Origin of the sequence: Selenomonas sp. oral taxon 138 str. F0429 (assembly GCF_000318175.2) — a bacterium.
GTDB classification, from domain to species: Bacteria; Bacillota; Negativicutes; order Selenomonadales; family Selenomonadaceae; genus Centipeda; species Centipeda timonae.
On record NZ_KB290939.1, the window covers coordinates 114005 to 194891 of the forward strand.

The 80887-nt window shown below is 59.2% G+C and carries 64 protein-coding genes, 1 tRNA gene and 2 pseudogenes; 36 read left to right on the plus strand and 31 right to left on the minus strand.

Annotation, left to right across the window (positions count from 1 at the left end; translation table 11 throughout):
• Window positions 1–1034: autotransporter outer membrane beta-barrel domain-containing protein (locus HMPREF9163_RS12445; protein ID WP_232296673.1), on the plus strand; the 1034-nt coding region annotated here is incomplete at its 5' end.
• 77 nt (window positions 1035–1111) lie between these two features.
• Here the strand turns inward: HMPREF9163_RS12445 and HMPREF9163_RS05620 are convergent.
• Window positions 1112–1519 carry a hypothetical protein gene (locus HMPREF9163_RS05620; RefSeq protein WP_009440734.1) on the minus strand — a complete coding sequence of 136 codons (408 nt, stop codon included), beginning with the start codon at window positions 1517–1519 and terminating at the stop codon, window positions 1112–1114.
• A 137-nt stretch (window positions 1520–1656) separates the two neighbouring features.
• Here HMPREF9163_RS05620 and HMPREF9163_RS05625 point away from each other — a divergent pair, with 137 nt between their 5' ends.
• Window positions 1657–2697, plus strand: a complete 1041-nt coding sequence (locus HMPREF9163_RS05625) for a low specificity L-threonine aldolase (protein ID WP_009440735.1) — start codon at window positions 1657–1659, stop codon at window positions 2695–2697.
• A gap of 432 nt (window positions 2698–3129) precedes the next feature.
• Here HMPREF9163_RS05625 and mnmG read toward each other — a convergent pair whose 3' ends face one another.
• The 4 genes from mnmG to HMPREF9163_RS05645 all read right to left on the minus strand — a co-directional run bounded on the left by mnmG (window position 3130) and on the right by HMPREF9163_RS05645 (window position 7727).
• Complete coding sequence (gene mnmG / locus HMPREF9163_RS05630) at window positions 3130–5010, minus strand: tRNA uridine-5-carboxymethylaminomethyl(34) synthesis enzyme MnmG (RefSeq protein ID WP_009440736.1); 1881 nt, start codon at window positions 5008–5010, stop codon at window positions 3130–3132.
• Between the two features lie 267 nt (window positions 5011–5277).
• Window positions 5278–5754, minus strand: coding sequence for a dCMP deaminase family protein (locus HMPREF9163_RS05635; RefSeq protein ID WP_009440737.1), 477 nt, complete (start codon window positions 5752–5754; stop codon window positions 5278–5280).
• Window positions 5755–6223: 469 nt separating this feature from the next.
• On the minus strand, window positions 6224–6901 hold the full coding sequence (locus HMPREF9163_RS05640; RefSeq protein ID WP_009440738.1) for an MgtC/SapB family protein: 678 nt from the start codon (window positions 6899–6901) through the stop codon (window positions 6224–6226).
• Window positions 6902–7247: 346 nt separating this feature from the next.
• Entirely contained in the window at window positions 7248–7727 is a 480-nt protein-coding gene (locus HMPREF9163_RS05645) for a CYTH domain-containing protein (RefSeq protein ID WP_009440739.1), read from the minus strand.
• A 188-nt stretch (window positions 7728–7915) separates the two neighbouring features.
• Here HMPREF9163_RS05645 and HMPREF9163_RS05650 point away from each other — a divergent pair, with 188 nt between their 5' ends.
• The 16 genes and pseudogenes from HMPREF9163_RS05650 to aepY all read left to right on the plus strand — a co-directional run bounded on the left by HMPREF9163_RS05650 (window position 7916) and on the right by aepY (window position 33575).
• Entirely contained in the window at window positions 7916–9238 is a 1323-nt protein-coding gene (locus HMPREF9163_RS05650) for an LCP family protein (RefSeq protein WP_009440740.1), read from the plus strand.
• A 310-nt stretch (window positions 9239–9548) separates the two neighbouring features.
• Complete coding sequence (locus tag HMPREF9163_RS05655) at window positions 9549–10793, plus strand: NADP-dependent malic enzyme (RefSeq protein WP_009440741.1); 1245 nt, start codon at window positions 9549–9551, stop codon at window positions 10791–10793.
• Between the two features lie 237 nt (window positions 10794–11030).
• Window positions 11031–12041, plus strand: a complete 1011-nt coding sequence (gene trpS, locus HMPREF9163_RS05660) for a tryptophan--tRNA ligase (RefSeq protein WP_037346254.1) — start codon at window positions 11031–11033, stop codon at window positions 12039–12041.
• The gene (locus HMPREF9163_RS05665) at window positions 12041–12760 is read left to right on the plus strand and encodes a phosphocholine cytidylyltransferase family protein (protein WP_009440744.1); all 720 of its coding nucleotides are present in this window, start codon (window positions 12041–12043) and stop codon (window positions 12758–12760) included. Before trpS ends, HMPREF9163_RS05665 begins: the two co-directional genes overlap by 1 nt.
• Before the next feature lie 93 nt (window positions 12761–12853).
• Complete coding sequence (gene aepX, locus HMPREF9163_RS05670; protein ID WP_009440745.1) at window positions 12854–14149, plus strand: phosphoenolpyruvate mutase; 1296 nt, start codon at window positions 12854–12856, stop codon at window positions 14147–14149.
• Entirely contained in the window at window positions 14150–14857 is a 708-nt protein-coding gene (locus HMPREF9163_RS05675) for a trans-aconitate 2-methyltransferase (protein WP_009440746.1), read from the plus strand.
• 3 nt (window positions 14858–14860) lie between these two features.
• A complete protein-coding gene (locus tag HMPREF9163_RS05680) occupies window positions 14861–15955 on the plus strand; it encodes a 2-aminoethylphosphonate aminotransferase (RefSeq protein WP_009440747.1) in 1095 nt (364 codons plus the stop codon).
• Between the two features lie 23 nt (window positions 15956–15978).
• On the plus strand, window positions 15979–18147 hold the full coding sequence (locus HMPREF9163_RS05685; RefSeq protein ID WP_009440748.1) for a sulfatase-like hydrolase/transferase: 2169 nt from the start codon (window positions 15979–15981) through the stop codon (window positions 18145–18147).
• A gap of 38 nt (window positions 18148–18185) precedes the next feature.
• Entirely contained in the window at window positions 18186–20324 is a 2139-nt protein-coding gene (locus HMPREF9163_RS05690; RefSeq protein ID WP_037346257.1) for a sulfatase-like hydrolase/transferase, read from the plus strand.
• 23 nt (window positions 20325–20347) lie between these two features.
• Complete coding sequence (locus HMPREF9163_RS05695) at window positions 20348–22498, plus strand: sulfatase-like hydrolase/transferase (RefSeq protein ID WP_009440750.1); 2151 nt, start codon at window positions 20348–20350, stop codon at window positions 22496–22498.
• Window positions 22499–22533: 35 nt separating this feature from the next.
• Window positions 22534–24642, plus strand: coding sequence for a sulfatase-like hydrolase/transferase (locus HMPREF9163_RS05700; RefSeq protein WP_009440751.1), 2109 nt, complete (start codon window positions 22534–22536; stop codon window positions 24640–24642).
• Window positions 24643–25968: pseudogene (locus HMPREF9163_RS12070) on the plus strand (sulfatase-like hydrolase/transferase).
• Between the two features lie 26 nt (window positions 25969–25994).
• A complete protein-coding gene (locus HMPREF9163_RS05710) occupies window positions 25995–28112 on the plus strand; it encodes a sulfatase-like hydrolase/transferase (RefSeq protein WP_037346403.1) in 2118 nt (705 codons plus the stop codon).
• Between the two features lie 26 nt (window positions 28113–28138).
• On the plus strand, window positions 28139–30250 hold the full coding sequence (locus HMPREF9163_RS05715; protein ID WP_037346260.1) for a sulfatase: 2112 nt from the start codon (window positions 28139–28141) through the stop codon (window positions 30248–30250).
• A complete protein-coding gene (locus HMPREF9163_RS05720) occupies window positions 30247–32376 on the plus strand; it encodes a sulfatase-like hydrolase/transferase (protein ID WP_009440756.1) in 2130 nt (709 codons plus the stop codon). Before HMPREF9163_RS05715 ends, HMPREF9163_RS05720 begins: the two co-directional genes overlap by 4 nt.
• A gap of 83 nt (window positions 32377–32459) precedes the next feature.
• The gene (gene aepY / locus HMPREF9163_RS05725; protein ID WP_009440758.1) at window positions 32460–33575 is read left to right on the plus strand and encodes a phosphonopyruvate decarboxylase; all 1116 of its coding nucleotides are present in this window, start codon (window positions 32460–32462) and stop codon (window positions 33573–33575) included.
• Window positions 33576–33676: 101 nt separating this feature from the next.
• Here the strand turns inward: aepY and HMPREF9163_RS05730 are convergent, their stop codons facing one another.
• On the minus strand, window positions 33677–35392 hold the full coding sequence (locus tag HMPREF9163_RS05730) for a tetratricopeptide repeat protein (protein ID WP_009440760.1): 1716 nt from the start codon (window positions 35390–35392) through the stop codon (window positions 33677–33679).
• Window positions 35393–35553: 161 nt separating this feature from the next.
• Between HMPREF9163_RS05730 and gyrA the strand changes: the two genes are divergently transcribed.
• From gyrA to HMPREF9163_RS05745, 3 genes are all read left to right on the plus strand, one after another.
• Window positions 35554–38001 (plus strand): DNA gyrase subunit A, encoded by a 2448-nt coding sequence (gene gyrA, locus HMPREF9163_RS05735; protein WP_009440761.1) that lies wholly within the window; start codon window positions 35554–35556, stop codon window positions 37999–38001.
• Between the two features lie 205 nt (window positions 38002–38206).
• Window positions 38207–38428 carry a type II toxin-antitoxin system RelB family antitoxin gene (gene relB, locus HMPREF9163_RS05740; RefSeq protein ID WP_009440762.1) on the plus strand — a complete coding sequence of 74 codons (222 nt, stop codon included), beginning with the start codon at window positions 38207–38209 and terminating at the stop codon, window positions 38426–38428.
• Window positions 38425–38691, plus strand: coding sequence for a type II toxin-antitoxin system RelE/ParE family toxin (locus HMPREF9163_RS05745; RefSeq protein ID WP_009440763.1), 267 nt, complete (start codon window positions 38425–38427; stop codon window positions 38689–38691). The genes relB and HMPREF9163_RS05745 overlap by 4 nt, the downstream gene beginning before the upstream one ends.
• A 67-nt stretch (window positions 38692–38758) precedes the next feature.
• Here the strand turns inward: HMPREF9163_RS05745 and dsdA are convergent, their stop codons facing one another.
• The 19 genes from dsdA to HMPREF9163_RS11515 form a co-directional block, all read right to left on the minus strand.
• Window positions 38759–40087 (minus strand): D-serine ammonia-lyase, encoded by a 1329-nt coding sequence (dsdA, locus tag HMPREF9163_RS05750; protein WP_009440764.1) that lies wholly within the window; start codon window positions 40085–40087, stop codon window positions 38759–38761.
• 20 nt (window positions 40088–40107) lie between these two features.
• Window positions 40108–40593, minus strand: coding sequence for a hypothetical protein (locus HMPREF9163_RS05755; protein ID WP_037346264.1), 486 nt, complete (start codon window positions 40591–40593; stop codon window positions 40108–40110).
• A gap of 53 nt (window positions 40594–40646) precedes the next feature.
• On the minus strand, window positions 40647–42221 hold the full coding sequence (locus HMPREF9163_RS05760) for an AAA family ATPase (RefSeq protein WP_009440766.1): 1575 nt from the start codon (window positions 42219–42221) through the stop codon (window positions 40647–40649).
• 14 nt (window positions 42222–42235) lie between these two features.
• Window positions 42236–42688 (minus strand): hypothetical protein, encoded by a 453-nt coding sequence (locus HMPREF9163_RS05765; protein WP_009440767.1) that lies wholly within the window; start codon window positions 42686–42688, stop codon window positions 42236–42238.
• Window positions 42685–42915: a hypothetical protein gene (locus HMPREF9163_RS05770; protein WP_009440768.1), complete on the minus strand. Its 231-nt coding sequence runs from the start codon at window positions 42913–42915 to the stop codon at window positions 42685–42687. Before HMPREF9163_RS05770 ends, HMPREF9163_RS05765 begins: the two co-directional genes overlap by 4 nt.
• Window positions 42908–44641 carry a DUF456 domain-containing protein gene (locus HMPREF9163_RS05775; RefSeq protein ID WP_009440769.1) on the minus strand — a complete coding sequence of 578 codons (1734 nt, stop codon included), beginning with the start codon at window positions 44639–44641 and terminating at the stop codon, window positions 42908–42910. Before HMPREF9163_RS05775 ends, HMPREF9163_RS05770 begins: the two co-directional genes overlap by 8 nt.
• Before the next feature lie 111 nt (window positions 44642–44752).
• Entirely contained in the window at window positions 44753–45595 is an 843-nt protein-coding gene (locus tag HMPREF9163_RS05780; protein WP_009440770.1) for a MurR/RpiR family transcriptional regulator, read from the minus strand.
• 4 nt (window positions 45596–45599) lie between these two features.
• Window positions 45600–46517: an ROK family protein gene (locus HMPREF9163_RS05785; protein ID WP_009440771.1), complete on the minus strand. Its 918-nt coding sequence runs from the start codon at window positions 46515–46517 to the stop codon at window positions 45600–45602.
• 25 nt (window positions 46518–46542) lie between these two features.
• Window positions 46543–46995: a YhcH/YjgK/YiaL family protein gene (locus HMPREF9163_RS05790; protein WP_009440772.1), complete on the minus strand. Its 453-nt coding sequence runs from the start codon at window positions 46993–46995 to the stop codon at window positions 46543–46545.
• Between the two features lie 150 nt (window positions 46996–47145).
• Entirely contained in the window at window positions 47146–47817 is a 672-nt protein-coding gene (locus HMPREF9163_RS05795; RefSeq protein ID WP_009440773.1) for an N-acetylmannosamine-6-phosphate 2-epimerase, read from the minus strand.
• A gap of 132 nt (window positions 47818–47949) precedes the next feature.
• On the minus strand, window positions 47950–49527 hold the full coding sequence (locus HMPREF9163_RS05800; RefSeq protein ID WP_009440774.1) for a PTS transporter subunit EIIC: 1578 nt from the start codon (window positions 49525–49527) through the stop codon (window positions 47950–47952).
• 27 nt (window positions 49528–49554) lie between these two features.
• A complete protein-coding gene (nagA, locus tag HMPREF9163_RS05805) occupies window positions 49555–50712 on the minus strand; it encodes an N-acetylglucosamine-6-phosphate deacetylase (protein WP_009440775.1) in 1158 nt (385 codons plus the stop codon).
• Window positions 50709–51458, minus strand: a complete 750-nt coding sequence (gene nagB / locus HMPREF9163_RS05810; RefSeq protein ID WP_009440776.1) for a glucosamine-6-phosphate deaminase — start codon at window positions 51456–51458, stop codon at window positions 50709–50711. The genes nagA and nagB overlap by 4 nt, the downstream gene beginning before the upstream one ends.
• A 295-nt stretch (window positions 51459–51753) precedes the next feature.
• Window positions 51754–51827 (minus strand) — tRNA-Gly (locus HMPREF9163_RS05815).
• 50 nt (window positions 51828–51877) lie between these two features.
• On the minus strand, window positions 51878–52309 hold the full coding sequence (locus tag HMPREF9163_RS05820) for a hypothetical protein (RefSeq protein WP_037346406.1): 432 nt from the start codon (window positions 52307–52309) through the stop codon (window positions 51878–51880).
• Between the two features lie 122 nt (window positions 52310–52431).
• On the minus strand, window positions 52432–54537 hold the full coding sequence (locus tag HMPREF9163_RS05825; protein ID WP_009440778.1) for a TonB-dependent copper receptor: 2106 nt from the start codon (window positions 54535–54537) through the stop codon (window positions 52432–52434).
• Window positions 54538–54739: 202 nt separating this feature from the next.
• The gene (locus tag HMPREF9163_RS05830; protein ID WP_009440779.1) at window positions 54740–55912 is read right to left on the minus strand and encodes a phosphoribosylaminoimidazolecarboxamide formyltransferase; all 1173 of its coding nucleotides are present in this window, start codon (window positions 55910–55912) and stop codon (window positions 54740–54742) included.
• Window positions 55913–56011: 99 nt separating this feature from the next.
• The gene (locus HMPREF9163_RS05835) at window positions 56012–56800 is read right to left on the minus strand and encodes an SDR family oxidoreductase (RefSeq protein ID WP_009440780.1); all 789 of its coding nucleotides are present in this window, start codon (window positions 56798–56800) and stop codon (window positions 56012–56014) included.
• 317 nt (window positions 56801–57117) lie between these two features.
• Complete coding sequence (locus tag HMPREF9163_RS11515) at window positions 57118–58209, minus strand: zeta toxin family protein (RefSeq protein WP_009440781.1); 1092 nt, start codon at window positions 58207–58209, stop codon at window positions 57118–57120.
• 413 nt (window positions 58210–58622) lie between these two features.
• Between HMPREF9163_RS11515 and HMPREF9163_RS05845 the strand changes: the two genes are divergently transcribed.
• The 6 genes from HMPREF9163_RS05845 (at window position 58623) to HMPREF9163_RS05870 (ending at window position 64773) form a co-directional block, all read left to right on the plus strand.
• Window positions 58623–59216: a hypothetical protein gene (locus HMPREF9163_RS05845; RefSeq protein WP_009440783.1), complete on the plus strand. Its 594-nt coding sequence runs from the start codon at window positions 58623–58625 to the stop codon at window positions 59214–59216.
• A gap of 19 nt (window positions 59217–59235) precedes the next feature.
• Window positions 59236–60066 carry a menaquinone biosynthesis protein gene (locus tag HMPREF9163_RS05850; protein WP_009440784.1) on the plus strand — a complete coding sequence of 277 codons (831 nt, stop codon included), beginning with the start codon at window positions 59236–59238 and terminating at the stop codon, window positions 60064–60066.
• Window positions 60067–60177: 111 nt separating this feature from the next.
• Window positions 60178–60879, plus strand: a complete 702-nt coding sequence (locus HMPREF9163_RS05855) for a 3D domain-containing protein (RefSeq protein ID WP_009440785.1) — start codon at window positions 60178–60180, stop codon at window positions 60877–60879.
• Window positions 60880–60890: 11 nt separating this feature from the next.
• Window positions 60891–62774, plus strand: a complete 1884-nt coding sequence (locus tag HMPREF9163_RS05860; RefSeq protein WP_009440786.1) for a phosphoethanolamine transferase — start codon at window positions 60891–60893, stop codon at window positions 62772–62774.
• Between the two features lie 84 nt (window positions 62775–62858).
• The gene (locus tag HMPREF9163_RS05865) at window positions 62859–63860 is read left to right on the plus strand and encodes a pyridoxal-phosphate dependent enzyme (protein ID WP_009440787.1); all 1002 of its coding nucleotides are present in this window, start codon (window positions 62859–62861) and stop codon (window positions 63858–63860) included.
• A 4-nt stretch (window positions 63861–63864) separates the two neighbouring features.
• On the plus strand, window positions 63865–64773 hold the full coding sequence (locus HMPREF9163_RS05870; protein ID WP_009440788.1) for a Ppx/GppA phosphatase: 909 nt from the start codon (window positions 63865–63867) through the stop codon (window positions 64771–64773).
• Between the two features lie 495 nt (window positions 64774–65268).
• On the opposite strand, the gene HMPREF9163_RS05875 is transcribed toward HMPREF9163_RS05870, so the two are convergent.
• The 6 genes from HMPREF9163_RS05875 to HMPREF9163_RS05900 form a co-directional block, all read right to left on the minus strand.
• A complete protein-coding gene (locus tag HMPREF9163_RS05875; protein ID WP_009440790.1) occupies window positions 65269–65874 on the minus strand; it encodes an AAA family ATPase in 606 nt (201 codons plus the stop codon).
• A gap of 82 nt (window positions 65875–65956) precedes the next feature.
• Window positions 65957–67042, minus strand: coding sequence for a 3-phosphoserine/phosphohydroxythreonine transaminase (serC, locus tag HMPREF9163_RS05880; RefSeq protein WP_009440791.1), 1086 nt, complete (start codon window positions 67040–67042; stop codon window positions 65957–65959).
• 200 nt (window positions 67043–67242) lie between these two features.
• On the minus strand, window positions 67243–68571 hold the full coding sequence (locus HMPREF9163_RS05885) for a hemolysin family protein (RefSeq protein ID WP_037346269.1): 1329 nt from the start codon (window positions 68569–68571) through the stop codon (window positions 67243–67245).
• A gap of 303 nt (window positions 68572–68874) precedes the next feature.
• Window positions 68875–70551, minus strand: coding sequence for a DUF6056 family protein (locus HMPREF9163_RS05890; RefSeq protein WP_009440794.1), 1677 nt, complete (start codon window positions 70549–70551; stop codon window positions 68875–68877).
• Window positions 70548–71534, minus strand: a complete 987-nt coding sequence (locus HMPREF9163_RS05895) for a glycosyltransferase family 2 protein (protein WP_009440795.1) — start codon at window positions 71532–71534, stop codon at window positions 70548–70550. Before HMPREF9163_RS05895 ends, HMPREF9163_RS05890 begins: the two co-directional genes overlap by 4 nt.
• 9 nt (window positions 71535–71543) lie before the next feature.
• Complete coding sequence (locus HMPREF9163_RS05900) at window positions 71544–72389, minus strand: ChbG/HpnK family deacetylase (RefSeq protein ID WP_037346271.1); 846 nt, start codon at window positions 72387–72389, stop codon at window positions 71544–71546.
• A gap of 211 nt (window positions 72390–72600) precedes the next feature.
• Here HMPREF9163_RS05900 and HMPREF9163_RS05905 point away from each other — a divergent pair, with 211 nt between their 5' ends.
• The 9 genes and pseudogenes from HMPREF9163_RS05905 to HMPREF9163_RS05945 all read left to right on the plus strand — a co-directional run bounded on the left by HMPREF9163_RS05905 (window position 72601) and on the right by HMPREF9163_RS05945 (window position 80856).
• Complete coding sequence (locus HMPREF9163_RS05905) at window positions 72601–73389, plus strand: molybdopterin-binding protein (RefSeq protein WP_009440799.1); 789 nt, start codon at window positions 72601–72603, stop codon at window positions 73387–73389.
• Window positions 73390–74769: a GDSL-type esterase/lipase family protein gene (locus HMPREF9163_RS05910; RefSeq protein WP_009440800.1), complete on the plus strand. Its 1380-nt coding sequence runs from the start codon at window positions 73390–73392 to the stop codon at window positions 74767–74769. It begins immediately after the preceding gene.
• Window positions 74770–75009: 240 nt separating this feature from the next.
• Window positions 75010–75696: a hypothetical protein gene (locus tag HMPREF9163_RS05915; RefSeq protein ID WP_009440801.1), complete on the plus strand. Its 687-nt coding sequence runs from the start codon at window positions 75010–75012 to the stop codon at window positions 75694–75696.
• Window positions 75697–75720: 24 nt separating this feature from the next.
• Window positions 75721–76134 (plus strand): bacteriohemerythrin, encoded by a 414-nt coding sequence (locus HMPREF9163_RS05920; protein WP_009440802.1) that lies wholly within the window; start codon window positions 75721–75723, stop codon window positions 76132–76134.
• A gap of 55 nt (window positions 76135–76189) precedes the next feature.
• The gene (locus tag HMPREF9163_RS05925; RefSeq protein ID WP_009440803.1) at window positions 76190–76591 is read left to right on the plus strand and encodes a bacteriohemerythrin; all 402 of its coding nucleotides are present in this window, start codon (window positions 76190–76192) and stop codon (window positions 76589–76591) included.
• Window positions 76592–76957: 366 nt separating this feature from the next.
• The gene (locus tag HMPREF9163_RS05930; RefSeq protein WP_009440804.1) at window positions 76958–77293 is read left to right on the plus strand and encodes a hypothetical protein; all 336 of its coding nucleotides are present in this window, start codon (window positions 76958–76960) and stop codon (window positions 77291–77293) included.
• Window positions 77294–77582: 289 nt separating this feature from the next.
• Window positions 77583–77876 (plus strand): hypothetical protein, encoded by a 294-nt coding sequence (locus tag HMPREF9163_RS05935; RefSeq protein WP_009440806.1) that lies wholly within the window; start codon window positions 77583–77585, stop codon window positions 77874–77876.
• A 32-nt stretch (window positions 77877–77908) separates the two neighbouring features.
• Window positions 77909–79319 (plus strand): annotated as a pseudogene (locus tag HMPREF9163_RS05940) (glycoside hydrolase family 1 protein).
• A gap of 157 nt (window positions 79320–79476) precedes the next feature.
• The gene (locus HMPREF9163_RS05945) at window positions 79477–80856 is read left to right on the plus strand and encodes a DUF389 domain-containing protein (RefSeq protein WP_009440812.1); all 1380 of its coding nucleotides are present in this window, start codon (window positions 79477–79479) and stop codon (window positions 80854–80856) included.
• Window positions 80857–80887: the final 31 nt, after the last annotated feature.

Here is an 80887-nt window from a genome sequence, read left to right on the forward strand (position 1 = left end):
ATCCGAATCCTAACCCCAACCCGAACCCGAATCCGAACCCGAATCCCAACCCGAATCCGAACCCGAATCCAAATCCAACCCCCGGCAATAACGGCTTCGTCCTGCATGAGAACACGAAGTCCCTTGCCGAGACCATGACTGGCACAGCGGCATTTCTCGGTGCGAGCGGCGACCTCATCGCGGGCGGCGGCATGGCGAGCGCCTCAGCCGAGGCAGCGGGCGCGGGCGGATTCGCCCCCTTTGCCGCAGTCGGCGGATCGAGCCTGCGCCACGAGACCGGCTCACACGTCAACGTCCGCGGCATGAATCTCGCCGTCGGCTTCTCCCGTGAGGTCATGCGCGGCAATGACCGCATCCTCTTCGGCCCCATCGTCGAGTACGGGCGCGGCAGCTACGACTCCTACCTCGACGACGGTACGCACGGCGAGGGCAATACCCACTACGTCGGCGGCGGCGCCTTCCTGCGCCAGGAGAAGAAGGGCGGCATGTTCTACGAGGGCAGCCTGCGCTTCGGGCGCATGAGCACGGACTATGAGGCAGACCTTCCCGTCGGAGGGATCACGCGCCGCGCATCCTACGATACGGACGCGAACTACATCGGCGCGCATCTCGGCGTCGGCCACACGGCAAAGGCCGCAAACGGCACCGAGCGCGAGCTCTATCTCCGCTATTTCTACACGCGGCAGAACGGATCGAGCGCGACCCTCTCGACGGGCGACAGCTACGACTTCCACGCCGTCGAGAGCCACCGTCTGCGCACGGGCGCGCGCTGGACGATCCCGCAGGGGAACGGTGCGCTCATCCTCGGCACCTCCCTTCAGTACGAGTTCAAGGGCGATGCGGGCGCGACCTACCACACAGGCGGCTTCTCCTACGATACGCCAAGCCCTTCGCTCAAGGGCCTCTCGGGCAGCCTTGAGCTCGGTTACCGCGCGAACCTCAGCAAGCGTGCCACCGCCGACCTCAGCGTCGAGGGCTGGGCAGGCAAACAGCGCGGCGTCACCTTCAAGGCAGGACTGGACTGGAGATTTTGACGTTCCCGCATTGTTACAAACCAAAAGACCTCCCGCACCATCCTCGGTGCGAGAGGTCTTTGTCTTGACCGAATGCCTTACATCATCTGAGAGACAGCTGCCGCCGTCGCGACGGAGCTCTGCGCCGCCTTCGACATGAGCAGCGGATCCGCGGTCTGCTCGAGTGCCTGATGCTTCATCTTTTGGATCGTTTCGGAGACGAGATCCTTGCCCGCCTCGGGATGCGAGCCGCGCGTCACAATCTGGGAGATGAGCTTCGTCCCCTGATAGATCTGCGTGATGACCGAGCCGTCCGCGAGCACGCGCGTGATGACGGTATCGCCGACCTTCTCCGCCCAGTCGCGTGCCTCTGCCGCCTTGGACTCCTTGAGGTTCTGCAGCATCCGCGCAAATGTGTCGGATGTGTCCTCCTTCGCCGCATGGGTGCGCTGCCCAGATGATGCGGGCACTACTCCACGGCTGCCATAGATTTTCTCGAGTTCCATCGGTTTCCCTCCCTTCGTGCTTCCTGCATGATATTGCTGTCCTTACCTTTACTATCGGAAAAATCCTTCCTTAGTTTAGGGATTTTCCTTGAATCCCCATTGATTTTCCGATAATATAGAATCGTACGAAAGAGGAGATGACGAAAATGAGCGAACTGCTGTCCTTTGGCTCGGACTATCTGGAGGGGGCGCACGCGGAGATCCTGCGGCGGCTCATAGAGACGAATCTGGAGCAGACGGCCGGCTACGGGCTGGACACTTATTCCGATGCGGCGCGGGAGAAGATCCGCAAGATGTGCCGCGCACCGCACGCAGAGATTCACTTCCTGTCGGGCGGCACGCAGGTCAACCGCATCGTGATCTCGGCGCTGCTGCGCCCCTATGAGGGCGTCATTGCCGCCGATACGGGGCATATCACCGTGCACGAGGCGGGCGCAATCGAGTGCGGTGGTCACAAGGTGCTCGCCCTCCCACACACGGACGGAAAGCTCACGGCGGGCGCCATCGAGAAAGCCTTGCGTGCATTTCATGAGGACGCAAACCACGATCACATGGTGCGCCCCGGCATGGTCTACCTCTCGCATCCGACCGAGTACGGCACACTCTACACGATGGACGAGCTTGAGGTCATCAGCGCCATCTGCCGCGCGAATCGGATTCCGCTCTTTCTCGACGGCGCGCGGCTTGCATACGCCCTCGGCTGCCCTGCGAATGAGCTGACGCTCCCCGCCATCGCGCGCCTGTGCGATGCGTTCTACATCGGCGGGACGAAATGCGGTGCACTCTTCGGCGAGGCGGTCGTCTTCCCGAAATCTGATACCGTGCCGCACTTCTTCACCATCGTCAAGCAAAGCGGCGCGCTGCTGGCGAAGGGACGCATCCTCGGCATTCAGTTCGACACACTCTTCACGGACGGGCTCTACGAGCGCGGCGGCGCGCACGCGATCGCCATGGCAGACCGCATCCGCACGGTACTCACGGAGAAGGGCTATGCGCTTGCCTCCGATGCGCCGACGAATCAGATCTTCCTCTCCCTCACCCCGGAGCAGCTCGCCCATCTCTCTGCACACGTCGCGATGGACTTCTGGGAGAAACAGGGCGATACGACCGTCATGCGCATCGCCACGAGCTGGGCGACGCGGGAGGAGGATGTGGAGAGGCTGATTGCACTGCTGTAAACCCGTACGAAGCGCCCCATTGAAAAGTGCAGAAATCTATGCTATAATCGTGATCGAAGCGAAAAGTGGAAAATGATCCGTAGGGGCGCGCAAGCCGCATTCCACCGCTACGATTTTCCAAAACGGCGCAGCCCGCGCCGCACAAGGAGTAGAGGTGATCTACCACGCGATTTTCCGTTCGGAGAGCGCGTTTCGGCAGCAAAATCAGCGCGAAAAACGGACGACTTTCCAAAACGGCTTCTCAGCCCAGATGGGACAAGGGCTGGGGACGACAGAGTCTCAACACATAGAATGCTGCGTGCGGCATTGAAACCCCAGCCACTTAAAATGACCGATGTACTGGTTTAGTCTCAACACATAGAATGCTGCGTGCGGCATGGGACACAAAAAAGCACCTGTCCTACAAAGGCAGGTGCTTTTCATATGCTGAAATTATTGTGTCCGCCGCTCCTTCTCCAGATATACGAGCAGGACGGAGATGTCGGCGGGGGAGACGCCGCTGATGCGCGCCGCCTGTCCGATGGAGCGCGGGCGGATGGCAGCGAGTTTCTCCGCCGCCTCGAGGCGCAGGCTCGTGATGGCACTATAGTCGAGTCCGTCGGGGATGCGGCGGCTCTCGAGCCGCTCCATGCGCGCGATCTGCTCCTCCTGTTTGCGGATGTAGCCGTCGTAGCGCGCCATAATCTCGACTTCTTCTCTGACGTCGTCTGCGAGGGCAGGCAGGTCAAAGAGGGCGGCGAGCTGCGCGTAGTCGCCCTCACGTGAGAGGAGGGCAAAGAGGCTCATGGGAACGCGCAGCGGGGCAATGCCCGCCTCCGCCAGACCTGCTTCGGTCTCCGCGCTCGGGCTGAGTTTCGTACAATCGAGGAGGCGCAGGGTCTCCTCGATCGCGTCCCGCTTCGCCGTAAAACGTGCCCACCGCTCATCGCTGACAAGGCCGATGGAGCGTCCCATCGGTGTGAGGCGCAGATCGGCATTGTCCTGCCGCAGGATGAGGCGGTACTCGGCGCGGCTTGTCATCATGCGGTAGGGCTCGTCCGTCCCCTTCGTGACAAGGTCGTCGATGAGAACGCCGATGTAGCCGTCGCTGCGGCGGAGCACCAGCGGTTCTTCGCCCGTGATTTCGCGCGCGGCGTTCACGCCTGCGATCAAGCCCTGCGCCGCCGCCTCCTCGTAGCCGCTCGTGCCGTTCGCCTGTCCTGCGGAGTAGAGCCCCGCGATGTTCTTCACAGCGAGTGTCGCATCGAGCTGAAGGGGATCAAGGCAGTCGTACTCAATGGCATAGCCAGGGCGCATGATGCGCGCGTGCTCGAGTCCCGGAATGGTCGTGAGGAATGCCTCCTGTACATCGGTCGGCAGACTGGTGGACATGCCCTGCACATAGATCTCATTCGTATGCAGTCCCTCAGGCTCGAGAAAGAGCTGATGGCGCTCCTTGTCCGGAAAGCGCGCAATCTTCGTCTCGACGGACGGACAGTAGCGCGGCCCCGTACCCTCGATGACGCCGTTCGCCATCGGTGCGCGGTGGAGATTTGCGCGAATGACCTCATGCGTCGCCTCGTTCGTATAGGTGAGGTAGCAGGGCGTCTGCTCCGCGGGCATCTCCGTGGTCAGAAAGGAGAAGGCGGGCGCGGCAGGATCGCCCTCCTGTACGCTGGTCTTTGTGAGGTCGAGCGTGCGGCGATCAACGCGCGCGGGCGTGCCCGTCTTGAACCGCATGAGGCGAAGTCCGAGTGCGCGCAGCGAATCCGAGAGTGCCATCGCAGGACGCTGACCGTTCGGCCCGCTGTCGTAGATGGTCTCGCCGAGGATGATGCGCCCGCGCAGATATGTGCCCGTTGCAAGGATGACTGCGCGTGCCGTGATGCGCTCCCCCGTCTCGCAGAGGATGCCCGTAACGCTTGTCTGCCCCTCATGCTCCTCGGTGAGGAGCTGCGTGACGAGGAGCTGCCGCACATCGAGGTTCGCCGTATTCTCGACGGTTTCCTTCATGATACGTTGGTAGAGGAATTTGTCCGACTGCATGCGAAGGGAATGGACGGCGGGACCCTTGCCCGTGTTGAGCAGGCGTCTCTGGATGCTCGCCCTGTCCGCCGCAATCCCCATCTCACCGCCGAGCGCGTCGATCTCGCGGACGAGGTGGCTCTTGCCGGGGCCGCCGACAGACGGATTGCACGGCATCATCGCGATATTGTCCAGCGAGAGTGTGACGATGAGGGTACGCCGAGCCATGCGCGCCGCCGCAAGTGCCGCCTCGACACCTGCATGTCCGGCGCCAATCACGATGATATCATAATCTGTAGTGGTATTCACATCAGGATTCCTTTGGATTATATCACATAAAATATGTTATCTTTGTATTATCTCGATGTTTGATACGCTGTAATCATACTGCCATGCAGCACGCCTAAGCAAACCCTAGTGAAGCAAGCGGAGAATAGCGTTCGACTCGACCCCTGCGGATTTCTTTCGTTCAAGCGAAGCGCGTTTAAGAAGTCCGCAGGTATTTAGGCGAACGAGAACGCGACCGCTTGCGTAACGAGGCGTTTGCGTGGAGTGCTGTTTGTGCATTCAGATCGTTTAACTCACAACCTCGAACTTCACCGGCACCTCGCCGAGCTCCGTCTCCATGCGGCGCCAACGAACCCCTGCGGAGTCAAACATGCGCTTGGAGATCTTGGTCGCCTCGGTCGCGGCGTATTTGTCCGAGAGATAGACGACCTCGCGGATGCCGCTCTGGATGATCGCCTTGCAGCATTCGTTGCACGGGAAGAGGGAGACGTAGATACGGCAGCCCTTCAGTGACGTGCTCGCGTTGAGGATCGCATTGAGCTCGGCATGCACGACGTAGGGGTATTTCTGCTCGGCAAATTCGCCCGTCCGCCCCCACGGGTACTCTCTGTCGTCGCAGCCGTTTGGCATGCCGTTGTAGCCGACGCCGACGATGTGCTTGTCCTCGTTGACAATGCACGCGCCGACCTGCGTGTGCGGGTCCTTGCTGCGGTAGGCAGAGAAGATGGCAACGCCCATGAAGTATTCGTCCCAAGAGATAATCATATCGGTTCCTCACTTGCACAACATATGTTCGTCTGCTATAAATAAAAAGGCACTGCTATCAAATACGGTAGGCGGTTAGGCGTCCCTCATGGAATCAGCCACTCATCTTGACTTATCTTTTGTGCCCTCTCGTCGTCGACAAATCCTCCACATAGCCACCGCTATGCGTCTGGTTTGTCTCCTCGATAGGACAAAAAATCTAAGCCAATCTGAAGCGGCTTCACCCCATGAGGGACGCCTTTTCTCGCCCCCGAAAGGGGGAATATATATGGATACCTATGAGTTCCTATCATTCCTCATAGTATATACCATACTGATTCTATCAGTAAAAAGATAAATGAGAAAACCCCGCCTTGCGCTCCAAATCGTAGGCGGGGAATCTCTCTGTCATAGCGTTAGGGGCGGCCGCCCATCAGCAGTGCCCCTTTTCTATGCCTATTTTACTGCAAACTGCAGATTTCGTCAAGCCTCACACGAGATCCACGCGCAGCACGCCGTCGATTTGGCGCAGGGTGTCTACAATAAATGTGGGCTTTAGATGCTCGCTGTTGTACACCTCGAAGTTGAGGTAGACGCGCCGCTCGCCGCCCGTCTCTGCCTCGTCCTCGTCGGTCTTCACCTTGACGCCGCGCGAGCGCAGGTGCAGATCCTCGATGCAGGCGCTGATGCGCATGATCTGCCCCGGCCGATCGACGGTGTGGATGGAGAGCGAGAGCATGTGGTCGTGGTCGACCCACGCATCGAGGCGCGAGAGATTGCCGAGGATCAGGAAGACGATTGCGGTTGTGACGCCCGCGCTGAGGTAGAAGCCCGCACCAACGGCAAGCCCAACACCTGCGACAACCCAGAGCGTTGCGGCAGTCGTGAGCCCCGTGACGGTCAGCCCCTCCTTCATGATTGCGCCCGCACCGAGAAAGCCGATGCCGCTGACGACCTGCGCTGCGAGACGCGCGGGGTCAGCGTTCGTCCGCCCCTCGACGTTATCGTAGAGCGCCTGCGACATGAGCATGATGAGGCAGGAGCCGAGCGCAACGAGCATATTCGTCCGAAGCCCCGCCGACTTGTGCCGCAACTGCCGCTCGTAGCCGATGATGCCGCCCATCGCGCAGGAGAGCACGAGGCGCAGGCAGATTTCCCATTCTTGCATTGGTAAAAATCCCTCTCTCATGTAGTAAATTGCTAAAATCCACAGCTCGAAAAAGTTATCCCCTGCTGTGTAGAACTCTGTGGATAAATTTGTTTAAAAGCCCGAAAACGCCTTTATCAACAGTCTTTTACACAGTGTGCATAATTTTAGCGAACGATTTTTCAATTTCTGTGGATAATGTGGATAAAATAGTGGATAACCCCATATATTGGATGATTTTCTCCCTCAAATTCTATATTTTGTAGCACACCTTAGGGGATTTGTCCACAGCTTTGTGGAAATCTCCCGCAGATTTTTCCCCTGTTATCCCCGTCGTTTTCCACAGTATGCACAGAAAGGCACCGCCTCAATCTCCGCGCTCCTCCGCACTCCATATATTGTAGGGATGTGCGATCAGTGCGGAATTATAGTAGCGCTTTTCGCCCGTGACCTCCGCGCCCGCCCATGCAGGCAGGACGAAGGTCTCCACCTCAGAGGAGAGCTCGATCTCGGCGATGACAAGTCCCGCGTTCGCGCCGTGGAAGACGTCGACCTCCCAGACATGCCCCGCGACGGTCTCGCGGTAGCGCGTCTTCTCCACGAGCGGCTGCTCGCAGAGCGCAAGCAGCTCCCGCGCCTCCTCTGTGGGGATCTCATACTCGTATTCGAGCCGCGCCGCACCGTGCGTTTCGCTCTTGATCGTGAGGTATCCCCGCATACCTGCGATTCGGATTCGTACGGTTCGCTTCGGATCGCGCGAGAGATAACCCTGAGCCATTGAGATTCCGACGCCCGTCGGTCGGAAATCTTCCTTTACCTTGAATTTTCGTTCGATTTCAACGCCCATGAAGCCGCGTCCTTCCTAGATTCTTATTGAAGTATACCTTGCATATTCCGCGCGTTTGCTATATATTATGTGATACTGAACGGATGAGATTATTTTAGCAGTGCGTGCACAGGAACGCAACCGCACCGCGCTGAATACACATCCGTAGGTAGGGAATCCATCTAAGGGAGGAAAGGATCGATCCCGTTTTGACAACATTACCACCGAAAAGACAATCAACGAAGAAACGCGTCTGGCCGTACGTCCTGCTCGGAACCATCCTCGTCTTTGTCCTCGCTGCCGTCGCGGGCGCGTTTTTCGCGCAGAGCAGCCTGCTCGACCGCGTGCAGAAGGAGCACAAGGAGGAGCTGCTCACGGCAAAGGACAAGGCAACGATCATGATTATGGGGGTCGACGAGCGCGAGGGCGACGTGGGGCGCAGCGATACACTCATGGTCGCGACCATCGACCCTGTAAAGAATGAGGCCTCGCTCCTCTCCATCCCGCGCGACACACGCGTCGCCATCCCGCGCAACGGCTACGACAAGATCAACGCCGCGTACGCCTATGGGGGCGAAAAGCTCACACAGCGTACAGTGGAGGACTTCCTCGGCATACAGATCGACCACTACGTCATCATCAACGTCCACGCCTTTCAGAAGATCGTCGATGCCATCGGCGGCATCGACATCGACGTCGAGAAGCGCATGTACTACGAGGATCCGTGGGATGACGACGGCGGGCTCATCATCGACCTGCGCCCAGGGATGCAGCACATGGACGGCAAGACCGCCGTCACCTACGTGCGCTACCGCGACGAGGAGGGCGACATCGGCCGCGTCAAGCGCCAGCAGAAATTCATGCGCGCCTGCGTCGACGCCGTCACCACACCCGCCATCCTGCCGCGCCTGCCCGCGATCATCTCCAGTGTCATCGACAGCGTAAAAACCGACCTCAGCGTCCGCCAGATGCTCGAGTTCATCGGCACGCTCAAGGAGTCGCAGGCAAAGGGGCTCCGCACCGAGATGGTGCCCGGCCGCCCACTCTACATCGACGAGGTGAGCTACTGGATCCCCGACATGGCTCAGCTGCGGCGCGGCATGGCGAACGCCCTCGGCGTCACCCTCACGAGTACCGAGCGCAGCCGCATGGAGCGCGCCGTGCGTGAGTACGAGGAGTCCATCCCCGCAGACGCCACCGAGCTGCCCGCAGGAGATACCTCCGTCGGACGCGCCGTCAGTGCGGACGAGGCGCTCGATGCGCGGAGCCGCAAAAAGTCCTCCGACAAGGACGATACCGACGCGAAGGACACGCGCAGCAGTACCGACCGCACCCGCACAAACGGGCGCGACACATCGGACGAACGCACCACGCGTCCCGGCCGTGCGAGCGAGACGACAAGCTCCTCCGACACGCGCCACGCAAGCTCGCGTCAGAGCACATCCGACTCCGCCGAACAGCCATCGCAGCGCTCCTCGCGCACAGACAGTGATGCGCCGGCACGCAGCGGCAGCCCCGGCAAAGGGGAGTAGGGCGATAAAAGCCTCCCCCGTCGCCACGGGGGAGGGGGACCATGCGAAGCATGGTGGAAGGGGCGCTTTGGGCGACGTATATTTCTCTATCGTAAGAAAGTCGCGATCGTCACTGGCGCCCCTATCGGCGCACGATGTGCGCCACTTCCCCCGCTCTGGCGGGCGAAGCTCATATACCGTAGGCCAAAGCTGCCCTATCACTATCAGCGTTTTTTAAACAAATCATATATCATCAACATAACAGGGCACTGTACTGTGCATTGCCCAAGGAGAGCAAACGGGAGATTTCCCACAGAAAGGAAGATTCATCATGGCAAGTAAATTTGATGCAGAGGCACTTGAGCTCCACGAGCGCCATCACGGCAAACTCGCGATCACCCCGACCGTCCCCATCGCCACGCGCGACGACCTCAGCCGCGCCTACACGCCGGGCGTCGCGGCACCGTGCCTCGCGATCAAGGATAACCCGGACAAGATCTACGACTACACGACCAAGGGCAACATGGTCGCCGTCGTCACGAACGGCACCGCCGTCCTCGGCCTCGGCAACATCGGCGCGGGCGCAGGTCTCCCCGTCATGGAGGGCAAGTCCATTCTCTTCAAGGGCTTTGCGGGCGTCGACTCCGTCCCCGTCTGCGTGAACAGCCAGAAGGTCGAGGACGTCGTCAAGGTCTGCCAGCTCATCGCCCCCACCTACGGCGGCATCAACCTCGAGGACATCAAGGCGCCCCAGTGCTTTGACATCGAGAACGAGCTCAAGAAGACCCTCGACATCCCCGTCTTCCACGACGACCAGCACGGCACCGCCATCGTCGTCGTCTCCGCGCTTCTCAACGCGTACAAGTACCTCGAAAAGGATCTGCGCACGGCGAAGATCGTCATCAACGGTGCGGGCGCGGCGGGACAGGCAATTGCGCGCCTCCTCTTCTCCTACGGCATCCAGACCGTCGTCCTCTGCGACACCACAGGTGCGGTCTACGAGGGGCGCACGGAGAACATGAACCCGTACAAGGACAGCCTCGCAAAGGTCTCCAACCGTCAGAAGGAAAAGGGCACCCTCGCACAGATTATCAAGGGCAAGGACATCTTCATCGGCGTCTCCGCGCCGGGCAGCCTCACCCCCGAGATGATCAAGAGCATGAATCCGGATCCCGTCATCATGGCGATGGCGAACCCCGTCCCCGAAATCCTGCCCGACGAGGCAAAGGCGGCGGGCGCGCGCATCGTCTGCACGGGTCGCTCCGACTTCCCGAACCAGGTCAACAACCTCCTCGCATTCCCAGGCATCTTCCGCGGTGCGCTCGACGTGCGTGCCAAGGAGATCAACGATAAGATGAAGATCGCCGCCGCAGATGCGATCGCCTCCCTCATCTCCGAGAGCGAGCTCAACGAGACCAACATCATCGCGAGCCCGCTCGACCCGCGCGTTGCGCCCACCGTCGCCGCCGCCGTTGCAAAGGCAGCGCTCGACACCGGCGTCGCACGCCGCACCGACATCACCCCCGAGGACGTCGCCAACCATACGCGCGAGCTTCTGGGGCACGCGGTTGGCTAAATAAATAAAAAGCAGGGACTGCTGTACGAAACATTTGTGCAGCAGTCTTTTTTGTTGGAAAATAGATCAGGAGGGATTTGTATGAAATTCAGCGAGGCTTTGTTGATCCTTGGTAGGAAAATTTCACATTTTGCTGCTGCGGATACCTGCGCACAGGCACAGGCGATTCTTCCTTTGCTTATACCGCTTTAATGGTATATAATGGAGAAACATTCTACAGATAAAGGAAGGTACGTCATGAACGACACGAACGCAGTCACCCCCCGCCGCAAGATTATTCTGAGCGGCATCCAGCCCACCGGCACATTCACCCTCGGCAACTATCTCGGCGCGGTGAAGAACTGGCGGCGGTTGCAGGAAGAGTATGACTGCTATTATTTTGTCGCCGATCTGCACGCGCTGACGGTGTACCACGAGCCTGCTGCACGGCGCAAGGCAAGCCGTGAGGCGTTCGCGCTGCTCCTCGCGTGCGGGCTCGATCCCGACGAGAGCCTCGTCTTCATCCAGAGCCACGTGCCCGCGCACGCGCAGATGGGCTGGATGCTCTCGTGCCTCAGTCCGTTCGGCGATCTCTCGCGCATGACGCAGTTCAAGGACAAGTCGGCGAAGCACCCCGAGGACATCAACGCGGGTCTGTTCACGTACCCCACGCTGATGGCGGGCGACATCCTGCTCTATCAGGCGGACTACGTGCCCGTCGGCGCAGATCAGACGCAGCACCTCGAGTTCACACGAAACATTGCCGCGCGGTTCAACCATGTGTACGGCGAGACGTTCCGCCTGCCCGAGGGCTATTTCCCAAAGGCGGGCGCACGCGTCATGAGCCTGCAGGAGCCGACGGCGAAGATGAGCAAGTCGGACGAGAACGCAAAGGCGACGATTTACATTCTCGACGATGAGAAGACAATCCTCAAGAAATTCAAGTCCGCCGTGACGGACAGCGAGGCGGAGGTCGCGTTCCGTGAGGGCAAGGATGGCATCAACAATCTAATGACGATTTACGCGGCGATCACGGGCAAGTCGATGGAGGAGATCACGGCGGAGTTCGCAGGAAAGGGCTACGGCGACTTCAAGACCACTGTCGGCACGGTGGTCGCCGAGGAGCTGCGCCCGATCCGAGAGAACTACGCGCGGCTGATGGAGGACAAGGCGTATCTCGACGCGGAGATTGCAAAGGGCGCGGAGCGTGCCACGCACATCGCGGAGAAGACGCTGCGCAAGACGATGCGGCGCATGGGGCTCGCCTGATGGGTGCGCATCGTGTGACGCGCGCCGTCATTCTCGCGGCGGGACGCGGGACGCGTCTCGCGCCGCTGACGGATCGCGTGCCGAAGCCGCTCGTGCCCGTGAACGGCACGCCAATTATCACAACCATTCTCGATGCACTTAACGCGGCGGGGATTTCGTCGATTACTATTGTGCGGGGCTACTGCGGGGCGGCGTTTGACGCGCTGCACGCGGCGTATCCGCACCTCGCCTACATCGACAATCTCGACTGGGAGACGGCGAACAATATCTCCTCGATTGCGCTCGCGGGGCGTGAGGGGCTGCTCGAGGACAGCTACGTCATCGAGGGCGATCTCTACCTCGCAAATCCCGCAGTCATCACCCCCACGCAGGAGCACACGAACTACATTGCCTTCCCCGTGGAGGCGACGGACGACTGGTGCTTCGATACGGACGCGGCGGGGAAGATCACACACATCGACACGGCGAGCGACCATCCCTGCCACCAGATGCTCGGTCTCTCCTACTGGACGGCGGAGGACGGACGGCGCCTTGCAGCGTGTGCAAACGAGCTTTACCGCGAGGAACGCTATCGTCAGCTCTACTGGGACGAGATTGCACTGAAATACTATCTGCCCGACTTCTCCGTGCACATCAGGGAGTGCACGCGTGAGGACGTGTGGGAGATCGATACGGTGGAGGAGCTGCGAGCACTCGAGGAGCGGATAAAGAGCGTTTAGTATCGTGGTCGGATGGAATCTCAAATCAGCTTCCCCCGCATCGGCGGGGGAGGCTCAGAAATACGATATCATGGGAATAGAGGGAAACAAAGAATGAAGAAAGTATATACCTGCTTCTGCACCGACATCATCCACGAGGGGCATCGGAACCTCCTGCGTGCGGCGGCGGAGCTCGGCGAGGTCACGGTCGGCGTACTCTCCGATCCGGAGATGGTGCGCTACAACCGCTTTCCGACGAAGACGCTCGAAGAGCGCATGGAGATGATCCGCGTGCTCCCCGAGGTCGCAGAGGTCGTCGTGCAGGAACACATCATGTACGACGAGATCATTGATCGCCTGCGCCCCGACTACGTTGTCCACGGGAGCAACTGGGCGCAGGGACCCGAGTCCTCCATCCGCAAGAACGTATGTGTATGTCTTGCCCGCTATGGCGGCCAGCTCATCGAGCCGCCTTACACGGAGAACGCCGAGGTGCGCAACATCGACTGGCGCATGCGCGAGCAACTCGCAATGCCCGAGGCGAGGCGCGGGAGACTCCGCCGCCTCCTTGCGATCGTGCCGATCGTCAAGACGATCGAGGTGCACAACGGGCTAACGGGGCTGATCGCCGAGAAAACCGTTGTGGAGAACGACGGCGGTCTCGACCAGTTCGACGCCATGTGGGTCTCAAGCCTCTGTGACTCGACCGCGCGCGGCAAGCCCGACATTGAGCTGGTCGACCTCTCCGACCGCATCCAGACCATCAATGAGGTCATGGATGTCACGACGAAGCCCATCATCCTCGACATGGACACGGGCGGCACAGCGGAGCATTTTGCCTACAACGTCCGCACCCTCGAGCGCCTCGGGGTCTCTGCCGTCATCATCGAGGACAAGACGGGCGCGAAGCGCAACTCCCTCTTCGGCACGGAGGTCGCACAGACACAGGACACGATCGAAAACTTCTCCGAGAAGATCGCGGCGGGCAAAGCAGCCCAGCGTACTGAGGAGTTCATGATCATCGCGCGCATCGAGAGCCTGATCCTCGAAAAGGGGCTCGACGATGCCCTCGCACGCGCGGAGGGCTACGTTGCAGCGGGCGCAGACGGCATCATGATCCACTCGCGCGCAAAGAGCCCCGACGAGGTCATCGCATTCTGCGACAGCTTCCGTGCGAAGCATCCGAACATCCCCATTGTCGCCGTACCCTCCTCCTACAACACGATCACAGAGGCAGAGCTCGCGGCGCACGGCGTGCGCATCGTCATCTACGCGAACCAGCTCACGCGCAGTGCCTTCCCCGCGATGGAGAACGCGGCGCGCTCCATCCTCACGCACCACCGCGCACACGAGATCGACAGCACGCTGCTGCCGATCAAGGACATCATTCGACTGATTGAGGTAATGTAATTGGGAAACAAATGGAAAGAGATCTGGAATCGCAGGAGGCCCCTCACAGGCGAACTCGACGGCGACTGGGAGCACGTTTATCTCGAGCTGAAACGGCTCAACGGCTACGATGTGATGGGGGAGGGTGTTCCCTTGGATGCCTTTCTCAACTTCAACGCGGGGCTGATGGAACTCCTCGACCTCACACCGGGCAAGAGCGTCTATGAGGTCGGCTGCGGTGCGGGCGCGAATATGTACCTCATGCAGCGCGAGGGGATGATTGTCGGCGGCTCGGACTACGCCGAGGGGCTGGTCGAGACGGCGCAGCGTGTTGTGCCCGAAGCGCGCGAGCTGGCGGCAATGGAAGCGGCGGACATCCCGACGGAGGAGAAGTACGATGCCGTCTATTCCTGTGGCGTCTTCTCCTATTTCCCCGATCACGCCTATGCGACCCGCGTGCTCGAGCGTATGCTCGAAAAGTCGCGGCACGCCGTCGGCATCACGGAGCTGCACGACCGTGCGAAACGGCAGGACTATCTCACGTTCCGCCGCGCGAACATTCCAAACTACGATGAACGCTATGAGGGTCTCGGCCGCCTTTTCTTCCGCAGAGAGTTCTTCGAGGACTTTGCACGGGAACACGATCTGCGGATCGTCTTCCCCGCCCTCCGGATGGCGGACTACTGGAACACGCCGTTTATCTTCACCTGCTTTATGTATCGGAAGTGACCTATGGACATCAAACGCAACATCCTCCTCAACCCCGGTCCCGCGACCACGACCGATACGGTCAAGCGTGCGCAGCTCGTCCCCGACATCTGCCCGCGTGAGCGTGAATTCGGCGAGCTCATGCGGGAGCTGGGCACAGATCTCCTCAAGGTCGTCCACGCAAACGAAACGGAGTGGACGACCGTCCTTTTCTGCGGCTCGGGTACGATCTGCATGGACGCGTGCGTCAGCTCGCTCATCCCCGCTGACGGAAAGCTCCTCATTGTCAACAACGGAGCCTATTCCGCACGTGCAGCAGAGATGGCGCGCGCCTACAGCGTGCCGCACATCGACCTGAAATTCCCAATCGACGGGCTGCCCGATCTCGCCGAGGTCGAACGGACACTCGTCGAAAATCCTGACATCTCCGCCGTCTACACGACGCATCAGGAGACGGGCACGGGCATCCTCAATCCCGTGCGTGAGATCGGCACGCTTGCCCATGCGCACTGCGCAATCATGATTGCAGACACGATCTCGACCTATGCAATGATTCCATTCAGCGCAGACGAGATGAATATTGATGTCTGTATGTCGTCGGCACAAAAGGGAATCCAAGGAATGACGGGGCTGTCCTTTGTAATCGCGCGAAAATCCGTCCTCGATGCGGCAAAGGCATATCCCGTGCGCTCCTACTACACGAATCTCGTCATGCAGTACGAGGGATTCGAGCAGACGGGCGAGATGCGCTTCACCCCGCCCGTGCAGACCGTGTACGCGGCAAGGCGCGCACTCGCGGAGTACTTCGCCGAGGGAGAGACAAAGAAGTGGACACGCCACACGCGCACGATTGACGCCATCCACGCAGGGCTTGCACGGCTCGGTCTCACGGAGGTCATCCCGCGCGAGCTCCAGTCGGGACTGGTGGTCGCTGTTGCATATCCGTCGGCGGACTTTGACTTCACGCGCGTGCACGATTACTGTTACGAACGCGGCTATACGATCTATCCGGGCAAGATGCAGTCTGCATCGACGTTCCGCCTCTGCGCGCTTGGTGCGATTGACGAGGCGGATATTCATGGCTTCTTCCGTGTATTCGAGGAAGCGCTGAACGCGTAATCCATGTGAGGGGATAGGGAGAAATGCAGGACGATTTTACGGTATTCTGGCACAATGATGAGCACGCCTCTGCGCTCTTTTACGATCTTCTTGACCGTTCGGAGCGCGGGGCATACGACGACGATTTCCTCGTGCAGCTTGCCGCCTATCGTCAGGCTGCACCAGATTCAGAACGCGCAGATATCTTCGCTGCACAGTATCTCCTCCACCACGGTGATGCAGAGAATTCAGTCATCTGCGGTGAGCGGGCATATGAGAGACGTCCCCTCAATCTCGAAGTGTGGCGTGTGCTCGCTGCCGGCTACAAAATCTGCGGGCGGGAGCTCGATTCCATTACGATGCAGGGGCGTGCATATGGTCTCTATCTGGGTGCAGATATGGGCGGGATCGACTTCGACCTCAGCCTGACCGAAGAAAATATGAATGAAGCCCTGGGGCGGCTTTCCTTTGCCGTGGGCAAGTGCCTAAATGCACCGATCGCAACGAGCCGTGCCTACTTCATGAATCCGGGGCTGGGCTTTCGTTTCGACGTATTCATCGGCGAGGCGATTCCGATTACGTATCCCGAGGACAGCGCGCGTTTTTGGAGCGCTGTCTATATAGAAAATGCAGGTCTTTCCGACCACAGCTATATGCTCTCTGATGCACGTCACGACAGCTGGCTCTCCCGCTACGGACACCGTGACTTTTTCTTCGATCTGCAAAAGGCGTGCGAGATACGCGGCACGACCGAGATCCAGCTCCCCGAGGGTCGGGAAGCGATTGTCCCCATCGCGGGCACGATGCCGGATCAGAAACTTTCTGTGACAACAGCATCCACAGGAACGCATGACATATATCTGGGCAAGTGGGCATTCAGCTTCTTCCGTCTGAACGAAAATACGCAGCTGCACACCGATGAATCGACGCCATATGCTGTGGGCTCCCCGATTCTGCTCGGGCATAGTCCCGCACGACGAAAAGTGGTGCTGAACATCCTCGTCGACGGCCTTTCCGGAGCGATCGCTCATGCCCACAGCGCCACGCATCTGCCGAATATTTCCAAATTCTTCGCACGCGGCACCGTGTTCACGCAGCATTTTTCGACCTCGGAGCATACGCTCCCGTCATTTCCCGCCATCGAAACAGGATACTATCCCCATCATACGCATCTTTTCAACGTCAATGCCGGCTACGAGCTGCCGCTCAGGATGACGACCACCGCCGAGCAGATGAAGAATCTCGGCTATTACTGCGCAATTCCAATGGGCAGCAATCAAGGGATCTCCCACGGTATTATGCGTGGTTTTGATCGTCTCGTTGTCTCCTCGTGGATTCAGAACTCGGTCGATGGTGTGGACTATGTACTGCGTCAGCTCCGCGCCTTTGACGAGGTCGACCAATACCTCTATCTTGCGGTCAACGACGTGCACCCGTATGACGGCCTCGGCTATAAATTCGACACGAATATCGAGACCCATCTTCCGCTCTCCGACCGCTTCTTCAGCCATACAGAGCGTGAGGCAAGCGTCTTCCTGTCCAGCATGAAAATCTATCAGGAGCAATATCTGGAGCGCATACGGCAGATGGATCAGAACATCGGCCTCCTCCTCGCCTATCTCGAAGAGCATTTCGACGAAGACGAATACCTCGTGAGTATCTATTCGGATCACGGCGTTTCCATATTCAACAAGGTGATCTCCGGCAGCTTGGATATCATCAGTCCGTATGCCACGAGTGCGACGTGGATGATGCGCGGTGCCGGAGTTCCCGAGAGCGTAGTCTCAGACGAGCTGACGAGCATTGTCGACATTTACCCAACGCTCGCCCATCTGTGCGACTTCGCCCCTGCGCGCGATATTGACGGAAATCTTCCCGCCGTATTTGGTGGAAAGGAGCGGGATGCCGTTTACTCCTCCTCGCAGTATCCCGGGCAGACATTCAAGCTCGCCGTACGCACACACGAGTACGCACTCCGCCTCGAAACGCGCGCGCCTGTCGATGAGGACGGGACGGTGGACTTCGTGGGGGCACGGGTCGGGATCTATCCACGGGAACACGAGCTCGAGGAGGACTATGCGGTGGATTCCGCAGAGCTGCGCGCATTCTTCTATCCGCGTGCCCGCGACTTTGTGCAGGAGATTGCAAACAACGGCGAGTTCTGGCCCGCGATGCGCGCTGCACGACCTGAGTGGTTCGGAACGAACCACTAGAGCGATAATACATGAACCAAACGTGGAAAGGGATATCTATGCAGGACGATTGCACGGTGTTCTGGCGCAACAACGAGCGCGCCTCTGCGCTCTTTTACGATCTCCTCGCACGTGCGGAGCGCGGCGCATACGACGATGATTTCCTCGTGCAGCTTGTGGCCTATCGAGAGGAAAGCCCGGACTCCGAGCGCGCAGATATTTTTGCCGCAAAGTATCTGCTCTATCACGGGGATGCAGAAACGGCCGCGCTCTGCGGAGAGCGTTCCTATGCACAACGTCCTGTGAGTCCCGCCGTCTGGGATGTACTCACGCGTTCATACAAGGAGCTTCACCGCTATGTTGACGCCTTGGTGCTTGAGGGCTATATGTGTCAGCTTTTCAATGTACCGGTCCGCATCCACGACTATCCGGGAGCGGCGATCACGAAGGAGGCGTTGGACCGTCTGTCGATATCCATGAGCCGTCCTTCCTTCGCACCGATTGTCACGCGCGTCTCCTATGCTCCGAACGAGGGTCTGACTTCAGTTGAAGGTGTCTTTGCCGGTGAGTTTCTTCCCATCGACCCGCAGATCATGCCGCACTACTATGTCGGCGTTCATGCGGAACAGGGGTTGCAGGGTGATCACGCATGGCAGCTGAGTGTTCTGCAGAATGCCCCGGGGGTGGGTTGTTTTGGTGCAGGCGATTTTACGTTCGATCTCCTGCGCAGCGACCGTATCGGGAAAGAACTGCGTGTGGATATTGCCCACGGGCAGGATGCGGTGCTCCCCATCATCGGCACGGTTCTGCCGACACTCGGTCTGAATGCGCCCCAACACATCCATATGCGCACGCAGACCATGGACCGTTACGGCTGGCTGAATGTGGCGACCCCCAATTTCTATCGTCTGGATGAGCCGACGGATATAGCATCGGATGCCGATCTCATCGTCGGCAAACCGATCTCCGTACGGCACAACCCGGTGCGCCGCCGACTCGTACTGAACATTCTTGCCGACGCCCTCCCGTGGCAGATACTGCGCACAACGTTTGCGGAACAGATGCCGCATACGGCACGCTTCTTTGCGCGCGGTACGATCTTCGATCAACATTTCTCTGTGGCGGAGTACACGTTTCCGGCACTTCCGGCGATTGAAACAGGAATGTACCCGCACCATAATCAGATTTTTAACGACAAGGTTTCCGTTCCCCTCCGCGCAGACTATGTGACGCTCTCAGAACGTCTGAACGATCTGGGCTACGCCACTTCCTCTCTCATGGGGTATGGCGGAGGAATCTATACCGGCGTAACACGCGGCTATGATCGCCTCCTGTGCTCCTGTTACCGCCAGCCGAATTATGAAGCGATGGAGCGCGTCATCCGCCATCTGGAGGGTCTTGGCGCGGGCGATCACTTCATTCACATTCATTCGAGCGATGTACATCCGTGGCCGTCCCCGCTCTTTCAACATCCGACGGCGGCACAGGCGTATCTGCCGCTCACCGCGCGTATGACCGAGCCGATCGGTGCCATCCCCAGCCCGTATCAGCCGCCCACTCCACTGAGTCAGGAGGGGTTCCGGATGGGTGTGCGCACACTTGATCGCTCGCTCGGTATGCTCTTCGCCTATCTGGAGGAGAACTATGCGCCTGAAGAATACCTCATCAGTCTCTACTCCGACCACGGTGTTTCCATCTTCAGTATGCAGCCCTACATTGTTGATCCACTCCTCACAGGTGCGACATGGATGATGCGCGGCGCAGGTGTGCCGGAGGGAGTCGTCGCGGACGAGCTGACGAGTGCGGTGGACATCTACCCGACGCTCGCTCACCTGTTGGATTTTCCCGTGGCTGCAAATGTAGACGGCGTGCTTCCGCGCATCTTCGGCGGGTCAGGACGCGAAATCGCGTTCAGCAACTCGCTCTATCCGACAAAACCCTATGTTCTTGCCGCACGATCCGCGACGCATACATTCTGCTGCGAGACGGAAGAACCGATCGCGATGGACGGCACCGTGGACATCGCAAAGGCAAAGGTTGCCATCTATCCACGCGAACACGAAAAAGAGGAGGGGCATGAGGTCGACAGCGAGGCTCTGCGCGCGTTCTTCTACCCGCGTGTGCGCGAATTCCTGAAGAGGATCGCAAGCAACGGTGAGGTATTCCCCCCTCCACCGGGCAGTGCTATCGGCGACTAAATCCGAACCGGAAAGGAAATCCCATGACAGACGATTTCACGGTATTCTGGCGCAACAATGAGCGCGCATACAATCTCTTTTATGATCTCCTTGAACGCGTGGAGCGCGATGCCTACGACAACGATTTCCTCGCGCGGCTTGCCGCCTATCGGGAGGAATCGCCGGACTCCGAGCGTGCGGATATCTTTGCTGCGCGCTATCTGCTTGTGCAGAACGACGTGGAAAATGCCCGTCTCTGCGCGGAGCGCGCCTCTCGCCGCCGTCCCGTGAACTATGAGATCTGGAAACTGCTCGCAGAGATCTACAGACGACTCGGACGTACAGAGGCTGCACTCACAATGGCCGGCTACGCGTACGGCATCTATCTTTCGCCCGAGCTTTCCGTGCAGTTGACTGAAGATCATTGGCGTGAGGAGCTTGATCGGCTCTCGGTCGCACTCGGCTGTGGCAATTTCGCACCACTCGTCAAGGCACGCGTCTCCATGAATGAAACAGGTCTGAATTTTCAAGGGGATGTCTTTATCGGCGAGCCGCTTCCCCTCACGATGCCGGCGCACCACTCCCGCTTCTGGGTGGCATGCTATACGAACGCCTTCCTTTCAGATCATGCGGTTCTTGTCGAGGAGCTCCGCCATACAGACGTATTCCATGAAAAAATGCACCGTGGCTTCTTCTTCCAGTTACAGCAGGCGAAGGAGGTACGCGGAGCGGTAGAAATCTCCGTCCCTGCAGGAGATGAGGTCATCCTTCCTATTGCGGGTACAGAGCATTTACAGGAACTCAGAATCGAACCGAGGACGATGCCGGCGCAAGCAGCCTATCTCGGCAAATGGGCATTCAGCCATTTCCGTTTGTCCGAATCCGTACGCCTCTCGCCGATGAACGATGCGCCCTATGCCGTGGGGACACCGATCCGCCTCGGGCACAGTCCCGCGCGGAAGAAGCTCGTGCTGAACATCCTCGTGGACGGTCTGCCGTGGAACATTGCGCGTACGCGCTTCTCCGACGGTATGCCGAACATCGCGCGCTTCTTCGCACACGGCGTGATCTTCGATCAGCATTTCTCCACATCCGAATGTACCTATCCTGCATTGCCCGTCATCGAGACAGGACGTTACCCGCATCATACGCAGGTCTTTAATGAGCGCGACAGTCACGAGTTGCCGCTTCCCTTCAAGACGCTCTCAGAGTGTATGGCGGATCTCGGCTACTATGCCACCGCACCGATGGCGACGAATGACAATATCTACTGTGGGGCGATGCGTGGATACAATATGCTGAATATCGCCTCATGGCTGCAACCGTCCGCAGAAATGGTCGACCGTGCGATCATGCAGATGGAGGCATTTCACGAGACGGATCAGTTCCTCTATCTGCATACGAGCGATGTGCATCCATGGAATGCAAAGGGGTTCAAGTTTCATCCCACCGTGGAAACGCAGCTGCCGCTCGCGCAGCGTCTCTTTGAACTGGATGAACACGTTGCAAGCGTCCGCCTGCCGGATCTCCGCATCTATCAGGAACAGTTTTGGCAGAGTCTCCGCCATGTCGACCGCACGATCGGCTATCTGCTCTCTTACATCGAGGAGCATTTTGCGCCGGACGAGTATATCGTAAACCTTTACTCCGATCACGGAAGCTCGGTGTTCTCTGCACCGACGAACGACGTGATCGATGTGATTGGTGAAAATTCGACCCGCGCCACGTGGATGATGCGCGGGGCAGGGATTCCCGAGGGAATCGTTACGCACGAGCTGACAAGCATTGCGGATATCTACCCCACGCTCGGTCATCTCGCGGGCTTCCCTGTCGCTGCCGATATCGACGGCAATCTCCCTGCCGTCTTCGGCGGGAAGAAACGCGACGCCGCCGTCAGTATGTCGATCTTCCCGGGACAGACGTTCAAACTTGCCGTGCGCACGCATGACCACGCTCTGCGCCTCGAAACGCAGGAAGTCGTCGATGAGGACGGAACGGCGGACTTCGCCGATGCAAGGGTGGCGATCTACCCGCGCGCCCACGAGCTTGAGGAGGGCTATGAGGTCGACAGCCCCGATCTACGCGCGTTCTTCTATCCGCGTGCACGCGACTTTGTGCAGGAGATTGCAAACAACGGCGAGTTCTGGCCCGCGATGCGTGCTGCACGACCTGAGTGGTTCGGGGAAAAATCGTGAAAGAGCCTATTTGAGCGAAGGAAAAAGGAGATCACATGACGGACGATTTCACAGTATTTTGGCGTAATGACGAACACGCCTCTACGCTCTTTTACGATCTGCTGACACGCGCGGAGCGGAATGCCTACGACGATGTCTTCCTCACGCAGCTCGCCGCCTATCGGGAGGCAAACGGCGATCCGGTGCATGCGGATGTCTTTGCCGCAGAGTACCTGCTTGCGAATGATGACGCAGAGGGAGCCGTACTCTGCGGTGAGCGTGCCTTCCTCGCCCGCCGCATCGACCACAGTGCGTGGCAGGTGCTCGCGCGTGCCTATCGTGCGCTCGGGCGCTGGGAGGATGCGCTCCTCCTCGATGCGTATACGGCAAAACTGCTGAATCATCCGCTCTCGGCAGAGGATGTCCCGCCGGAGGTGTTCACCGAGGAGGTTCTTGATCGTCTCTCCGTCGCGAGCGGCAAGCCCAGCTATGCACCGTTCGCCATATCCCGTATGACCTATGACGCGGAGCATGGTCTGACCACTGCGTGCACATCCTTCATGGGCGAGTTTCTGCCCCAGCTGACCTCGGATCTACCACCCTACTATGTCGGCGTCTATACGGAGCAGGAGCAGCAGGGAAATAAGGCTTGGCTGCTCGCCCAGATCCACAACGCGGCGGACGTGACTTACTATGTGGGCGGAGATTTCATCTTTGACCTCATCCGCAGCAGGCGTGCCCCGGGCAGAGCAGAGCTCAATCTCTCCCCGGGGCAGTCCGTCGTCCTGCCGCTGCTCGGAACGACCGATTTCCAACAGCTGCGGGTGAAAACGCCGCACATTGACAAGGAGACACCGCTCACAATCGCAACGCCGAACTTCTTCCGTCTCAGTGAGTCGACGGCACTCTCCTCCGATCATAATTTCATTGTCGGCACACCGATCACGGCTCAACACAGTCATACGCGTCGGCCGCTCGTGCTGAATATCCTCGCCGATGCGCTCCCATGGGCGGTCGTTCGTGACAACTTTGCCGAATGGATGCCGAACACGGCACGCTTCTTCGCACGCGGCACCGTCTTTGATCAACATTTCTCCGTGTCCGAGTACACCTATCCCTCACTCCCGACGATTGAAACAGGGATGTACCCGCATCACAACGGAATCTTCAACGACAAGATCACCGTTCCGCTGCGCAGAGAGTTCGTGACGCTCGCAGAGCGTATGCGCGATCTCGGCTATGCGACATCAAATCTCATGGGGGACGGTATCGGGGTCTACAACGAGGTGACGCGCGGCTATGAGCGCCTCATTATCACGGGTTACCGGCAACACGCCTATGAGGGCGTCGAGCGGACGATCCGGCATCTCGAGGGGCTGGGCGACACGGATCAGTTCATCTTCCTCCACACGGCAGATGTACATCCGTGGCCTTATCCACTCTTTCAGATCACGTCGAGCGTACAGGCACGTCTGCCGCTCGCAGAACGGCTCTCGGGTGCTGTGGGCAGTGAGCCGAGCCCCTATATGCGCCGCACAGACCTCAGTATGGAGGCCTGCCGTCAGGGTATCCGGGATCTCGATCGCGCACTGGGGACACTCTATACCTATCTGGAGGAGCACTATGCACCCGATGAGTATCTCGTCAGTCTCTACTCTGACCACGGCGTTCCCATCTTCAGTGAGCATCACTACATTGTCAGTCCCGATCTGACGCATGCTGCGTGGATGATGAGAGGTGCAGGAGTGCCGGAGGGGATCATCTCAGAGGAGCTGACGAGTGCGGTGGACTTCTATCCGACGCTCGCTCATCTCTGCGGCTTCCCCATCGGTGACGATGTTGACGGTGTCCTTCCAAAACTCTTTGGCGGTGCGGGGCGCGAGATCGCATTCAGCAACTCGCTCTATCCGACCAAGAGTTACTGTCTGCGTGCACGTGCAAAGACGCATACCTTCCATCTCGAGACGGGCACGCCCGTCCTCGCGAACGGAACGGTCGATCTCGCACGCTCAGTCTCTGCGATCTATCCGCGGGACTACGAAGGGATTGCAGGATACGAGACAGACAGCCCTGAGCTGCGCGCGTTCTTCTATCCGCGCGTACGAGAATTCCTAAAGGGAATCAGCAACAATGGAGAGATGTTCCCCCTGCCGAAGGAGATATAGATGGCGAATGATTTCAGTGTATTTTGGCAGAACAACGAGCAGGCCTCTGCACTCTTTTACGATCTTATAGCGCGTGCAGAAAAAGAGGCCTACGACGATGATTTCCTCGCACAGCTGGCGGCCTATCGGGAGGCTACGCCCAACTCGGAACGCGCAGATATTTTTGCTGCGCACTATTTGCTTGCGCAGGACGATGTGGAGAGTGCTTGTCTCTGCGCCGAACGCGCATATCAGAAATGTCCCGTAAACTACAAGGTGTGGAAACTGCTCGGTGCGGTCTATGCACGTCTGGGACGGACAACAGATGTACTCACGATGTACGGCTATGCGCACGGCCGGTATCTCACCCCCGATATTCCACCGGAGCTCTTTCTTCGTAGCGGAACAGAGAGCCTGAACCGCCTCTCCGTCGCCACGGGGCTTGGCACGGGCTCCGCTGTCACAGACGCGTGCCGTACTGAATGACGGAGAGCTATATCTGATCCTCGACGCCTTTGTCGGGGAGCATCTGCCCCTCACCCCTCCCACCGCACGCGCTTTCCGGAGTATATGCCGCATATTGCGCGTTTCTTCGCGCAGGGCACGATCTTCGATGAGCATTTCTCCACGTCCGAGTGCACCTATCCGGCTCTGCCTGTGATCGAGACCGGGCGCTATCCCCATCATACACAGGTGTTTAACGAGCGTGATAGCCACGAGATCCCGCTTGATTTCAAGACGCTCTCCGAGTGTATGTCGGATCTTGACTACTATGCCGCCGCACCGATGGGGGCGAGCGACAGCGTCTACTGCAGCGCACTGCGTGGCTACCTGCTGAATGTCGCTGCATGGAAGCTGCCGTCTGCCGAGATGGTAGACCGTGCGATCATGCAGATGGAGGCGTTTCACGAAACAGATCAATTCCTCTATCTCCACACAACGGACGTGCATCCATGGAATGCAAAGGGGTTCAAATTCTATCCGACGCTCGCGCATCTCGCAGGCTTCCCCGTCGCCGAGGACATCGACGGCAATCTGCCCGCCGTGTTCGGCAGCACCCCACGAGACGCAGTTTACAGTCTCTCGATCTTCCCACGACAGACGTTTAAGCTCGCCGTATGACACACACGCACGCGCTGCGCCTTGAGACGCGCGGCTATACCGAGGATGACGGTACGGTTGACTTCGCGGAGGCTCAGGTCGGGATCTATCCGCGCGGACATGAACGCGCGGAAGGCTACGCGATGGATTCCCCAGAGCTGCGTGCGTTCTTCTACCCGCGCGCGCGATTTCGTGCGCGAGATTGCAAACAACGGGGAAAGCTTTCCCCTTCCGGAGCAGATATGAACCAAATCGACGGAAAGGACGACCGTATGACGGACGATTTCACCATATTCTGGCGCAATGATGAGCATGCCTCTGCGCTCTTTTACGATCTCCTCGAGCGCTCGGAGCGCGGCGCATACGACGATGATTTCCTCGTGCAGCTCGCGGCATATCGAGAGGCTGCACCGGAATCCGAGCGTGCGGACATCTTTGCTGCACAGTATCTCCTCCATCACGGAGATGCGGAGAATTCCGTCATCTGCGCAGAGCGTGCCTATCGCGCACGCCCTGTCCAGCATGCGGTCTGGTCTGTGCTCTCCCATGCGTACAAGGCGCTTGGACGCTATGCAGATGCGCTCGTCATGCAGGGCTATCTGACAGGCTGCGGCACCCCCCTCGCGCTCAATCTTCCGCGCGCGGCATTGAATGCACATGCACTCGACCGTCTCTCCATTGCCATGTCCGCGCCGTCCTACGCTCCATTTGCCACGCGCATGGGCTATAACCCGGAGGAGGGACTGGTCGAGCGCGACGCGCTTTTTCTCGGCGAGACGCTGCCCGTCAGCTCCCACATCGAACCGCCCTACTACGTCGGCGTCTATGCAGAGCAGGGGATGCAGGGCGATCACGTGTGGCAGATCGACGCGCTCCGCAACGCACCAGGTCTCTCCTATTTCGGCGGCGGCGACTTCACATTCGATCTCATCCGTGCACAGCAGGTGCCAGGGCGTGCCGATCTGCAGCTTGCTCCGCAGGAGGAGGTGATCCTCCCCGTCCTCGGAACAGTTCTCCCTCTGCTGGATGTGCAGGAGGCACAGCAGCTTCGCATACAGACGGACGAGCTGGATGATACGGCATGGCTGAACATCGGAACGCCGAATTTCTTCCGTCTGGATCGGAGTGCGACACTCTCTTCGGCGCAGGATTTTGTCGTCGGTACGCCGATCCGCATCGGGCACAGTCCCACGCGGCGCAAATTCGTTCTAAACCTCCTCATTGACGCACTCCCTTGGACTTTGCTGCGCGACTCTTTTGCCGAAAAGATGCCGCAGACTCATCACTTTTTTGAGAAGGGGGCGATCTTCGATCAGTGCTTCTCTACGGCGGAGTATACCTATCCGTCGATCGCTGCAATCGAGACGGGAATGTATCCGCAGCACAGCGGCATCTTCAATGACAGATTCACCATCGATCTTCGTCCCGATGATGTGACGATCTCGGAGCGAGCGCGGACGGCGGGCTATGCGACAGCGCAGCTGATGGGATTTGGAGGCGGGGTATACAACGGCATTGTGCGCGGTTATGACCGCCTCATTGTCTCCATGTACCGCGCACAGACCTATGAGGGTGTCGAGCGCGTCATTCGCCATCTGGAGGCATTTCCCGATATCGACCATTTTCTCCTGCTTCACGCAAGCGAGGTGCATCCGTATCCGTCGCCGCTCTATCAACTCCCGAGTGGCGTACAGGCACATCTCTCCCTCGCAGAGCGCGTCACAGAGGCTCCGTCTATGCCCAGTCCCTATATGCGCCCGAACGCGGTGAGTCAGTGTGCATTTTGGCAGAGCATCCGCGATACGGATCGTGCGCTCGGTACGCTCTTCGCCTATCTTGAGCAGCACTATGCGCCCGAAGACTACCTCGTGAATCTCTACTCCGATCATGGGGTTGCCATCTTCAGTGAGCCACACGACATTGTGGGCACGCATCTGACGGGGGCGGCATGGATGATGCGCGGCGCGGGTGTGCCTGCGGGTGTCATCGCGGATGAGCTCACGAGTACGGTGGATATCTACCCTGCACTCAGTCATCTCCTCGGCTTTCCCGTCGGCGGAAATGTGGACGGTGTGCTGCCCAAAATATTTGGCGGTATGGGTCGTGAGGTCGCATTCAGTAACTCGCTCTATCCGACGAAGCCCTACTTCCTCGCGGCGCGCTCCCTGACACATGTACTTCGTCTCAATACGGAGGAGGCGGTTCTCACGGACGGCACGGTCAATCTCGAAGGAGCATGCGTCGCCATCTACCCGCGCACGCATGAAGGAGCGCTTGGCTATGAGATGGACACCCCAGAGCTGCGCGCATTCTTCTATCCGCGCGTGCGCAAATTCTTGCGGAGAATCAACAATAATGGGGAAGTTTTCCCACTGTCGACAGCGAAATGAGTGGCATCATGAGAAGAGGAATCCATATGACGGACGATCTTACGGTATTCTGGCACAATAGCGAGCGTACCTATGAGCTCTTTCAGGATCTCCTTGCACGCTCGGAGCGCGGCGCATACGATGACGATTTCCTCGCACAGCTCGCAGCCTATCGCGCAGCTGCGCCGGACTCTGAGCGCGCGGATATCTTTGCCGCGCGCTACCTGCTTGCCCAGGGGGATGCGGAGAATGCACTTCTCTGCGCGAAGCGTGCACAGGAGAAGCGCCCCCTTAGCCCCGCCCTATGGAAGGTACTCACAGACACCCATTACGCACTGGGGAATACACTGGAGGCTGCCGTATATAAAATCTATCTCCACCGTCTTGCAGGTGAGGCTGCACCCGATGCTCCGCCCATACTCAACAATGCCGTACTGATGCGACTCACGCGTGCGATGAATGACTGCCTTGATGCACCGCTTGCAAAGAAGCGCGCGGTGATCGAAAACAATGTTCTCTCATTCCGTCCTGACGTCTTTGTCGGCGAGTATCTGCCCGCTGCAGTTTCTGAGTGCAATGCCAGCTTCTGGGTGGGAACCTATGCTGACGGGGGCTTTCTCTCCGACCGCGGTTATATGATTGCGGATGCGCGCACGAAGGATTGGTTCCAGGATAATATCTGCCGTGACTTCCCATTTGATCTGCAGAAGGCGCACGAGGTGCGCCGTTCCGTTCAGGTGGATGTACCGGTGGGACGCGAGATTCTCCTCCCTGTCGCCGGGACACAGCCACTGCAGGAGCTCATCGTAAGCACGCCCTCAGAGGATGACCAGCTCGCCTACCTCGGCAAGTGGGCATACAGCTATATGCGCCTCTCCGAACCAACCGCGATCAGGTGTGAGGATGATGCACCGTTCGCTGTTGGAACGCCCATCCTTCTCGGGCACAGTGCTGCACGCAAAAAACTCGTGCTGAACATCCTCGTCGATGGTCTTCCGTGGAACGTCGTACGACCGCACTTTGCCGCATGGATGCCGAACATTGCGCGGTTCTTTGCGCGCGGCACGATCTTCGACCAGCATTTTTCCACGTCAGAGTATACCTATCCGGCACTCCCTGCCATTGAGACAGGCCTCTATCCATACCGCACCCACCTCTTTCGCGCGCAAACAAGCCATGAACTCGCACCGGAGATCCCGACGCTTGCCGAGTGCATGAAGGATCTCGGCTACTATACCGCTGCTCCCATATTGACAGCGGACGGCATATACAACGGTACGATGCGCGGATATGACCGTCTGATCACGACAACGTGGAACCAGCCATCTTCCGTCGGTGCCACGCGCACAATCCACCACATCGAGGCGTTCGGGGAGGCTGATCTCTTCACCTTCCTGCACCTCTCGGATGTGCATCCGTGGGATGCGATGGGATTTAATTTTGCATCCGAGGTGGAGACACGCCTCCCACTCCGACACCGTCTATTTGCATGGGAAAAGACAACGGCGAGTGTTCGTCTGCCCGATTTTGAGATCTACAAGGCACAGTTCCACGCGGGGCTGCGCGATGTCGACCGCAATATCGGCATGCTGCTCTCCTATATCGAAGATCACTATGCAGAGGATGAATATATTGTAAGTCTCTACTCCGATCATGGGAGTTCAATCTTTACGCCGCGTGCAGAGGGGACAGAGTTTGATGTCATCGGCGAGAACTCGACATGTGCAGCGTGGATGATGCGCGGTGCAGGTGTGCCGAGAGGGGTCATTGCGGACGAGCTGACCAGCATCGTAGATCTCTATCCGACGCTTGGGGCACTTACGGGTTTTCCCGTCGCCTCCGACATCGATGGCAACCTCCCGCAGATCTTCGGCGGTACAGCACGTGATGCGGTCATCTCTTATTCCCAGTACGCAGGGCAGACATTTAAGCTGGCTGTGCGCAGCAAGACCCACGCACTCCGTGTTGAAACGCACGATCCTGTTCTGCAGGACGGAACGGCGGATTTTGCGGGAGCAACGGTAGGCATCTATCTGCGGGGACATGAGCTCGAAGCAGCCTATGCAGCAGACAGTGACGAGCTGCGTGCATTCTTCTATACGCGCGCACGACACTTCGTCCAGGAGATTGCAAACAATGGGGAGTTCTTCGAATCATGAGAACAAATGAAAAGGAACTTGCAATGAGCGGCGATACGGTATTTTGGAAAAATAACGAGCGTGCCTATGAGCTGTTTCAGGATCTCCTTGCATGCTCAGAGCGTCGCGCATACGATGATCATTTCCTTGTACAGCTTGCCGCATATCGTGAGGAGGATACAAACGCCGCCTATGCGGACATCTTTGCCGCGGAGTATCTGCTCGCAACTGGCGATGCAGCGTCCGCGATCGTCTGCGGAGAGCGTGCCTTTCGCATCCGCCCGGTGGAGCCGCGCGTCTGGGATGTGCTCGCCCGCGCCTATGCGGCGGCGGGACGCTATGCGGATGCACTCGTTATGCAGGGCTATCCGCTGAATTTCTTCCATGTACCCATCTCTCTGGACGTGCCGGCTGCGGCTCTGACGGAGGAGACGTTGGATCGCCTCTCACGCGCAACGGGCAAGGCAAACTATGCGCCCTACGCCCTGAGCCGTATGCGTTACATGCCTGCGGAGGGGCTGACCGCAGAGTCGACGGTCTTCTTCGAGGAGTTCCTGCCCGTCTCTCAGCATATTACACCGCATTACTACGTCGGCGCATACACAGATCAGGAGATCCACGGAAACAAGCGCTGGCTGATGAATTCGATTGCACATGCCTCAGGACTTGCAAACAATGTCGGAGGAGACTTCACCTTTGATATCATGCGTGCAGAGCGTGCACCGAAGGAGGCCGCGATCTCCGTCGAGCCTGGTGCAGAGGCAATCATCCCCATCTTTGGCACAGCGGACGGGCAGATGCTTACGGCGCAAACAGAGACGGTGGATGACAATATCTGGCTGAATCCCGCAACGCCGAATTATTTCCGATTGAATGAAGATACCGTATTCACGTCGGCAGAGGACTTCATTGTCGGGACGCCAATCCACCTCGGGCACTGCCCCACACGTAAAAAACTCGTGCTGAACATCCTCGTGGACGCACTCCCGTGGCAAGTGCTGCGCACTTCATTTGCAGAGCATATGCCGAACGCGGCACGTTTCTTCGCACGCGGCACGATCTTTGATCAGCATTTCTCCGTACTTGAGTACACCTATCCCTCGCTCCCGACGATCGAGACAGGGATGTACCCACAGCATACTGGTGTGTTCAGCGAGTGGGCGGCGATCGAGCTGAGTGAGGACTGTATTACGATTGCCGAGCGTGCACGAGATGCGGGCTATGCTGCCTCCAGTCTCATGGGAGATGGCATCGGTATCTACAACGGGGTGACGCGCGGCTATGACCGCCTTGTCGTCTCACCCTATCGCCTCCATGCCTATGAGGGCGTCGAGCGCACCATCCGTTATCTGGACGGCTGCGGGGAGGCGGATCACTTCATCTTCCTCCATTTCGGCGACGTGCACCCGTGGGGCGGCGAGGTGTTCCAGATCTCTTCTGCCGCACAGATGCAGCTGCCACTTGCGGGGCGCCTCTCCGGCTCGAAGGAGAAGGTGACGAGCCCCTACCTGCGCCCGAGCGCATTCTATCAAACAGCGTTCTGGCAGGCAGTACATGATACAGACCGCGCGCTTGGTGCACTCTTTGCCTATCTCGAGGAGCACTATGCGCCCGAAGACTATCTCGTGAGCCTCTACTCGGATCACGGTGTGCCAATCTTCAGCCCAACGCATTACATCGTGGACGCGCAGCTGACGGGTGCAACGTGGATGATGCGCGGCGCCGGCGTCCCCGAGGGAATGGTCGCGGAGGAGCTGACGAGCGCGGTGGACATCTACCCTACGCTCGCGCATCTCCTGGGCTTCCCTGTCGAGGCGAATGTGGATGGCGTGCGCCCGAAACTCTTCGGCGGCACGGGGCGCGAGATTGCATTCAGCAATTCTCTCTTTCCACGTAAATACTACCATCTCGCAGCACGCGCGCGAGAGCATACGCTCTGCATGGAGACGCTGGATCCCGTCTCCCTCAGCGGCACTGCCGATCTCGCACGGACGAAGGTTGGTATTTATCCGCGCGCCTATGAGGGCATCGCAGGACACGAGATCGACAGCCCGGAACTGCGTGCATTCTTCTATCCGCGCGTGCGGGAATTCCTGCAGGGGATCGGAAACAACGGAGAGATGTTCCCCCTGCCGGAGGAAATGTAATATGACGGACAATCTTATTCTCATACAGCGCCGCCTGTCATCTCTTAGCAAAGATCTGCATCCACCTGTGATAAGGAGTATATATGAACGTCAATGATCTGATTGCCGTGCTCGGTACAGAGTTTTACGCGGGCGTGCCGGACTCGAAGCTGCGCCCGCTCGTGGACTATCTCATGGACACACACGGCGCAAACAGCCCCGCGCATATGATCGCCGCAAACGAGGGGAATGCAGCGGCGCTCGCGGCGGGCTATCACCTCGCGACGGGCAAGACGCCGCTCGTCTACCTGCAGAACAGCGGGCTCGGCAATATCGTCAATCCCCTGCTCTCGCTTCTGCATCGGGAGGTCTACGGCATCCCCTGCATCTTTGTCATTGGCTGGCGCGGCGAGCCCGATCTCCACGATGAGCCGCAGCATCTCGTGCAGGGGCGGCTCAGCCTACCGCTGCTCGAGACAATGGGCGTTCGTACGATGGTGCTCACACGCGATACAACACCCGCAGATGTTGCACAGTGGATCGAGAAGCAACGCATGCATCTCGCGGCGGGCGGTCAGTGCGCCCTTCTTGTATGCGATGGGGCACTCACCTATCCGAAGCGGAAATATACAAATGACTTCCCCCTGCGCCGTGAGGAGGCAATCGCCACGATCCTTGCTGCCGCGGGAGACACCATTATTGTCGCGACCACGGGCAAGACGGGGCGTGAGCTCTTCGAGCTGAGGGAGGCGCGCGGTGAGGATCATGCCCATGACTTCCTCACCGTCGGCTCAATGGGTCACGCAGCGGCAATCGCCCTCGGCATCGCACTCCACCGCCCGGAGCGGCGCGTGATAGTGCTCGACGGCGATGGCGCCGCACTCATGCACATGGGTGCAATGGCAACCATCGGTGCAGCCGCTCCGACGAATCTCGTGCACATCCTCCTCAACAACGAAGCACACGAGAGCGTCGGCGGTGCACCGACGGCAGCACACAGTGTCAACTTCCCCGCCATCGCTGCGGCCCTCGGCTATCAGGCGATACAGACGGCAGATACAAAGGATGACCTTACGTGCGCGCTTGCCGAACTCCAAACCGCTGACGTGCTCTCCTTCCTGGAGATACGCACAGCAATCGGCTCACGCGCCGATCTCGGCCGCCCCACCACGACACCGCATGAAAACAAAGAAGCCCTGATGCAGACGCTGCAGGGATGATACCACGAAATATATAGGGCCGTTGTACAAAATTATTTGACTTTGTACAACGACCCTATTATTATACCCTGCCATAGACGCTGAGTCATAGCAGTTCATATCTACCCATTCCTGCGCACAAATCTCTCCCAAATCTCCATATATGCCGTCTCCACATCGCGGACATACGTGCGTGCATCCGTGAGCGGCGAATGCGCCAATATGCTGCGCAGATTCGTGCGCAGGGCGTGCAGGGGATCGGGTGAGGAGGCGAGCGCCGCCGCGATCTGCACGTAGCCCTCGGGCCTTGCCGCAATGAGCTCGGGCAGCCCCGCATTGATGAGCAGACTCTCGCCGAAGCGCGCGCCGTGGCTTGTTCCGCAGAGAGTCACGACGGGCACGCCCATCGCGAGCGCCTCGCAGGTGGTGATGCCACCCGTATAGGGGAAGGTGTCGAGCGCGATGTCCATATCTCCGTACTCTGCGAGATGATGCGGCCCAAATCCGCGCAGCTCCACGCGCTCCGTGGGAATCCCGTAGCGCGTGAATCGCTCCGCCGCGATCTCCCGCCCCTCGGCGCTGCCGAAGAGCTTGCTCTTGAGCAGGAGACGCGACTGCGGCACCGTTTCGAGCAGAGCGCCCCAGAGGCGCAGCACATCATCCGTCACCTTACTGAAGTTGTTGAAGCTGCCGAACGTCACATATCCGCGCCGCTCCATTGGGGGCAGGGCGATGGCGGGCAGATCCGATGGCAGCGTGTAGCAGAAATGACTGTGCGGCAGGCAGATCATCTCCTCGGTAAAGGCATCGTCATCCGTCCCGAGGGGATCGACGTGCACATCCGAGAGCATATAGTCGACCGCAGCCAGTCCCGTTGTATTAAAGTAGCCAATGCCCGTCACCTGCACGGGCGCGGGCTTATGGGCGAGCACGGGCAGAGCGTTGTGTTGCGTATGCCCCGCGAGATCAAAGAGGATGTCGATCTCATCGCTGTGCACAAGTGCCACCGTCTCCTCTGCGCTCATGCCGCAGATATTGCGCCAGACATCGACCGCCGTGCGAAACTCCTGCGAGAGACCGTCCTCCGCGCAGTTTGCATAGCAGTACACGGCAAATCTCGTGCGGTCATAGGCGGTGAGAAGCGGACGAATCAGCGTACCGACGGGGTGCGTGCGCAGATCGGGTGAAATGTAGCCGATGCGGATGCGGTCATGTCCGCGCCGCGCATCCGACGCAGTTGAGAGCGGGTGAACATCCGCATAGAGCGCCCCGTAGCCGCGTGCGAGCTTCGCATACGCGGCACGCCGCTCTGAGGGCAGATAGTTCGAGGCAAAGAGCGCGTTGCTGTACTCGATTGCCTTTTTCTCACGAGCTGTCTCAAGGCGGCTCGAGGCGAGAAATGCCTCCACCGCCTCCGCACTCTCTCCCGTCAGCGTCAGAGCCTCCCCGAGGAGACTATACGCGCTCGCGAGAAATACCCTGTGATAGTCAGCTCTGTCCTCAGCGGCAATGCGCTCCTCAAGCATCGCAATGTACGCGCGCAGATGCGCAATCTGTGTGCGGAACTTCCCCTCCGCGCGGTCGATGTAGATCTCCTGACGCGCTGCCCCTGCATGGTGGGGCTCGATTGCGCGAATCCGCGCAATCTCCGCACGCGCCTCATCGTACGCCTCGCAGCCCGTCAGCGCTGCCGCACGGATATAGCGCATCTCCGCATCCTCGGGCAATACGGCAAGGAATTCCTGCGCTATGTCCGCCGCCCGCGCGTATTCGTGCGCCTCATACAGCGCATTCGCCCGCATCAGCATCTCCTGCCGTCGCGCCGCTATGTTCTTCATGCGCTCACCTCCATCCGCTTTATTCGACGATGCGTCACAAAATCCCTTTTAGCACGCAAGCAGAAACACCTCCTCACATTCCCCTCACACATAGACTTTTCCCCGCGAAAATGCTATAATCAACGTGGCATTTTATAGAACGAACACAAAGAGGTGACATTTTGGATCTGGATTTTGGACAGGGGCGCATCGTCCCGGTCAACCTCGAACACGAGATGAAGAACTCCTACATCGACTACGCGATGAGCGTCATCGTGGCGCGTGCGCTGCCGGATGTGCGTGACGGCCTAAAGCCCGTACACCGCCGCATCCTGTACGCGATGCAGGGCTCGGGCATGACGAGCTCCAAGCCGTACAAAAAGTCGGCGCGCATCGTCGGTGAAGTGCTCGGTAAATATCACCCGCACGGCGACAGCTCCGTCTATGACGCGATCGTCCGCATGGCGCAGGACTTCTCCATGCGCTACATGCTCGCCGACGGACACGGCAACTTCGGCTCGGTCGACGGCGACTCGGCGGCGGCAATGCGCTACACCGAGGTACGTATGTCGAAGATCGCAGAGCTCATGTTGCGCGACATCGACAAGGAGACCGTCGACTTCACCGACAACTACGACGGCTCGGAGAAAGAGCCGACCGTTCTCCCCGCGAAATTCCCGCAGCTCCTCGTCAATGGCACGGCGGGCATCGCCGTCGGCATGGCGACGAACATCCCGCCGCACAACATGGTTGAGGTCATCAATGGCACACTCCTGCTCATTGACAACCCCGAGACCACCATCGAGGAACTGATGGGTGTCATCAAAGGGCCCGACTTCCCAACGGCGGGGCTGATCCTCGGCACCGAGGAGATCCGCAAGGCATATACGACGGGACGCGGCGTTGTGAGGATGCGTGCACGCGCCCACATTGAAACCATGAGCAACGGGAAGCCGCGCATCATTGTCACCGAGCTCCCGTACCAGGTCAACAAGGCACGTCTCATCGAGAAGATCGCCGAGCTCGTCCGCGACAAGCAGATCGACGGTGTGACGGATCTGCGCGACGAGTCCGACCGCAGTGGTATGCGCATCGTCATTGAGCTGCGCCGCGACAGTGCCCCCAACGTCATACTGAACCAACTTTATAAGCACACGCAGCTGCAGGACAGCTTCGGCATCATCATGCTCGCCCTCGTCGACGGGCAGCCCGTCATCATGAACATCAAGCAGATGCTCGGGCACTACATCAGCCATCAGGAAACGGTCATCACGCGGCGCACGCAGTACGAGCTCGCAAAGGCGGAAGCACGCGCCCATATCCTCGAAGGTCTGACCATTGCCCTCGATCATCTCGACGCTGTCATTACAACGATTCGCGAGAGCCGTACAGCGGACATCGCACGCACGGCACTCATGGATGGGTTCAAGCTCACAGAGAAGCAGGCACAGGCGATCCTCGATCTGCGTCTCCAGCGCCTCACGGGACTTGAGCGCGAGAAGATCGAGGAGGAGTATCAGGAAGTTCTGAAGATGATCGAGGAGCTGAAGGGCATCCTTGCCGACCGCATAAAGGTGCTCGCCATCATCAAGAACGAGCTCATCGAGGTACGCGACAAGTACGGCGATGCGCGCCGCACGGAGATCACGTTTGACGCGAGCGAAATGGACATCAAAGACCTCATCGCCGAGGAAGATGTCGTCGTCACGCTCACGCTGAACAACTACATCAAGCGAATCCCGCTCGACACCTACCGCCGACAGCGGCGCGGGGGCGTCGGCGTGAAGGGCATGGGGACGAAGGAGACGGACATCGTCAGCGACCTCCTCATCACGACGACGCATCACGACATCCTCTTCTTTACGAACCGCGGGCGCGCATTCGTGCTGAAGGCATACGAAATCCCCGAGAGCGGGCGGCAGGCGAAGGGCACCGCCATCGTGAACCTCCTCGCTGTCGAGAGCGACGAGCGCATCACCGCCGTCATTCAGGTCAAGGAGTTCAAGCCCGACCGCTTCCTCTTCCTTGGCACGAAGCGCGGCGTGGTGAAAAAGACGCCGCTCGCCGAGTTTGCCAACATCCGCAAGAGTGGGCTGCGCGCCGTCAACCTTGACGAGGACGACGAGCTCATCGGCGTGAAGTTCACGGACGGCGAGAACCGCATCATGCTCGGTACGCGCGGCGGCAAGGCAATCTGCTTCCCTGAGGACGGCGTGCGCTCGATGGGACGCATCGCGCGCGGCGTGCGCGGCATCAGCCTCAGCGACGGCGATGAAGTTGTCGCGATGGACATCCTCAAGAGCGACTCCGAGGTGCTCACCGTCACCGAGGGCGGCTACGGCAAGCGCACGACCGCCGAGGAGTACCGCACGCAGACGCGCGGCGGCAAGGGACTCATCAACATGAAGGTCACGGACAAGACCGGCTCCGTCGTCGGCATCCGCGTTGTGCGCGAGAATCAGGAGCTCATGCTCATCACGACGGACGGCATCGTCATCCGCACGACCGTCGACGAGATCTCGCTGATCAGCCGCAACACGCAGGGCGTCAAGCTCATGACCCTCGGCGAGAGCGACCGCGTCGCCTCGATGGCGACGATGAACCGCATCGTTGACGCGCCGAGCGAGTAAGCACAGGATTTACAAAGGCGCAACCATCTGATAGAATGAAAAAGCATCCAATCGATTGCCTCCGTCTGGGGAGTCGCCCCATTCCGATCGCGTCGATTGGATGCTTTTTGTCGGAATTCTTGCGGCTCTCCCACGCCTATGGTATACTGTAGACGAAAACACTAGAGGGAACTGAAATCTCTCGTCGTCAGAAAGGAGGCGTCCCATGAGCCTTGCCGTTCATCTGAACCCGCGCGATGCGAAGCTCTTTAAGAAGCACGCAGCCCGTAGCGGCATGACCCTCTCCGCGTTCGCCGCTGCGGCCATGCGCGAGCGCATGGAGGACGAACTCGACCGTCAGGCATATGAGGAGGCCATGGCAGAGTTCCGCAAGAACCCCATTACCTACACCTTGGAAGAGGTAGAGAAAGAGCTGGGACTTGCATGAGTTATCATGTCGAGTTCAGCCCACAGGCGAAAAAGCAGTTAAAGAAACTCGACCGCTACGTCTACGCAACAATCATCGCATGGATTCGTCGTAATCTCGAAGGATGCACTAACCCGCGCCTTCACGGCAAAGGACTGACGGCGAACCTCAGCGGTCAGTGGCGCTACCGCGTAAACGACTACCGCCTCATTGCGGACATTCAGGACGACAGGGTCATTATCCTCGTTGTGCGCGTTGCACACCGCAGCGCCGTCTACGATTAACGGACATCAAAACGCTCCGCTTCTCACCCAGAGAAACGGAGCGTTTTTACGTGCAACAATATGAACTTCAGCGATATGTCGCGAGATATTCTGTCCAGATCTCCTCGGGGACGAGTCGGCCGCCTGTCGCCCACGCGATCTGCGTCGCATGCCCGAGGCGCTCTGGCGTAAGTCCGTGCACGGCGCAGTAGGCGCGCGCATCGGGGAAGCGCAGGAGTCCGAGCGGCCCTGCAAACGAGGCACAGCTCGACGGCTCGATGCGGATGCCCTCGCTCGCATTGAGGTCGCGCAGATAGTCGTAAAGATGCGCCTCCGAGACCGTAAATACACCCGCCATATGGTTCGTCATGATGCGCGTCACGAGGCTGGATGGGCTGGCACAGGCGAGACCGTCCGCATCCGTCTTGCCCGCGATGCCGATGTCGTGCACACTCACCTGCTCGTATCGCTGCGTCGCGACGCCGAGGAGGACGGAGGGACACTGTGCCGGCTCGACAAAGAAGCAGTGCACGTTGTCGTGATAGAGGCGGCGCAGTCCGTACGAGACGCCGCCCGGCGCACCACCGACACCCGCAGGAATATAGACAATGAGCGGATGCTCGCTGTCCACTGTAATATTAAGGTCGGCAAGCTGCGCGGCAAGGCGCTCGGCGGCGACGGCGTAGCCGAGGAAGAGATCGACGGACTTTTCATCGTCGACGAAGTGACTCATCGGATCGGCGTCCGAGGCACGCCGCCCCTCTGCAACTGCACGCGAGTAATCATCCGCATATTCGATGACCTCGACGCCGTGGCTGCGCAGGAGGTTCTTTTTCCACGCTTTTGCATCCGCCGACATATGCACGCGCACGCGGAAGCCGATCGCCGCACTCATGATGCCGATGGACATGCCGAGGTTGCCTGTGGAACCGACCTGCATGGTGTAGCGTGCGAAAAAATCACGCATATCGGCGAGCTTACCATAGTCGTCATCTATGGTCAAAAGTCCTGCACCGATCGCCAGATCCTCCGCGTGTTTCAGCACCTCATAGATGCCACCGCGCGCCTTGACTGAGCCCGCAATGGCGAGGTGGCTATCCATCTTGAGCAGGAGGCGGCCGGGGATCACAGCGTGATACTCTGCCGCAAGGCGCTGCTGCATCTTCGGAATCGGGCGCAGGGGCGACTCGATGAGTCCGTTCGTCTCCTCCGTCTCGGGAAATGCACGGCGGATGAACGGGGCAAAGCGCTGGAGCCGCGCAGCTGCATCCGCAATATCTGCATCGGATACGACGAGCTGAGAGAGACCGTCCACCATGTCAAACGGCAGGAGGCGCGGGTTGATCCACGCGGTCTCCTCTGCATCCGCGACCGCGCGCAGTGCGGGGTCAGCGGCGATAAGGGCGTCTCTGTTCATTGAAATCTCCTCCTGTTCATTTACTGTACGACAGAGACGGAACCGTCGCTGCTGATGGCGCGGCAGACGTCGGTATAGACCTCGACGAATTCGTAGCCGCCGCGTGCGGCGAGGGAGCGGGCGCGCTCCATCCCTGCGGGGAGTGGCTCTCCGCGCTTGTAGTGCTCGATGATGCCCCCTGCGATGGTGAGGGTGTGCACCTCGTACGGGTCGCCGAGGTAGCATTTCGAGACAATGCCGATGAGGACGCCCGCGAGATCGAGTACGTCGGGGAACTCTGCACGGATGGCGGCGAGGATTGCCTCACGCTCCGCTGCGTTCATTGTGTGTCCGCCCGCGTCGAGTTTATGAATTGCCTCGATGTATGCCTTGGAGCGCTGCTTCTTGAGGAGGCGCGCCGTCTGCATCGCGTCGGTCTTGCTCTCGGTCTTTGCGGGCGCCGCTGTCGATAGACTCAGCTTCGCCGTCTGCATACTCTCTGTACGATTGAGTAATGGTCGCGGCATATTATTCCTCCCTGAAATGTATCATAATGCTGCGCCGCGGCGACGCGAACGCATTATACCAACACTCTGCGCGTGCGTGTCTCAGTGGATTTCTTCAGCTCGGTCTCGCTGCCGATGGGGCGGCCGCTCGCGGGGACGGCGCGTTCGCGTCCCCAGTCGCGGATGGCGGCGATCTTCTCGGGTGCGGTCTCGGAGAGCGGGACGACGTTGCCGAATGCCGTGCGCAGATTTTCTTCATTTAATTGGAAATCGGGATTCGCGATGACGCGATACGCGAGATCGCGCACGGTGGACTCAAGATCCGCGCCCGTAAAGCCGTCGGTCATGGCGACGAGGGTGTCAGCGAATGCGCCCGCGAAGTCGAGCTCCAGATATTTCCGCATATAGAGGCGCAGGATGTCGCGGCGCTCGTCAGCGGTCGGCAGATCGATGAAGAAGAGTTCGTCGAAGCGCCCGCGCCGCAAGAGCTCGGAGGGGAGCATGGAGACATCGTTCGCAGTTGCGACGACAAAGACCTGCTTGCGGCACTCCTGCAGCCAAAAGAGGAACTGCCCGACCATGCGCGTGGAGACGCCGCCGTCATTCGAGCTGCCTGCGCCCGAGAGCCCCTTCTCGATCTCGTCGATCCAGAGGATGCACGGCGCGACGTTCTCGGCGGTGGTGAGTGCGTCGCGCAGCTGCTGCTCGGTCTGCCCAACGTAGCTGCCCTGTACGGTTGCAAAGTCGAGGCGGTAGAGCGGCAGTTTCCAGTTCGCGGAGATCGCCTTTGCTGAGAGGGACTTGCCGCAGCCGGGCACGCCGACGAGGAGGATGCCGCGCGGGGACTTGAGCCCCTTTTCGCGCAGGAGGCTCCGCTTCTCTGCCGTAAAGAGGAGGCGTTTCTCGTCGAGCCAGTTGCGGAGACCCGCAAGCCCGCCGACATCGCGCACGCTCTCGTCAACCTCGATCTTCTCGAGTCCGGAGATGTCGGAGAAGAGGCGATCCTTTGCCGTGCGCACCTCGTCCATGTCCTCCTTGCGGATGGATTTCTTCGCGATGAGCGCCGCCATGACGTTCTCTGCCTCAATGGCGGTGACTCCACTGAGTATGGACGCTGCCTCGCGGATGTCCATATCATCCCATTCGATTGTGATCTCTGCGCGGTAGTCGTCGATATAGCCGCGGATGATGGCGTACATCTCGTCCTCATCGGGGAGCGGCAGCGAGAGGGTGAGCCCGAGGCGCTGCAGGCGGTTCCAGATGGCGGAGGTTGTGAGGACGATGATCTGCCCGCCGGTCTCGTTCGCGAGGGTCACGAGGTCGAGCAGCTGGCGCGCGTCGCTCGTGTCGGTCGAGAGGTCGGGGATCTCGGTGAGGACGAGGGTGAGGTTCGCGCGGTGCTTCATCTGCTCGCCGATGAAGTCGATGGCGCCGTAGATGGATTTGTCCTCGTTCAGAATTTTATCGGTCGCGAGGTCGTAGACGCCCTTGGAGAGGGTGTGGATGCAGAACGGGAGGGAGAGCTCTGCCGCGACTTCCTTCAGCAGGTCGAGGGCGCGGGCGCGCTCAACGGTGTGGAGCGCGATGAAGGGGATGCGCGCGATGCCGTAGCGCGCGAGAAGTTCTTTACACTCGTTTCGTGCGGTCATAGGAAACCTCCCTGTCAAGATACTAAAATGTTCACCCGATGACTGCGCACGAGGGCGCTCATCTTGCCGCTGCGGTCACTCTTTGCAGAGTTCTCGAGGCTCTCCTGCATATGGTCGGCGGCGTGCTGTACGAGGTCGACGAAGGACGCGCGCTGCTCCTCTGGGAGTGCAGGGAGATCTGCTGCCGTGCGCAGGTAGGCGAGGGTGCGGCGCAGGCTGAGGAGCGCGCCGATCATACCGCGCTCCTCCGTCGCGTGCTGCATATCGCGGTCAAATCGGTCAGATGCCGTGTTGATGCGCGCGTTGATTGCATCTGAGAAGCGCTTTGCAAATCGCTCGGCAACGCCGGACTGCCATGCGAGCGTTCCTGTCTGCAGCGCGTGCAATATATCCTCATCTGCCGTGCCCTCCGCGAACTGCCGCAGGAGTGCCGTCCACTCCGCATAGGTCTTCGGCGGAGCGATCATGGGCGCTTCCTCCGCACGGGCGCCATCGGCGGCTCGAGGTTCCACGCGGGCAGCCCCTCGGCGAGCACCTCCGTCGTTCCATAGGCGCTCATATCCTCCGCTGCCGGGGCAGCGGGACGGATGGGCGCAAATGCGGCTCTGTGCCGCTCGGACGGGCGCATGGGCTTTCCCTCATCGTTGCGCAGCGACTCCTTTGGAATCGCCGCAAACGGGTTCTGTTCAGACATGGCTCCCCTCCTGTATCTGTATACGACGACCTTTGTCCATACTGACGCGGAATTCTGCGGGGTTCAGCTCCGAGAGGAAATCGATGACGTTCTTGCTCTCCGCATCGCGCTGTGCGAACTCGTCGCGGTAGTCCACGACCTCGGCGAGGATGCCGCACAGGATTGCCATGCCCGACTCTCCCTGCTTTGCATAGTCCTCCATCAGGGCAGCGCGCTGCTCCTCGAGTGCGCGTACAGCCGTACGGTAGGAGTAGTACATATACGCGCCGATGGCAATGCCGATGACGAGCCCGACGGCGCCGCCGAGGTAGAATCCGAGGACGGCTGTGAGGATGCCGCCCCACTGCGCAAATTTCTGTCCGTTCGTCAGGCGCAGATTTGCAAGCGCGAGGTCGCGCTTGTAGTCGTTCCACGCCTGAAAGCGCTTGAGCAGTTCCGCTTCGTTCTCGCCGTCCGCCGTCTCGCCCTCGAATCCGCCGATCTTGAACGAGATGATGTTCGGAACGGCGGCGCGATTCTCGGCGATGTGGTCACGGTAGGCCGAGAGAATCCAGTCACGCGATACGGCGAGCGCCATTTTCTGTGTCATGACGCTCGCATGCGACTCCGCGGGATTCATGGCGGCATCCGTGAGGAGCTGCATGAAGTCGCGCCGCTCCTCGAATGCCTTTTCCTTCAGCTTCATCTCGCGTTTTGCGCGCTCCTCATCGCCGCCCGCATCGACGACGAGCTGCTCGAGTGCCGCCGCCGCGCGCAGGGGCTGCTCCGCCGCGTCGAAGTCGGTCACAAGGCTCGTGAGGATGCGGTCGAGCTCCTGTACGAGAGTGCGCAGGGGCGGCTGCTGTTCAAAGACTTGCTTTAGATGGCCGTAGAATTTCTCGTGCAGATATGCGCCGCCGAGGACGCGCTGCATGTGGACGATGAGCGGGCTGTACTTCGCGAGGTAGGGATAGCTGTCCTCCTCGGGTTTCTCCGGCTGCATGACGTCGAGCGCCTTTTTCCAGCGGCGTTCCTGCTCCTCGACAAAGCCCGCCTTCTCCGAGAGACGTTCGATCCACGCATCGATCTGCCGCGTGAGCAGACCCTCCGTATCGCGTCCGAGGAGGCCGCTCGCATAGGCGTCGACGATGAGAATCGCCTTGCGGTCAAGCGATGTCTCGTCCTGCCGCATGAGATAGTGCTGTGCCCAGCGCAGGGCGGATGCGCTGCGCTCCGCGCGGCGACAGACGAGCGCGAAGAAGAGCGAGGTCTTCTCCTCGTCGCGGCGCAGGGCTTCCTTCAGCGCGCGCTGTGCGATCTCCTCGTTGTCGCTGATCCACGCCGAGAGGGAGACGAGCGCGGGCGCGAGCCAATACTCGGGCGCGCGCAGCATCAGCTCCTCACTCGCCGCACGGATCGTCTCCTGCCGCACAATAGCAAGGTCATTCGCCTGCAATATTCCCTTCGTAGTGCGGCGAATGACTGCGTAATGTCCATACTTTTGCTCTAGTTCCTGCCGCAGCTTCACGAGACGCGTCTCCGCCAGCTGCGCACGGCTCGAGAGTTTCTGCGCATCCACGAATGCGTGGAAATCCTGCGTCAGCTCCTCGAGGTCGTCGCGCAGAGCTTCGACCTCCCTGCCGACAGCAATCACATTCCCATTCGTTGTGTCGATATAGTCGCCCAGTTCCCGCAGACGGCTCGCGATATGCGACAGATCCGCCTGCGCAATCACCCGATTACTCATACATTTCCTTTCTTTCTTCCAATGATATGAGATGATTATAGCATTGATTGTCGTTTTCGAGAAGCAGGAAATGACAAAAGCTCCGCCTCTCGCAGGAAGCGGAGCTTTTTGTTACAGTTTCATCTGCCGCACGGCTTCGGTTGTGCGGATTTTCTTTTCCATCGCACTCGGCGGGAGGATCTTCAAGACCTCTGTGTAGACGAGATCGACGAGGAAGAACTGTGCCATCTTGGACGCAATGGAGCCGGTCTCGAGCGGGGTCTCCTCGGCGATGTAGGTGAGGCTCACGTCGGAGGCGCGTCGCAGGCTGGACGGATGGTTCTCCGTGAGCGAGATGATCCTGAGGCCGCGCGCGCGTGCAATATCGACGGCTTCGAGGATCTCCGCCGTCTCGCCCGAGTGCGAGATGGCAAAGATGACGTCGCTCGGCTCCATGATGGCGGCGATCATGCGCATTGTGTGGTTGTCGCGCGGAGCGATGCAGTTCATGCCGATGCGCAGGAATTTGAAATAGGAGTCCTGCGCGATGATGCCGGAGTAGCCCAGCCCGATGAAGGCAATGCGCTGCGCCCCGATGAGGAGATCAACGCAGGCGTCGATGGTCTCGTTGCGGATGATGTCCTGCGTCTTCTCGAGCGCAATCATGTTCGCGGAGAGGAGCTTGCGTGCGGTCTCGCGCGCACTCTCGTTGTTCCGAATGTTGCCGCGGTCGAGATAGCGTCCGAGCTCCGCGCCCTCCTCGGCGAGCGCCGCCTTGAAGTCGGCGAGGCTCGCAAAGCCCATCTTCCGCACGAAGCGCGTGCAGGTCGCCTCCGCTGTGCCGCACGCAAGCGCAATCTCGCGGATGGTCATGCGCGGGATGTCCGTAAGGCGCGCGCGGATGCAGTTGATGATTTTGCGGTCGCCCTTGGAGACACGGAACGGCGGGTTGTCCAGCTGGCTGAGTATCTTCACCGTATCACCTCGCTGCTATCATAGCAGATTTTTTAGCTCTCCCCATGCCCTGCAAGAAATGTACGAGTGCGCCGAGCATCCCCGCATCGTTTCCCGTTGCAGCAAATGCGATCTTGGTCACCTCGTAGACGCGCGGCGGTAAACGATCGCGGAGCGCTGCCTCAAGGGGCGGGCGCAGCGCCGACTCCTGCGCCATGATGCCGCCGCCGAGGACAATGCACTCAGGATTGACGACTGCGACGACATTGGTGATTGCATCCGCAAGCGCGGTGACGAGCGCGGTGACTTCCTCTGCCGCCGCAGGGTCGCCCTTGGCGAGGAGATCGAATACGGCGCGCCCGTCGATGCTGCCCGAGGGCAGTCCCTTTGTGCGGCAGACGGAGCTGACGAGATGGGTTGCGGAGCAGCGGTCATGCAGACGTCCGCCGGGGACGCGCATATAGGCGATCTCGCCCGCGCTCATGGATGCGCCGTGTATGACGCGCCCATCCACGATAAGGCATCCACCGATGCTCGTGCCGACGGTCATGGCAAAGAGGGAGGAGCAGCCCCGTCCCGCGCCCTTCCACATCTCGCCGAGCGCGGCGCAGTTGACATCGTTCTCGACGGAGGTGGGGAGGCCGAATGTATCGTGCATCAGGGCTTTCCAGTTCGTGCCCGTGTAGTTCGGGATGGCATCCTCAAGGGAGTAAATGATGCAGCCCTCCTGCGGGTCAACCATGCCTGCCGTGGAGATGGCGACGCCCTTCACCGCATGTGCCGCCAAAGCCTCACGCACGATCGCCGTGACTTTGCGGACGATACCTGCGCCGCCGTGCTCCCTTGCCTCGGTGGGGACGGAGCCGTGCGTGAGGAATATGCCCTCCGCAGTTGCCACGCCGTATTTGATGGCGGTGCCTCCGATGTCGATGCAGATAACCATGGATTTCCCCTCCGTTCTATCCCCTCTATTCCACGCGCACCTTGAAAATCCCCTTTTTCAGCGGTGCCGCCTCGTCCACCTTTACACCGGAGCGGTGGACGTCCTCGGGGTAGCAGATGAGAAAGTCACCGGGACGCATGATGGTCGAGGACGTGACTGCGCCGTCTGCGGGCACGTAGTCCTTGTCCTCCTCGTAGGGATGCGTCTGCATCCGCTCGATCAGGCTCACGTCGATGATCTCCGTACCCTCGGAGAGGACGTGGATGTCGATGTAGGCGCGGTGCGCCTCCCAGATCTTCTCACTGCGCTCACCCGTTGTATAGTGCGCAATGTTGACGTAGAGATCGTCTCCCGCGATCTCGTTGCGCCCCGTGGGCAGCGCCGCGAGGTCGTGCTCCCGTGCAAAGGCAAGCGCCTGCTGGATGCGCGGCGGGAGAAATGCATAGGTCTTTTCGTGATGGATGCTGCCGTAGATCATAGAAACCTCCTTGAAGCTTTTTCCCTATTGTATCAGTCCCGCTTGTGCCGCGCAACTGTACGGACGAAGATCAGCCGACCACTTTGTTCGACGACGCATTCCACGCCTCCTCTTTCTCCCCCGCCAAAGACCGTCGTCCCTGCAGGTGCCTCATGCAATCGCGTCGGCAAAACGACGCGCTATAACCTGTGGGCGCGTGATGGCGGAGCCGACGATCGCGCCGAAGACGCCCGTCTGCATCGCCTCCACCAGTTCCTCCGGCGTATTGATGCGCCCCTCGGCAAAGACGGGGATGGGCGCATCCTGCGCGAGGCGGCGCATCAGCTCGAAGTCTGGTCCCGCGATCTGCGGGCTGTACGGAGTATAGCCCGACATCGTGGTCGAGATCGCATCGACGCCGAGCTCCGCCGCCCTCATGCCCTCCTCATAGGTAGAGATGTCGGCGAGAATAAGGCGGTGCGCGGCGTGAATGCGTGCGATGAGATCACGTACGTCGGTTTTCTGTGGGCGGTTGCGTGCCGTCATGTCGAGCGCGATCATCTCACAGCCCGTGCCGATGAGTGCATCAATCTCGCGCATGGTCGGCGTAATAAAGATGGGGGAGTCCGCATAGTTCTGCTTGATAAGACCGATGACGGGCAGCTGCGCGACGGCGCGGATCTCCTCAATGTCCGCAACGCTCTGTGCGCGGATCGCGACCGCGCCGCCCTCCTTTGCCGCGCGTGCCATGCGCCCCATGATGAACGGACTGTGCAGCGGCTCATCGGGCAGTGCCTGACAGGAAATGATGAGTTTTCCCTTCACTTGATCAAAGAAATTCATCCAAAGCCCTCCAATTTATTTTTATTTATAATAATTTATTATATATTATTCTATATTGTTTTTAAAAAGAAAAATACGAAAATATTTTCAGCCATAGGAGATATATTTCCGTATTTTTCACAATCATATTCGTCAGAGGTTCAACTGTTCCTCAACTTCATTTTTAATTACAGTTACCTGCGGTCCATAGATGACCTGGACACCATTCCCGCTCGCGAGCAATCCCCGGCTGCCGGATTCCTTGAGCAGACGCTCGCTGACCTTGCCGGCATCCTTTACCGTCACACGAAGGCGCGTTGCACAGCAGTCAAGTTCCTCAATATTATCCCTGCCGCCGAGTCCCTCGATCACGAGATCGGCACGATAATGATCCGACGCGCTCTCTGCGGCGACGGGTGCTTCCTGCGGCTCCGTCTCATCCTCACGTCCGAGTGTTTTGAAATCAAACTTCAGAATGAGATACTTAAAGGAGAAGTAATAGAGGAAGAACCAGGGGATACCGACCATCGGGATGTAGAGCCAGTTCGTCTTTGCATCGCCCTGCAGCACACCGAACAGTATGAGATCGATACAGCCGCCCGAGAACGTCTGCCCGACCGTAATCTGCAGGATATGCGCAATCATAAAGGCGCAGCCGTCAAAGAACGCATGCAGCACATAGAGTGCCGGTGCAACGAAGAGGAAGGAGAACTCGATCGGCTCCGTGATGCCGGTCATAAAGGAGGTCAGTGCCGCAGAGAAGAGGAGACCGCCAACGACCTTCTTGTTCTCCGGCTTTGCCGTCTGATACATGGCAAGACATGCGCCGATAAGTCCGAACATCATTGTGATAAAGCGTCCTGACATGAAACGTGAGATGCCGATATAGTAATGCTGTGTGTTCAGATCGCCAAGCTGGGCGAAAAAGATGCGCTGTGTCCCCTCGACGAGTTGCCCGTTGATGATCTCAGAGCCGCCGAGTGCCGTTGTCCAAAAAGGAAGATAGAAGATATGGTGCAGTCCAAACGGGCCAAGCATACGCAGGACGAATCCATAGATCAGTGTGCCGATGTACCCCGTTGCATCAACAATACCGCCAAGCCCAAAGATCAGCTGCTGGAAATGCGGCCATACGAAGAACATAATACACCCGAGAAAAATCGAGGAAAAAGAGCAGATGATCGGTACAAAACGCGATCCGCCAAAGAATCCAAGGAATGGCGGAAGCTCGATCTTATTGAATCGCTTATGCAGGAGATACGTCATAAGACCAACCACAACGCCGCCGAAAACACCCGTCTCCAAGGTCTGAATGCCGAGACTCATTCCCTGCCCGACACTTGCAAGATTCTCTTTCGCAAGCGTCCCCGTAATGATAAGGAGTGCATTGATGGTCGCGTTCATCACAAGCAGCGCGAGCACAGAGGCAAGACCTGCCGTTCCCTTATCGCTGCGCGCAAGTCCGACGGCGATGCCGACAGCAAAGAGAATAGCGAGGTTCGCAAAGACGATGCTGCCTGCGGATGCCATAATTGTGAAGATATTCTGCAGCCAACCAATATCGAGGAATGGATACGCCTTGACCGAATTTGGATTCGACAGTGCGCCGCCAATGCCGAGCAGAAGGCCTGCGGCAGGAAGCACAGCGATCGGCAGCATAAAGGATTTCCCGAACCGCTGTGCTTTGGCGAAAAATGAACTCTCGCCGCTTGTTTGTCCGAACAAACTCATAAAAATACCTCCTCATAAAATAACATTTTATGGAACAAAGCAATCCCGCCCGCCAACAATTGTACGCCGTATCCGAAACTCCTCGTCAAAGATCGCGATGTCCGCATATTTTCCGACGCTGAGCGAGCCGAGGTCGTCGTAGACGCCCAGTTCTTCGGCGGGGGTACGCGTCGCCATCTCTACAACGGCGGGAATCTCTGCGCCCGTATTCGCACGCAGGATGCGCAGCCCGTCGTTCATGCAGAGGACGCTGCCCGCGATCGTGCCGTCCGCGAGCGTTGCGAGTGTGCCCTTGACGTAGACCCTCTGCCCGCCGAGTTCCGAGACGCCCTCGCCGAGACCGCAGGCACGCAGGGAATCCGTGATGGGGATTAGGTTTCTCCCGCGCTTTGCATGATAGATGATGCGCTGCATTGCGGGATGGACGTGCACATTGTCCACGATCAGCTCGCAGTTCGCCTCCGTGTCGAGTCCCGCACCGAGCACGCCCGGATGGCGGTGATTGAGCGGCGTCATCGCATTGCACAGATGCGTAACATGGGTTGCACCTGCTGCAATCGCCGCGCGTGCGGTCTCGTAGTCCGCCGACGTGTGACCGATGGAGACGACAATGCCGTGCGCCCTGCAATTCTCGATAAAGTCCTTCTCCGTCAGCGTCTCGGGTGCGATCGTGATGATCTTGATGACATCCGCATAGGGCGCAATTTTTTCAAATGCAGCGGGGAGAATGTAATGCTCGTCCTGTGCACCCTTTTTCGCGGGGCTGATGAAGGGTCCCTCCATATGCGCCCCGAGAATGCGTGCCCCGCGCGAACCCTGCTCTGCCATTGCCGCGCGGATGCGCACGAGTGCACTCTCCACGGAATCGAACGCGCAGGTCATCGTGGTCGGGAGGAAGGAGGTCACGCCCGTCCTCGCTTGGAATGCGGCGATCCGTGCGAGTGCTCCCGCGTCCTCATCCATTGTATCCGCGCCGTCGCAGCCGTGGATGTGGACGTTCAGAAAGCCCGGCGCAACATACGCGCCCGCAGCGTCGATAATTTCATCCGCATCGGATGGACTGAACTCCGCGGCAGGGATGATCTGCATAATCCTCTCATCATAGCAGAGGACATCGTCTGTCTGTGCCTTAAAATGTCCGTCTTCATCGGGAATGATGAGGACACCGTTGCGAATCGCCTTCATCGGGAGTCACGCTTTCCCTCGCTCAGGAGTGCGCCCGCCTCGTGATCGACGATGAGGGTCACGCTCGGATGCAGCTGCAGGATGGAGGCAGGTACCTGCGGGGTGATTGCGCCCTTGACCGCGTCGCGTACCGCCTCTGCCTTCTCCGCTCCGCTCGCGAGCAGGACGATATGACGCGCGCGAAAGATCGTGCCAATGCCCATACTCATCGCCTCGCGCGGCACCTCCGCCGCCGAGGCGAAGAAGCGCGCATTTGCCTCGATCGTGCTCTCCTTCAACGCGACCTTGTGCGTTGTGCGTGTGAACGATTCTCCCGGCTCGTTGAAGCCGATGTGCGCGTTGCGCCCAATGCCGAGGAGCTGCATGTCGATGCCGCCTGCCGCCATGATTGCCGCCTCGTATTCCTCCGCCTCACGCGCGGGATCGCTCGCAAGCCCGTTGGGGAAGAAAACGTGATCCTTGCGGATGTTCACATGGTCGAAGAGGTTCTCGTGCATGAAGCGGTGATAGCTCTGCGGGTCATCCTCGGCGAGACCGACGTACTCATCCAGATTGAACGAAGTCGCCTGTGAGAAGTCCAGCCCGACCGTCTGATACAGCCAGACGAGATTCTGATAGAGCTCGACCGGGGTGCTGCCTGTTGCAAGCCCGAGCACCGAGTCCGGCTTGATCCAGAGCTGCCCCGCAATGATCTTTGCCGCCTCCTCGCTCATCTTTTTATAGGTATCCGTAAAAATGATACGCATTGCGATACTCCCTTCTATAGGATCTGTCCTGAATTCTCCTATAATATAGCACAATTCAAAAAATAATGCAATTATATTTCATAAAATTGCTGATAAATATTTTATTTGCATAATTAAAGAAAATATATTTCTTTTTTAGATATAAAAATACGTACGTGATGTGTTCTCATCCTAAATTGGAATATCAAATCGGACAGCAGAGCGTAACAGAATCAAAAATTAAGAGTGGAGCGGTAAGATGAGCGGTGAGCGCGCAAAAAAGCACTGTCATGAATGACAGTGCTATATTCTCATATGGAGCGGGCAATGGGAATCGAACCCACCTCCCGAGCTTGGGAAGCTCGTATTCTACCGATGAACTATGCCCGCGATGTTGAGTATCATAGCAGATTCAGGGCGTTTTGTCAAACGCGAATGCCTCACTCCTCAGGCAGGAGCATGGCAAGATCGGGCATGAGCTTTGTGATGTCACGGATAAAGACGCGCAGGACGCTCACCATGACCTCGGGATCGAATGCCTCGGGGTTGTGCGGAACGACGACATCGGCGAGGATGGCGGTGTCGGAGGTGAGGTAGAACTTCACGAGGCGGCTGTCCTGATTCTGCCGCATGAGCCAGCCCGTGAGCAGCATGGCGTTCGTGTCGTCGACAGCGTTCTGAGCGAGGCGGATGCGAATGGTGGCGTATGCGGTGGAGTCGATGATGACGACGATCGGGAGCCGCCGCCCCTCGACCTCGATCTCGCTCTCAAAGATGGCGGTATTGCGGTCGTCGCCCGCCTCACGGATCTGGAAGCCCGTGATATTTTCCTTCTTAATATATTCCTCGAATGTTTTGGCCGCTTCGATCACGACCAATCACCTCCCCATTCTGTGCGCATCATTCCAATAATAATTTATTATAGCACAGAGGCGCGAAAAGGGGAAGAAAAAAAGCCGCCGCACGATGCGGCAGCTTCGTCGGGAAATATGTGTCAGAATTTATAGTTGCTCTTGAACCAGAGCGTGCGTCCCGGCTCTGTGATGTGACCGCCGGCGGAGATGCCGAGCGCGGGGATTGCCGCCTCGCTGTAGTTGACGAATTCGGCGTAGGTCTTGTTGAAGAGGTTGTCCACACCGAAGGAGAACGTCAGGTTCTCGTCGGGGCGGTAGGCGAGACTAAGGGAGAAGATGCCAAAGCCGCCCGTGGGGCCGTAGTCCGTGCCCGTGACGCTGCCGTAGCCTCTATGATAGCGGTTCTGCTTGCTGACGAGCCGCCAGACGGCGTTTGCCTCCATTTTCCTGTGGCTGTACTTCGCCGTGAGATTCGCCTCGAGCGGGGCGATCTGCGGGAGCGCCGCATCGTTCGTGCGGTCGTCGCCGCGCGTGTAGGCAAGCGATGCACCGAGCGTCCAGCGCGGAGAGACGGTGCGCGTGACCTCTGCCTCGAAGCCGTAGAGGCGTGCATTCACGTTGCCGTAGGGGGTGCGTGCATTCATGCCCATGCCGATCTGCGGCAGACGCAGGATGAAATCATGGATGTGCGCATAGTAGAGGGAGAGACTTGCATTTGTCTTCTCGCCCGCGTAGACCCAGCCGAGGTCGAGCTGCGTATTCTTCTCCTTGCGCGGACGTGTGGCGGCGGGGGTGGCGTGCATGCCGAGACGGCGATTGCTGTAGGCCGCCCACGTGTGATACGCCTCCCAGTAGTCGGCGGGGCGCTCTGCGTGGCCGAGGCCGACGTAGAACGTCAGCGGCTGCTTCTTTGCTGTGTTTTCCCAGCGTACGAAGCCGCTGACGGCATGGTCGCTCGCACTGCCGGGGACGAGATCGCGCGTGAGCGCCCCCATGCCGTTGCGGAAGCGGGCGTTGTGGTAGTCCGTCTCCGTCCGATCATAGCGCAGTCCTGTGCGCAGGCGGCTGCGTGCGGCAAGGTCACGGCTGTACTCGAGGAAGATGCCGAAATTCTTGATGTCCATGTCGTTGTTCGGCGAACCCTTCAGCCGTCTGTGCGCCTCGGCGAAATAGTGTGCGTCGCGGCGCAGATCGATGCCGATGGCGCCCGTTGACTGCGGGGAGAAGCGCAGGTCGGTGACGGCGCGCATACCGTACTGCACGCGCTTGACGTCCGTGCCCATCATTCCACCCGGACGGAATGTGTAGTTGTCCATGATGTGGTCGATGGTATCGTTGTTGAAATTCAGCGTGAGTTTCTCCACGACGGGTGAGAGATGCGCCCGCTCGAACTTCACGGCGTAGCTGTCGCGGTCGAACTGGCTGCCGTCCATCATGCCGTGCGCGTACTTTGCCCAGCCGCGGCTGCGGTCGTAGGAGACCTCAAAGAGGGTGTCGGGGTCGGGGGTGAGACCGAGGATGCCCGTGAGGCTGTGGCGGCCGTAGCCGGAGTGGATGCGCCGCCCGTCGCCGTCCGCATAGTCGCGCGCATAGCTGCGCGTCTGGATGATGCGTGCGTAGCCCTCCGCACCGCCCGCCGTGACATCGGTCAGCTCATCAAAGCGGTGGTTCGATGCGCCGAGGACGGAGATGTTGCCGCGTACGCCGGGCTTTTCAAAGCGTTCCGTCTCGCGTTCAAAGATGACGCTACCCGCGACATTCGCCCCGTAGCGGACGGTCTGCGGCCCCTTGTTCACGATGATGCGGCTGAACGTCTCGGGGAATGCGTAGGTCGATGTGGGGTCCATGCGGTTCGGACAGCCGCCCGACATCATGCCGCCGTTCATGTCCATCACCATGCGCGAGCCGCCCATGCCGCGCATCATCGGATCGCCGCCGAGCCCGCCCTTGCGGACGACGGAGAAGCCGGGGATGGTCTTGAGATAGCCTGCACCGTCGGCGGCGGGGATGGGCTGGCGCGGGCGCTGCGGATCGGTGGAGAGGGTGAGCGGCGATGCCGTGCGGTAGCCCGTGATGATGACCTCATCGAGGGTGAACTCGTACATTCCGTCATCAGCGGCAGCGGGGCTGTTCATCGTGCCGTGCATATCCATCTGCATTGTTTGGGCTGCGTATGCGTGCGCACCAAAACATGCCGTGCTGAGCACCATGCCGAGCAGAGCAAGGCGGCGGGGGAAGCGGTTCATTCCGTATACCTCCTGTAGAGTAGAAAATGAGACTTATTATACAATAGATGGCAGAATGATAGCACGATTCTGATAGGAAAATCAAATAGAAATATTTAATAGTAGAACGATATATGAGAATGGGATGCGAAAAACATTCAGTGAAATGAAACAGCCTCCCCCATATCGTGCGGGGGAGGCCGGAAAACGGAGGTGATGTATCTCAATGATGAAAGAGGCGGATGTGGGTTATCGCCATTGCAATGCCGTACTTGTCGCACGTCTCAATGACGTTGTCGTCGCGGATGGAGCCGCCGCTCTGTGCGATGTAGGAGACACCGCTCTGGTGGGCACGCTCCACGTTGTCGCCGAACGGGAAGAATGCGTCCGAGCCGAGTGCGACCCCCTTGACGGTGCGGAGGTAGGCACGCTTTTCCGCACGCGTGAACGGTGCGGGTTTCTCGGTAAAGAGCCGCTGCCAGTCCGCTGTGAGCAGAGCGTAGTCGTCCTCGTCGCCCGCCGCATAAACGTCGATGGCATTGTCACGGTCGGGGCGGCGGATGTCGTCGCGGAACGGAAGCGCGAGTACTTGCGGGCTTTGACGCAGCTGCCAGATGTCCGCCTTGTTCCCCGCGAGGCGCGTGCAGTGGACGCGTGACTGCTGCCCTGCACCGACACCGATCGCCTGTCCGTCGACGGCGTAGCAGACCGAGTTGGACTGCGTATACTTCAGCGTGATGAGGGCGAGCAGGAGATCGCGGCGCGCAGTTTCGGGGATGTCTTTGTTCGCCGTCGGTCGGTCGGTCAGGCACTCCTCCGTGATGTGCACGTCGTTGCGCTGCTGCTCGAAGGTGACGCCGTACACATCCTTGCGCTCGAGCGCGGGCGGCGCGTAACTCTCGTCCATTTGGAGGATGAGATAGCTGCCCTTGCGCTTGGATTTCAGAATCTCAAGCGCCTTCTCCGTATACCCCGGCGCGATGATGCCGTCGGACACCTCGCCGCGCAGGAACTCTGCGAGGCTCTCATCGCACACATCCGAGACGGCGGCAAAGTCGCCGTAGGAGCTCATGCGGTCCGCGCCGCGTGCACGCACGTATGCACACGCGACAGGCGAGAGCTCGCGTCCTTCGGCGGCGACGGTGCGCGCCAGCGTCTCGCCGAGCGGCAGCCCGAGCGCTGCGCCCGCGGGGCTGACGTGCTTGAACGAGGCAGCGGCGGGCAGCCCCGACATCTCTTTCAGCTCGCGCACGAGCTGCCAGCTGTTCAGTGCATCGAGCAGATTGATGTAGCCGGGGCGTCCGTTCAGCACGGTGAAGGGCAGCCCCCCATCCGCGTAGACGCGCGCGGGCGTCTGGTTCGGGTTGCAGCCGTATTTGAGTGCGATTTCGTTCATTGTGAGCGCTCCTTTTCTCTCGCATCTGTTGTTCTCGCTTTATTATAGCGACGCGGGGGGAGATTTTCAACTGGGGAGATGCACGCATCCTTTGCCCCATCATACCTTTTGATTGCGCGCGGAATTGCCGGCATAAGGGAGCTGTGGGGCGCACAGACGGAAGGTGAGCGTCTCGCGGTCGACGATGCCGAGGGTCTGGTCGCTGTCGTAGAGGGCAAGCAGGAACTCTGCCATCTGCGCGCTCGTGTGATATGTGCCGAATACTTTGTCGTAGTCATAGGCGGGGTTGTCGTTCGCGACGGCGCCAAACTCGGTCTGCGTGGCGGCGGGTGCGAGGAGTTTTGCGCGCAGCTTTGCCCGGCGTGCCGCGAGCTCCTGCGCGAGTCCCTCGGTGAAGGCGCTGACGTAGAATTTCGTCGCGCAGTAGGCGACGACGTTCGGCACGATGAGGTAGCCGCCGACAGAGGAGATGTTGATGAGCTGTGCGCCCTCAGTATCCGCGAAGTCGCGCACGAAGAGCGTGGAGAGGATGGTCAGCGCTTCGATATTCAGGTGCAGCATCTGCTGCATCCTGGGGATGTCCTGTGTGCCGATTGCGCCGTAGGTGCCGAAGCCCGCGTTGTTGATCCACGTTCCGATCGGGAGTGTGCGCAGATCGTCATAGAGGTGCATGACGTTCTCGGGGACGGAGAGATCGGCAGTCCTCACGATGATGTCGAGCGACGGATGCGCTGCATGGATTTCGTCCTTGAGCGCGTTCAGCCGCTCGGTACGGCGCGCAATGAGGACGAGATTGTGTCCGCGGGCGGCGAATGCCGTTGCTGCGGCGGCGCCGATGCCCGCACTCGCACCGGTGATGACGGTGTATTTGTTGTTTTGCTGAGCCATATGAAAACCTCCTTGTCCGATGCGGAAAAACGATTTGCCTGCTTTGCTGTCCTGTCGTATAATAAGTGTAGAAAAAGGTGCTATCGTGTAAACGGTCAGCCCTTATATAGTGGAAAAGTAACCGCCTATAGATTGGACTCCTAGGGGCGGTTTACTTTTTGGTTAAAAGTAAAACTAGAACGATGAACAGCAACAGAGTTACATTTGTTTCGTTCATCGCCGATCTAAGGCTTCGATTGACCGCCTACCGAATAGATAGCACCCCAATTATTATAGCATATCTATGACAGCTTCAGCTGTCTTTTTTGCTGCAGAACTCAGTAGGAGTGCAGCGCCTCATCAAGCAGGTCTTCAGGTACATATGGCGCGTAAATGCGGCGGAGGTCGTCGCGCTCTTCGGCGGAGAAGGGGCGTGCCATTGCGCGGCGGAGCGCTTCGGCGGGACTTCCTCCCTGTTGGTTCTCCTCATACAGACAAGCACCTGTGCGGTCATAGAGACGGATTGCATCGAATCGGTGCATCTGGTCGAGGGCATCGAGGTTTGCGGCGATGTCCCGCACGACGCGGTCGTGATGCTCGCGCGGAGTCCTGCGCGGGTGCATGCCGAATTCCCGCATGCGCGCATAGCGGCGCAGGGTGCCAAGATACGAGAGGAGGGGCGGGACGGCGAGGAGATTCAGCGAGACGCGATAGCCGCGCGTGGCGAGGAGCTCCCGTGTGCGCAGCGGCGCTTCCTGTGTGCGGAGCGTGCCCTCGATGATGAGGTGATAGCCCTGTGCGCTGAGTGCGTCGATGAGCGCCTCGGTCATCCTGCCCGCGAATTCCTGCGTGTGGAGAACGGCATCGTCGCCGAAGTGCGCGCGGAGCTCTGCAATGTGCGGGTGAAACGGGCGATAGGCATCGCCGCTGATGAAGATGATGTTGCCCGAGTGCGCACCTGTGAAGAGATCTGCCATCGTGGTCTTGCCCGCGCCGGGCTGTCCTGCAATGAGATACGCCAGTGGCTGCGCGGCGGGCAAGCGTCCCTCGGTGAGGATGCGGATCAGTGCGTCCCGTTGGTATTGGAACTCTTCGGATGTGACGCTTGCAAGCGATTCGCGCAGCGTGCCGTTCATCTCCTGCGGAGCAGCTGTGCGGGCGGGCGTGTCGTCATCTTGCATACCCGCAAGGAGATCGCGGGCAAGTCCATATGCGCCGTGCAGCATGGCGATCTCCTCGCGCGTGCGGTAAGTCGTGCCGAGCAGTGTGTTCCACATACGGCACAGCGCCTCATAGAGGAGCGTGCGCGCGTGTGTCTCTGCGTCCTCGGTCTGCCGCAGGGCGTCCGCGAGGAGCGCGGCAATCGCCTCGTAGAGAGCTTCCTTCTGCTCGGTGACTTCATAGTCGAGTGCAAGCTGTTCGTGCTGCATATCGTTCTCCTCTGTTGACACAAAAATGATTTGACGCAGTCTTCGTCCTGTCGTATAATAAGCGTATAAAAAGTGCTATCATGTAAACGGTCAGCCCCAATACGTGTTTTGGTGAGAGACCCGCCTAAACTTTGCTGGAGCAGGCGGGTTTTCTTATGCCTTTAACGCAACAATGCAAATTGTTACGAGGAATACCAACGACAAAAAATCGTAGAACTCCATGAGTTTCGCCCCTTTTCAGGGGCTAAATTGACCGCCTACCGAATAGATAGCACCAAAAATATTATATCACAAAAGGCAGCACTTGGCTGTCTTTTTGTTTCCCATAGTGCCACAAGCGATTGTGAAAATACTGTATTTTTCTACGAAGAAGGATTATAATAGAGGATATGAAGCGTGAACGGAGGTAGATCATGGAGGAGCAGAGGCTTTCGACGATTGAGATTCTGGAGGGGCATCAGGGCTCGGCGTGTTTTCGGATCATGCCGGTGGCACTTCCCGATGAGGGGCTGCTGCCGGGCGCGGGCGATGAGGTTTTCACGAAGGTTCTGCGGCGTACGGCTGAGGAAATCTCCATCGACGAAGACGATGTGGAGATGTTTTTGTTTTATTTCCTCAAGCGGAATTACAATCAGGAGCGCTCCATGCTCTATCGCAGGCTGGAGCATCCCGAGCCACTCGGCGTGGAGTTTGAGTGGAATCTGGAGGATAACGTATACAGTTATGACGAGATGCGCCGGATGCTCGCGGAGATGCGGGAGACGGCTGCGCGGCTGGTCTTGGACTACGATGATCCGTCTCTTGCGGGTGTGAAGGAACGCTTTCGTGCGAGCGCCTTTGTGCATGAGTCTGTGTCTGTTTGGGAGATGACGCCAGTGCAGGAGCAGGTGTTCATCCCCCCCAATATTGCTGTGGCAACGGATTTCTACGAGCGCTTTGCGCGGCGCATGGAGCTGATGATGGCGCGTGCGCCGCAGTTCTCGGACGTTTCGTTTACAGGCCCGTGAGGAGAGAAAGGGAGAATGTATGAGTGTGCGGCTGGGTCATATCGCGTTTTTGAATGTGCTGCCGCTGACGTACGCGCTCGCACATGGCGGGGCGTCGGGGCTGAATATCCTGCGCGCCTCGCCCGCACAGCTGAACGGGCGGCTTGAGGCGAAGAATCTGGATGTGTCGGGGGTGTCCTCGATCACGTATGCGCGGCACGCGGCAGATCTGCTCATCTTGCCGGATGTGTGCATTGCGTCCGACGGCGATGTGCGGAGCGTGCTGCTCGTCTCGCGCGTCCCCGCCGAGGAGATCAAGGAGGGCCGCGTCCTGCTCTCAGATAAATCGGCGTCCTCGCATGCCCTGCTGAAGATCATACTGCGCCGTGCGTATGATGCAGCGCCAGTCTATGAAACGCGGGCGCTCACACCGGACGATCCCGTGCCCGAGGGGGCGGAGGGGGCGCTCTTCATCGGGGATGACGCACTGGAACTATATCATCACCCGCCCGATGGGATCTACATCTACGATCTTGCGCGCGCGTGGAAGCGACTCACGGGCATGCGCATGGTGTTCGGCATCTGGGCGGCGGCACGCGCATTTGCGGCGGCGCATCCCGAGGAGCTACGGCTCGTTCACGGGCGGATTGCGGCGGCGTTTCGCGACTGGGAGACGGTCAAGGATGCGGCAATCAGCGAGGTGCTCTTGGGCGGGCGCTTCACGCGCGAAGAGCTGCGAGCGTATCTCGGCAGCGCGGTGGTCTGGCAGCTGGATGAGGAGACGCTTGCGGGGCTGCGACTGTTCTATCAGTACGCGGCGGAGGACGGGCTGATTGCCCGTGCGCCCGAGATCGAGCTTGCCCGTGTTTGACGTGACTTCCACTTTATAGTAAAATATTCCCAACAAAACGTAATATGATTGGCGCGTGCCGTACATGGCCGGCGCAGAATAAAGATCGCGAAGTGAAGGGAGCACGATGGAATGAAGATACGGAAACTCCTTTTGGCAGCACGAAAAATTATGCAGGGGGCGCGGCGGCACAGGGAGTTGCGGCGCTTCAGAGGAGCACTCTCGATCGGTACGGCACTCGCCGTGACTGCGCCGCTTGCACTCCATGCGCCTGCCGAGGCGGCTCATATTCTCGTAAAGGAGGGAATGCGCGGTGCAGCGGTGCAGCATGTGCAGGAGCTCCTCATCAGGGGGGGCTATCTCGATGGTGCAGCGGACGGCGTTGCAGGCTCTCTGACACGCGCGGCAATCGAGCGTTGTCAGGAGAAGAATGGCCTCGAGGTGGATGGCATCTGCGGTCAGGCGACGTATCTTGCGCTTTCGGGCGGTGTCCCGTATGACCCTGTGGCGCTCGGGATTCGTGAGGAGCGCGCGCATGAGGTCAGCCGCGGCAGTGGCCGCTCGGTATATGTCTCGGCGACGGGCTACAGTGCGTTCGATCCGGGCAACGGGAATCGTACTGCGACGGGGACGATGGTGCGGCGCGGTGTGATCGCAGTCGATCCGTCTGTCATCCCGCTCGGCACACGCGTCTTTATTCCGGGCTATGGCGAGGCTGTGGCGGAGGACATTGGCGGTTCGATACATGGTTATCGTATTGACGTTGCGTTTGATAGTCACGCTGAGGCGCTGATGTTTGGAAGACAGGATCTCGAAATCTTTATCATGGAGTAGTGCGACAGGATATGAAGGTATCGACGGAGCGGGCAAATGAATGGATCCGCTATGCGGCGGCGGCAGGGACGTATTTCCTGACGCTGACCGCGTGTTACATCAATATGGGGCAGGACATGGGCGCAGAGTATTTTCTCCCTGCGCTCCTTCCTGTCCTTGTGGTTCTCATGGTCATGCAGTACGGGACGGGCGTGCCGCTCTTCTCGCGCGGTATGCTTGGGGCGATGGTGCCGGGGCTGCTCTGGTGCCTGACGTTCCCTCTTCTCTACACGTGGACGTATGCGCGGGATTGGTATCGCTCGCTCATCTTCTTTGACTTTCTGATCGGGACGGCAAATATATTCGTTCTTGCTGCCCTTGGAGGTGTGTTCTTCCACCTCGGGCATCGACGTCTGACGGCGGCGCTCCTTGCCGTGCTCGGCTTTCTCATGTCGCTCATCCCGCTTACACAGATCGCCTACTATATGACGGTCTGGCATGCATTGAGCCCCGCGTCGCTCATGGCACTCTATCTGACGAATTGGCATGAGGCGGGGGACTATATCGAGTCGACGGTGGGCGTTCTGCCCGCTACGCTTGTGATCGTTCTGCTGCTTACACTTGTCTATCTCTCATACCGCAGCTATCTTGTTTTTGCACGATGCATGTACCCAAGCGCAGAGGGCTCGCGCATGGGCTGTCTCGTTCTCGTCATGCTCATCGCGGCGGGGGTGCAGATCTCACTCATTCCGGAGAGTTCGATCGCGGGACTCTATAAAGATGTGACGACCTATGTTGAAGAGACGCAGTCGTATAGTCTGAATCAGGACGAGAGATATGCGTCGCTCATCATTGATATGGAGAATACGCTTGCGGCACGCGCGCCGGGCACAGTAATCTTCGTCATCGGCGAGTCCGCGTCACGCAACTACATGCACTACTATACGCCGTCCTTCCCATACGAGAATACGCCGTGGATGGAGAAGATGGCGGCGGAGCGCCCGGGCTTCCTCGTCTACAACAATACCTATTCCTCCTGGACGCAGACCGTCCCCGTCCTCGAGCGCGCGCTGACGGAGAAGAGCCAGTACAATGACAAGGAGTTCTTCGAGTCGGCGTCCCTGCTTGATGTGGCGAAGAAGATCGGCTACCATACCTACTGGTTCAGTAATCAGGGGCGTTACGGGCAGTTCGACAGTGCGATCACGATGGTCGCAAAGACAGCGGACGTGGCAGAGTGGACGGATGACTCCTACACTTTTACGACAAAGTATGACGAGGAATTGTTGCCGTATCTCACCCGTATTGACCCGAACGTGAACAACTTCATTGTACTGCATCTCATGGGCAGCCACATCTACTACAACAACCGCTATCCCGACGCATGGGCGAAGTTCGCCGCCGAGGACGGCGAGTCTGCGATGACGAGCGCGCCGTCCTACGCGAACAGCATTCTCTATACGGATCACATTCTCGCGGAGGTCTTTGCCTACGCAGAGAAGAATCTGAACCTCCGCGCGATGGTCTATTTCTCCGATCACGGGGAAAATCTGAAGATCTCGCACAACCCCGACGTGTTCAGCTTCGACATGGTGCGCATCCCGTTCTTCATTTATCTCTCGCCCGAGTATCGCGCGGCGCTGCCGCAGCGTGCGGCGATGCTCGAATCCCGCCGCGATGCGTATTTTACGAACGATATGATGTACGATACGGTCTGCGGACTCCTCGGTGCACCGAACAACCGCTACGATCCGCGGCAGGATTTCTCGAGTCCTGCCTACGGCTTCACGCGTGAGACGCTGACGACCATGTTCGGCAACCACGCGCTGACCGAGGATACGACGGATGAGGGGGCGGATGGTAATTCAGCTTCCCCCGTCGAGACGGGGGAAGTGGCGAACGCAGCGAGCCGATAGGGGCGCCCTCCCCCCATTGCGATGGGGGGAGCATAGTTACATATATCGTTACAATCTCATACGTTCCGAAGGAGGAGATCCATCATGCACTTCTACTGTGAGCGCTGCAAAAAGGAATACCCCGTCGCAACGCACGCCTATGCGTGCGAATGCGGTGGGCTTTTTCGTCTGTATCAGAGCGCGATGGACGCGGGCGACCGTCATGAGGCGGTGACGCTCGGCGAGGTGGAGACGCCTCTCCTGCCGCTCGTCATCGACGGCTGCCGCTTCTACTTCAAGATGGAGGATCGCCAGCCGACCGGCTCGTTCAAGGATCGCGGAGCGAAGCGCCTCATCGGAGAGCTCGCCCATCTCGGCATCGACCGCGTTGCCGTCGACTCGGCGGGCAATGCGGGTGCGGCGGTTGCGGCATATGCAGCGGCGGCGGGCATTGCGTGCAGGGTCTATGTGCCCGACGACATCTCCGCCGAGCGCGCGAAGCAGATCACGGCGTACGGTGCCGATGTTGTGCGCGTGCCGAACGGGCGCATGAATGCGAGCAGTGTCCTGCGCGGGGAGCTGGGCAGCGACTACTACGCTTCACACGTCTACAATCCCCTCTTTGCCGACGGCATCAAGAGCATGGCGCACGAGATCTACCACGAGCTCGGCGACATCGTGCCCGACTATATCTTCGTCCCCGTCGGGAACGGCTCGCTCCTCCTCGGCCTCTATCAGGGCTTTGCCGAGATCGGGCGGCTTCCGCATTTTGTCGGCGTTCAGAGCACGAAGTGTGCGCCCGTCGTTGAGGCGTTCCACGATCTGCCCGAGACACCGCGCAAGAATACGATTGCCGAGACCATCCGCGTGGGTGCGCCGCCGCGCATGGATGACATTCTGAAGGCTCTGCGCCGCAGCGGGGGCGATGCTGTCGCCGTCGAGGACAGCGAGATCCTCAAGGCGGCAAAGACCCTCAACAGGCGCGGCATCTACGCCGAGCTGACTGCAGCGGCGGGGCTTGCGGGGGCGCGTGCCTTCTTTGCAGATGGCATGCCCGACAACTATCGCGTCATCATCCCCGTGCCCGGCAGCGGGCTGAAGCGGTAGCCCCATGCTGCACGCAATCATCGACATCGGGTCGAATACCATCCGCATGGCGGTCTATCAGATCGAGGGGCGCTCGTTCACCCTCCTGCTGAAACGCAAGCACACGGTCGGGCTTGCGGGCTACCTCTCGCACGGACGGCTCGTGCGTGAGGGGGTCGAAAAAACGGTCAAGATCCTGCGCGGCTTTATGGAGTTCATCGAGACCTTTGGAATCGCGCACGTCCATGCCTTTGCGACGGCGGCACTGCGCTCCGCGACCAACAGCCGCACCGCGACCGAGGAGATCACGCGGCGCACGGGCGTCTCCATCCGCATCATCAGCGGCGAGGAGGAGGCGGCGTACGATTTCATCGGCGCGACCGCAAGCATCGCCCACGCGGACGGCATCATGGTCGACATCGGCGGCGGCAGCACCGAGATCATCTCCTATGCGGCGCACGAGATGCAGGGGCGCTGGAGCCTCCCGATTGGTTCGCTTGCCATGTCGAAGGCGCACGTTGCGGGATTGCTCCCGAGTGGCGACGAGTGCGCGGCGATTCGTGCGGCGGTCACAGCAATACTGGACAGTGCCCCCGAGGTGTGCGTGCTGCGCGCGCAGCATATGATCGGCATGGGCGGCGTCCTCAGCAGCACGAGTCGCATGCACGCCCTCCTCTACCCGGAGGCGCAGACGCGCCTCATCGACGCGCGTCATCTGCCTGCGATGATTGACCTGTTTTCTACGGGACAGACCCTCATCGAGGCTGATACCGCCGTCCTCCTGCGTTCCGCCCCCGACCGCCTCCACACAATCATCCCCGGCATGGTCATCGCGCACACCCTCGCCGAGAGTTTTGCTGCAGAGGACATCCTTTCCAGCGACTCGGGCGTAAGAGAGGGATATATATGGAAGGAAATCATCGGGGTGGAATAGTTCGGCAAAGGACGCCCGCATGGGCGTCTTTTTCTATGGGAGGATATATTTGCAGGAGAATGTAGCACTTGCTCTGCGCCCCTTGTGAAATCTCCTGCTGCCATCTATAATAAGTTCATAGGTGTTACATGTGCAACAGAGATAAACGGAATCGGATCATAAATGCTGTGGAGGAGAGACGATGAAAAGAAGCACTGATAAATTCAGCGCCATCATCTTAGCGCATCTTTTTTGCCCGCACAACGCCTGCAAATCCTCCACATAGCTCTTTGCTATGCGTCCGGTTTGCCTCCTAGTTCGGACGAAAAATCTACGCCAATCTGACGGACTTCATTTTATCAGCGATTCCCTTGTTTTTGGGAGAAATGAAATTTGCGGTTATATGGTGGCAGAGGAGGGGAACTGGATATAGCGCGTTTCATGCGCTCCCATATAAAAGAGCCGCGACGTGCAGATGTCTGCACGTCGCGGCGTTTTGTACTTCGGATGGAGGGATTATTCTCCCTGGCAGAAATTGACGTAGTTGAGGATCAGCTCGGCCGCCTTTTCGAGCGGGATGCGGCTCGTGTTGATGACGAGGTCGTAGTTCTGGGGATCGCCCCACGTCTTACCCGTGTAGAAGTCGTAGTAGTCCTTACGCTGCTTCTCGATCTCGTTGAGCTGATCGAGGCTCATGCCGCCGTAGTGGGTCTGGGCGCGCTTTGCACGGAAAGTATCATCGGCGCAGATGAAGAAGGAGTAGACTTCGGGCTGTCCGGCGAGGATGACGTCAGCACAGCGCCCGAGGAAGACTGCGCCCTTTCCCTCCGCCGCGATGGCGCGGATGATTTTGCTCTGCTCGGTATAGAGCTGCCTGTAGGCAGGTACACGGTCGAATGAAGCCGTGCTGATCGCACCGAGACTCGCTTTGGGCACCTCGTAGGATCGACTGATGACGTCCTCGATGCGGTCACCCGCACCAAGACTCTTCGCCGCCATTGTGACAACAGTCTGGTCATAGCGCTTGACCCCCATCGTCTCCGCAAGAATACGGGAGATCTGTCGACCGCCGCTGCCGAACTGACGACTGATGGTAATAATGGTATTGTTTTTCATGTTCATATACCTCCTTCAATATGATTATACCGCAGACAGGTACTGCGTGCAAGGAAATCGGGCGTAATTGTGAGATAAAAGTGAAATATCAGTGTTTCTTACGAAAGTCTGCCATATAGGCGGCGAGTTTCTCGACGCCCGCAAGGGGCATGGCGTTGTAGATGGAGGCGCGCATGCCGCCGACGCTGCGGTGTCCCTTGATGCCGCTGAGTCCTTGCTCTTTTGCGCCCGCGACGAAGTCCGATTCGAGGCTTTCGCTCGGCAGGCGGAAGGTGACGTTCATGCGCGAGCGGCTGCCCTCCTCTGCGTGTCCGCGATAGAAGCCGTCGGAGCTGTCGATGGCGTCGTAGAGGAGCGCCGCCTTTTTCGCATTTGCCTCGCCCATCGCAGCGAGTCCGCCGTGCTCCTTGATCCAGCGGACGGTCTTGCCGACGATGTAGATGGCAAAGACGGGCGGCGTGTTGTAGAGGGAGTCGTTCTTCTGGAAGGTGCTGTAACGCAGCATGGTCGGGAGTTCGGCGGGGCTGCTCTCGAGCAGCTTTTTCTTTGCGACGTTCAGCACGACGCCCGCAGGGCCGAGGTTTTTCTGCACGCCTGCATAGATGAAGTCGTAGCTGCCGAAGTCCCACGGACGCGAGAGGATGTCGGAGGACATATCGGCAAAGAGGGGGACGCCGCCAGTCTTGGGCGTGTAGTGGTACTCCGTGCCGTAGATAGTGTTGTTGAGGCAGATGTGGAGGTAGGCGGCGTTTGGCGCAATGTTCAGCTCCTCCTGCGCGGGGACGCGAACGTAGTTCTCCTCCTTGGTCGAGGCAGCGACGGTGCCGACGCCGAGTTTCACGGCCTCCTCGTATGCTTTCTGAGCGAATGAGCCGGAGAGGGCGTAGCTGCCGGGGTGCGACTCGGTGGCGAAGTTCAGCGGGATGAGGGCAAAGGTCTGGCTTGCGCCGCCTGCGGTGAAGACGACGTCGTAGTCGTCGCCGAGTCCCATGAGTTCGAGGATGTCTGCCTTTGCCGCCTGATGCACGGCGTCGTAGGCGGGGGCACGGTGGCTGATCTCGAGGATGGACATGCCCGTGCCGTTAAAGTTCAGCAGTTCCGCCTGTACCTCTTTGAGGACGTCCTCGGGGAGGACGGCGGGGCCGGGATTAAAGTTGTAGATGCGGTCGTTCATATTGTCTCCCTCTGTGTGCTGTGTAATGGTGTGTGCCCCGCGCAAACGCTTAGTTGCGCAAACGGTCGCGTGCTCGTCCGCCTAAATACCGATGAATTTCAAACGCGCGCTACGCGCTTGAACGATAGAAATTCATCGGGGGCGGGTCGCACGCTATGCTCCGTTTGCTCCACTAGGGTTTGCTTAGGGCACTACACTGTTCATGATGCGTCGGGGTTCTCGCGCGCCCCTTCCGTTCGCGTCATGCGGATCTGGGCGACGCGCGCGCGATCCATGCGTAGGACTTCGAAGGTGAAATCGTCCCATGTGCAGGTCTCACCGGCTTTCGGGATGCGGCCGAACTGTGCGGTGACGAAGCCGCCGAGGGTGTGGAAGTGGTCGTGATCCTCGTCGGGCAGTTCGTCGATGCCGAATTCCTCTTTGAACTCGTCGATGGGGAAGAGTCCATCGAAGACCCAGTTTGCCGTCTCCTCAGCGCCCATGCGTGTGCTTGCGGGCGCATCGTCGTCCGCGCTGCCGATGATCTCTTCCATGATGTCGCCCATCGTGATGAAGCCGACGACACCGCCGTACTCGTCGAGGACGACCGCCTCGTGTATTGCGCCCGTGCGGAATTTCTCGAGGACGCGCAGTCCCTCCATGGTGCGCGGGACGAAGAGTGGCTTGCGGATGTATGCGGCGAGGTCGATCTCTGCGCCGTCAAGGGCGGCGTCGAGGAGTTCCTTTGCGTAGATGACGCCACGGAAATCGTCGAGGTTCTCATAGGCGACGGGGAAGACCTCGTGTGGCGCAGAGCGGATGACGCGCAGCTGTTCTGTGCGGCTCTCGGCGAGGTCGATCCACGCGATCTGCGTGCGCGGTGTCATGAGGGCGGAGGCGGTCTGATCGCTCATGTGAAAGATGCGGTCGACCATGTCCTGTTCCGCCTTTTCAAAGGTGCCGTCCTCCGTGCCCTGCTCCATGAGATCCTTGACGGCGTCCTCCGTGGCGGAGGCGCGGTTCTCGGGGTTGATGCCGACGATGAGGAGCAGCCCGCGCGAGACGGAGACGAGCGCCGCGCTCGGCAGTGCCGTGAGGCGTGTGATGAGGCGGATGGAGCGGTGGCTGCGCATGAGGATGCCCTCGGGATCCTGCTGTGCGACCTGCTTTGGCAGGAAGTCGCCAAAGAGAAGCGTGAGGGCGGTCATGACGAGGATGCTGAGGATGAGTGCGGCGAGGTAGACCTCCATGCCGGGCAGGAGCTTTTCGAGAAAACGCCCGAAGGTCGGCAGGGCGAGGAGCCCGATGCCAAGTCCCATGAGGAGGCTTGTGCAGGTGACGCCCGCCTGTGCCATTGCAATTGGGCGAGTGGAATGCTCGAGGAGGGCGAGTGCGCGAGCGGCATCCTCGTCACCGCCCTCGGCGAGGCGCTCGAGGCGTCCGCGATGGGAGGCGGTGAGTGCGGTCTCGACCTGCGCGAAGTAGGCGTTCGCCGAGAGGCAGACGAGGAGCAGGATGAGTGCAATGAGGTCGGATAGGGAACTGTCCAAGGATGTATGCAGCTCCTTTCAATAAATCTGGAGTTTTGTGATAAATGTTACGGAATGCCGCCGTGCGACCGCCACGCAAACGCTTAGTTACGCAAGCGGTCGGGCACTTATCTGCCTAAATACCTGCGGACTTCTTAAACGCGCTTCGCTTGAACGAAAGAAATCCGCAGGGGGCAGAACGTTCCCTCGTTTCCACTTGCTTCACTAGGGTTTGCTTAGGCGTTTCGTCGGCTGAATTTCCTCTATCCGTAAGGTTGCAAAAAAGATGTTTCGATTGTATTGTAGCACAGACGCGGCGAAATGTCATTTCTCCACCACAATATCCGTCAGTCCGAAATACTTGATTGCCCCCTCCTTCGTTACGTTGTTGTCCCAGTCCTCGTAGTAGACGTGACGGAGGGCGCGGTTCGTGCGGTCGATGCGCGGGAAATGGACGATGGTTTCGCCGCGTGCACACGCCTCCTCGATCTGTGCGATGCGCGCCGCGTCCGCTGCGCCCATCTCATGCGTGATTAGGAGCGCGGCCGTGCCCGTGTAGGCAAAGAGGAGGATGGCTGCCGCCGCGATTGTCCGCCGCGCCGTCGCGCTGAGCAGGCTGCGGAGGGCGGGATTGCCGAGGAGGGCGAGCGCCGCCGTGACGAACATCGCGGCAGAGCTGAATGTCGCGCGTCCCGGGAAGGTCGGCGCGGCGAGCATGACGAGGTTGTTGCAGACACCGAGTGCGATGAGGAATGCGGCATAGCGGAGCGTTGGCGAGGCGCGGAGCAGTTCGCCCGCGGGGATGCGCGATGCTGCTGTGCGGATGGAGGCGGCAGTCAGCCCGAGCTGCTGCTTGAGCCGCGCGTAGAAGAGGAGAATTGCCAGCCAGTAGATCGCCATCTCCTCGAACCCGTTCATGAGATTCGTGAAGAGGTGGATCGTCTTCGGCTTTGTCAGGCCGAGCGGCGTCAGAACGCCTTCAATCACGGCGTCGCGGATTGCGCCCGCAACCCAGCCGCCCGTGAAATACGAGACAGCGAGGAGGACGAACGCGGCGGCAAGGAGGATTGTTCCGGTGCCTGCACGCTCTGCAGGCGCTGTCTCCATCCCTGCACGGTCACGTCGATAGAGACGCCATATCGTCAGAATCAGGAGGAGGACGGGGAGGAGGTAGAGCAGCATCTCGCCCTGACCTGCAAACTGATTGCCGATGTGCGCGAGGATTCCCTTGCCCGTGCCCTGTTCGTCATAGCGCACGTAGTTGCCTGGGGCGGCGACGAGGCCAATCAGCCCGAGGAATGCACCGAGCGCACCTGAGAGCATCCACGGCGGGAGATATGCATAGCGTCGCCACACATAGAGGGAGATGCCGAACGCAAGCAGGACGACGGTCACGGCGAGATTTTCGATCGACCAGCCCGCACAGATGCCGAGCAGGAGCATCGGCAGGACTGCCCATGTGCATCGCCGCTGTATGCCGCACTCCATCGACTTCAGCGCGAGATTATACGGCAGGAGAAAGAGGAAGGCAGGCACCGCCGACCAGAGGTAGACGGTTGAGCCGCTCTTCCAGACGGCGACCTCACCGAAATGCGGCAGTGCGAGCCAGAGCATGAGTGCTGCCGCCGCGAGCAGTCCCGGCGCATGGCGGATCTCCGCTCTCCGCAGCGCGTGCATTGTCACGAGCACCGTGAGTGCGAGGAACATGAGGGCATTCGCCGCATCGAAGGCAGGCTTTCCCAGCCAGAGGAAGAGCTCCAGACAGATGACCGTCATCATGCGCCCGCCGTGCAGGAGGTAGTGCTGCATGGCGGAGGAGAGCACATCGGAGAATGCGCCGACGTGAACGCCTGTGCCCCAGATCAGCGAGTAGTCGTAGTCGTCGCGGTGGATGGGCATAAAGTGATTGAGCGTGAGCATAAAGGCGAAGATTGCGCCTGCGGCAAGCACGGTCTGTACGATGTTATTTTTTTCGGTGCGCTCTGTTTTTTGTGCGTTCATTCCCCTGTTTCCCTGCACCGCTTTACCTCCCTGCGCAGCTTGCTGTAGTCGAATTTCTCCCCGTCGCGCTCGTCAATCAGATAGGTCGGGCGCTGTTTGCTCTCCGTAAAGACGCGCCCGAGGTACTCGCCGATGATGCCAAGTGAGAGGAGCTGCACCCCGCCGAGGAAGAGCAGCACCGTCATGAGGGTCGGATAGCCCGCCACGGGGTTGCCGTAGAGCAGGGCGTCCACGAGAACGACGAGCATGTAGCCGATGGCGAGTGCTGAGACGAGGAGCCCGAGCACCGTCGTCAGGCGCAGTGGCGCTGTCGTAAAGGACGTGATGCCCTCGATCGCAAGCGAGAGGAGCGCGGGGTAACTCCACGTCGTTGTGCCTGCCGCGCGTGGCTGCACGTGGAACGGAATCTCCTTCTTTTTGAAACCCACCCAGGTGAAGAGACCCTTCGTAAAACGCTGATTCTCGCGCAGGAGGCGCAGCGCCGCGACGCAGCGGTGATCGAGCAGACGGAAATCGCCCACGTCACGTTGCAGGGTGAAGCGGCTGACCGCCTGCATCGAGCGGTAGAAGAGATTTGCCATTGTGCGCTTGAGGAAGGTCTCGTCCGTGCGATCCGTCCGCTTGCCGCAGACGTCGTCGTAGCCTGCGCGCCACAGTGCGACCATCTCCGGGATGAGGGCGGGCGGGTGCTGCAGGTCGGCATCCATGAGGATGACGGCATCGCCGTCCGCGTAGTCGAGTCCCGCCATCATCGCGGGCTCCTTGCCGAAATTGCGCGTGAAGCTGATGTAGCGCACGTTCGTGTGCGCCTCGGCGAGTGCACGAATCTCCGCGAGGGTGTGGTCACGGCTGCCATCGTCGATGAAGAGATAGGAAAAAGAGCAGTCCGCAACTCCCGCCGTCGCTGCAGTCACTTCGTCGTAGAAATGCCCGATGACCTCCGCCTCGTTATAGCAGGGGACGATGATGGTGATCTTGTCCATGCGTCCCTCCTAGTTTCCATAGATGCGAAAATTGACGATCTTCGCGCCCGCTGCGGTGAGCGCCGTGCGTACGGTGGGGGCGCAGACGGCGGCAAACTCCGCCTCGAAGTCATGATTCCAGAGGCAGTCGCGGATGAGCACGGTATTGTCCGTGCCGGGGTGGAGCATGACCTCGGTCACGCCTTCCCTCAGTCCTGCTGCGATCTCTGTGAGCGCCTCTGTATCGACCGCCTCGCCTGCGACAATGCCCGCGAAGTGATCGGGGACGTGGATGCCGTGCGCCTTTGCCTTTGCAGCGGCGCGGTGTGCGAGGACGGAGAGCCCCGCTCGCCCGATGAGCTGTCCGATGCCGCCGAAGTCCCCTGCAAAGAGGGGCGCGCGCGGGGCGCGCATGGCGGGGATCTGCGCCTCCTTGCACAGATCGAGCGCGATATCGATAACGCTCGGCAGGACGTGCATATGCTGATGGCTGTCCGCATGCGTTGGGTGAATGCCCGCCGCCTCGACGCGCCGCAGCTGTGCCGCGAGCTCCGCGCGTACCTCGCTCAGATTGACTGCACCGCGCAGGACGCGCACGGTCAGCGCAGTGTGATCATCGACGAAGACACCTGCCTCCGTGACGAGCGTGGGAATCTCGGCGGGCGGCAGGACGGGATTGCCGTTGACGAGCGTCAGATGGATGCCGACACCGAGTTCGGGTGTCCGCCGCGCGAGCGCTGCCGCATCGTCAAATGCCGCGCCGCCGGGCATGATGGTTGCAGAGCGCAGGATGCCGTCGTGTATGCCGCGCTCCACGGCGCGGTTGATGAGCGTGTGCCGACCGAAATCGTCGGCGTTCAGAATGATTTGCTTCAAGTCGTCGTCCTCATGTCATTTATATGGGGGGCATGTTTTCCTCTGATGTCCTACGCGAACGCTTAGGGACATCAGCATACAAACATGCGGATTTCCATATCATACCGCATTTTGTTAATATTTTCGACAAAAAACCTGAAATTACCTTTTCTACATAGGTCTTTTGTAGTAAAATAATCTAGATTAACTATCGAGTGAAAAGGAGCTTTCCATGGTCGTTGAAATCATCAGCGTGGGCACGGAGCTGCTCATGGGCAGCATTGTGAACACGAATGCGCAGCATATCGCGCGCCACCTTGCACATATGGGGCTGGACGCCTACTATCAGACCGTTGTCGGCGACAACCCCGAGCGCCTGCGCGCTGCGCTCGACATTGCATACACACGCGCGGACTGCGTCATCACGACGGGTGGGCTTGGCCCCACGAAGGACGATCTGACGAAGGAGATGCTGATCTCCTATTTCGGCGCTGCGCCCGTGGAGGACCCCGAGGCACTGCGGAGGCTTGAGGCGCGTGCGGCAAAGCGCGGCATTCCGCTCACGGAGAGCATGCGCAAGCAGGCGACCGTGCCCTCGGGCGCGATCGTGCTGCAGAACGACCACGGCACGGCGCCCGGCGTCATCATCGAGAAGGACGGGCGCGCGTGTATCATGCTGCCCGGCCCGCCGAAGGAGATGAAGCCGATGTTTGAGACGGCGTGCAATGTCTTCCTGCGCGGAAAGAGCGACAAGGTCTTCGTCTCCATGAACATCAAGCTCTATTCGATGGCGGAAAAAGGGCTGCCCGTCGGGGAGTCACCCGTTGCTGACCGCCTCGGCGCACTTGTCGATGGAGAGAACCCCTCCGTTGCGACCTACGCAAAGGAGGACGGCTGTCTCGTGCGCGTCACAGCAGCCGCCCCCACGCGGGAGGAGGCACGTGCCCTGCTCGCACCGACCCTTGCCGCCGCGCGCGAGGCGATCGGCGAGGAGTACATTCGATCGGTGGAAGAGGACTGAATGCGGATGGGGATGGTCAGGCGGGGCGTAGGGGCGCTTCTCGCCGTCATGCTATTGCTTGGTGCCGTGCCTGCGGGGGCGGCGGAGAAGTCTGCGCCGCGTCATGCCTCGCAGACGATTGGAAAGGCGGAGCGTGCGATGCAGGAGATCACGGCGCAGGCGACACGCGAGACGGCGACCGCAGAGATGCAGGACACGCGTATTTCCTCTGTCATGCTGCACTGGGAACCGTATCCCGTAGCGGTGCGCTATGCCGTGCGCGTCCTGCGCGGCTCTGTGGGCGCGGCGATGAAGACGATTGCGACGATGGATCGCGTCTATACGACCGGGCTGCATCTGCCGCTCATGACATACGGCGCGATGGACGACCTCTATTGGACGGTGCAGCCGCTCGGCTACGATGGTACTCCGCTTGCAGCGGCATCGGAGCCGCGTCCCGTGCGCGGGGAGACCGTAGATCCCCCTGCGCCCGTGCTGACAACGGAGTACGCGGCAATGTCATATGCGCCGCTCTACCCCGTCTACTCGTGGATTCCGCTCGCAGGGCAAAAGGTGCATGAGGTCGAGGTCTACCGCCGAGAGGCTGATGGTGATCGCTACGTGCATACGTTGCGCGGGGGCGAGTACGATGTCTACGACGATATGCCGTTCACCGTGCCGGGCACGTACGTCTACCGCGTGCGCGGCATAACGGAGTCGGGCACGCCGATCTCGAACTGGTCGGCATATGGCTCGTTCACCGTTGCGGAGCGCACGCCGATTGCGGCGCTCGGGGACAGTATCACGCACGGCGGCGGCGCGATCACCGTGCCGCCCTCCTATATCCTCTACGACTGGGAGACGTACTGCACCGTCCCCGTGAAAAATCTCGGACACAGCGGCGATACAACGGAGGCGATGCTCGCGCGCTTTGAGCGCGATGTCCTGCCCTTTTCTCCGCGCGTCCTCCTCATCATGGGCGGCGTGAACGACTACCGCGTGGGGATCTACGGCGCGGAGACGGTGCGCAACCTCGCGGCATTGCGTGAGAAATGCCGGGCGCACGGCATCACGCCAATCTTTCTGACGGCGACGCCGATCCGCCCAGCGCTCATGACCACACGCATGACGATCACTACGCCTCCGGGCGATTGGTGGGAGCACCGTGACTATGTGAATAACTGGGTCATGCAGCAGGAGTATAGCATTGATGTCTCGACCGTGCTCTCGGACGCGCGCGGCGAGCTCGAGGAGGACTATACGACGGACGGGCTGCACCCCGACCTCCTGGGCAAGAAATACATCGGGCAGACGGTCGACAGCTACCTGCGTACGCATTTCGCCTATGCCTCGGGCGAGGCAGAGCGGCGGGCGCATATGCTGAAGAATATGGAAAAATAGCGAAACGGAATGTTTCTCGCCGTGCGAACTCCACGCAAACGCTTAGTTACGCAAGCGGTCGCGTTCTCGTTCGCCTAAATACCTGCGGACTTCTTAAACGCGCTACGCTTGAACGAAAGAAATCCGCAGGGGGCGAGTCGAACACTTTTCTCCGCTTGCTCCACTAGGGTTTGCTTAGGAGCATCGCACGGCTGCCATTTCGTTCGTCTGCCTCATTCGGATCATAAGGGAGGGAATCCTATGACATATCGTCTGCGCCTCGGCGGGCTCGTACTCCTCGTCGCGGTGCTCATCGGCGGCGCGTATACGGGATACTGTTATCACCGCGACCGCACGCCCGAGGCGGCGCTGCACGCGATTGCGCGCGCCGTCGTGACCGAGGATCGGAAACTGTTTGACGAATACGTCGACGAGGACGTCGTGCTCGCCGCGATGCACGAGGAGGCAACCGCACTCCTCGCGGACAACATTGCGGCACTCCACGAGCGGCATCCCTCCGATTGGTTCTTCCGCCACGATATGGCATTTATGTATGACTACATGGCGGAGAGGCGCGCGGCGGACATCGCCTTTACGCGGCTGCTGCTGGACTTCTACTTTGACGAGGCACGCGTGCCCGTGACGAAGGAGGATGGCAATGCACGCTGGGGCTCGGATGAGGTGCGCGCCTTTGCCGCACACTACACGGCGAGTCTCGAATCACCCGTGATTACAGGCGACCGCGCCATGGTGAACGTGATCGTGCGCGGCGACGATACGGACTACGGTCGCCTCCTGCCCGAGGGCTCCGTGACGATGGAGCTCGCGCGGCAGACGGACGGGCGTTGGAAGCTCGTCGGGGTACATACGGATACCGCACGCACGAACGGCTTCTATGCCTTGATCGATGCGGCGGAGAGGTATTGGGAATTTCAAGGTTGGGATTGATCTGGACGAAAAGGAGAGCAGAACATGAAGTACGAATTGACGAAAGACTATCTGACGGGCATTGATATGATTGACGAGGAGCATGGAAAGCTCTTTGATCTGGCAAATGAATGTTACGATCTCGTGATGGACGATGCGGCGGTTGACCGATTCGATCGCATTGTTGCCCTGCTCGAGGAGCTGCGCACCTACGCAGCGACGCATTTCGCCCACGAGGAGGAGTATATGGAGCGCATCCAATACGAGCGGCGCTTCAGCGAGCGCTATCAGCACCTGCGCTTCATCCAGAAACTCAGCGAGATCAACCTCGACGACATCGACGAGAACCAGCAGGAGTATCTGCTGAACATCCTCGACTTCCTTGCGCGCTGGCTCTACGGTCATATCAAGGTCATGGACTGCCGCATTCCAAAGGAGGATGTTGCTGCAGCAAAATAGGTAGACACAGAAATCCTTGAGAAGTGTGCGCAGAGAGAAAGCGGGAACGATTTAGATGAAATACGAGTTTACCGATGATTATCTGACGGGAATCGCGTCTGTGGACGCCCAGCACAGCAAGCTGTTCGACCTCACGAACGAGTGCTATGAGCTCGTGATGGAGAGTGCGTCGGAGGACAAATACGACAAGATCGTCGCGATATTGGAGGAGCTTGCCGCCTATGCGGGCACGCATTTTGCGCACGAGGAGGCATATGCGGAGAGCGTCGGCGATCCGCACCGCTTCAGCCATCGTGCACTCCACCTGCGCTTTATGAAGAAGGTTGGAGAGATCGACCTTGATGCAATCGATGAGAACCAGCAGGAGTATCTGTTGAACATTCTCGACTTCCTTGCGCGCTGGCTCTACGATCATATCAAGGGGCGCGACTGCAAGCTGCCGCATGAGCACGCCTAGGCATACACAAAAACACCCCGCAATGAGCAGTTGCGGGGTGTTTTTGCTGTGTATTATATTTTAGGAGAGCTCTGGAAACCATATCCTTTCCACAGGCTATGGTCTCAAACGAAAGCCTGTAGATAATATAGCATATAAGAGAATGAAATTCAATAGCATAAAGAAAAATATTTGGATATAAATTTTATATCATGAAGATAAAAGAAGGTTATTTTTGGATAAAAACAATAAAAATGGGAAGAAAGAACTATGTTCAAGCATTGGCTTTTTTTCTATAATAAACGTGAGACAAAGGAAATGTCTCAAGATCGGTTGTGTGCAGTCGAGCACAACGAAAAATACTCATAAGGAAATGAGGTGGCTGTAATGGCAGTCATATCACTGGCAGCGGTGCTGGACGATCCGGCTAAACGGATCCCAATCAATGCCATGGTGCGCGCGGCAGCGGTTTATCCCGCGAAGGACGATGCCCTCATCGAGGGGATGCGTGCTCAGCGGCTCGCGTATCGTGAGCAGATTCGGCAGCTCCACCGCATGGATGGTGAAGCGTACGAGGTTGACATTCAGGCGCTTGCACGTTCGCTGCGCTCGTTGGAGGAGGATATCCACAGCGACGCGACGCGTGAGTTGTTTGGGGATCCGTACGTAGTCGAACTGCAGGGCGTGCGTCCTGCGACTGACGCCGAAGCGGCGTCGGCGTAGTCCTTCTCACGGAGGGAATCATTGAACAATCGAATATTACTGCACAAGAAAACCGCAGTGCTCTGAGTCGGTGAAATGACCGATCAGAGTTCCGTGCGGTTTTTTGTGCTATGCACCTTCCTCAAGGAGGTTATGCAGAGCGGCGTTTCTGCTCGTACAGATGGGGAAAAGACGATAGAATAACATGCGGATCTGTGTCTGAGAATAGGGGGTGTTGGCACAGTTTGACCGACGCACAGGAATCCTCTATAATAAAGATCTCAAGAGAACAGAAAGGATGAAATCATCAATGAGCGATACCAATGTCGATGAACTGATTCGTACGATGAGTGCACAGCGCGTGGAGGCGCTGCGTGTGGGGGTTGAGGAAGATCTTCGAGCGGCATGGGAAAAGGGCAAAGCGGCAGGAAAGGCGGAGGGCATCAGCGAGGGTGAGTTCCGCGGGCGCAAGCAGGGGGTGATCAGCGTGGCGCTGAACCTCCTGCGTGCGGGGACGGATACGGCGACGGTTGCAAAGGCGGCGGAACTGCCCGAGCCGATCATCCGCAAGATTGCACAGGACAACGGCATCACACTCGCGTAGATCTGTGCGTCGGGTGCAGCAAAGGAGCGGCTATGGCATTTCCGAAGGGCTTTCTCTGGGGCGGCGCAGTCGCTGCAAATCAGTGTGAGGGCGCGTACAACGACGACGGCAAGGGGCTCGACATTCAGGACATCATGCCGCGCGGAATCATGAGGGTGCCGACCGCAGCGCCGACGGCGGACAATCTGAAACTCACGGCGATCGACTTCTACCATCGGTACAAGGAGGACATTGCCCTCTTTGCTGAGATGGGCTTCAAGGTGTTCCGCACGTCGATTGCGTGGAGCCGCATCTTCCCGAACGGGGACGAGGCGGAGCCGAACGAGCAGGGCTTGCAGTTCTATGACGATCTCTTTGACGAGTGCAGGAAATACGGCATCGAGCCGCTCGTGACGATCTCGCATTACGAGACACCGCTTCACCTCGCAAAGGCATACAACGGGTGGATGAGCCACGAACTTATCGGCTTCTACGAGCGCTATGTGCGCACGATCTTCACGCGCTATCGGGACAAGGTGAAATACTGGCTGACGTTCAACGAGATCAATTCCGTGCTGCACGAGCCGCTGCTCTCGGGCGGCATCATAACCCCCGAAGGCAGAGCTTTCCCTGCAGGATCTCTATCAGGCGTGCCATCATGAGCTGGTTGCCTCCGCGCTTGCAACGAAGATCGGGCACGAGATCATCCCCGATGCCAAGATCGGCTGTATGATTCTTGCAATGCCGACCTACCCGCTGACGCCTGCACCGCGCGACATGATTGCCGTCATGCAGGCGGAGCATTTCAACGATTTCTTCGGCGATGTGCATGTGCGTGGCGTCTATCCCGGCTATATGAAACGCTACTTCCGCGAGAATGGCATCGAGCTCCAGACGACGGAGGAGGAACTGCAGCTCATGCGAGAGCACACCGTTGACTTTGTATCGTTCAGCTACTACGTCAGCATCTGCGAGGGCACGGGCGGTACGGCGGGCGGCGGCAACCTCCTCGGCGGGAAGAAGAATCCGCATCTCAAGGCGAGTGAGTGGGGGTGGCAGATCGACCCGCAGGGGCTGCGCCTCGTGCTCAACCGATACTATGACCGCTGGCAGAAGCCTCTCTTCATCGTCGAGAACGGACTTGGTGCAAAGGATGTGCTCGTTGCGGACGGTACGGGCGGCATGACGGTCGCGGACGACTACCGCATCGACTATCTGAATGACCATCTCGTGCAGGTGGAGGAGGCGATCGCCGACGGCGTGCCCGTCATGGGCTATACGACGTGGGGCTGCATCGACCTCGTGAGCGCGTCCACGGCGCAGATGTCAAAACGCTACGGCTTCATCTACGTCGACCGCAATGACGACGGGACGGGCACACTCGCGCGATACCGCAAGAAATCGTTCGCGTGGTATAGGGATGTGATCGCGACAAACGGGGGCATCTTTGAAGCGGTGCGTTAAGGAATCGCTGATAAAATAGACCCTCCGATTGGCGTAGAACCGCAGCACGCTCGAAGTTCGAATTGTGGGCGGCACAATCGTATCGATTCATGCGCGGAGCTGACATTGGGGTGCTGCTGTACGTTTCTTTCATGCAGCAGTGCCTTTTTCTTAGGAGATGATTTGTTTGATTTGGGATAAGCTAAAAGATTTTTTTGATTTGCATGGTGACACGGCATCGGTACAGGAAATTACAGATCGAATTAACGCCGGCGTGCGATTCAGGGGAACGAATCTCAGTGTCCTGATACTGGCGATCTTTATTGCCTCCATCGGTCTCAATATGAATAGTACGGCAGTCATTATCGGAGCGATGCTGATCTCGCCGTTGATGGGGTCGATCCTTGGGATTGGCTATGGGCTTGCCCGTTATGACAGCGCGTATATACGTTCCGGTGCAGGTAATCTATTCGCCCAAGTGCTTATTTCAGTTGCTGCATCGACGCTTTATTTTTGCCTCACGCCGATCGATGCCCCCTCTTCGGCGCTGCTTGCACGGACATCGCCGACCATCTGGGACGTTTTGATTGCTGTCTTTGGCGGCCTCGCAGGCATCATCGGTGTAACCCGCAAAGAGGGCGGGAATGTCATCCCCGGTGTTGCGATTGCGACGGCGCTGATGCCTCCTCTCTGTACTGCGGGGTATGGGATTGCGACGGGCGTGACGGCGTACACCGTGGGCGCTCTCTACCTGTTCTTTATCAACAGTTTCTTTATCTGTCTGACAGCATTCATCGTCCTGAAAATCATCGATATCCCCTCGAAGATTGCGCGGGATTCTGTCGAATTTTCAAGACAGAAACGCTATTTGCTGACCTTTGCCATACTGGTCACCTTGCCCAGCTGTTTCTTTGCGTATCAGAGCGTGCAGGAAAATCTGGAGAACGAGCAGGCGAAGAGCTATATCGAAGAGAATTTCAAAGCACCGCCCCGTCTGGCAATCTCCTATACGTTGGACAACGAGAAGAAAATGCTGACGGTATTTACGGTTGCAGGAATAGCGGAGGACGACTTGGCGGCATTGACGGAGAAGCTGCATGAAAAGAAATACCTCAGGCCGTTCCAGTTGGAGGTCTTTTCTGCCGAAACGGTGGAAGAGCGGGAAAAGATGGAGGCGATGATCGATCAAAGACTCAGTGAGGTTGAAAAAAGAGCCATTCCCTCTGTGCAGGAACAGCAGACCGTGACCGCACTCAAGTCTGCCCGCGAGGAAAGCGAGAAGAAGGGGGCCTACATACTGGACTGGAACCGCGAGGCACGCATCGTATTTCCGCAAATCTCCCGCATCGCCGTCGGGAGTGTGCAAGCCCCTGCTCCGACGGCAGATAAAGCGGCTGCGCTGCATGAAACGCACATCGCGTTCGTATATCTCCAAGCAGATCTGGACGACGCGTCACGCGCACGTCTGACCGAGTGGGTTTCTGCCAAAGCACAGCACCGCGTAGAAGTACACTTCCTCCCCGAAGTTCCGCCGGCAGAGGAAAAAAAGGGATTGTAAGGAATCGCTGATAAAATGAAGTCCGTCAGAT

Excerpts from the sequence above, each read along its gene's own strand:
- HMPREF9163_RS05620 (WP_009440734.1), bottom strand. The coding sequence starts at position 1,519 with ATGGAACTCGAGAAAATCTATGGCAGCCGTGGAGTAGTGCCCGCATCA.
- HMPREF9163_RS05625 (WP_009440735.1), top strand. The coding sequence starts at position 1,657 with ATGACGAAAATGAGCGAACTGCTGTCCTTTGGCTCGGACTATCTGGAG.
- HMPREF9163_RS05635 (WP_009440737.1), bottom strand. The coding sequence starts at position 5,754 with ATGATTATCTCTTGGGACGAATACTTCATGGGCGTTGCCATCTTCTCT.
- HMPREF9163_RS05640 (WP_009440738.1), bottom strand. The coding sequence starts at position 6,901 with ATGCAAGAATGGGAAATCTGCCTGCGCCTCGTGCTCTCCTGCGCGATG.
- HMPREF9163_RS05645 (WP_009440739.1), bottom strand. The coding sequence starts at position 7,727 with ATGGGCGTTGAAATCGAACGAAAATTCAAGGTAAAGGAAGATTTCCGA.
- HMPREF9163_RS05655 (WP_009440741.1), top strand. The coding sequence starts at position 9,549 with ATGGCAAGTAAATTTGATGCAGAGGCACTTGAGCTCCACGAGCGCCAT.
- trpS (WP_037346254.1), top strand. The coding sequence starts at position 11,031 with ATGAACGACACGAACGCAGTCACCCCCCGCCGCAAGATTATTCTGAGC.
- HMPREF9163_RS05665 (WP_009440744.1), top strand. The coding sequence starts at position 12,041 with ATGGGTGCGCATCGTGTGACGCGCGCCGTCATTCTCGCGGCGGGACGC.
- aepX (WP_009440745.1), top strand. The coding sequence starts at position 12,854 with ATGAAGAAAGTATATACCTGCTTCTGCACCGACATCATCCACGAGGGG.
- HMPREF9163_RS05680 (WP_009440747.1), top strand. The coding sequence starts at position 14,861 with ATGGACATCAAACGCAACATCCTCCTCAACCCCGGTCCCGCGACCACG.
- HMPREF9163_RS05685 (WP_009440748.1), top strand. The coding sequence starts at position 15,979 with ATGCAGGACGATTTTACGGTATTCTGGCACAATGATGAGCACGCCTCT.
- HMPREF9163_RS05690 (WP_037346257.1), top strand. The coding sequence starts at position 18,186 with ATGCAGGACGATTGCACGGTGTTCTGGCGCAACAACGAGCGCGCCTCT.
- HMPREF9163_RS05695 (WP_009440750.1), top strand. The coding sequence starts at position 20,348 with ATGACAGACGATTTCACGGTATTCTGGCGCAACAATGAGCGCGCATAC.
- HMPREF9163_RS05700 (WP_009440751.1), top strand. The coding sequence starts at position 22,534 with ATGACGGACGATTTCACAGTATTTTGGCGTAATGACGAACACGCCTCT.
- HMPREF9163_RS05710 (WP_037346403.1), top strand. The coding sequence starts at position 25,995 with ATGACGGACGATTTCACCATATTCTGGCGCAATGATGAGCATGCCTCT.
- HMPREF9163_RS05715 (WP_037346260.1), top strand. The coding sequence starts at position 28,139 with ATGACGGACGATCTTACGGTATTCTGGCACAATAGCGAGCGTACCTAT.
- HMPREF9163_RS05720 (WP_009440756.1), top strand. The coding sequence starts at position 30,247 with ATGAGAACAAATGAAAAGGAACTTGCAATGAGCGGCGATACGGTATTT.
- aepY (WP_009440758.1), top strand. The coding sequence starts at position 32,460 with ATGAACGTCAATGATCTGATTGCCGTGCTCGGTACAGAGTTTTACGCG.
- HMPREF9163_RS05730 (WP_009440760.1), bottom strand. The coding sequence starts at position 35,392 with ATGAAGAACATAGCGGCGCGACGGCAGGAGATGCTGATGCGGGCGAAT.
- relB (WP_009440762.1), top strand. The coding sequence starts at position 38,207 with ATGAGCCTTGCCGTTCATCTGAACCCGCGCGATGCGAAGCTCTTTAAG.
- HMPREF9163_RS05745 (WP_009440763.1), top strand. The coding sequence starts at position 38,425 with ATGAGTTATCATGTCGAGTTCAGCCCACAGGCGAAAAAGCAGTTAAAG.
- dsdA (WP_009440764.1), bottom strand. The coding sequence starts at position 40,087 with ATGAACAGAGACGCCCTTATCGCCGCTGACCCCGCACTGCGCGCGGTC.
- HMPREF9163_RS05755 (WP_037346264.1), bottom strand. The coding sequence starts at position 40,593 with ATGCCGCGACCATTACTCAATCGTACAGAGAGTATGCAGACGGCGAAG.
- HMPREF9163_RS05760 (WP_009440766.1), bottom strand. The coding sequence starts at position 42,221 with ATGACCGCACGAAACGAGTGTAAAGAACTTCTCGCGCGCTACGGCATC.
- HMPREF9163_RS05765 (WP_009440767.1), bottom strand. The coding sequence starts at position 42,688 with ATGATCGCTCCGCCGAAGACCTATGCGGAGTGGACGGCACTCCTGCGG.
- HMPREF9163_RS05770 (WP_009440768.1), bottom strand. The coding sequence starts at position 42,915 with ATGTCTGAACAGAACCCGTTTGCGGCGATTCCAAAGGAGTCGCTGCGC.
- HMPREF9163_RS05775 (WP_009440769.1), bottom strand. The coding sequence starts at position 44,641 with ATGAGTAATCGGGTGATTGCGCAGGCGGATCTGTCGCATATCGCGAGC.
- HMPREF9163_RS05785 (WP_009440771.1), bottom strand. The coding sequence starts at position 46,517 with ATGGTTATCTGCATCGACATCGGAGGCACCGCCATCAAATACGGCGTG.
- HMPREF9163_RS05790 (WP_009440772.1), bottom strand. The coding sequence starts at position 46,995 with ATGATCTACGGCAGCATCCATCACGAAAAGACCTATGCATTTCTCCCG.
- HMPREF9163_RS05795 (WP_009440773.1), bottom strand. The coding sequence starts at position 47,817 with ATGAATTTCTTTGATCAAGTGAAGGGAAAACTCATCATTTCCTGTCAG.
- HMPREF9163_RS05800 (WP_009440774.1), bottom strand. The coding sequence starts at position 49,527 with ATGAGTTTGTTCGGACAAACAAGCGGCGAGAGTTCATTTTTCGCCAAA.
- nagA (WP_009440775.1), bottom strand. The coding sequence starts at position 50,712 with ATGAAGGCGATTCGCAACGGTGTCCTCATCATTCCCGATGAAGACGGA.
- nagB (WP_009440776.1), bottom strand. The coding sequence starts at position 51,458 with ATGCGTATCATTTTTACGGATACCTATAAAAAGATGAGCGAGGAGGCG.
- HMPREF9163_RS05825 (WP_009440778.1), bottom strand. The coding sequence starts at position 54,537 with ATGAACCGCTTCCCCCGCCGCCTTGCTCTGCTCGGCATGGTGCTCAGC.
- HMPREF9163_RS05830 (WP_009440779.1), bottom strand. The coding sequence starts at position 55,912 with ATGAACGAAATCGCACTCAAATACGGCTGCAACCCGAACCAGACGCCC.
- HMPREF9163_RS05835 (WP_009440780.1), bottom strand. The coding sequence starts at position 56,800 with ATGGCTCAGCAAAACAACAAATACACCGTCATCACCGGTGCGAGTGCG.
- HMPREF9163_RS11515 (WP_009440781.1), bottom strand. The coding sequence starts at position 58,209 with ATGCAGCACGAACAGCTTGCACTCGACTATGAAGTCACCGAGCAGAAG.
- HMPREF9163_RS05845 (WP_009440783.1), top strand. The coding sequence starts at position 58,623 with ATGGAGGAGCAGAGGCTTTCGACGATTGAGATTCTGGAGGGGCATCAG.
- HMPREF9163_RS05850 (WP_009440784.1), top strand. The coding sequence starts at position 59,236 with ATGAGTGTGCGGCTGGGTCATATCGCGTTTTTGAATGTGCTGCCGCTG.
- HMPREF9163_RS05855 (WP_009440785.1), top strand. The coding sequence starts at position 60,178 with ATGAAGATACGGAAACTCCTTTTGGCAGCACGAAAAATTATGCAGGGG.
- HMPREF9163_RS05860 (WP_009440786.1), top strand. The coding sequence starts at position 60,891 with ATGAAGGTATCGACGGAGCGGGCAAATGAATGGATCCGCTATGCGGCG.
- HMPREF9163_RS05865 (WP_009440787.1), top strand. The coding sequence starts at position 62,859 with ATGCACTTCTACTGTGAGCGCTGCAAAAAGGAATACCCCGTCGCAACG.
- HMPREF9163_RS05870 (WP_009440788.1), top strand. The coding sequence starts at position 63,865 with ATGCTGCACGCAATCATCGACATCGGGTCGAATACCATCCGCATGGCG.
- HMPREF9163_RS05875 (WP_009440790.1), bottom strand. The coding sequence starts at position 65,874 with ATGAACATGAAAAACAATACCATTATTACCATCAGTCGTCAGTTCGGC.
- serC (WP_009440791.1), bottom strand. The coding sequence starts at position 67,042 with ATGAACGACCGCATCTACAACTTTAATCCCGGCCCCGCCGTCCTCCCC.
- HMPREF9163_RS05890 (WP_009440794.1), bottom strand. The coding sequence starts at position 70,551 with ATGAACGCACAAAAAACAGAGCGCACCGAAAAAAATAACATCGTACAG.
- HMPREF9163_RS05895 (WP_009440795.1), bottom strand. The coding sequence starts at position 71,534 with ATGGACAAGATCACCATCATCGTCCCCTGCTATAACGAGGCGGAGGTC.
- HMPREF9163_RS05905 (WP_009440799.1), top strand. The coding sequence starts at position 72,601 with ATGGTCGTTGAAATCATCAGCGTGGGCACGGAGCTGCTCATGGGCAGC.
- HMPREF9163_RS05910 (WP_009440800.1), top strand. The coding sequence starts at position 73,390 with ATGCGGATGGGGATGGTCAGGCGGGGCGTAGGGGCGCTTCTCGCCGTC.
- HMPREF9163_RS05915 (WP_009440801.1), top strand. The coding sequence starts at position 75,010 with ATGACATATCGTCTGCGCCTCGGCGGGCTCGTACTCCTCGTCGCGGTG.
- HMPREF9163_RS05920 (WP_009440802.1), top strand. The coding sequence starts at position 75,721 with ATGAAGTACGAATTGACGAAAGACTATCTGACGGGCATTGATATGATT.
- HMPREF9163_RS05925 (WP_009440803.1), top strand. The coding sequence starts at position 76,190 with ATGAAATACGAGTTTACCGATGATTATCTGACGGGAATCGCGTCTGTG.
- HMPREF9163_RS05930 (WP_009440804.1), top strand. The coding sequence starts at position 76,958 with ATGGCAGTCATATCACTGGCAGCGGTGCTGGACGATCCGGCTAAACGG.
- HMPREF9163_RS05935 (WP_009440806.1), top strand. The coding sequence starts at position 77,583 with ATGAGCGATACCAATGTCGATGAACTGATTCGTACGATGAGTGCACAG.
- HMPREF9163_RS05945 (WP_009440812.1), top strand. The coding sequence starts at position 79,477 with ATGATTTGTTTGATTTGGGATAAGCTAAAAGATTTTTTTGATTTGCAT.